This window comes from Pseudoalteromonas sp. G5_S1_14_S5 (genome assembly GCF_054968605.1).
This window is the reverse complement of record NZ_JBQKUM010000003.1, coordinates 1-115343: the sequence shown is the minus strand read 5'-3', so window position 1 is coordinate 115343 and position 115343 is coordinate 1. Positions and strand designations below refer to the sequence as shown.

106 protein-coding genes, 1 pseudogene and 1 riboswitch are annotated in these 115343 nt (G+C 44.2%); of the genes and pseudogenes, 68 read left to right on the top strand and 39 right to left on the bottom strand.

Annotation, left to right across the window (positions count from 1 at the left end):
* The first annotated feature begins 119 nt into the window (after window positions 1-119).
* From hemB to spfP, 4 genes are all read left to right on the top strand, one after another.
* On the top strand, window positions 120-1124 hold the full coding sequence (gene hemB / locus ACTRWI_RS01860) for a porphobilinogen synthase (RefSeq protein WP_499128919.1): 1005 nt from the start codon (window positions 120-122) through the stop codon (window positions 1122-1124).
* A gap of 77 nt (window positions 1125-1201) precedes the next feature.
* Window positions 1202-1654 (top strand): GNAT family N-acetyltransferase, encoded by a 453-nt coding sequence (locus tag ACTRWI_RS01855; protein WP_499128877.1) that lies wholly within the window; start codon window positions 1202-1204, stop codon window positions 1652-1654.
* 683 nt (window positions 1655-2337) lie between these two features.
* Window positions 2338-5136 carry a DNA polymerase I gene (gene polA / locus ACTRWI_RS01850; RefSeq protein WP_499128876.1) on the top strand — a complete coding sequence of 933 codons (2799 nt, stop codon included), beginning with the start codon at window positions 2338-2340 and terminating at the stop codon, window positions 5134-5136.
* A gap of 193 nt (window positions 5137-5329) precedes the next feature.
* Window positions 5330-5377 (top strand): small protein SpfP, encoded by a 48-nt coding sequence (gene spfP / locus ACTRWI_RS01845; protein ID WP_438356636.1) that lies wholly within the window; start codon window positions 5330-5332, stop codon window positions 5375-5377.
* Between the two features lie 229 nt (window positions 5378-5606).
* On the opposite strand, the gene ACTRWI_RS01840 is transcribed toward spfP, so the two are convergent.
* Together ACTRWI_RS01840 and yihA are read right to left on the bottom strand one after the other, a co-directional pair.
* Window positions 5607-5822, bottom strand: coding sequence for a hypothetical protein (locus ACTRWI_RS01840; RefSeq protein WP_499128875.1), 216 nt, complete (start codon window positions 5820-5822; stop codon window positions 5607-5609).
* A 383-nt stretch (window positions 5823-6205) separates the two neighbouring features.
* Complete coding sequence (yihA, locus tag ACTRWI_RS01835) at window positions 6206-6877, bottom strand: ribosome biogenesis GTP-binding protein YihA/YsxC (RefSeq protein WP_499128874.1); 672 nt, start codon at window positions 6875-6877, stop codon at window positions 6206-6208.
* 136 nt (window positions 6878-7013) lie between these two features.
* On the opposite strand from yihA, the gene ACTRWI_RS01830 reads away from it, so the two are divergent.
* The 5 genes from ACTRWI_RS01830 to hemN all read left to right on the top strand — a co-directional run bounded on the left by ACTRWI_RS01830 (window position 7014) and on the right by hemN (window position 11524).
* Window positions 7014-7631 carry a c-type cytochrome gene (locus ACTRWI_RS01830; protein WP_499128873.1) on the top strand — a complete coding sequence of 206 codons (618 nt, stop codon included), beginning with the start codon at window positions 7014-7016 and terminating at the stop codon, window positions 7629-7631.
* Between the two features lie 570 nt (window positions 7632-8201).
* Window positions 8202-8840, top strand: coding sequence for a class I SAM-dependent methyltransferase (locus tag ACTRWI_RS01825; RefSeq protein WP_499128872.1), 639 nt, complete (start codon window positions 8202-8204; stop codon window positions 8838-8840).
* Window positions 8840-9397, top strand: a complete 558-nt coding sequence (gene yihI / locus ACTRWI_RS01820) for a Der GTPase-activating protein YihI (RefSeq protein ID WP_128162413.1) — start codon at window positions 8840-8842, stop codon at window positions 9395-9397. Before ACTRWI_RS01825 ends, yihI begins: the two co-directional genes overlap by 1 nt.
* 6 nt (window positions 9398-9403) lie before the next feature.
* Window positions 9404-9892: a DUF2489 domain-containing protein gene (locus ACTRWI_RS01815; RefSeq protein WP_004741478.1), complete on the top strand. Its 489-nt coding sequence runs from the start codon at window positions 9404-9406 to the stop codon at window positions 9890-9892.
* Between the two features lie 291 nt (window positions 9893-10183).
* A complete protein-coding gene (gene hemN, locus ACTRWI_RS01810; RefSeq protein ID WP_499128917.1) occupies window positions 10184-11524 on the top strand; it encodes an oxygen-independent coproporphyrinogen III oxidase in 1341 nt (446 codons plus the stop codon).
* 69 nt (window positions 11525-11593) lie between these two features.
* Here the strand turns inward: hemN and glnG are convergent, their stop codons facing one another.
* The 4 genes from glnG to glnA all read right to left on the bottom strand — a co-directional run bounded on the left by glnG (window position 11594) and on the right by glnA (window position 16546).
* The gene (glnG, locus tag ACTRWI_RS01805; RefSeq protein WP_499128871.1) at window positions 11594-12997 is read right to left on the bottom strand and encodes a nitrogen regulation protein NR(I); all 1404 of its coding nucleotides are present in this window, start codon (window positions 12995-12997) and stop codon (window positions 11594-11596) included.
* Window positions 12998-13105: 108 nt separating this feature from the next.
* Complete coding sequence (glnL, locus tag ACTRWI_RS01800; protein ID WP_499128870.1) at window positions 13106-14182, bottom strand: nitrogen regulation protein NR(II); 1077 nt, start codon at window positions 14180-14182, stop codon at window positions 13106-13108.
* A 168-nt stretch (window positions 14183-14350) separates the two neighbouring features.
* Complete coding sequence (locus ACTRWI_RS01795; protein WP_499128869.1) at window positions 14351-14908, bottom strand: DUF4124 domain-containing protein; 558 nt, start codon at window positions 14906-14908, stop codon at window positions 14351-14353.
* 228 nt (window positions 14909-15136) lie between these two features.
* A complete protein-coding gene (gene glnA / locus ACTRWI_RS01790; RefSeq protein WP_004741473.1) occupies window positions 15137-16546 on the bottom strand; it encodes a glutamate--ammonia ligase in 1410 nt (469 codons plus the stop codon).
* Between the two features lie 562 nt (window positions 16547-17108).
* Here glnA and typA point away from each other — a divergent pair.
* A complete protein-coding gene (typA, locus tag ACTRWI_RS01785) occupies window positions 17109-18938 on the top strand; it encodes a translational GTPase TypA (protein ID WP_499128868.1) in 1830 nt (609 codons plus the stop codon).
* A gap of 161 nt (window positions 18939-19099) precedes the next feature.
* Here typA and ACTRWI_RS01780 read toward each other — a convergent pair whose 3' ends face one another.
* Window positions 19100-19615 carry an AAA family ATPase gene (locus tag ACTRWI_RS01780; protein ID WP_499128916.1) on the bottom strand — a complete coding sequence of 172 codons (516 nt, stop codon included), beginning with the start codon at window positions 19613-19615 and terminating at the stop codon, window positions 19100-19102.
* Window positions 19616-19661: 46 nt separating this feature from the next.
* Window positions 19662-20303 (bottom strand): DUF2959 domain-containing protein, encoded by a 642-nt coding sequence (locus tag ACTRWI_RS01775; RefSeq protein ID WP_499128867.1) that lies wholly within the window; start codon window positions 20301-20303, stop codon window positions 19662-19664.
* A 254-nt stretch (window positions 20304-20557) separates the two neighbouring features.
* Here ACTRWI_RS01775 and ACTRWI_RS01770 point away from each other — a divergent pair, with 254 nt between their 5' ends.
* From ACTRWI_RS01770 to ACTRWI_RS01760, 3 genes are read left to right on the top strand one after another with little or no spacing between them, the layout of a single operon-like run.
* A complete protein-coding gene (locus ACTRWI_RS01770) occupies window positions 20558-21502 on the top strand; it encodes a virulence factor BrkB family protein (RefSeq protein WP_499128866.1) in 945 nt (314 codons plus the stop codon).
* Complete coding sequence (gene dtd, locus ACTRWI_RS01765; protein WP_004741469.1) at window positions 21474-21908, top strand: D-aminoacyl-tRNA deacylase; 435 nt, start codon at window positions 21474-21476, stop codon at window positions 21906-21908. Before ACTRWI_RS01770 ends, dtd begins: the two co-directional genes overlap by 29 nt.
* Window positions 21909-21924: 16 nt before the next feature.
* Window positions 21925-22860 (top strand): bifunctional GNAT family N-acetyltransferase/hotdog fold thioesterase, encoded by a 936-nt coding sequence (locus ACTRWI_RS01760; RefSeq protein ID WP_499128865.1) that lies wholly within the window; start codon window positions 21925-21927, stop codon window positions 22858-22860.
* Between the two features lie 47 nt (window positions 22861-22907).
* Here ACTRWI_RS01760 and ACTRWI_RS01755 read toward each other — a convergent pair whose 3' ends face one another.
* The 4 genes from ACTRWI_RS01755 to hslR form a co-directional block, all read right to left on the bottom strand.
* Entirely contained in the window at window positions 22908-24875 is a 1968-nt protein-coding gene (locus ACTRWI_RS01755) for an AsmA family protein (RefSeq protein WP_499128864.1), read from the bottom strand.
* A gap of 153 nt (window positions 24876-25028) precedes the next feature.
* Entirely contained in the window at window positions 25029-26645 is a 1617-nt protein-coding gene (gene pckA, locus ACTRWI_RS01750; RefSeq protein WP_499128915.1) for a phosphoenolpyruvate carboxykinase (ATP), read from the bottom strand.
* Between the two features lie 345 nt (window positions 26646-26990).
* Window positions 26991-27869, bottom strand: a complete 879-nt coding sequence (gene hslO, locus ACTRWI_RS01745; protein WP_004741465.1) for an Hsp33 family molecular chaperone HslO — start codon at window positions 27867-27869, stop codon at window positions 26991-26993.
* 18 nt (window positions 27870-27887) lie between these two features.
* On the bottom strand, window positions 27888-28274 hold the full coding sequence (hslR, locus tag ACTRWI_RS01740) for a ribosome-associated heat shock protein Hsp15 (protein ID WP_499128863.1): 387 nt from the start codon (window positions 28272-28274) through the stop codon (window positions 27888-27890).
* Between the two features lie 288 nt (window positions 28275-28562).
* Between hslR and gspC the strand changes: the two genes are divergently transcribed.
* From gspC to ACTRWI_RS01680, 12 genes are all read left to right on the top strand, one after another.
* Window positions 28563-29492, top strand: coding sequence for a type II secretion system protein GspC (gspC, locus tag ACTRWI_RS01735; RefSeq protein WP_499128862.1), 930 nt, complete (start codon window positions 28563-28565; stop codon window positions 29490-29492).
* Window positions 29493-29533: 41 nt separating this feature from the next.
* Window positions 29534-31561: a type II secretion system secretin GspD gene (gspD, locus tag ACTRWI_RS01730; RefSeq protein WP_499128861.1), complete on the top strand. Its 2028-nt coding sequence runs from the start codon at window positions 29534-29536 to the stop codon at window positions 31559-31561.
* Entirely contained in the window at window positions 31561-33063 is a 1503-nt protein-coding gene (gene gspE, locus ACTRWI_RS01725; RefSeq protein ID WP_499128860.1) for a type II secretion system ATPase GspE, read from the top strand. Before gspD ends, gspE begins: the two co-directional genes overlap by 1 nt.
* A 1-nt stretch (window position 33064) precedes the next feature.
* A complete protein-coding gene (gspF, locus tag ACTRWI_RS01720) occupies window positions 33065-34285 on the top strand; it encodes a type II secretion system inner membrane protein GspF (RefSeq protein ID WP_499128859.1) in 1221 nt (406 codons plus the stop codon).
* A gap of 82 nt (window positions 34286-34367) precedes the next feature.
* Window positions 34368-34811: a type II secretion system major pseudopilin GspG gene (gspG, locus tag ACTRWI_RS01715; protein WP_499128858.1), complete on the top strand. Its 444-nt coding sequence runs from the start codon at window positions 34368-34370 to the stop codon at window positions 34809-34811.
* 65 nt (window positions 34812-34876) lie between these two features.
* Window positions 34877-35470 carry a prepilin-type N-terminal cleavage/methylation domain-containing protein gene (locus ACTRWI_RS01710; protein ID WP_499128857.1) on the top strand — a complete coding sequence of 198 codons (594 nt, stop codon included), beginning with the start codon at window positions 34877-34879 and terminating at the stop codon, window positions 35468-35470.
* Entirely contained in the window at window positions 35457-35831 is a 375-nt protein-coding gene (gene gspI / locus ACTRWI_RS01705; RefSeq protein ID WP_499128856.1) for a type II secretion system minor pseudopilin GspI, read from the top strand. Before ACTRWI_RS01710 ends, gspI begins: the two co-directional genes overlap by 14 nt.
* 58 nt (window positions 35832-35889) lie before the next feature.
* Window positions 35890-36603 carry a type II secretion system minor pseudopilin GspJ gene (gene gspJ / locus ACTRWI_RS01700; RefSeq protein ID WP_499128913.1) on the top strand — a complete coding sequence of 238 codons (714 nt, stop codon included), beginning with the start codon at window positions 35890-35892 and terminating at the stop codon, window positions 36601-36603.
* The gene (gene gspK, locus ACTRWI_RS01695; protein WP_499128855.1) at window positions 36587-37636 is read left to right on the top strand and encodes a type II secretion system minor pseudopilin GspK; all 1050 of its coding nucleotides are present in this window, start codon (window positions 36587-36589) and stop codon (window positions 37634-37636) included. Before gspJ ends, gspK begins: the two co-directional genes overlap by 17 nt.
* Entirely contained in the window at window positions 37605-38834 is a 1230-nt protein-coding gene (gene gspL, locus ACTRWI_RS01690) for a type II secretion system protein GspL (protein WP_499128854.1), read from the top strand. The genes gspK and gspL overlap by 32 nt, the downstream gene beginning before the upstream one ends.
* Window positions 38835-38854: 20 nt before the next feature.
* Entirely contained in the window at window positions 38855-39343 is a 489-nt protein-coding gene (locus ACTRWI_RS01685; protein ID WP_499128853.1) for a type II secretion system protein M, read from the top strand.
* A 1-nt stretch (window position 39344) separates the two neighbouring features.
* Window positions 39345-40124 (top strand): type II secretion system protein N, encoded by a 780-nt coding sequence (locus tag ACTRWI_RS01680; RefSeq protein WP_499128852.1) that lies wholly within the window; start codon window positions 39345-39347, stop codon window positions 40122-40124.
* A 117-nt stretch (window positions 40125-40241) separates the two neighbouring features.
* Here the strand turns inward: ACTRWI_RS01680 and cysQ are convergent, their stop codons facing one another.
* The 4 genes from cysQ to ACTRWI_RS01660 all read right to left on the bottom strand — a co-directional run bounded on the left by cysQ (window position 40242) and on the right by ACTRWI_RS01660 (window position 43352).
* Window positions 40242-41069: a 3'(2'),5'-bisphosphate nucleotidase CysQ gene (gene cysQ, locus ACTRWI_RS01675; RefSeq protein ID WP_499128851.1), complete on the bottom strand. Its 828-nt coding sequence runs from the start codon at window positions 41067-41069 to the stop codon at window positions 40242-40244.
* Window positions 41070-41103: 34 nt separating this feature from the next.
* The gene (gene nudE / locus ACTRWI_RS01670) at window positions 41104-41655 is read right to left on the bottom strand and encodes an ADP compounds hydrolase NudE (protein ID WP_499128850.1); all 552 of its coding nucleotides are present in this window, start codon (window positions 41653-41655) and stop codon (window positions 41104-41106) included.
* 289 nt (window positions 41656-41944) lie between these two features.
* Window positions 41945-42520 (bottom strand): Fe-S biogenesis protein NfuA, encoded by a 576-nt coding sequence (nfuA, locus tag ACTRWI_RS01665; protein ID WP_499128911.1) that lies wholly within the window; start codon window positions 42518-42520, stop codon window positions 41945-41947.
* A gap of 118 nt (window positions 42521-42638) precedes the next feature.
* Window positions 42639-43352: a phosphoribosyltransferase family protein gene (locus ACTRWI_RS01660; protein WP_499128849.1), complete on the bottom strand. Its 714-nt coding sequence runs from the start codon at window positions 43350-43352 to the stop codon at window positions 42639-42641.
* A gap of 92 nt (window positions 43353-43444) precedes the next feature.
* On the opposite strand from ACTRWI_RS01660, the gene bioH reads away from it, so the two are divergent.
* Window positions 43445-44221 (top strand): pimeloyl-ACP methyl ester esterase BioH, encoded by a 777-nt coding sequence (bioH, locus tag ACTRWI_RS01655; protein ID WP_499128848.1) that lies wholly within the window; start codon window positions 43445-43447, stop codon window positions 44219-44221.
* 176 nt (window positions 44222-44397) lie between these two features.
* Window positions 44398-44871, top strand: coding sequence for a hypothetical protein (locus ACTRWI_RS01650; protein WP_499128847.1), 474 nt, complete (start codon window positions 44398-44400; stop codon window positions 44869-44871).
* A gap of 125 nt (window positions 44872-44996) precedes the next feature.
* Here the strand turns inward: ACTRWI_RS01650 and ACTRWI_RS01645 are convergent, their stop codons facing one another.
* Window positions 44997-47327, bottom strand: a complete 2331-nt coding sequence (locus tag ACTRWI_RS01645) for a Tex family protein (RefSeq protein WP_499128846.1) — start codon at window positions 47325-47327, stop codon at window positions 44997-44999.
* 938 nt (window positions 47328-48265) lie between these two features.
* On the opposite strand from ACTRWI_RS01645, the gene greB reads away from it, so the two are divergent.
* From greB to envZ, 5 genes are all read left to right on the top strand, one after another.
* Window positions 48266-48745, top strand: a complete 480-nt coding sequence (greB, locus tag ACTRWI_RS01640; RefSeq protein WP_499128845.1) for a transcription elongation factor GreB — start codon at window positions 48266-48268, stop codon at window positions 48743-48745.
* Window positions 48746-49153: 408 nt separating this feature from the next.
* Window positions 49154-49366, top strand: a complete 213-nt coding sequence (cspE, locus tag ACTRWI_RS01635; protein ID WP_063525470.1) for a transcription antiterminator/RNA stability regulator CspE — start codon at window positions 49154-49156, stop codon at window positions 49364-49366.
* Between the two features lie 314 nt (window positions 49367-49680).
* Window positions 49681-49890, top strand: coding sequence for a hypothetical protein (locus ACTRWI_RS01630; RefSeq protein WP_499128844.1), 210 nt, complete (start codon window positions 49681-49683; stop codon window positions 49888-49890).
* A 416-nt stretch (window positions 49891-50306) separates the two neighbouring features.
* Complete coding sequence (ompR, locus tag ACTRWI_RS01625) at window positions 50307-51026, top strand: osmolarity response regulator transcription factor OmpR (protein ID WP_004741443.1); 720 nt, start codon at window positions 50307-50309, stop codon at window positions 51024-51026.
* 166 nt (window positions 51027-51192) lie between these two features.
* The gene (gene envZ / locus ACTRWI_RS01620; protein WP_499128843.1) at window positions 51193-52488 is read left to right on the top strand and encodes a two-component system sensor histidine kinase EnvZ; all 1296 of its coding nucleotides are present in this window, start codon (window positions 51193-51195) and stop codon (window positions 52486-52488) included.
* Window positions 52489-52847: 359 nt separating this feature from the next.
* Here the strand turns inward: envZ and recG are convergent, their stop codons facing one another.
* The 4 genes from recG to gmk form a co-directional block, all read right to left on the bottom strand.
* Window positions 52848-54926, bottom strand: coding sequence for an ATP-dependent DNA helicase RecG (gene recG / locus ACTRWI_RS01615; protein WP_499128842.1), 2079 nt, complete (start codon window positions 54924-54926; stop codon window positions 52848-52850).
* Window positions 54927-55292: 366 nt separating this feature from the next.
* Entirely contained in the window at window positions 55293-57419 is a 2127-nt protein-coding gene (gene spoT, locus ACTRWI_RS01610; protein WP_499128841.1) for a bifunctional GTP diphosphokinase/guanosine-3',5'-bis pyrophosphate 3'-pyrophosphohydrolase, read from the bottom strand.
* Between the two features lie 39 nt (window positions 57420-57458).
* Window positions 57459-57731 carry a DNA-directed RNA polymerase subunit omega gene (gene rpoZ, locus ACTRWI_RS01605; RefSeq protein WP_004741437.1) on the bottom strand — a complete coding sequence of 91 codons (273 nt, stop codon included), beginning with the start codon at window positions 57729-57731 and terminating at the stop codon, window positions 57459-57461.
* 119 nt (window positions 57732-57850) lie between these two features.
* Window positions 57851-58474: a guanylate kinase gene (gene gmk, locus ACTRWI_RS01600; RefSeq protein WP_499128840.1), complete on the bottom strand. Its 624-nt coding sequence runs from the start codon at window positions 58472-58474 to the stop codon at window positions 57851-57853.
* Window positions 58475-58776: 302 nt separating this feature from the next.
* A riboswitch (purine riboswitch) is annotated at window positions 58777-58876 on the top strand.
* A 59-nt stretch (window positions 58877-58935) separates the two neighbouring features.
* Here gmk and ACTRWI_RS01595 point away from each other — a divergent pair.
* From ACTRWI_RS01595 to ACTRWI_RS01585, 3 genes are all read left to right on the top strand, one after another.
* A complete protein-coding gene (locus ACTRWI_RS01595; protein ID WP_499128839.1) occupies window positions 58936-60306 on the top strand; it encodes an NCS2 family permease in 1371 nt (456 codons plus the stop codon).
* A 189-nt stretch (window positions 60307-60495) separates the two neighbouring features.
* On the top strand, window positions 60496-60921 hold the full coding sequence (locus ACTRWI_RS01590; RefSeq protein WP_105025695.1) for a phosphate-starvation-inducible protein PsiE: 426 nt from the start codon (window positions 60496-60498) through the stop codon (window positions 60919-60921).
* Between the two features lie 211 nt (window positions 60922-61132).
* Window positions 61133-61765 (top strand): alternative oxidase, encoded by a 633-nt coding sequence (locus ACTRWI_RS01585; RefSeq protein WP_499128838.1) that lies wholly within the window; start codon window positions 61133-61135, stop codon window positions 61763-61765.
* A 79-nt stretch (window positions 61766-61844) separates the two neighbouring features.
* Here the strand turns inward: ACTRWI_RS01585 and ACTRWI_RS01580 are convergent, their stop codons facing one another.
* Window positions 61845-62711: a YicC/YloC family endoribonuclease gene (locus ACTRWI_RS01580; protein WP_499128837.1), complete on the bottom strand. Its 867-nt coding sequence runs from the start codon at window positions 62709-62711 to the stop codon at window positions 61845-61847.
* 248 nt (window positions 62712-62959) lie between these two features.
* Between ACTRWI_RS01580 and rph the strand changes: the two genes are divergently transcribed.
* Both rph and pyrE read left to right on the top strand, forming a co-directional pair.
* The gene (gene rph, locus ACTRWI_RS01575) at window positions 62960-63676 is read left to right on the top strand and encodes a ribonuclease PH (RefSeq protein WP_499128836.1); all 717 of its coding nucleotides are present in this window, start codon (window positions 62960-62962) and stop codon (window positions 63674-63676) included.
* Between the two features lie 107 nt (window positions 63677-63783).
* Window positions 63784-64425 carry an orotate phosphoribosyltransferase gene (pyrE, locus tag ACTRWI_RS01570; protein WP_004741430.1) on the top strand — a complete coding sequence of 214 codons (642 nt, stop codon included), beginning with the start codon at window positions 63784-63786 and terminating at the stop codon, window positions 64423-64425.
* A 91-nt stretch (window positions 64426-64516) separates the two neighbouring features.
* Here pyrE and lpxL read toward each other — a convergent pair whose 3' ends face one another.
* The 3 genes from lpxL to coaBC all read right to left on the bottom strand — a co-directional run bounded on the left by lpxL (window position 64517) and on the right by coaBC (window position 67525).
* Window positions 64517-65494, bottom strand: coding sequence for an LpxL/LpxP family Kdo(2)-lipid IV(A) lauroyl/palmitoleoyl acyltransferase (gene lpxL, locus ACTRWI_RS01565; RefSeq protein WP_499128835.1), 978 nt, complete (start codon window positions 65492-65494; stop codon window positions 64517-64519).
* A gap of 23 nt (window positions 65495-65517) precedes the next feature.
* Window positions 65518-66108, bottom strand: a complete 591-nt coding sequence (gene slmA, locus ACTRWI_RS01560) for a nucleoid occlusion factor SlmA (RefSeq protein WP_004741428.1) — start codon at window positions 66106-66108, stop codon at window positions 65518-65520.
* A gap of 169 nt (window positions 66109-66277) precedes the next feature.
* Entirely contained in the window at window positions 66278-67525 is a 1248-nt protein-coding gene (coaBC, locus tag ACTRWI_RS01555; protein ID WP_499128832.1) for a bifunctional phosphopantothenoylcysteine decarboxylase/phosphopantothenate--cysteine ligase CoaBC, read from the bottom strand.
* Between the two features lie 225 nt (window positions 67526-67750).
* Here coaBC and radC point away from each other — a divergent pair, with 225 nt between their 5' ends.
* From radC to ACTRWI_RS01525, 6 genes are all read left to right on the top strand, one after another.
* Window positions 67751-68425, top strand: a complete 675-nt coding sequence (gene radC, locus ACTRWI_RS01550) for a RadC family protein (RefSeq protein WP_499128910.1) — start codon at window positions 67751-67753, stop codon at window positions 68423-68425.
* Between the two features lie 291 nt (window positions 68426-68716).
* Window positions 68717-68953: a 50S ribosomal protein L28 gene (gene rpmB / locus ACTRWI_RS01545; protein WP_004728407.1), complete on the top strand. Its 237-nt coding sequence runs from the start codon at window positions 68717-68719 to the stop codon at window positions 68951-68953.
* A gap of 25 nt (window positions 68954-68978) precedes the next feature.
* Window positions 68979-69134, top strand: coding sequence for a 50S ribosomal protein L33 (gene rpmG / locus ACTRWI_RS01540; RefSeq protein ID WP_499128909.1), 156 nt, complete (start codon window positions 68979-68981; stop codon window positions 69132-69134).
* Window positions 69135-69371: 237 nt separating this feature from the next.
* On the top strand, window positions 69372-69866 hold the full coding sequence (locus tag ACTRWI_RS01535) for a hypothetical protein (protein WP_499128811.1): 495 nt from the start codon (window positions 69372-69374) through the stop codon (window positions 69864-69866).
* 3 nt (window positions 69867-69869) lie between these two features.
* Window positions 69870-70679, top strand: coding sequence for a bifunctional DNA-formamidopyrimidine glycosylase/DNA-(apurinic or apyrimidinic site) lyase (mutM, locus tag ACTRWI_RS01530; RefSeq protein WP_373941939.1), 810 nt, complete (start codon window positions 69870-69872; stop codon window positions 70677-70679).
* A 91-nt stretch (window positions 70680-70770) separates the two neighbouring features.
* Window positions 70771-71775 carry an NAD-dependent epimerase gene (locus ACTRWI_RS01525; protein ID WP_004741423.1) on the top strand — a complete coding sequence of 335 codons (1005 nt, stop codon included), beginning with the start codon at window positions 70771-70773 and terminating at the stop codon, window positions 71773-71775.
* Between the two features lie 40 nt (window positions 71776-71815).
* Here ACTRWI_RS01525 and ACTRWI_RS01520 read toward each other — a convergent pair whose 3' ends face one another.
* The 3 genes from ACTRWI_RS01520 to ACTRWI_RS01510 all read right to left on the bottom strand — a co-directional run bounded on the left by ACTRWI_RS01520 (window position 71816) and on the right by ACTRWI_RS01510 (window position 74238).
* Window positions 71816-72580 carry a glycosyltransferase family 25 protein gene (locus ACTRWI_RS01520; protein WP_499128808.1) on the bottom strand — a complete coding sequence of 255 codons (765 nt, stop codon included), beginning with the start codon at window positions 72578-72580 and terminating at the stop codon, window positions 71816-71818.
* Between the two features lie 109 nt (window positions 72581-72689).
* Window positions 72690-73172 carry a pantetheine-phosphate adenylyltransferase gene (gene coaD / locus ACTRWI_RS01515; RefSeq protein WP_499128806.1) on the bottom strand — a complete coding sequence of 161 codons (483 nt, stop codon included), beginning with the start codon at window positions 73170-73172 and terminating at the stop codon, window positions 72690-72692.
* Between the two features lies 1 nt (window position 73173).
* Window positions 73174-74238, bottom strand: coding sequence for a glycosyltransferase family 9 protein (locus ACTRWI_RS01510; RefSeq protein ID WP_499128805.1), 1065 nt, complete (start codon window positions 74236-74238; stop codon window positions 73174-73176).
* Between the two features lie 96 nt (window positions 74239-74334).
* Between ACTRWI_RS01510 and ACTRWI_RS01505 the strand changes: the two genes are divergently transcribed.
* Window positions 74335-75069, top strand: coding sequence for a 3-deoxy-D-manno-octulosonic acid kinase (locus tag ACTRWI_RS01505; protein WP_499128804.1), 735 nt, complete (start codon window positions 74335-74337; stop codon window positions 75067-75069).
* Here the strand turns inward: ACTRWI_RS01505 and waaA are convergent.
* Complete coding sequence (waaA, locus tag ACTRWI_RS01500; RefSeq protein WP_499128802.1) at window positions 75049-76281, bottom strand: lipid IV(A) 3-deoxy-D-manno-octulosonic acid transferase; 1233 nt, start codon at window positions 76279-76281, stop codon at window positions 75049-75051. The two genes, ACTRWI_RS01505 and waaA, sit on opposite strands and share 21 nt — an antisense overlap.
* 138 nt (window positions 76282-76419) lie before the next feature.
* Between waaA and ACTRWI_RS01495 the strand changes: the two genes are divergently transcribed.
* From ACTRWI_RS01495 to ACTRWI_RS01485, 3 genes are read left to right on the top strand one after another with little or no spacing between them, the layout of a single operon-like run.
* Window positions 76420-77475, top strand: a complete 1056-nt coding sequence (locus ACTRWI_RS01495; protein ID WP_499128800.1) for a UDP-N-acetylglucosamine 2-epimerase — start codon at window positions 76420-76422, stop codon at window positions 77473-77475.
* A gap of 9 nt (window positions 77476-77484) precedes the next feature.
* Complete coding sequence (locus tag ACTRWI_RS01490; RefSeq protein WP_499128797.1) at window positions 77485-78276, top strand: glycosyltransferase family 2 protein; 792 nt, start codon at window positions 77485-77487, stop codon at window positions 78274-78276.
* Window positions 78277-78286: 10 nt separating this feature from the next.
* On the top strand, window positions 78287-79366 hold the full coding sequence (locus tag ACTRWI_RS01485) for a glycosyltransferase family 4 protein (protein ID WP_499128795.1): 1080 nt from the start codon (window positions 78287-78289) through the stop codon (window positions 79364-79366).
* A gap of 433 nt (window positions 79367-79799) precedes the next feature.
* Here ACTRWI_RS01485 and ACTRWI_RS01480 read toward each other — a convergent pair whose 3' ends face one another.
* The 4 genes from ACTRWI_RS01480 to rfaD form a co-directional block, all read right to left on the bottom strand.
* A complete protein-coding gene (locus tag ACTRWI_RS01480; protein WP_499128793.1) occupies window positions 79800-80549 on the bottom strand; it encodes a glycosyltransferase family 25 protein in 750 nt (249 codons plus the stop codon).
* Window positions 80542-81735 carry an O-antigen ligase family protein gene (locus ACTRWI_RS01475; protein WP_499128791.1) on the bottom strand — a complete coding sequence of 398 codons (1194 nt, stop codon included), beginning with the start codon at window positions 81733-81735 and terminating at the stop codon, window positions 80542-80544. Before ACTRWI_RS01475 ends, ACTRWI_RS01480 begins: the two co-directional genes overlap by 8 nt.
* Window positions 81736-81750: 15 nt before the next feature.
* Window positions 81751-82707, bottom strand: coding sequence for a lauroyl-Kdo(2)-lipid IV(A) myristoyltransferase (gene lpxM / locus ACTRWI_RS01470; RefSeq protein ID WP_499128789.1), 957 nt, complete (start codon window positions 82705-82707; stop codon window positions 81751-81753).
* A 121-nt stretch (window positions 82708-82828) separates the two neighbouring features.
* Complete coding sequence (gene rfaD / locus ACTRWI_RS01465; RefSeq protein ID WP_499128787.1) at window positions 82829-83770, bottom strand: ADP-glyceromanno-heptose 6-epimerase; 942 nt, start codon at window positions 83768-83770, stop codon at window positions 82829-82831.
* Window positions 83771-83922: 152 nt separating this feature from the next.
* Here rfaD and ACTRWI_RS01460 point away from each other — a divergent pair, with 152 nt between their 5' ends.
* Both ACTRWI_RS01460 and ACTRWI_RS01455 read left to right on the top strand, forming a co-directional pair.
* A complete protein-coding gene (locus tag ACTRWI_RS01460; RefSeq protein ID WP_499128785.1) occupies window positions 83923-85086 on the top strand; it encodes a nucleotide sugar dehydrogenase in 1164 nt (387 codons plus the stop codon).
* A 108-nt stretch (window positions 85087-85194) separates the two neighbouring features.
* Window positions 85195-85833, top strand: a complete 639-nt coding sequence (locus ACTRWI_RS01455; RefSeq protein WP_499128783.1) for a TetR/AcrR family transcriptional regulator — start codon at window positions 85195-85197, stop codon at window positions 85831-85833.
* Between the two features lie 308 nt (window positions 85834-86141).
* Here ACTRWI_RS01455 and ACTRWI_RS01450 read toward each other — a convergent pair whose 3' ends face one another.
* The 5 genes from ACTRWI_RS01450 to ACTRWI_RS01430 all read right to left on the bottom strand — a co-directional run bounded on the left by ACTRWI_RS01450 (window position 86142) and on the right by ACTRWI_RS01430 (window position 90834).
* Entirely contained in the window at window positions 86142-87269 is a 1128-nt protein-coding gene (locus ACTRWI_RS01450) for a murein hydrolase activator EnvC family protein (protein WP_499128781.1), read from the bottom strand.
* A gap of 302 nt (window positions 87270-87571) precedes the next feature.
* On the bottom strand, window positions 87572-88393 hold the full coding sequence (gene cysE, locus ACTRWI_RS01445) for a serine O-acetyltransferase (protein WP_499128779.1): 822 nt from the start codon (window positions 88391-88393) through the stop codon (window positions 87572-87574).
* Between the two features lie 200 nt (window positions 88394-88593).
* Window positions 88594-89583, bottom strand: coding sequence for an NAD(P)H-dependent glycerol-3-phosphate dehydrogenase (gpsA, locus tag ACTRWI_RS01440; RefSeq protein WP_499128907.1), 990 nt, complete (start codon window positions 89581-89583; stop codon window positions 88594-88596).
* A gap of 250 nt (window positions 89584-89833) precedes the next feature.
* Window positions 89834-90301 (bottom strand): protein-export chaperone SecB, encoded by a 468-nt coding sequence (gene secB, locus ACTRWI_RS01435; RefSeq protein WP_499128777.1) that lies wholly within the window; start codon window positions 90299-90301, stop codon window positions 89834-89836.
* Between the two features lie 98 nt (window positions 90302-90399).
* On the bottom strand, window positions 90400-90834 hold the full coding sequence (locus ACTRWI_RS01430; protein WP_499128775.1) for a rhodanese-like domain-containing protein: 435 nt from the start codon (window positions 90832-90834) through the stop codon (window positions 90400-90402).
* A 525-nt stretch (window positions 90835-91359) separates the two neighbouring features.
* Here ACTRWI_RS01430 and ACTRWI_RS01425 point away from each other — a divergent pair.
* The 10 genes and pseudogenes from ACTRWI_RS01425 to ACTRWI_RS01380 all read left to right on the top strand — a co-directional run bounded on the left by ACTRWI_RS01425 (window position 91360) and on the right by ACTRWI_RS01380 (window position 102354).
* Window positions 91360-92142, top strand: a complete 783-nt coding sequence (locus ACTRWI_RS01425; RefSeq protein WP_499128772.1) for an ABC transporter permease — start codon at window positions 91360-91362, stop codon at window positions 92140-92142.
* Complete coding sequence (locus ACTRWI_RS01420) at window positions 92139-92786, top strand: ABC transporter ATP-binding protein (protein ID WP_499128771.1); 648 nt, start codon at window positions 92139-92141, stop codon at window positions 92784-92786. The genes ACTRWI_RS01425 and ACTRWI_RS01420 overlap by 4 nt, the downstream gene beginning before the upstream one ends.
* Entirely contained in the window at window positions 92779-94032 is a 1254-nt protein-coding gene (locus ACTRWI_RS01415; protein WP_499128769.1) for a capsular polysaccharide export protein, LipB/KpsS family, read from the top strand. Before ACTRWI_RS01420 ends, ACTRWI_RS01415 begins: the two co-directional genes overlap by 8 nt.
* Window positions 94033-94061: 29 nt before the next feature.
* On the top strand, window positions 94062-95051 hold the full coding sequence (locus ACTRWI_RS01410; RefSeq protein WP_499128768.1) for a KpsF/GutQ family sugar-phosphate isomerase: 990 nt from the start codon (window positions 94062-94064) through the stop codon (window positions 95049-95051).
* An 8-nt stretch (window positions 95052-95059) separates the two neighbouring features.
* Window positions 95060-97360, top strand: a complete 2301-nt coding sequence (locus tag ACTRWI_RS01405; protein ID WP_499128766.1) for a capsular polysaccharide export protein, LipB/KpsS family — start codon at window positions 95060-95062, stop codon at window positions 97358-97360.
* A 323-nt stretch (window positions 97361-97683) separates the two neighbouring features.
* Window positions 97684-97855 (top strand): annotated as a pseudogene (locus ACTRWI_RS01400) (DapH/DapD/GlmU-related protein); the annotation flags it as partial.
* Window positions 97856-98033: 178 nt separating this feature from the next.
* The gene (locus tag ACTRWI_RS01395) at window positions 98034-100007 is read left to right on the top strand and encodes a capsule polysaccharide biogenesis protein (protein ID WP_499128764.1); all 1974 of its coding nucleotides are present in this window, start codon (window positions 98034-98036) and stop codon (window positions 100005-100007) included.
* Window positions 100008-100027: 20 nt separating this feature from the next.
* Window positions 100028-100789, top strand: coding sequence for a 3-deoxy-manno-octulosonate cytidylyltransferase (kdsB, locus tag ACTRWI_RS01390; protein WP_499128762.1), 762 nt, complete (start codon window positions 100028-100030; stop codon window positions 100787-100789).
* An 8-nt stretch (window positions 100790-100797) separates the two neighbouring features.
* Window positions 100798-101649: a 3-deoxy-8-phosphooctulonate synthase gene (kdsA, locus tag ACTRWI_RS01385; RefSeq protein WP_499128761.1), complete on the top strand. Its 852-nt coding sequence runs from the start codon at window positions 100798-100800 to the stop codon at window positions 101647-101649.
* Between the two features lie 144 nt (window positions 101650-101793).
* A complete protein-coding gene (locus ACTRWI_RS01380; RefSeq protein ID WP_499128759.1) occupies window positions 101794-102354 on the top strand; it encodes a KdsC family phosphatase in 561 nt (186 codons plus the stop codon).
* A 188-nt stretch (window positions 102355-102542) separates the two neighbouring features.
* Here ACTRWI_RS01380 and ACTRWI_RS01375 read toward each other — a convergent pair whose 3' ends face one another.
* Window positions 102543-104408 (bottom strand): polysaccharide biosynthesis protein, encoded by a 1866-nt coding sequence (locus tag ACTRWI_RS01375; RefSeq protein ID WP_499128757.1) that lies wholly within the window; start codon window positions 104406-104408, stop codon window positions 102543-102545.
* Window positions 104409-104585: 177 nt separating this feature from the next.
* On the opposite strand from ACTRWI_RS01375, the gene ACTRWI_RS01370 reads away from it, so the two are divergent.
* The 9 genes from ACTRWI_RS01370 (at window position 104586) to ACTRWI_RS01330 (ending at window position 115085) form a co-directional block, all read left to right on the top strand.
* Window positions 104586-105530 (top strand): UDP-glucose 4-epimerase family protein, encoded by a 945-nt coding sequence (locus ACTRWI_RS01370; protein WP_499128755.1) that lies wholly within the window; start codon window positions 104586-104588, stop codon window positions 105528-105530.
* A gap of 114 nt (window positions 105531-105644) precedes the next feature.
* Window positions 105645-106190 (top strand): sugar transferase, encoded by a 546-nt coding sequence (locus ACTRWI_RS01365; RefSeq protein ID WP_499128754.1) that lies wholly within the window; start codon window positions 105645-105647, stop codon window positions 106188-106190.
* Between the two features lie 193 nt (window positions 106191-106383).
* Complete coding sequence (locus tag ACTRWI_RS01360; protein ID WP_499128752.1) at window positions 106384-106632, top strand: hypothetical protein; 249 nt, start codon at window positions 106384-106386, stop codon at window positions 106630-106632.
* 115 nt (window positions 106633-106747) lie between these two features.
* Entirely contained in the window at window positions 106748-107452 is a 705-nt protein-coding gene (locus ACTRWI_RS01355; RefSeq protein WP_499128751.1) for a YjbF family lipoprotein, read from the top strand.
* A gap of 120 nt (window positions 107453-107572) precedes the next feature.
* A complete protein-coding gene (locus tag ACTRWI_RS01350) occupies window positions 107573-108451 on the top strand; it encodes a capsule biosynthesis GfcC family protein (RefSeq protein WP_499128750.1) in 879 nt (292 codons plus the stop codon).
* Window positions 108451-110748 (top strand): YjbH domain-containing protein, encoded by a 2298-nt coding sequence (locus tag ACTRWI_RS01345; RefSeq protein WP_499128748.1) that lies wholly within the window; start codon window positions 108451-108453, stop codon window positions 110746-110748. Before ACTRWI_RS01350 ends, ACTRWI_RS01345 begins: the two co-directional genes overlap by 1 nt.
* 296 nt (window positions 110749-111044) lie before the next feature.
* Window positions 111045-112181, top strand: a complete 1137-nt coding sequence (locus ACTRWI_RS01340; RefSeq protein WP_499128746.1) for a polysaccharide export protein — start codon at window positions 111045-111047, stop codon at window positions 112179-112181.
* Between the two features lie 138 nt (window positions 112182-112319).
* Window positions 112320-112760, top strand: a complete 441-nt coding sequence (locus ACTRWI_RS01335) for a low molecular weight protein-tyrosine-phosphatase (protein ID WP_499128745.1) — start codon at window positions 112320-112322, stop codon at window positions 112758-112760.
* A 159-nt stretch (window positions 112761-112919) separates the two neighbouring features.
* A complete protein-coding gene (locus ACTRWI_RS01330) occupies window positions 112920-115085 on the top strand; it encodes a polysaccharide biosynthesis tyrosine autokinase (RefSeq protein ID WP_499128744.1) in 2166 nt (721 codons plus the stop codon).
* The last annotated feature ends 258 nt before the right edge of the window (window positions 115086-115343 follow it).

Sequence of the window (115343 nt, the reverse complement as noted above, 5' to 3'; positions counted from 1 at the left end):
ATCAGTGATATGCTTTTGCCTGTATTTAGCACTTTTCATATCTAAGTATTCCGGTACTTAGACTAGGCAAGGAGAATCTAGTGTCTGTTTCAATTCAAGGTCAATTCCCAGGTCGCCGTATGCGCCGTATGCGTAAGCACGACTTTAGCCGTCGCCTAATGGCAGAAAATCAATTGTCTGTAGATGATCTAATCTACCCAATGTTTATCCTAATGGGTAAAGACCGCCGCGAGCGTGTAGAGTCTATGCCGGGTGTTGAACGCCTGTCGATCGACCTTATGCTTGAGGAAGCGGATTACCTTTCTAAATTGGGGGTTCCTGCGATTGCTCTATTCCCAGTCGTGAACCAAGATGCTAAAAGTTTATGCGCAGCTGAAGCCCATAACTCTGAAGGTTTGGTTCAGCGTGCTGTACGTTCACTAAAAGAACATGTGCCGAACATTGGTATTATCACAGATGTCGCACTCGACCCGTTCACCACACATGGCCAAGATGGCATCATCGATGAAGATGGCTACGTGATGAATGATGAGACAACAGAAGTGTTGATCAAACAGGCACTGTCTCATGCTGAAGCGGGTGCTGACGTGGTTGCCCCATCGGATATGATGGATGGTCGTATTGGTAAGATTCGTGAAGCGCTAGAAGAAGCGGGGCATATTCACACTCAAATCATGGCGTACTCTGCGAAATATGCGTCGTGCTACTACGGTCCATTCCGTGATGCTGTCGGCAGTGCATCTAACCTGAAAGGTGGTAACAAGAAGAACTACCAGATGGATCCTGCAAACAGTGATGAAGCCATTCACGAAGTCGCTATGGATCTTAACGAAGGTGCGGACATGGTGATGGTGAAACCAGGCATGCCTTACCTAGATATCGTGCGCCGTGTCAAGCATGAGCTGCAAGCTCCTACGTATGCATACCAAGTGTCTGGCGAATACGCGATGCATAAAGCGGCGATTCAAAACGGCTGGCTGAAAGAGCGCGATACAGTTATGGAATCACTACTGTGCTTTAAGCGTGCTGGTGCGGATGGCATCCTAACTTACTTCGCTAAAGATGTCGCTGAGTGGCTAGCTGAAGACAATGCAAAGGCCGCTGAGCATCTAAGAGAAAAGTAACGACTTTAGGTTAAGCTATAAGATTATTTAAAGGGTTGGCCGTGGTGCCAACCCTTTCGTTTATGAGGGGGGAAAGTATGTCAGTCATCATACGTGAAGGCTCGCTGGACGAAGTGGTTTCGGTTGTTGAGCAGATTAACGAGTTTGCTCAAAAAGAGAGTGTGGCCTCCCTTGCGCAGCGCTTATCAGGCAAGAAGGGTTTGATTTTAGTCGCGGAAGAAGCGGGTGTGCTACTAGGTTTTAAAATCGGCTATGAATTGGAACCGAACACTTTTTACAGTTGGTTTGGTGGCGTATCGCCGCTCGCGAGAAACAAAGGCGTCGCACAGGCTACATTAGATGTTCAAGAGCAGTGGGTGAAACAGCAAGGCTACCAACAACTCAAAGTGAAATCGCGTAATCAGTTTCCTGCCATGCTACGTCTGCTATTGAGAAATGGTTACCAAATCGAAAAACTGGAAGAAAAAGAGAATATTCGAGAACATCGCATCCACTTCGTAAAACAGTTATCTGTTCAATCAACGTGTTGAAGTCGTGGCATTAATCAGTCAACTAAAATTAAATGAGATTTATTATCATTTAATGGTTGACTATCAAATGAGAATCATTATTATTAATCCTGTCTTAGGGAATGAGGAAATGTTCACAAGGATGTTAAGTAATCAAGTATCAACTTGGTTACCCAACAGAATTCTCGCGAACTTGTACTAAGTTCTTTTTGACACGACATTGCTCACATTGCTTCCAGTGTAATTTATAGCTTTTAGGTAAAGCTGTGGTATTCAATTTGAATGGCTTTACCGGTTTTTGCTAGGCGACATCTTCGGGTGTCGCTTTTTTTATGTCTACCATTTCAACAGGATGCATATTTAGTGGCCCGTATTTTTATGAATAAAACGCCATCAGCATTCTTTTCCACAACGCAAGATCTTAAAAAGATCGTTGATCATCTGTTCGATCTGTAATTTTTTGCTTTATTTTCAACAATTTACTTTTGTTTTTTGCTTTGTCCGCCTTAGTTCTCAACAGGGTGGATAAATAATATAAACAGAGTTATCCACAGAACACCTGTGTCTAAGAACAAAAAATAACAACAAATTGATTATATCGAACACAACCGAGTGAACGGATACGGATCGACAACGTGGAATCCAACCAACAGACGTGGCATTCTTAACAGATAATTTCTGTACTTACTGGATACACAAACATTATGGCTCGTATTCCTGATAATCCATTGATTCTGATCGATGGCTCTTCTTACTTATATCGCGCGTTTCATGCTTACCCTGGCACCATGAGCAATGGTGATATCCCGACTAACGCGGTTTACGGTGTAGTTAACATGCTGCGCAGCATGATGCGTCAATTTGCTTCTGATCGTATTGCGGTTATTTTTGATGCGAAAGGAAAGACGTTCCGTGATGACATGTACCCAGAGTACAAGGCTAATCGTCCACCTATGCCGGATGATCTGCGTTGCCAGATCGAACCTTTGCACAATGTGATTCGTGCAATGGGTCTGCCACTTATCTCTATCCCAGGCGTTGAAGCGGATGACGTGATCGGTACACTGGCTTCTCAAGCATCTAAAGCGGGCATGCCGGTTTTGATCAGTACTGGCGATAAAGATATGGCCCAACTGGTTGATGACAACGTTACTTTGATCAACACCATGACCAACGTGGTGATGGATCGCGAAGGTGTTATCGAAAAGTTTGGCATCCCACCTGAGCTTATCATCGACTACCTTGCTTTGATGGGCGATAAAGTGGATAACATACCTGGTGTTCCAGGCGTTGGTGACAAAACAGCAACAGCTCTACTGCAAGGTATTGGTAGCATCGAGAAGTTGTACCAAAACCTAGATGATATTGCTGCGCTTGGTTTCCGTGGCTCTAAGACGATGGCTAAGAAGCTTATCGACAATAAAGATAACGCTGAAATGTCTTACCAACTGGCGACGATTAAGCTGGATGTTGAGCTTGAAGAGACACCAGAATCACTCGTAAAAACGCAACCAAATACCGATGAGCTGATTAAGCTATATGGTCAATTAGTCTTCAAGTCTTGGCTGAATGAGCTTCTTGAGGGCGGTACTGGTGTCGTTGAAGCTGATGAGAAGTCTGGAGCCGTACGCAGCAGTGGCACATCGGCAACCTCAACCGTTGAGATGAACACTTCAGCAGTGACGATTGATCGTAGCAAATACGAAACCATTCTTGATGAAGAGACTTTCAACGCTTGGCTAGAGAAGTTGAAAGCGGCCGAGGTGTTTGCTTTTGACACCGAGACAGACAGCCTAGATTATATGGTGGCTAACCTGGTTGGCCTATCGTTCGCAACTGAAGAAGGTGTTGCCGCTTACGTACCAGTTGCTCATGATTACCTAGACGCCCCACAACAGCTGGATCGCGATTGGGTACTAGAGCAGCTTAAGCCGATTCTTGAAGATGATGCACAAGCTAAAGTGGGTCAAAACCTCAAGTACGATATGAGCGTTTTAGCGCGTTACGGTATTGAGATGAAAGGCATCAAGCATGACACCATGCTAGCGTCTTACGTTTTCAATAGCGTTGGCGGTAAGCATGATATGGACAGTTTGGCGTTGCGTTTCCTACAACATAGCTGCATCTCGTTTGAGCAGATTGCGGGTAAAGGTAAGAAACAACTGACGTTCAACCAGATCGAGCTGGGTGAAGCGTCTCCATATGCGGCTGAAGATGCTGACGTAACACTGCGTCTGCATAACCGCCTAATGGAAAATATCGAGCAAGACGAAAAGCTAAAAGCGATTTATGAAGAGATCGAAGTACCGCTGATTCCAGTCATGTCTCGCATTGAACGTACCGGTGTATTCGTCGATGACATGTTGCTAGGTGCACAGTCACAAGAGATTGCGGTTCGTCTTGATGAGTTAGAGCAAAAAGCTTACGAGATTGCAGAGCAAGAGTTCAACATGAACTCGCCGAAACAGCTGCAAGCGATTCTGTTCGAGAAAATGGGCCTGCCTGTTATCAAGAAAACGCCATCTGGTTCGCCTTCAACTAATGAAGAAGTACTACAGGAACTGGCGCTAGATTACCCGCTACCTAAATTGATCATTGAGTATCGTGGTCTTGCGAAACTGAAGTCTACTTACACCGATAAGCTGCCGAAGATGATTAATGCAGAAACGGGTCGTGTTCATACCTCGTATCATCAAGCGGTAACGGCGACTGGTCGTTTGTCTTCGACGGATCCAAACCTACAGAACATCCCAATTCGTAATGAAGAAGGCCGTCGTATCCGCCAAGCATTCGTTGCACAGCATGGTTGGAAGATTCTAGCAGTCGATTACTCTCAAATTGAATTGCGTATTATGGCGCACCTATCGGGTGATAAAGCGCTACTAGAAGCTTTCCAACAAGGTAAAGATATCCACGCGGCAACGGCAGCTGAGATCATTGGAGTTAATATTGAGGATGTGACTTCTGAGCAACGTCGTCGTGCTAAAGCGGTTAACTTCGGCCTTATATACGGCATGAGTGCCTTTGGCTTGGCTAAGCAGCTTGGTATTCCTCGAGGTGAAGCACAGCACTACATGGATACTTACTTCGAGCGCTACCCTGGTGTGATGCAGTACATGGAAGACACGCGTAGTGCTGCTTCAGAGCAGGGTTTCGTTGAAACCATTTACGGTCGTCGTCTGCACCTGCCTGAAATCCAGTCGCGTAATGGTATGCGTCGTAAGGCCGCTGAACGTGCAGCGATCAACGCACCAATGCAAGGTACAGCGGCAGACATTATTAAGAAAGCCATGCTATTGGTTGATGAATGGATTCAAGCGGAAGGTGACGGCCGAGTTAAGCTATTGATGCAAGTACACGATGAATTGGTATTTGAAGTGGAAGAGTCATCTTTAGCCGAAATTGAAAGTAAAGTACAAGAATTGATGGAATCTGCTGCTGACCTAGATGTACCGCTTGTTGCGGAAGCTGGTCACGGTGACAACTGGGATCAAGCCCACTAAGCAGTTTTTGACCTTATTGAACAAATTAGTATGAGCCAGTGCACAAACACTGGCTTTTTTTTGTCTAAAATAAAGTTCAATCACGCAAAGGGTTTAAGTGTTTTAATAAAACATTCATGAAAAAAAACTACAAAAATTGTTTTCATTTCTGAGCAATTGTTGTACATTAAATCTCGTAGGGTACAGAGGTAAGATGTTCTATCTTTCAGACCTTTTGTTTCACGTTATTGGATTAGGCTGATTCAGCCGCCCCAGTCAGTATTTGACTGGGGCATTTTTTCTTGTGCGAAAGAAAAATATTTCCAACCTACAATTCCCCTGAAAAACACTCCATTTCTAGTGCTTTTGTTACGCTTTTTAAGTGCCTTCTTTATCTCTTCCATTCATTGTGAATTTGGAATTCAATCAGCAACTAGTAATTTAAATCCACACATAAAATGATTGTTTTATCATTTGAAATAACTTTTATTTTACAAAGTGCCGATAAAGGATTGATCGCTCGCGTCTTTTTTATCGGTGTATTGAGTGGGTGAATGTTGGTCTAAGGCTTGTGGCTGTTGCTTGAGCGAGGTTTTGGTGGTGTCGGCGAGTTTGTTAATGCTTTCAACCGTTTGATTAAGCGCCAGTTGTTGATCGTCACTAAGGTTAGGGTTCTTGCCGATGGCTTGCAGTGACTGAGATATCACCTACAGAGACTGGCTCGCATCTTGAGCATACCTCTCCATGCCATCAAGGTCTAAAGTCATATCAACGTTGATCAGTGGCGTTTCCGTTGCTTCTTTTCAGAGGCGAGTCCTGAAAATGAAACCATTATCAGCGCTATTACGATTAGGGGCATTTTCCACAAGAGTGTTCCTTTCTCATTGTACTGTTTATAAAAGTTTGTCTTTTAGTATGGTTCACTTCTGCTGTTTATAACGAGTTTATCTTACTTTCTATTCTCGGTTTTTGAGTTTAAACCGCTAATTTATAGACAAAAAAATACCCCACCTATATAAGGCAGGGTATTGATAAGGTGCGATCTCTTGGAATCGTGATCGATTCGCTATGTGTTCCCTATAAATAGAGACTACTCTGAATCGTTGTGTTCTTCGTTTTCTAGTTCGTCAATGAGTTGATCAGCAAGCGCTGGCGCGAACCATTCATCCATCTTGTTACGCAGTTGGTCAACACCAATGCCTTTCAGTGAAGAGAAAACATCAACAGCGACATCACCACCGAAAGATTGCGCATCTTTCCGAATCTTCAGCAGTTGTGCTTTACGTGCACCTTGCTTCAGCTTGTCGGCTTTAGTTAGCAGCACTTGTACTGGAATACGGCTATCAATGGCCCAGAAAATCATTTGCTGGTCTAGGTCTTTCATTGGGTGACGAATGTCCATCAATACAACCAAACCTTTCAACGATTCACGTTTTTGAAGGTATTCACCTAGCGACTTCTGCCACTTTTTCTTCATCTCAAGCGGTACTTGAGCAAAACCATACCCAGGTAAATCGACGATATGACAACCGTCCGTTACCCTAAATAGGTTAATAAGCTGAGTACGACCAGGTGTTTTACTGGTTTTCGCCAAGCTTTTTTGGTTGGTAACGCGATTTAACGCGCTAGATTTACCAGCATTGGAGCGTCCTGCAAACGCAATTTCGATCCCTTCGTCTTCTGGTAAGTGACGAATATCAGGTGCACTGGTAATGAAATGCGTGTTTTGATAATGAATTTTTACGCTCACTGTTAACTCCATCTCGACTTTGTGTAGTCGATTGATTACTTTTTTGTGAATTTGTGTAAAATAACCGTGCTCGGCATAAGGTCGCCTATTGTACCATGAGTGGCAACATAGAGTGGTACTGGAAGCTTGATAATTATAATGGAATGTCATGAAGAAATTAGCGCTAATTTTGAGTCTTTTAGCCAGCTGCTCAGTATGGGCTCAAGGTAGTATTGAAGCTGGTAAAGCCAAATCACAAACATGTGTTGCCTGCCACGGTGCTGACGGCAACAGTCTGATCACTCAGTACCCTAAGTTGGCTGGTCAACATGAGAAGTACCTAGAGAAGCAGCTAAAAGAGCTCAAGCTAGGTATGACGAGTGGTGGTAAGCAAGGTCGTTATGAGCCTGTAATGGGTGCAATGGCGATGCCTCTGTCTGAACAAGACATGGCTGACCTAGCGGCATACTACGCATCTCTCCCAATCTCTAACAACTCTACTCCTGAGAACGTAGTTAAAGAAGGTAAAACCTTATACACAGCGGGCAACGCAGAGCGCGGCCTTACAGCGTGTATCGCTTGTCACGGCCCTCGTGGTAACGGCACCGAGCTGTCAGGCTTCCCTAAAATTTCAGGCCAACACGCAGAATACATCAAGGCTCAACTTGAAAAATTCCGTGATGGTAGCCGTAATAACGACATGAATGCGATGATGCGTGATGTCGCTAAAAAGTTAACAGACGCAGAAATTGATACCTTATCGAAGTACGTTGGTGGTCTACACTAATTTGTCGGTTTCTCGCTCTTAGCCAGAGTGAAGAAATGTACGTTCGAGCGTGGTGGAAGAAGAGGCCCCGATCAGAAATGATTGGGGCGTTTTCTTTTTTAAGCATTATTTAATAGATATTAATGATACTTTGTCTTTTTATGTCTAATTTGTCTATGAGTGATCAATTTGTGTGCGAAAGTGTGAAGTCGCACTATTGTAGTCTTTTTGTAACACGGTAAAGTAACCGCCATCAGCTAGGAGCTGACTTAGATACGGATGATCATCTCGTCTAACGGTATAGACAGAAACGGATCAGGCTAGGACAGCCCAGTAACAAGGTGTTAGAAAAGGACAGCCAAAACTCATCAGGACGATGAACAACAAACAAATTTGGCATGGAAAGCACCAATAACAAATGGAGATTTGTGTACCAAGTTGAGTATGCAAATTTTAGCCGAAATAGGCAGATTTAGAGAGCGATAGGTTTTCCTATCGCTTTTTTTATTGATTTGATGAAAAAACACCCAATACCTCTCCACTATAAACGCAGTTTCTGGTATGTTTCGCATCCCTGTTTAAGGATGTGCTATGTATACTTGTCCCTTATGCCATCACCAAGGCGTGAATCACTATTTTGAAGACAAACGCAGAGCCTATCTGCAGTGTCAGCAATGTGAGCTGGTATTTGTAAAACCAGATCAAAGGTTAGAAGCAAACGAAGAGAAAGCGCACTATGATCTCCATGAGAACGATCCTAGTGATGCTGGCTATCGCCGTTTTTTATCTCGTATCGCGGATCCATTAACAGACAAAATTTCATCTAACTCACACGGGTTGGATTTTGGTTGTGGCCCGGGCCCTACGCTATCTATTATGTTAGAAGAATCCGGACACACCATGGAGTTATACGATATTTACTACCACCCAGAAACTTCTGTGCTGGATAAAACGTATGACTTTATGACTGCCACCGAGGTGATAGAGCATCTTTACCACCCAGATAAGGTGTGGCAGCAATGGTTGAATTTAGTTAAGCCCAAGGGCTGGATTGGTCTGATGACCAAGCTAGTAATAGACGTGGACGCGTTTGCTGGTTGGCACTATAAGAATGACCCGACACATGTCGTCTTCTTTAGTCGTCAAACATTCCAGTTTTTGGCAGAGCGGGATAAGCTCGAACTCGAATTTATTGGAAATGATGTAATTTTACTGAGGAAGACCCAGTAATGAGCCGTAGTAAAAAATCTAGAAAGCCGGGGGCATATGGTGCTCCTGAAGTTATCGTTACTCGTAACCGTAGCGAATCTGACGTTGAAGGTCGTGAACGCAAGCGTCTGAAGAAGCGTAAAGGCCTAAAATCGGGCAGCCGCCACTCAGATGGTAGCGATGCGAAACAGCGTAAAGCAGCACAAGCTCGCGACCCTCGTTTAGGCAGCAAGAAAAAAATCCCACTGATCGTTGAACCAGTGAAGAAACTAACTAAGCAAGAGCGCAAGCTATCTAACGAGCAAGAGTTAGAGATGCTTGAGAATGATCCACAACTGAACACGCTGCTAGACCGTCTCGAAAACGGTGAAAACCTAGGTGCAGGTCTACAGAAGTTCGTTGATGAGAAGCTTGATCGCATCGAACACCTAATGGGCCGTTTGGGTCTACTAGAGCCAGAAGATGATGAAGAAGAGTTCTTCGAAGAAACACCGGTAGCATCGAATAAGAAAGCAAACTCTGATGAAGACCTGCTATCTCAATTCGAAGATATCGACTTAGACAGCTTTAAGGGTTAATAGCCAATGAACGTAACCTTATTAGCAATTGCTGGTGGAATTATTATTCTCGGCTTGGGCTCTTATGCAGGTTACCTTCTACTTCAAGTGAAGAAGCAGACGGAGTTGCAAAAGCAGCATCAAGCTCTAGCTATCGAGAAGCGTAACGCGAACATCTTCGACAACGTTAATACCCTATGCCTTGCCGGCATTCAAGGTCAGTGTGATTTGTCAGAGATTAGTATACGCGTGTACAACATCATGGACTTTGTTCAGGGCGATGAACGTGTCGATTTCGACGCCGAATACCCTGCGACCTCGGAGTTGTATCATGTGGTTAAGGACATGGCGCGTGGCGAAGAACGACAAAATCTTCCGAAGCGAGAGCGTATGAAGCAGAACCTGACTCGACAAAAAGCAGAGTCGCGCTTGAACGAATCCATCATTGAGGAGTTGAAGCAGTTACAGAAGAAAGTAAAACCTCTTAATAACCAAATCAACATTCAGATGATCTAATAAAAAGGGCTTATGTGGTGTGGTGTCATATCAAATAAGCCCTCTCACCTTTGTGTTATCTTACATCCTCTAAGTCGGTTAGTGATCAAGCTATCAATTTTGAGCATTGGTGTTCAAAAAGCGATTAGCCGTCAAACGTCCTTACAAGTCGTGTGGCAAAATAACGCGTCTATATTTTAATGTATGTAAATTGATTTGAGAGAGCCTAGGTTCTCGCGGATCTAAATTGGAAGTACCGCTATGTCGAGCAAGCCAGTAATAACGAATCAGCAAATCGTTTGGGACCAAGAAATCTTAAACAAATACAACTATTCGGGACCTCGTTATACTTCATACCCAACTGCGTTGGAGTTCCATGAAGCGTTTACCGTCTCTGATTACGACATGGCGTGTACGCAATATCCAGAGCGTCCGCTGTCGCTTTACGTGCATATCCCGTTCTGCCATAAGCTTTGTTACTACTGTGGTTGTAACAAGGTGATTACTCGTCACTCGCACAAAGCGGACGAGTACCTAGATGTGATTGAACATGAAATCCGCCAACGTGCCTCTTTATTGAATGGCCGTGAAGTGACTCAATTGCACTTCGGTGGTGGTACGCCAACTTTCCTAAGCAAAGCTCAAATCACTCGTCTAATGATGATCCTACGTGATGAGTTTAACTTCACTGCTGACGCTGAGATCAGCATCGAGGTTGACCCACGTGAGATTGAACTCGATGTACTGGATCACCTACGTAATGAAGGCTTCAACCGCCTGAGTATCGGTGTTCAAGATTTCAATAAAGAAGTGCAAAAGCTGGTGAACCGCGAGCAAGATGAAGAGTTCATCGTAGCTATGGTTCAGCGTGCTAAAGAGCTTGGCTTCCGTTCAACTAACCTAGATTTGATTTACGGCTTGCCTAAGCAGACTCAAGCGTTATTCGCTGAAACGCTGAAGCAAGTACTTGAGATGAAACCTGGTCGTCTATCGGTATTTAACTACGCTCACATGCCACAACTGTTTGCGGCGCAGCGTAAGATTAAAGATGAAGACCTACCAAAAGCTGAAGAGAAGATGGCTATCTTGCAAGATACCATCGAGACTCTAACGGGAGCAGGTTACCAGTTCATTGGTATGGATCACTTCGCGCTTCCAGAAGATGAACTAGCAGTGGCTCAGCGTGAGGGTGTTCTGCACCGTAATTTCCAAGGCTACACGACTCAGGGAGAGTGTGACCTAGTAGGCTTTGGTGTGTCGGCTATCTCTATGGTGGGGGACTCTTACGCGCAAAACCAAAAAGAACTTAAGAAATACTACGCTCAAGTGAATGACCTTCGCCATGCGCTTTGGAAAGGTGTAGCACTAGATAACGACGATTTACTACGTCGAGAAGTGATTAAGCAGCTTATTTGTAATTTCAAACTCGATAAGAAGATGATCGAATCTGAGTTCGCTGTTGATTTTAATCGTTACTTCAAAGAAGACTTAGAGCTTCTGCAAACCTTCATTAATGATGACTTGGTTGAAGTAGACGACAAAGAAATCCGCGTAACGCTTCGTGGTCGTCTGCTGATTCGTAACATCTGTATGTGTTTCGATAAATACTTGCGTGCTAAGGCTCGCCAACAGCAGTTCTCTCGCGTTATCTAATCACTCGCTTGAGAATCAAAACAGAAAAAAATGCCAGCATTATGCTGGCATTTTTGTATTGTTAGAGGCCTAGTACAGTTCTTTGAGCTTGCGAGTTAGGGTGTTTCTTCCCCAGCCCAAAACCTTGGCTGCGTCCTGCTTGTGACCATTCGTATGGTTGAGTGCAGCCTCTAGCAGTATACGTTCAAACTCCGGAAGAGCATAAGTGAGCAGCTCTTTTTCTCCTGAATCAAGCGCACATTTTGCCCAATCAGCAAGCAGCTGCTGCCAGTTATCTCCAGTACCTGATGATGCGATCGTTTTTTCTTCCAATAGCTCCGGTGGTAGGTCTGAAGGAAGGATTTCACTACTGCTCGCCATCACGGTCAACCAACGACAGATGTTCTCTAGTTGACGCACGTTACCTGGCCAATTTAGCTGGTTCAGCTTGATTATGGTTTCTGGGTGCAGTGTTTTCACTTCCACACCCAGTTCTTCAGCCGCTGAGGTTAGGAAATGATGAGTCAGCTTTTCGATATCTTGTTTACGTTCACGTAGGGCAGGAATGTGAATCCGAATAACGTTGAGTCGGTGGAACAAATCTTCACGGAAATCGCCTTCATGCACTAATCGCTCAAGATCTTGGTGGGTAGCGGCGACGATACGAACGTCCACCTTAACTGCAGAGTGACCGCCGACACGATAGAACTGACCATCAGAAAGTACACGCAACAAACGAGTTTGAATATCGAGTGGCATGTCACCGATTTCATCTAGAAATAGGGTGCCACCGTTGGCTTGTTCAAAGCGTCCTTGGCGAACGCTGTTAGCGCCAGTAAAGGCACCTTTCTCGTGACCAAACAGTTCGGATTCGATGAGGTCTTTCGGTATTGCCGCCATATTGAGGGCAATGAATGGCTTCTTTGCTCTTGGGCTGTGGCGGTGTAAAGCATGAGCAACCAGCTCTTTACCGGTCCCCGATTCCCCGTTAATCAATACCGATATCGATGAGCGAGACAAACGGCCGATGGCACGAAATACTTCCTGCATTGCTGGTGCTTCACCAATAATTTCAGGGGCGTTGGTCTCTTCAGAAGCTTCGTTAGCTTGTTCGCGCTTTTGTTCTTGGCTGTGAGCGATCGCTCGCTCTACGAGGGTAAGTGTCTCATCGATATCAAATGGCTTAGGCAGATATTCAAAGGCACCTTTTTGATAAGCATTCACCGCGGCATCTAAGTCGGAGTGCGCCGTCATGATAATCACCGGTAGATCGGGAGAGCGTTGATGCACTTGATGCAATAGCTCAATACCGTCAATGCCGGGCATGCGGATATCTGACACCAATACATCAGGTGTTTCGCGTTCAAGTGCAAGCAGTACGCTCTCTGCATCAGCAAATGTTTCACACTTTATATCAGCCGATGAAAGTGTCTTTTCTACTACCCAGCGGATAGAGCTGTCGTCATCCACGACCCAAACGTATCCCTTACTCATAATTCAATTCCTTTGCAGCCAAATCTATTGTGATAATCATTGTTTTTATTGTTCTGTATTCGTTCCTTGCCTGAAGCTTGGTTTCTCTATCGAGAGGTGAAGCTTCGTTTAAATGGGCAAGTAAATCGTAAATGTTGTGTTCCCCGGCCAGCTCTCAACATCGATTTTTCCGTTGTGCTGGTCGATGAGGTTTTGAGATATCGATAGTCCCAATCCTGTACCGCCCTCACGCCCACTGACCATGGGGTAGAACAGGGTGTCTTTTAATTCATCGGGGATGCCCGGGCCGTTATCGCTGATCTCAATACGAGCTGCGAGTTTGTGCCGCTGACCATGAATGTTGGCTTGATGCACCGTTCTGGTGCGAATGGTGATCTTGCCTAAATCCTGCTCCTTTAAAATCTGTGCCGCATTGCTCACGATATTGAGCATCGCTTGTTCAACCTGGGCTGAGTCCATCACTATCGGTGGCAGACTAGGATCGTAATCTCGTTCGATAGCTAATGTTGAGCCAGATTCGAGCTCGACTAACTGCCTGACTTTTTCGAGTATCTGATGGAGATTTTCTTCTGACTTGGTTCCCGGCTTTTGCGGACCAAGCAGACGGTCGACTAAGGCACGTAAGCGATCGGCCTGCTCAATAATGATCTGGGTGTATTCATTCAGTGATTGATCGGGAAGCATCTTTCCAAGCAGTTGTGCCGCCCCTCTTAAGCCACCCAATGGATTCTTGATTTCATGCGCCAAGCCACGCACTAACAGTTTCGCTGCTTGTTGTTGTGCATGTTGGTTTAACTCTTGGCTGAGGCGCCTTTGTTGGTCGATCTTGCGCATCTCAACGAGCAATAGGGTCTCGCGCTGCCAGGTGATAGGGCTTACCGTCACTTCAAGCATCAGCGGGCGGTTATCGACAACAAAGGTCACGTCACTGTCGGTAATGCTCTGGCCGCTTTGCAGAGGCTGAGTAAGCAGTGCTAGGTCGAGCGAAGCGTGTTGGATAAGTTGACTCAGTGGGTGATCAACAATGCGTCTCGCACTTTGTGAAAAGAGTTGTTCAGCTGCCGAGTTGGCGTATCGCACGTATAACTGTTCATCGAGCATCAATGTCGATGTCACCATATTATCGAGAATGGCGTTGGAAAGGTGGTGTGTATCTATGCTGTCGCATTTGGCTGATCGATTCACTGTTTCGTCCTTGAACTGGTGTTTTTTCTCACTGCACCAAATTGGTGCGTAGCTAAGTTCAAGTATGGCGCATATCAATCAGAAGCTAAAGATAATTCATAAAAGTCGCGAAAAGCTGCTGAGAAAAGGTAAAAGTTGATGTTATTCAGTCTCTTTTAACCCATTAGCCTACTTGATCGTCGCTCGATGTAAATACACGGTGACTGGACTAGTAGATGCAATAAGCTTGCCGCTTCTATGTGCTTGAATTGCAATGGTGTGAGTGCCGCGATCGATATCTTTCAACTGCCAGTTAGGCTGGGTTTGTGGTGCGCCATAACGTCGCCCGTCGAGCATCAATTGCAGCTGTTCACCAATGCCTAGTTTACGGTTGAGTTCGATTTGAATTGAGAGGAAGCCACGATTACTGCGAATAGTTTGGTCGTGAATGGGAGTGAGCATAGTAAGAGCTAATGGTGCTGGGACTTCTCGCTCGGTCTGTTGTATTTTTGGTTGCTCTTGGTTTGGAAGGGTTGAGGTGGCTTGGTCGTCAACGGGTTTCGATGGCTCGAATTTAGGTGCGGGTGCTGAAGCTTGAACATCTGGAAGCTCAAGAGACTTAGCGCCTTCGCCTGTCGGTGTATCACTAAAATGAAGTACGCCATCTTCATCTACCCAGGTATAAATCGTTTGAGCTGAGCATGAGAATGCGACTGTTAACCCGATTAGGAACAGTATGTTTTTCATATGGTTGGCCTCTTTTTACCGTTAGGTGATTTCACGTTTGGCGTTAGTTTGTTATTGATTTTATTGTATTTAGTTCGACAGCCTCTGAGGGTTTTTGTCTATTATCTAAGGCATGTTACGAAGAAGGAGAGGTTGGGAGAAGATAAAAAAGGCCCGCCTGCGAGGCGAGCCTAATATTTAGTCAGCGATTCTTACATGATTGCAGTAAGAAAGCTTATCTACCAGAGATTAAACAGAGTAGTACAGTTCGAACTCAAGTGGGTGAGTTGTCATGTTTACTTTCTCTACATCTTGAGACTTAAGGTCGATGTAAGAGTCGATGAAGTCGTCAGAGAATACACCGCCAGCTGTTAGGAACTCACGGTCAGCGTCTAGACACTCTAGAGCTTCTTTTAGTGAGTAAGCCACAGTTGGGATTTCTGCCGCTTCTTCAGCTGGTAGGTCGTATAGATCTTTATCCATAGCTTCGCCTGGGTGGATCTTGTTCTTAATACCGTCAAGACCAGCCATTAGCATTGCTGAGTAGCATAGGTATGGGTTCGCTGCTGGGTCACCAAAACGTAGCTCGATACGACGTGCTTTAGGGCTTGGTACTACTGGGATACGGATAGAAGCAGAACGGTTACGTGCAGAGTAAGCAAGCATAACTGGTGCTTCAAAGCCTGGTACAAGACGCTTGTACGAGTTAGTTGATGGGTTAGCAAATGCGTTGATGGCGCGAGCGTGCTTGATAACACCACCGATGTAGTAAAGAGCCATTTCAGATAGGCCGCCATACTTATCACCAGCAAACAGGTTAACGCCGTCTTTTGCTAGGGATTGGTGAACGTGCATACCAGAACCGTTATCACCAACTAGTGGCTTAGGCATGAATGTCGCTGTTTTACCGAATGCGTGAGCAACGTTGTGTACAACGTACTTGTAGATTTGAGTTTCGTCAGCTTTCGTTGTTAGCGTGTTGAAGCGAGTTGCGATTTCGTTTTGACCCGCAGTTGCTACTTCGTGGTGGTGCGCTTCTACAACTAGGCCCATCTCTTCCATTACTAGACACATTGCTGAACGGATGTCTTGAGATGAATCAACTGGAGCTACTGGGAAGTAACCGCCTTTAACGCCTGGACGGTGACCTTTGTTACCGCCTTCTACGTCAGAACCTGTGTTCCATGCTGCTTCGATGTCGTCGATCTTGAAGAAAGAACCTGACATGTCAGTTGCAAATTTAACGTCGTCAAATAGAAAGAACTCTGGCTCAGGACCGATTAGAACTGTGTCTGCGATACCTGTAGAACGCATGTACTCTTCAGAACGTTTTGCGATTGAGCGTGGGTCACGGTCGTAGCCTTGCATAGTTGCAGGCTCTAGAATGTCACAACGGATGTTTAGCGTTGCGTCTTCTGTGAATGGGTCTAGAACAGCAGATGATGCGTCTGGCATCATTACCATGTCAGATTCGTTGATGCCTTTCCAACCAGCTACTGAAGAGCCGTCGAACATTTTACCTTCTTCGAAGAAGTCTGCGTCAACTTGGTGAGAAGGAATAGAGATATGCTGCTCTTTACCTTTAGTATCGGTAAAGCGTAGGTCGACAAATTTAACTTCGTTCTCTTGGATCAGCGATAGTACGTTTTCTACTGACATCTTGGATAACCTCCAGTGTTATTAATTTGGTATTAGCTCGATTCGGTTGAAACCAGCATTGATTAATGTCTAACAAGTGCATTAATCGATGCTGATTTATCTGTTGCCAAAAGCGTGCCAAAAAAATTATTCCATTAATTTCAATGCTTTACTTTTTGTTCTGTTTCGCCTGCCTCTAGTTTTGCACCAAAATGATCTTTGTTTGCACCATGTTGGTGCGTTTGTTTGTCGGTGCACCAAGATGAGACGAAAGCGAACACCATTCAGCAATGAATTGCAGACATTGTCAATCCACTTTTGTTATTTAACCGGAGTTTTGGCGAGTTACTCGCGTACGAGACGTTTTAGAACCCGACAGACTTTGCTAGTCAACACTGTACTAAGTCAAAGTTAAGCCAATGTGAATCGCTAACTGATAAAAAGGCTTTGGTTCAGATCACATATTTCTGGGGTTTTTGCTAGAATCTGGTATATTATTGACCGTTTTTTTAATCAAGCTAGTGGCACTAACCCTGATTGTAGAGGTGATGTGCGGCTACTTTTATGAGTGAATCGAGAATCCATGTCTACTCCACAGATTGATAAGTTAAGAAATATCGCAATTATCGCGCACGTTGACCACGGTAAAACAACGCTGGTTGATAAACTGCTACAACAATCAGGCACACTAGAATCTCGTGGTGAGACTGAAGAGCGCGTAATGGACTCGAATGACATCGAGAAAGAGCGTGGCATTACTATCCTTGCTAAGAACACAGCAATCGACTGGAACGATCACCGCATCAACATCGTAGATACTCCGGGACACGCGGACTTCGGTGGTGAAGTAGAGCGTATCATGTCTATGGTCGACTCTGTGCTACTGATCGTTGACGCAGTAGATGGCCCAATGCCTCAAACTCGTTTCGTAACGCAAAAAGCATTCGCACACGGCCTTAAGCCAATCGTTGTAATCAACAAGATTGACCGCCCAGGCGCACGTCCTGACTGGGTTATGGACCAAGTATTTGACCTATTCGACAACTTAGGTGCTTCTGACGAACAGCTAGACTTCAAAGTAGTTTACGCTTCAGCACTGAACGGTTGGGCTTGCCTAGAAGAAGGCGAAACTGGCGAAGACATGGAACCACTATTCCAAACTATCGTTGAACAAGTAGCAGCACCACAAGTTGACCTAGACGGTCCACTACAGATGCAAGTTTCTCAGCTAGATTACAGCTCTTATGTTGGTGTTATCGGTGTTGCTCGTGTAACTCGTGGTTCTGTTAAACCAAACCAGCAAGTAACTATCGTAAGCGCAGACGGTAAAACTCGTAACGGCAAAGTTGGCACAGTAATGGGCTACCTAGGTCTTGAGCGTCACGAAGTTGAACAAGCGAACGCAGGTGACATCATCGCAATCACTGGTCTTGGTGAGCTAAAAATCTCTGACACTATCTGTGCACAAAACGCAGTAGAAGCGCTTCCAGCACTGTCTGTAGATGAGCCAACAGTAACAATGACGTTCCAAGTAAACACGTCTCCATTCGCGGGTAAAGAAGGTAAGTTCGTAACTTCACGTAACATTCTTGAGCGTCTAGAGAAAGAACTGGTACACAACGTTGCACTTCGTGTTGAGCAAACAGACGATCCAGACAAATTCCGCGTATCAGGCCGTGGTGAACTTCACCTATCTATCCTGATCGAAAACATGCGTCGTGAAGGCTTCGAGTTAGCAGTATCTCGTCCAGAAGTAATCATCAAAGAAGAAGATGGTCAGCTAATGGAACCGTTCGAGACTGTAACTATCGACGTCATGGAAGAGCACCAAGGCGGCATCATGGAGAACATCGGTCTACGTAAAGGTGAGCTGACTGACATGTCTCCAGACGGTAAAGGTCGTGTGCGTATGGACTTCGTTATGCCATCTCGTGGCCTAATCGGTTTCCAAACTGAGTTCATGACTCTAACTTCAGGTTCTGGTCTTCTGTACCATACATTCGATCACTACGGTCCACACAAAGGCGGCGATATCGGCCAGCGTGTTAACGGTGTACTAATTTCTAACGGTATGGGTAAAGCGCTAACTAACGCACTATTCAACCTACAAGAGCGTGGTCGCATGTTCATCGGTCACGGTGTTGAAGTGTACGAAGGTATGGTTGTTGGTATCCACAGCCGTGACAACGACCTAACAGTTAACGTACTGAAAGGTAAGCAGCTAACGAACGTTCGTGCATCTGGTACTGATGACGCACAGGTTCTTACTCCGCCAATCATCATGACTCTTGAGCAAGCTCTAGAATTCATCGATGACGACGAGCTAGTAGAAGTAACACCTGAAAGCATCCGTATCCGTAAGAAGTTCCTAACGGAGTCGGATCGTAAACGTGCTTCACGTGCAGCGAAATAATCAGATTTAACTGATTGAATTTAAAAAGCCCCGAGTAGCGATGCTGCTCGGGGCTTTTGTTTTTTAGTTAGCTAAGTTACGAGATGCGGGATACGAAGAGCCTGTTCGATATCTATTTAGCGAATCGTCACTCCAGAATCGAGGAGTGAGGTATCTGGAATCTAGCTTTTAATTCCCAGGTGGCTTTCAACGAACTGCACTCGCTCAGCGACCGACATAAACGGCACTTCAACTACCTCATACCCAAGCTCTTGATAGACGTTGACTAGCGCGTGGTGAATCTCTAACGCTTCTTCAAATGGGTAAGGGCGCACTTCATCTTGAACATAGATCGAAACCTCGGGGCGACAGAATAATACTTGAGAGTGGTAACCTTGGCTTGCTTCTTGGTTGGCCGCATCGATCTCTAAGTTAGCCTGAGCCAAATAGCCACAGATGTCGGGAATAGCGCGATCGAGAAAGGCTATCGGATGTTGATTGGCTTGGTCTTTTTGCTTGTTCATCACACCTAAACAAAGCTCAGCAAAGCCAGGAAGGTCTACCCAAGGTAAGATACCGTCTTTAAGCTGACTTTGCTGTTCTATTAATTGGCGAGAGGACTCTGCGAAGGTGGGGTAATCCGTATCAGCCAAGGCATTAATCAGAGTGGTTTTTTCGGCGCCAGGGCCGCCAGTTATAATGATTGGATTCGTACGGGCTTATCTTGTTTTGACTTTTCAGGCGTTACTTCTGGTTTAGCTGAGCAAGGAACTTATCCGATTCGGCAATTGCTGCATTCATCTGTTTGATCGCGTATGCGATGTCTTCTTCTAGACTCATAAACTCACCTTGCAGTGAGCCAACCGCACTCGCATTGAGGTTATGTTTTAGATAAAGGGTGTTGTCTCGAAGGGTATTGAGCACCGGATCCATCTTCTTCTCAGCGCGCTTCATGGCTGACAGCATGGTTTGGTAAGACGATTTAGTTTCACGCAGCTTTTGCTCACTCGAACGACGTAGAGAATTATTGGTGTAGAGATCGAGCTCGGTTTGCCACTCTTCAAACAGCGCATCAGATACATCTTCAATCGCAGCGATTCGGTCAGTCACATTTTGTGCCGCTTTTTCGCTGTCTTGGTATTTATCGTTTATCTTGTTGTACATGTCCTCTAGGTCGCCGCCACTGAAATGAGTCAGGCTACTGAGTGCTTTAAGTGTGCTGGTAAACTCTTTCTGAGCATCCTGCTGCGACTCTTTTGCATCTTCTACTCTGTCGACCATGATGTCACGTTTGTGATAACCCACTTGCTCCATTGTAGAGTAATAAGCGGATTGACATCCAGTAAGAGTAAAAATAGAGAGGACTATCCCTATTAAATAAGGCATCCTTGTTTCCTATAGTTAACTAGGGCATGTTGATCTTTCGAGCTGGGCGCCCCCGCAAAAAGCGTTTTACTCTTTGTTGAGGGAGATTTGCTTAGAATGACTAGGCTACTTCTCCCTCGCCGCGATTAAAATGCTTTTGACTAGGCGTCCCCGTCTGAACAAAATTTAACCACGAAAGGTCAGCGCGCCCTAATACCAATTGTAGTAAATCACTTACTCTCTGTGATTGGTATAACGGATTATTAATGAGAACTATGAACAAGTTACCAGGGAGTTACAAGTTGAAGATAACAAAGGTCGGCATACTTAGTACCCAGTATTTTCGCTACCTTTTAGCACGTATGACGCATGATCGAGTCAATGTGAATGCGGGCTATTTGGCGTACATTACCTTGCTTTCCATCGTACCCATGTTGACGGTTTTGCTTTCTATCTTGTCATCATTTTCCGTATTCGCTGATATGGGGGTCGAAATTCAAAACTTCATCATTACCAATTTTGTCCCTGCATCAGGGGATGCGGTGCATGGCGCCTTGTTAGAGTTTGTCGCTAACACGGGTAAAATGACGGCGGTTGGTGGTGCGTTCTTATTTATCGCTGCGCTAATGCTTATCTCAAACATCGATAAGAACCTAAATTACATCTGGCGTGTCACTGAGAAGCGACGTGCCGTACTGTCGTTCTCGATGTACTGGATGGTGCTCACTCTCGGGCCAATCTTGGTTGGGGCGAGCATTGCAGCTACCTCATATGTGACATCATTAAGCTTGCTACAAAACGAAGTGGTGTCTGGTGCCTTTAATACTCTGATTCGCAAACTCCCTCTGATTCTCTCTTTTTTTGCGTTCTTTGGTTTATACCTATTGGTACCTAACAAGAAAATCCACTTTTCTCATGCAGCCGCTGGCTCTTTGGTGGCGGCATTACTGTTCGAACTTAGTAAGAAAGGCTTCGCTGCTTACATTACTCAGTTCCCTTCATATCAGGTGATCTATGGTGCATTGGCGGCGATTCCGATTCTGTTTGTTTGGGTTTATTTATGTTGGTTGATCGTGCTAGTGGGTGCTGAGGTGACGGCTGCGCTTGGTGAGAAGGAAGAGTGGAGTGGGACGCAAAAAATAATGGTACACTCCACGGATAACGACAAAATCACAGATCAAGGAAACAACAGTGATAGCACTGATTCAGAGAGTAAGTGAAGCTGCCGTCCGTGTTGATGGCGAAGTAGTTGGTGAGATTGAACAAGGCTTATTAGTACTATTAGGCGTAGAAAAAGGTGATGACGAAGCCAAAGCGAAGCGTTTGATGGAACGAGTGACGACTTATCGTGTCTTTGGAGATGAAGACGATAAAATGAACCTCAACGTGAAGCAGGTGAATGGCAAGGTGTTAGTGGTTTCTCAATTCACACTGCCAGCCGATACCAAAAAAGGCACACGAGCAGGCTTTTCTCGTGGCGCTCATCCAGAAGATGCCGAGCGTCTTTACAATTATTTTTCTGACCAATGTGAATCAGTGTTGCCAACGGAACGTGGCCGATTTGCAGCCGACATGAAAGTGTCTCTGGTTAATGATGGTCCAGTAACATTCTGGCTGCAGGTTTAAGCTTAAAGGAATAAGCATGTTTAAACTCATAACTCCAACCACCGAAAATCAACTGAACAAGTATTATCATTTTCGTTGGCAGATGTTGCGTGAACCTTGGCGAATGCCGGTAGGTTCCGAGCGTGACGAATACGATGGCATGAGTCACCATCGTATGATTGTAGATGGCCGAGGTCGTCCAATGGCGATTGGCCGTCTGTATATCACCCCAGATCTTGAAGGTCAGATCCGCTATATGGCGGTAAAAAACTCTCGCCGTAGCAAAGGTATGGGTTCACTGATCTTAGTCGCATTAGAGTCTCTGGCTCGTCAAGAGGGCGCGAAACGCTTGGTGTGTAATGCGCGTGAGGATGCGATCTCATTCTACGAGAAGAACAGCTTTGAACGCCGTGGTGAGATTAACGATCAACGTGGCCCGGTGCGTCACCAGCAGATGGTAAAGCATCTCGATCCAATGGCGGACGTACTGCGCAAACCAGAATGGTGTAATGAGCTTCAGCAGCGTTGGGAGCATCAGATCCCTATCAGCGATAAGATGGGCATCAAGATAAACCAGTACACAGGTTATCAGTTCGAGTGCAGTGCTCAGCTAAACCCAAATTTGAACCCGCACAACACCATGTTTGCAGGCTCGGCGTTTACTCTGGCGACACTGACGGGGTGGGGTATGACGTGGCTGCTGATGAAAGAGCGCGGTCTGACGGGCGATATCGTTCTAGCTGACAGTAATATTCGTTACCGTCATCCTGTGGAGCAAAACCCTGTCGCCTCAACTTCTTTAGATGGTATCAGTGGTGACTTGGATCGCCTCGCATCAGGAAGAAAGGCACGTATCATTATTCACGTCACAATCCATAGTGGTGATGTAGAAGCCGTAGAGTTTACCGGAACCTACATGCTTATCCCTGACTACAAGAAGATCCTGTCAAGTGACAGCAAGGTGAGCGAATAACTTCACGCCCGCTTGATAATAGGTTGAGTTATGGATTGAAAGCGCTACTACTTTGAAGTGGCGCTTTTTTGTTGACAGTCATTAATCGCAGTGTACTCCGGTTGATCAAGCTTGCCAGAGATTTGGTTGCATGGGTCGGATAGTATAATCGAGAGAGTGTGTTGCCTCGTTTTAAGCAGGTCTAGTTCTCCAGATACCTCACCATTTAAAGTTTGGACTCTCTGTGAACCTCCCTCTGCAGCGGATGCACCAGTAATGTGCATCGGTTGAAGCGTGAAGCGACCACGGTCAAAACTCGCGCTGATTTCAGGGATTTCAAACACGTTATCGATAGAGGTTTCAGAAAGCGTATCGTTAAAGGTCATCACCCCCTGGCGAACGCTGCCTTTAAGTTGGCCAGTGGCTGAATAGCCCAGCATGAGTGAATCGCCGTAGAGACCAGAAGCTTTCAGCTCAAATTCACCATAGCCAGTGGCATCGAGTGGTAAGTCGAATTGCTGCAACATTGGTGAGATAGGTAAGCCATCCACTGAGATATCGACACTCCACGGTTTGCTGATTTGGTTAAAATCGAGTGTCGCACTAGCTTCGATATAACCCTGCTTAAGTGGAGCAAATAGGCGTGTTAGCGTCCATTTCCCTTGGTTACTGTTCATCTCAATTACAGGTTGAGCGCTGAGAATGCTTTGATAGCTGGCATCGTTCGCACTGGCCATCAGTTCTCCTTGCCACAATCCTAGCTTTCTATCTTGCAGCAGTTGAACTTGATGTCCTTCAATGTACAGTCCAGAGACTTGCCAGTAAGGCTTTTGTGCAAGTTGGATGATTTGGGTGCGTTCTACATTTAATCGGTCTATAGAGGCTTGCTGAAGCTCTTTAAGCCAGGGTGAGAGGCGCGCTACTGGCTGCGGCTTATTTTGGCTGTCCGTGATCCATTTAATGCCTTGTAGGTCGAGCTGCGCCAATCTAATGCTGCTAGAGGTAACTTTACCATTGAGCTGAACGGTACCTTGCAGAAATTGAGTATAGAAATCTTCAATCAGTATTTGGTTTGGCTCTAGGCTTAGCTTGATATTTAGCCCGATGAAGATGTCATCATCAACAGTGACCCCTTCGGCTTGCAGCGAGAAAAGCGCTTTCTGTTGTCGCCAAAGCTCGAAAGGCAATTTGATGTTTTCTAGTGAAGCGTCAAAGGCCGCAAGGTGCCCGCTTGGCCATTCGATGTCGCTGTGTAAAATATCTAAGTTGTTGATATAGTTGATACGAATGCCCGCTACGTCCCACTCTTTGCTTAATAGGCTCTGGCTTTGCTGCTGGTTGAGGCGTAAGCCATCTATAGTGACATTCACTAGTGACCAATCATGTTTAAATTGTTCTGCTTGTCCTGAAATTTTGGCACCGCGCCATTCAAATGAAGCGCCATAAAGGGTGCTGTCGCTTGGTTTAAGGTCAAGGTCGATCAGAAGATTATCGAAGGCTTCACCTTGCCAATAGAGCTGCGAAGCGGAAAGTTGGGTTTTGCCGTAAGGCAGCAGTGTCTGATTATTGCTAAAGGTTGGCTCGGCGATCTGTAGATCGATGCCCTGCACATTAAAGCTGTTGGTCGAAAAATCCAGATTATTGATCGCCAACTGGCGGAGCCTGAGGTTTTGCTCGTTTAACAGTGGTGAGAGCGTTTCTAGATCGTTCGCTTCCAACTGGATACCACTGATTAATAAAGAGTCTAAGACCAGTTTGGCTTCAATGAGAGAGTCGGGGCTGAACCAGAGATCGACCTTATCGATATACAGAGGTGGTTGCTTTTCTGGTTGGGTATAGGTGATTCCCATTAGGGTGATGTGATAAGGCGCTTGATACTCGACATCTTCAATGACCACCGGTTGGTCAACCGCGTGCTTGATAAAAAAGTTAGCAACATCCGCACGGTATTGAGTCTGTAGACTTAATAGCAACGCTGCGAGAACCGCAACGGCGATAGCCAACACAATGCCAAACACCATGAATACCTTTTTCATTCCCTGAAAGCCTTACATTTCAATAGTCTTAAAATAGAGTGGAACAAAAAGGGGCAAGCATCAACAAAAAAGCCCCTCAAAAGAGGGGCTTGCTACAAAAATATCGTTTTAAATGGGCGTTCGCTTTTGGCTTAGCCCGAGCAGATGCTGGGATTAGTCTAGTTGTGGGCCCGCCACAACCAGTGACTTACCTTCAGCGTTGTCAGTGTACTTATCAAAGTTGTTGATGAAGCGCTCTGCTAGATCTTTCGCTTTGCTTTCCCATTGTAGTGGGTCTGTGTACGTGTCGCGTGGATCTAGGATCGCAGGGTCCACATCGTGCAGCGCTAGAGGCACTTCTAGGTTGAACATAGGGATAACCTTAGTCTCAGCCTGGTCGATAGAACCATCTAGGATAGCATCGATGATGCCACGCGTATCTTGGATAGAGATACGTTTGCCAGTACCGTTCCAACCTGTGTTTACTAGGTAAGCTTCAGCGCCTGCTGCTTCCATGCGTTTCACAAGTACTTCAGCGTACTGAGTTGGGTGAAGCGTTAGGAACGCCGCGCCAAATGCTGCAGAGAAGGTTGGAGTCGGCTCTGTGATACCGCGCTCTGTACCCGCCAGTTTCGCTGTGAAACCAGATAGGAAGTGGTACTTCGTTTGCTCTGGAGTCAGTTTAGAAACTGGTGGTAGTACACCAAATGCATCAGCAGTCAGGAAGATAACCTTTTGAGCGTGACCTGCTTTTGATACTGGCTTAACGATGTTGTCGATGTGGTGAATCGGGTAAGAAACACGAGTGTTTTCTGTTTTAGAACCGTCATCAAAATCGATAGAACCATCGCCACGAACCGTTACGTTTTCTAGCAGTGCATCACGACGGATGGCATTGTAGATTTCTGGTTCTGCTTCTTTAGATAGACGGATCGTCTTCGCGTAACAACCGCCTTCAAAGTTGAAGATGCCGTCGTCATCCCAACCGTGCTCATCATCACCGATTAGCTCACGTTTAGGGTCTGTTGATAGTGTTGTTTTACCTGTGCCCGATAGACCGAAGAATACCGCTACATCGCCTTTCTCGCCGACGTTTGCACTACAGTGCATTGAAGCGATACCTTGCAGAGGAAGTAGGTAGTTCATCATTGCGAACATGCCTTTCTTCATCTCACCGCCGTACCAAGTACCACCGATGATTTGAACACGCTCTGTTAGGTTGAATGCTACGAAGTTCTCAGAGTTTAGGCCCTGTTTTTCCCAGTTAGGATTGGTTGTTTTGGCACCGTTCATTACCACGAAGTCAGGTTCGAACGTTGCTAGCTCTTCGTCAGTTGGACGAATGAACATGTTCTTAACGAAGTGCGCTTGCCACGCTACTTCTGTGATAATACGTACGCTTAAGCGCGTATCTGGGTTAGCACCACAGTAACCGTCAATGACAAACAGGCGCTTGCCGGATAGCTGAGTTGTTACAAGCTCTTTTAGCTCATTCCATACTTCAGTTGTGATCGGTTTGTTATCGTTTTTGCCTTGATCTGACCACCACATGGTATCGCGGGTCGTGTCATCTTTAACAATGTACTTATCTTTCGGTGAGCGGCCAGTAAAGATACCAGTGTCAACAGCAACAGCACCTAGTTCCGTTACTACGCCTTTTTCGTAGCCTTCCAAACCTGGCAGTGTTTCTTCAACGAATAACTGCTCATAGCTAGGATTGCGAAGAACTTCGGTAACGCCAGTAAGTCCGTGCTTAGTTAGATCAATTTGTGCAGCCTTAGTATGTTCCATAACGGTCATAGGTGCTCCTTGTAGGATATTTTGTAGGGATTTTGTATTAATTTTTTATTGTTATCTGCTCACCATGGTAGCAACGAGACTCGGGGGAAATAGGGATACAGCTCAAAAAATATCCATATTAACCATGGGGTTTAAGTGCCTCGTCACATATTGGCCTAATTAGTCTATCCTGTACGCAAACCTTTGCGCTAGGGGCGGAAACATTATTAATTGATTAAAATTAAGCAGTGATTTTATTACGAGGTGTTACGAAGTTTGCGCTGTTTTGATCACAAAAAAGGCCAGCTTAGTGCTGACCTTTTTGGGGTAAATTACGTGTTTTTGGTACGGCGTAAATTAATGAACCGTATTGCTGCCTTTATCTGCTGCTTCTGCATACAGTGCATCAACATCGTTCTTGTCGAACGAGTAATTCGTACCGCAGTAATCACAGTGAAGAGCGACGCTACCTTCAGTACTTAGGATGTCGTAAATCTCTTCTTGAGCAACGGTAATAATGGCTGCAGCGCTTCGTTCACGAGAACAACCACAGAAGAACTCAACTGGCTGTGGTGTGAAAAGTTGTACTTTCTCTTGGTTGTACAAACGGTAAAGCAGTTCGTTTGCTTCTAGAGAGAATAGCTCTTCGTTTTTCACTGTGTCTGTTAGCTGCTCTAGGTGCTCGAAGTCATTTGGAGTACCAGTGCCGTCAGGCATAACTTGTAGCAACATGCCCGCAGCGTGTGCTTTGCCTTCGTGTTCACCGGTACGTAGCCATAGACGAGTCTTAAGTTGCTCAGAGTTTGCGAAGTAACCTTCAAGTACTTGAGCTAGTGTGTCGCCTTCAAGACCAACGATACCTTGGTAGCGTTCACCTTTCTTAGGATCGATAGTGATCACTAGGTGGCCTTTACCCATTAGGTCGTGTAGGCCAGCATCATCAGCGATGTCACCTTCAAAACGAGCAACACCACGGATCTTTTGGTTATGATCGCCATTGATAACTGCTAGAGATACTGGGCCATCACCTTGCAGCTGCATGGTGATAGAGCCTTCAAATTTTAGGGTCGCAGTCAGTAGCGTGGTTGAAACCAATAGCTCACCCAGCAGCTTTTGTACTGGAGCTGGGTATTCCTTGCTAGAAATAATCTGTTGGTACGCTTCATCCATTTGTACCAATTCACCACGTACTGATAGGTCTTCAAATAGGTAGCGATTTAAAACATTGTTTGCCATTTGGCTATTCCTTCTAGCTTATTGATGCTTGAACTTAATGATGTCACGACGTTGCTTTTTATCAGGGCGATGCTCTGGAGCTGGGTTATGTGCGTTTAGCTTGCGTTGTTTCGCAAACTCTTCTCGTTTCGCCAAGCTCTCGGTGGTTTCTTCATAGAGGGTTTGAGCGATCGGCGCTCCGCCACGGTGGGCTGAAATTTTCTCGATCGTTACCGTCTTTTCCTCATTACCTTGGCGCAGTGTAATAACTGCCCCAAGTTCGACAATCTTACTTGGCTTGCTGCGCTGACCATTATAGTGGACTTTGCCCCCATCGACCATATTACGAGCAATAGAGCGAGTTTTGTAAAAGCGTGCTGCCCACAACCATTTATCGAGTCTGACAGCTTCATTAGAAGTTTTCATATAGGGCTGTACCTTATTTAGTGAAAAATGAATTCGGTTTAACTGTTATGAACAGTACGCAACATGTTTTTGATGATGCTTATCACGTTAGGTAGAGGTTTTATGTGGAGGCAGTTAGCATTTTTTTCAAGTTATAGAGCAAAACTGCTATGCAATGCCGATTTATTTATTTGCTATGATATACTTAAAAGCCTTATGCTTAAATAGGCTCGGTATCGAACGAATGAATAAAAAAGCAAAAAATTTAATAGTTTGCAGCATTTGTTGTCATCAGAAGGGGCAAGGGAAGTGAACCTTTTAGAGCTCAAAAATAACGCAGGGAACTCTCCTGTGTTGATCCGCTTGTTAGAGAATGGATTGGTACTTCAGCAGCAGTTGAGTGTTTTGTCTTGTAGTGTACTTATTGCCGCTTCAGCATGGATTGTAGGGCAGCTTGTCTGGTTTGTTGAACCCGTTGAGCAAACGATTGTGCCTTGGCAAGCAATGGTATCGTCGACAGCCACGTCTCAGTCGACTCTCGACATGTCTTCTTTGCAACAGAGTCATATGTTTGGAACCTATAACCCAAACAAGCCTAAACCTGTGGTGGTTGAACAACCATTGGTTAAGGATGCCCCTAAGACACGCCTTAATTTGGTACTAGTGGGTGTGGTCGCCAGTTCTAATCCAGAGTTGAGCTTAGCGGTAATTGCCAACCGGGGTAAACAAGCGACTTATGGGAGCAACGAACAAATAGAAGGCACCAAAGCTCAACTTAAAACGGTGTTAGCCGACCGCGTGATTATTGATAATTCAGGTCGCGATGAAACGCTGATGCTGGAAGGTATCGATTATAAGCGTTTAGCAGTATCTGAACCCACACCACGCCGTGCCTCTTCTTCAGTGCGTGGTAACAACCCAGCTTCTGCAGAAGAGAAGCTTGATGGAATTAAAGCGAAGATAATGAAAGATCCACAACAAATCTTCCAATATGTTCGATTGTCTCAGGTAAAACGGGACAATAGTGTGATTGGTTATCGTGTGAGCCCCGGCAAAGATTCAGCACTTTTCAACTCTGTGGGGCTTCAAAACGGAGACATCGCCACTCAGTTAAATGGTCAAGATCTTACAGATCCAGCCGCGATGGGTGAAATATTCCGTTCAATCTCAGAACTGACAGAGTTAAATCTGGTCGTTGAGCGAGCTGGGCAACAACACCAAATATTTATTGAATTTTAAAACTTTGTGTCTAAAGAAAGACAAAAGTGTAGGAGAAGCACGTGAAGGATTGGTTTAATAAAAGTGCATGGATATTAGCAGGATGCTTGATGTGCACACCCGCCGCTATCGCTGATGACTTTAGTGCTAGTTTTAAAGGCACTGATATTCAAGAATTTATTAATATTGTTGGCCGCAATCTTGATAAAACGATCATCGTTGACCCATCGGTACGCGGAAAAATTGATGTACGCAGTTATGATGTACTCAACAAAGAGCAATATTACAGCTTCTTTTTAAACGTATTAGAGGTTTATGGCTACGCTGTTGTTGAAATGGACTCGGGTGTACTCAAGGTCATTAAAGCCAAAGACTCTAAAACTTCTGCCATTCCCGTTGTCGGTGATAGTAGTAGAAAGTTGCCAGCTGACAGTGTGATTACTCGAGTTGTTGCAGTTCGTAACGTGTCCGTTCGTGAGCTTTCTCCATTACTTCGTCAATTGAATGATAATGCAGGTGCCGGTAACGTTGTGCATTATGACCCTGCCAATATCATTCTCATCACCGGTCGTACGGCGGTTGTAAACCGTTTGGCCGAGATCATCAAACGAGTTGACCAAGCGGGTGATAAAGATATTGAAGTCGTTGAATTGAAGCACGCTTCAGCCTCTGAGATGGTGCGCATTGTCGATGCTCTGAATAAAACCACCGATGCGAAAAACACCCCTGCGTTTCTACAGCCTAAATTGGTCGCAGATGAGAGAACCAACGCGATTCTTATCTCTGGTGATCCTAAGGTTCGTAGTCGTTTAAGAAAGCTGATTGAGCAACTTGATGTCGAGATGGCAACCAAAGGCAACAACCAGGTTATCTTCCTTAAATATGCAAAAGCAGAAGATCTAGTCGATGTGCTAAAAGGTGTTTCAGATAACCTGCAGTCAGAGAAGAAAACGTCAACCAAAGGTGCCTCAGCTCAACGTGATAAAGTCGTGATCTCGGCGCACAGCGATACCAACTCGTTAGTCATTACCGCACAACCAGACATCATGAACGCGCTACAAGATGTGATTGCTCAGTTGGATATTCGTCGTGCTCAAGTATTGATTGAAGCTCTAATTGTGGAGATGGCAGAAGGTGACGGCGTTAACCTTGGTGTGCAGTGGGGTAACCTAGAAACCGGGGCGATGATCCAATACGGCAATACTGGTGCATCGATTGGTGGTGTGATGGTAGGTTTAGAAGAGGCCAAGGATACGACAACCACGAAAGCGGTTTACGACTCTGACAATAACTTCTTACGCAATGAAAACACGACAGAAAAAGGCGATTATTCAACCTTAGCCAAAGCGCTTGGTGGCGTTAACGGTGCGGCAATGAGTCTAATGATGGGGGATTGGACGGCGTTGATTACCGCTGTGTCAACAGATTCAAACTCAAATATTTTATCGTCTCCAAGCATTACCGTCATGGATAACGGCGAAGCGTCGTTCATTGTCGGTGAAGAGGTGCCGGTATTGACGGGTTCTACTGCGGGCTCAAGTAACGACAACCCATTCCAAACCGTTGATCGTAAAGAAGTCGGTATCAAGCTGACAGTGGTACCGCAAATCAACGAAGGGGATTCGGTTCAGCTGAAAATAGAACAAGAGGTGTCGAACGTATTGGGTGCCAATGGCGCGGTTGATGTGCGTTTTGCCAAGCGTCAGTTAAATACGTCTGTCATAGTTCAAGACGGTCAAATGCTCGTCTTAGGGGGGCTGATTGATGAGCGTGCATTAGAGAGTGAATCTAAAGTCCCGTTATTGGGCGATATCCCAGTGCTTGGTCATCTATTCAAATCAACCAGAACGCAGGTTGAGAAGAAGAACCTAATGGTGTTCATTAAGCCAACCATTATTCGCGATGGTATGACGGCAGATGGCATCACTCAGCGTAAATACAACTTCATCCGTGCTGAGCAGCTGTATAAGTCTGAACAAGGTTTGAAACTGATGGATAACGATCATATTCCTGTGTTACCTAAATTTGGTTCAGAGAAGAATCATCCGGCTGAAATCCAAGCCTTCATTGATCAGATGGAAACAGAATAATGGCTGAATTGGTAGGGGCGGCACGTACTTATCAGCGCTTGCCGTTTAGCTTTGCAAATCGTTATAAAATGGTGCTCGAGTATCAGCATCCAGAGCGGGCGCCGACACTGTATTACGTTGAACCTCTGAAATCCGCCGCCATTATCGAGGTGGCTCGTGTAGTAAAAGAGGGGTTTACACCACAAGCGATAACGACAGACGAGTTTGATAAGAAGCTGACCGATGCGTACCAACGCGATTCTTCTGAAGCACGTCAATTGATGGAAGATATTGGTGCCGACAGTGATGACCTCTTCTCGTTAGCGGAAGAGCTGCCACAAGATGAAGACTTGCTTGAATCGGAAGGCGATGCACCCATTATCAAGCTCATCAACGCGATGTTAGGGGAGGCGATTAAAGAGGCGGCTTCGGATATCCATATCGAGACCTTTGAAAAATCGCTATCCATCCGCTTCCGTATTGATGGGGTATTACGTGATGTTCTCGCGCCAAGCCGTAAACTTGCGCCGCTGCTCGTGTCGCGTGTAAAGGTTATGGCTAAGTTGGATATTGCGGAAAAGCGCGTGCCACAGGATGGTCGTATCTCACTGCGTATTGGTGGCCGGGCAGTTGACGTTCGTGTATCAACCATGCCTTCATCGCATGGTGAGCGCGTGGTGATGCGTCTGTTGGATAAAAACGCCACTCGCCTAGATCTGCACAGCTTGGGCATGACGGCTGAGAACCACGAGAACTTCCGTAAACTGATTCAACGTCCGCACGGTATTATCTTGGTAACCGGTCCAACGGGCTCGGGTAAATCCACAACCTTGTATGCAGGCCTGCAAGAGCTCAATAGCAATGAGCGGAATATTCTCACCGTTGAAGACCCAATCGAATTTGATATTGATGGTATTGGTCAAACCCAAGTCAACCCTAAAGTTGATATGACCTTTGCGCGTGGTTTGCGTGCGATTCTTCGTCAAGATCCCGATGTGGTCATGATTGGTGAGATACGTGACTCAGAGACTTCTGAGATAGCGGTTCAAGCTTCTTTGACGGGCCACTTAGTGATGTCGACTCTCCATACCAATACCGCAGCAGGTGCCATTACGCGTCTGCGTGATATGGGGATCGAACCCTTCCTGATCTCGTCTTCACTGCTTGGTGTGTTGGCGCAGCGCTTAGTTCGTACCTTGTGTCACGACTGTAAAGAACCGTACGAAGCGGACAAAGAGACCAAAAAGCTTTTTGATTTGAAGAAGAAAGATAGCCTTACGCTTTATCATGCAAAAGGGTGTGAGCACTGTAACCATAAGGGGTACCGAGGTCGTACTGGTATTCATGAACTGTTAATTGTTGATGATTCGGTAGAGGAGTTGATTCATAGCGAGGCTGGTGAGCAAGCGATTGAGAAAGTCATTCGTGGCACCACCCCAAGTATTCGAGAAGATGGCTTAAGCAAAGTTCGCAAAGGGATAACGTCTCTGGAAGAAGTGATGCGCGTGACCAAGGAAGTCTAATATGGCGGTATTTGAATACAAAGCACTGGATGCCAAAGGCAAAAATAAAAAGGGGTCGATTGAAGCGGATAACGCTCGTCAGGCTCGCCAGCGCTTAAAAGAGCAAGGCTTAATGCCAGTCGAGATGACCGAAGCTAAAGCGAAGTCAGTAAAAGGTTCACAACCATCGACCAGCTTTAAGCGTGGTATCAGCACGCCCGACCTTGCTTTGATGACTCGCCAAATTTCCACTCTAGTCAAATCAGGCATGCCGTTAGAGGAGTGTTTAAAAGCCGTAGCAGAGCAATCGGAGAGGGCTCGCATTCGAACCATGTTACTGGCTGTTCGTTCTAAAGTGACGGAAGGCTACTCGCTAGCGGATAGCTTGGCGGATTACCCATATATCTTTGATGAACTATTTAGAGCCATGGTGGCGGCTGGTGAGAAATCCGGACACTTAGATGCGGTACTCGAGCGATTAGCCGATTACGCTGAAAACCGCCAGAAGATGCGCTCTAAGCTGCTGCAAGCGATGATCTACCCTGTTGTGCTGGTGGTGTTTGCGGTGACTATCGTTTCGTTCCTGCTAGCAACGGTAGTACCCAAGATCGTCGAGCCGATTATTCAGATGGGGCAAGAGCTTCCTCAATCCACCCAATTTTTATTAGCCTCGAGTGAATTTATCCAGAATTGGGGCATCCAATTACTGTTGTTGATCATTGGTGTGATTGTGTTGATTAAGACTGCGCTCAAAAGACCGGGCGTGCGTCTAAGCTGGGATAGAAAGTTGTTGAGTATTCCGCTGATCGGCAAGATAGCGAAAGGCATTAATACCTCTCGTTTTGCCCGCACACTTTCAATCTGTACTTCAAGTGCGATTCCAATCCTTGAGGGGATGAAAGTTGCGGTTGACGTTATGTCGAACCACCATGTGAAACAACAAGTATTACAGGCATCAGATAGCGTGAGAGAAGGGGCAAGCCTGCGGAAAGCACTTGATCATACTAAGCTCTTCCCGCCGATGATGCTGCACATGATTGCCAGTGGTGAGCAGAGTGGTCAATTAGAGCAGATGCTGACTCGTGCTGCCGATAACCAAGACCAAAGCTTCGAGTCGACGGTGAATATTGCTCTCGGCATTTTTACCCCGGCACTTATTGCTCTGATGGCGGGCTTGGTTCTGTTTATTGTGATGGCGACTCTGATGCCAATGCTTGAAATGAACAATTTAATGAGCGGCTAACACTGTTCGTAGAGCGTTTTTGGATTATCGAGAAGAAGGACAACATTCCCCTCAACTCGTTGTCTGTAATTTGGAGAAAATAATGAAAAATAAAATGAAGAAACAATCAGGCTTTACCCTACTAGAGGTGATGGTAGTTGTGGTTATCCTTGGCGTGTTGGCGAGTTTTGTTGTACCTAACCTATTGGGTAACAAAGAGAAGGCTGATCAACAGAAAGCCATCACAGATATCGTCGCGCTAGAGAATGCGCTGGATATGTACAAACTGGATAACAGCGTATACCCAACAACGGATCAAGGCCTTGATGCACTGGTCTCTAAGCCAAGCAACCCAGAGCCTCGTAACTACCGTGACGGTGGCTACATCAAGCGCCTACCTAACGACCCATGGGGCAATGAATACCAATACCTAAGCCCTGGCGATAACGGCACTATCGACATCTTTACTCTTGGCGCAGACGGCCAAGAAGGGGGGGAAGGTGTTGCTGCGGATATCGGCAACTGGAACATGCAAGATTTTCAGTAAGCTTAGGCGGATTGTCGCTTGATGCCGTTATGTGATGGTAGGACGCAAATAGAAGGAGTCGCAAGGTGAAAACTACGCACAAACAGCCAGGTTTCACCTTGATTGAGATTCTTTTGGTGCTGGTATTACTGTCAGTAACGGCGGTTGCTGTGATTGCGACCATTCCGACCAACAGTAAAGATGTCGCCAAAAAATACGCTCACAGTTTCTATCAAAGAATCCAGTTGCTTAGCGAAGAGGCGATTTTGAGTGGGCTGGATTTTGGTATTCGTATCGATGAAAACAAATCAACCTATGTTTTGATGACGCTGAAGTCTGAGGGGTGGCAGGAAACCGAATTCGAAAAAATCCCCTCTGTAACAGAGTTACCGGAAGAGCTTGCACTATCACTCAGCTTAGGTGGTGGTGCTTGGGCGGATGACGATCGATTATTCAACCCTGGAAGCTTATTTGATGAAGAGATGTTCGCTGACCTTGAAGAAGAAAAGGTACTTAAGCCACCGCAGGTTTTCATCTTATCGAGTGCTGAAGTGACACCATCTACCGTCTCTTTCTATCCCAATACAGGCGATAGCATAAAAGATGGGTGGCGCATTAAAGTGTCGGATAATGGTGTGATTCGATTGTTAGAACCAGGAGAAAAAGATGAAGAGGAATAACCGTTCCCCTTATCGCTCTCGTGGGATGACGCTGCTCGAGGTGTTGGTGGCGCTCGCGATCTTTGCTACCGCGGCGATCAGTGTGATTCGAGCGGTCACCCAGCACATCAATACACTGAGCTATTTAGAAGAAAAAACCTTCGCAGCGATGGTTGTTGATAATCAAATGGCTTTGGTGATGTTACACCCAGACAAGCTAAAAAAGACACAGGGCACGCAAGAGTTGGCGGGGCGAGAGTGGTTTTGGAAAGTTACCCCAATCGATACGGTCGATAATATGCTGAACGCTTTTGATGTCAGCGTGTCAACCAGCAAGCAAGCTTCCCCAGTCGTTACGGTGCGCAGTTATGTGGTTAACTAAGATGGTGTCGTTAATAAAGATAGTATCGTTAACTAAAAGAATGCGGTTAGTGAACAGCATGACGGCCAATAGCTGCATGCCTCGTAAACAAGGTCTACCTACAAAAGGGAGAGGCTTCACCTTAATCGAGGTGCTCGTCTCAATCGCTATCTTTGCCACGTTGAGTATGGCGGCCTATCAGGTGGTCAATCAGGTGCAGAGAAGCAACGAGCTTTCACTTGAGCGCAGTACTCGTTTGAACCAACTGCAGCGCAGTTTAGTCATTTTAGATAATGATTTTCGCCAGATGGCAGTGCGACAGTTTCGTACTGATGGTGAGAAAGCATCATCCAAGCTGATTATAATGAAAGAGTACTTATTGGATTCCGATAGCATCGGTATCATGTTTACTCGTCTTGGTTGGCACAACCCACAACAGCAGTTTCCTCGAGGTGAAGTCACCAAAGTAGGCTATCGTCTTAAAGAAGAGACGCTCGAACGTGTATGGTGGCGCTACCCAGATACACCTGCAGGGCAGCAAGCGGTCATTACCCCTGTGCTTGATGATGTTGGGGCTTTGGAATTCGAGTTTTATGACGGAAACCGTTGGGCCAAAGAGTGGCGAACCGATAAGTTACTGCCTAAAGCAGTGAGGCTTAAGCTTACGTTAAACGATTATGGTGAGATAGAGCGTATTTATCTCACTCCAAATGGTACCCTAGCTCAGGTTGATGGTGACTCAGGTAGTGAATCTTCAGGCAGTGATGAGGATAAGAATGATGCGTCGAACTGATCAGCTTGCCTCAACAACACGAGCGCTGGGGCGGAATCAACGTGGTGTCGCGCTGATCATTATCCTGATGTTACTGGCTATAATGGCAACGATTGCTGGCAGCATGTCGGAGCGCTTGTTTACTCAATTTAAACGAGTTAGTAACCAATTGAATTACCAGCAAGCTTATTGGTATAGCATTGGCGTTGAAGCACTCGTGCAAGAGGGTATTAGGCTAAGCTATAAAGACAGTGATACGGTCAACCTAAGTCAGCCGTGGGCATTAGAAGAGCAGGTGTTCCCATTAGATTATGGACAAGTTAAAGGGCGTATTGTGGATGCGCAATCTTGTTTTAATCTTAATGCATTAGCGGGAGTGACAACCAATTCCAGTAACCAGACACCTTATTTAGTGACGGTTTGGCAGACCTTATTGGAAAACCAAGACATTGAGCCTTACCAAGCTGAGGTCATTGCGCATTCAAGCTGGGAATTTGTGGACAGCGATACTCAAGCAACCTCTTCGACTGGCGTTGAGGACAGCACTTATGAAGCGATGAAACCGTCTTATATTGCCCCAAATGGTTTCATGGCGGATGAGTCTGAATTGAGAGCCGTATATCAGGTGACTGGCGAGATCATGAAGAAGGTTCGTCCTTTTGTGTGTACCTTACCGACCGATAATTTTCGACTGAATGTGAATACATTGACGGAGCAACAAGCGCCGATACTGGAAGCGATGTTTGCGCCTGACTTGAGTGGGTCGGATGCGAAACAGCTGATTGATAAGCGCCCTTTTGATGGGTGGAATTCCGTGGATGAGTTCATGTCTGAGAGCGCCATTACCGCGGTGAGTGCTGAGGTCAGCAAAAAAGCAAAAGCATATTTGACTGTAGATAGTGCCTATTTTGAGCTAGATGCAGAGGTTTTAGTTGAGCAATCTCGTGTACGCATACGAGCGCTTTTCTATAGTAGCAATCGAGAAACTGTGACGGTGGTACGCCGTCGTTTTGGAGGGATCAGTGAGCGAGTTTCTGACCGTTCGACTGAGTAGCGAACCACAGAGCCCAGTGCAGTGGTTAGTTTGGTCGACAAGCCAACACGAAGTGATAGCAAGTGGTGAACTGTCTAGTTGGGAGCAGCTGGATGAGTTAACCCCTTATGCTGAAAAACGCAGTTGTATCGCTTTATTACCGGGAAATGAGTGCTTAATTAAGCGTGTTGAGATCCCGAAAGGTGCTGCTCGCCAGCTCGACTCTATGTTGCCGTTTTTACTAGAAGATGAAGTCGCGCAAGAGATCGAAGACTTACACCTAACCATTTTAGATAAAGACGCCACGCATGCCACCGTGTGTGGTACTGATCGTGAGTGGCTTAAGCGCGTGTTAGAGGCCTTCCGTAAAGTTAACATTATCTTTCGCAAAGTCTTACCTGACACCTTAGCGTTGCCTTTAGAAGTGCAGGGTATTAGTGCACTGCAGATCGATCAACATTGGTTATTGCGTCAAAGTACTTACCAAGCGGTATCGATCAATGAAGCATGGCTCGCGATGTTTTTAAAAAGTGATTGGGTGGCTGTCGATGGTAATGAGCAGTCACCAACGATTTTTAGCTACACCACGCTACCCAGTGATGACGTTCAACAACAAAGTGGCATAGAGTGGCAAACAAAGCCTGCTGAATTGGTGATGTCGTTACTGAGCCAACAAGCCATCAAAAGCCGCGTAAACTTACTGACGGGCACCTTTCAGCCCCAATCTTCATTCAGTAAGTACTGGCGAGTATGGCAAAAAGTAGCGATTGCAGCTTGTTTGCTGGTGGCGGTGATCGTTACCCAACAAGTCTTGAAGGTTCAGCAATACGAAGTACAAGCCGAAGCGTATCGAACGGAGAGTGAACGTATTTTTAGAAGCGTACTTCCGGATAAGCAGCGTATTCCGACGGTCAGCTACCTTAAGCGCCAGATGAATGACGAAGCGGCAAAATATGGTGGCTCTGGTGATGGTCATTCCTTACTAGGATGGCTAACGTTACTGCCAGAAACCGTCGGGCAAGTGAAAACCATCGAAGTGAATAGTATTCGCTATGACGGCAACCGCTCAGAGGTGAGATTGACAGCGAAAAGTTCTGACTTCCAGCATTTCGAAGCCGCGAGAGTGAAACTTGCAGAGAAATTTACCGTTGAGCAAGGGCCATTGAATCGTAATGGTGATGCCGTATTTGGTAGCTTTATCCTTAAACCCCGTCAATAAACAGCGTAAGGAGATCAGTGATGAGAAATATGATTGAGCCACTCCAAGCGTGGTGGACTTCAATAAGTCAAAGAGAGCAACGATTAGTGATCGGTTGTTCCATTCTATTGGTGGTAGGCATCGTGTACTGGGGGCTATTGCAGCCGCTTAGTCAGCGAGCTGAGATGGCGCAAAGTCGTATTCAAAGCGAGAAGCAACTACTGGCTTGGGTAACCAACAAAGCCAACGAAGTGGTAGAGCTGCGAGGAAGTGGTGGGATTGTTGCTGGCCAGCCTTTGAACCAATCTGTGCCCGCTTCTATGCGTCGTTTTAAGATTGAATTGATTCGAGTTCAGCCGCGTGGCGAGATGCTGCAAGTCTGGGTCAAACCTGTGCCTTTTAATCAGTTCGTAGACTGGCTGACATACTTGAAAGAGAAGCAGGGTGTCGAGGTTGAGTTTATGGACATTGATCGTTCCGATAGCCCAGGGGTTATTGAGGTCAACCGACTACAGTTTAAACGAGGTTAATGTGAAACGCGGTTTCTCTTTGAAGTTAGGTTTACTTTTTGGCGGTATCTTTATTGTCTTTTTCTCGGTTAGTCTGTTGCTGCATCTACCGGCCTCTTTCGTGCTCAAACATGCACCTGCTGTGCGTGGCTTGAATATTGAAGGTGTTGAAGGAACGGTTTGGCAAGGCAGCGCTAATAATATTTCTTGGCAGCGTGTTAATTACGGATCAATGCAGTGGGATTTCCAGTTCTCTAAACTCTTCCAAGCTAAAGCTGAATTAGCGGTGCGCTTTGGCCGCAATAGCGATATGAACTTGTCAGGAAAAGGGCGCGTTGGGTACAGTATGAGCGGTGCGTATGCGGAAAACTTAGTCGCATCAATGCCCGCTGCTAACGTGATGAAGTATGCGCCAGCGATTCCAGTCCCGGTTTCAATTGCTGGACAAGTTGAGCTGACGATCAAGCATGCGGTTCATGCTCAACCTTGGTGTCAGTCTGGAGAAGGCACTGTGGCTTGGTCTGGCGCAGCAGTCGACTCGCCGGTGGGTTCGTTGGACCTTGGTCCTGTGATTGCTGACATCACTTGTGAAGATAATACACTGGCAGCTAAGGGCTCTCAGAAGAGTGCTCAAGTGGATAGTGAGTTCTCTGCGAACGTTACACCAAATCAAAGCTACACCTCGGCAGCATGGTTCAAACCGGGTGCAGAATTTCCGCCAGCCATGCAGAGTCAGCTGAAATGGCTTGGTAATCCAGATAGCCAAGGTAAGTACCAGTTTAGCTATCAAGGGCGCTTCTAGTTAGCTTCTTAATAACTAGGTTCTACTGGTTATTCGATGACAAGACATAAAAAATGGGCACCTCATTGAGGTGCCCACTTTATTTGAAGACTGTTCTAGCTAGCTCAGGTCAAAGCCCTAATCGTTGCTTCGTAGGATCTCGGCCCATGGTAAGTTTGCATCCCCAAGAACGATGAAATTCGGGTTCTCTAGCGTCTCTCTTTCATTGTATGAGAGTGGCTCTAATTGAGTGCTTAAGATGCGTCCCCCCGCCTCTTCAACAATACACTGTGTCGCGGCGGTATCCCACTCGCCGGTAGGACCAAGGCGCAAGTAACAATCGACAGCACCTTCTGCGACTAAACAGGCTTTCAAAGCTGCTGAGCCTAATGGTACTAAGTCGTAGTTCCAAGCGGGACTCATGCGGCTAGTGATACGATTGATGTCTTGGCGACGGCTGATCGCCATTGCAATAGATTGGTTTGGTAGCTCATGACGATGCGTTTTGATTTTAACGCTATCGTTAAGGTCTGGAATCTTCCAAGCCCCTTTACCGCTGTATGCGTAATAGCTCACACCAGAAACTGGAGCATATACCACACCCATTACCGGCTTGTTGTGCTCAATTAGGGCGATAATTGTTGCGAAATCACCGCTTCTAGCGATGAACTCCTGTGTTCCGTCTAGCGGGTCAACCAGCCAGTAGCGATCCCATTGCGCCCGCTTTTCTAGGCTAATGTCAGCGGCCTCTTCAGATAGCACAGGGATATCTGGCGTGAGTTCACTCAGTTTTTTCGAGATCAGTTTATGCGCTGCCAGATCGGCACTGGTGACTGGCGTGTCGTCAGTCTTGGTGAACTCTTCGTAATCTTTCTTTTCGTAGATCTCTAAAATGAGCTGGCCTGCAGAGCGAGCAACCTCAATCACAGAGGGTAGGAGATGAGACAAATCTTTTGTTGTTGGCATAAATATTCTCTTACTCTTCGGGGCGCTTATGGCTTTAGTTATTTTTTAGCGAGCGAAGGGTCAATAGTAGGGCGGTAATGCTGCGAGCCTCACAGAAGTCGAGATGTGTTAATAGCTCTTCGGCTTGAGCAAGCGGCCAGCGCACAATGTCCAGTGGTTCAGGTTCATCACCTTCTAGCTTCTCTGGGTAGAGCTCTTCTGCGATAAACAGCGTCATTTTGCTAGAAAAGTAAGAGGGAGCAAGAATCACTTCCTTGAGTGGAGTGAGCTTGTGAGCACCAAAGCCAATCTCTTCTTTGAGCTCACGAACTGCGGCATCACTTGGTTGTTCACCTGGATCAATCAACCCTTTTGGAAAGCCGAGTTCGTAGCGTTCAGTTCCCGCTGCATATTCACGTACTAATAGAATATCGCCTTGCTCAGTAATCGGCACCATCATCACTGCGTTGCGCCCGCTAGGTTTCATACGTTCGTAAGTGCGCTCTTCACCGTTTGAAAAGCGTAAGTCGAGAGACTCAATAGAGAATAGTCTTGATTGAGCGACAGTTTGTTTAGCCAAAATCTCTGGCTTGGTCCTTCTTGTCATTGCGCTCGCTCCTTAGCTCATTGGAATTCTTTCTTATAAAGTTATTCTAATATAGGGGAAATGACCTTGAGTTCCTAGATCCGAGTTTTCATATCCTAAAATTATTGAAGCAAGAATCGATTACGATCACTTGAATACCTTACTCAAGATGGTAACGAGGTGAAAATATTGCTGGATAATAAAAGACTATAGAGAGAACGCGATAGTCCTAACTTGCTCATCCACATAACAAAAAAGGTTGACGCTTGCGCATCAACCTTTCAAATAGCGATTAACTCTAAATTAGAGATTAGTAGTAAGAGTGCTCACCACGATCGTGTTCTGTTGCATCACGAACAGCAGTCAGTTCACCTTCGAACTGTTGAAGAAGTTCTTTTTCGATACCTTCTTTCAGCGTTACATCAACCATAGAACAACCGTTACAACCACCACCGAATGCTACGATAGCTGCGCCGTCTTCAGTGATTTCTACCAAGCTAACGTGACCGCCGTGACCAGCAAGTTGTGGGTTAACTTGTGTTTGAATTGCGTATTCAACACGCTCTAGAAGTGGTGCGTCGTCTGCTACTTTACGCATCTTAGCGTTTGGTGCCTTAAGCGTTAATTGAGAGCCCATTTTGTCAGTAACGAAGTCAATTTCGGCTTCGTCTAGGAACGGTAGGCTTAGCTCATCTACGTATGCAGAGAAAGCTTCGAACTTAAGTTCTGTGTCAGACGCCTCAATAGCATCTGTAGGGCAGTAAGAAACACCGCACTCTGCGTTTTGTGTACCTGGGTTTACCACGAATACACGGATGTTTGTACCTTCAGGCTGCTGTGACAGCAGATTGGCAAAATGAGTTTGAGCTGTTTCTGTAATAGTAATATTTGACACGACGAATACCTGAGTAAATTTGTAGGCTATTAGCACCATTCTACTCCTGTCAGATTTGTAATTCAGCCCTTTTTTGTTGGATTGCTGTACAAGTAGCGACCTACGCCAGTTATCCAGAGGGCTCAGGAGTGCGGCAGATACAGTAAATATCAATCCTTTTCACCCCTACTTCAAGTAATAATTGGCATAATTGATACACAGTACTGCCTGTGGTTACAACATCATCAATTATCGCGATATGCGAGTAATCCAAAGCTAAAAAGTGGGTGTTTCTCATCGCGAATGCCCCTTTCAAATTACTTTTTCTTGCTGATTTAGTTAGCCCTTGTTGCGAAGCGGTTGAGCGAATACGCTTGAATAAAACGGCATGCTCCACCTTGAGTTCTTGAGCGGTGTAACGCGCCAGTAGCTGACTTTGATTAAAACCACGATGAAAGTATCGACGCCAATGTAGGGGAACACTGGTGACTAGCGATGCTGGCTCTTCGATGCGTGATGCGAGCAAAGTCGACAAATCTCGGGCAAACCAGAATTTATCGGCATACTTCATCTGTTGGATATAGCCAGCGGTTGGAAAGGTGTAATCATCGACACAATAGAGCCGATGCCAAGGTGGCGGGTTAGCTAAGCATTCACCGCATTGTTCGACGGCTGTGACCGTTTTCAGTCCGCACCTTTGACAGCGAGGCGTGAGCTCGAACAGCTTTAGGCAACTATTACACCATCGAGGGTGGCTATCATCTGGCTGTTTATCTAGCTTGCAGAGATGGCATTGAGGTGTGACCAGACGCGGTGTGTGTTTTTGTAGCCAATCGGATAACATAGCTCGCGATGCTTTTGGGTTATGGTGTTCCTTTTGCTCACCATACTGAAAAGTGCAGGTTATCGCTGATGGAAAAAGTAGGGAATTTGAGAATGAGTGACGCGTTATATTGGCATGTTTCAGGGCAGGGCCCCGATTTGGTGTTGGTTCACGGTTGGGGGATGAACGGTGCTGTATGGCAGCAAACCGTTAGTGCGTTAGAGGCTGATTTCCGAGTTCATGTTGTCGATTTGCCTGGTTACGGTCATAGCTCTCATTGCCACGCTCAAGATCTTGAAGAGATAGCCCAGCAACTGTTGGCTGAAGCACCTAAGCAAGCGATTTGGGTCGGCTGGTCACTTGGTGGCTTGGTGGCGACGCACATGGCTCTTCATTACCCCGATTATGTAAGCAAGCTGGTGACGGTTGCTAGTTCACCGAAATTCGCAGCCGCGAAAGAGCCGGTGCTATGGCGCGGTATCCAACCCAAGGTATTAACCGCATTCACCGAACAGCTAGTGGAAGATTTCCAAACCACCATTGAGCGTTTTATGGCATTGCAAGCCATGGGCAGTCCTTCAGCAAGGCAAGACGTAAAACAGCTTAAGCAAGCGGTACTGTCCCGTCCATTACCAAACCCTGATTCCTTATTGGCAGGACTAAAGGTGTTGTCTGATGTCGATTTAAGAGAGCAATTACCGGAGATTTCCGTTCCTATGCTGCGCTTGTATGGTCGATTAGATGGGCTGGTACCAATCAAGGTAGCCAAAGATCTGGGCAATGCACTGCCTCACACCGAGCAGTACATCTTCACTCAATCCTCACATGCACCGTTTATGACGGAAGCCGATGCCTTCTGCAGTGAGCTAGTCAGTTTCGCACAAAAATAATTGCTAAATTTATCACCATCTTGGTCGATATATAATCTAACCAATGCACTGCATGATACTCAGATATATCTCTCTCACCTGAGCAGAGTGCAGTAACTTGGGCCATACCTGTTGTGCTAACTCAGTACAAGAGTGTTATGGCAGCAGCAATGGGCGATTCTTGAGGAGAGTTCGCGATGATTGTGTCACCTGCAACTGCAGTGAGTGTGCCACTAATCGCCCCGTCCGTTAATGTGCAAACAGAGCAAGTTGCGCGTGATAATAAAGTCCGAGAGCCTGTTGCTCCCGCAGTAGCATTGGCGAAAACCAATGCAGAGCGCAAGGTAAAGTCGGACGATAAACGAAGGCAGCAGTCGGCTTGGGATCCTTCAGACCATCCAGGTTATGAAATGGAGAGCGAGTCAGAGGCCAATTCGGTTAGCCAAGAAGAGTCACAAGATCCCTTTGATAGGCTGTTCAGCTTGTTGGCGCTGAGAACATACAGTGCTGACCAAGGAAAAGGCTATACCATGCGTTTCCGCCTGCCAAAGCATGTTTTAGATGCGGCGATTCAGGAGGGACAGATGGAGAAACGACGTAAGGTCATTAAGTATCATTATGGTCATGCTGTTGCGCCTCATGCTCCATCTGAAATGTTAGTCGTGCTATGAATCGAAAATTCATGATACAACCAAACTTCGATGTCTTTTTTGAACAAATAATAAAAAACCTGCATACCCTTAGGGATGCAGGTTTTCTGTTTTAGGCGAATTCGTTTCTCAGATCCGCTAACGGATTATTTTTTCGCTTTAGCAAAAGCTGCTGCGAATGCACCACCCATCGCGCCATTCTGTTGTGGCTCCTCACGACGGCGTTGTCCACCTTGCGAGTGTTGATGCGGGCGGCTTTGAGTGCGAGGTGCGCTTGAACGCTGAGCTCGGTGATCTTGTCCCGGCTCATCTTTCATACGCATGCTGAGTGCAATACGCTTACGCTGAACATCCACTTCCATCACTTTCACTTTCACGATGTCACCCGCTTTAACCACTTCACGTGGATCAGAGACAAAGCGATCGGTAAGCGCTGAAATGTGTACTAAACCATCTTGATGAACGCCAATATCGACGAAGGCACCGAAGTTAGCCACGTTTGATACCACACCTTCTAGAACCATGCCCGGCTCCAAGTCTGAAACGCTGTTTACACCGTCGGCGAAGGTAGCAGTCTTGAACTCAGGGCGAGGGTCACGGCCCGGCTTATCCAGCTCTTTGATGATGTCAGTCACCGTCGGTACACCAAAGTTTTCATTTGTGTAATCAATCGCATGCAAGCCACGTAGGAAGTTTGTGTTGCCCACCAGAGACTTGATGTCTTTCTGGTTCTTCTCAGCGATGTTCTTCACCACTGGGTAAGCTTCTGGGTGCACCGATGATGCATCTAGCGGGTTCTTGCCGTCCATGATACGCAAGAAGCCAGCACACTGTTCAAAGGCTTTTGGCCCCAAACGAGCGACTTTTTTCAGTGTCGTACGTGCTTCGAAGCGACCATTTTCATCACGGTAGTCGACGATGTTCTGAGCGATAGCGCTAGAAAGGCCAGCGACACGCGTCAGTAGTGCAGCAGAAGCCGTATTCACATCAACACCCACCGCGTTTACACAGTCTTCGACAATCGCATCTAGGCGCTTAGCAAGCATGGTTTGGCTTACATCGTGTTGGTATTGACCCACACCGATCGATTTAGGGTCAATCTTCACAAGCTCTGCCAGAGGATCTTGTAGACGACGCGCGATAGATACAGCACCGCGCAGTGACACGTCCATGTTCGGGAACTCTTTCGCTGCTAATTCAGAGGCTGAGTACACCGATGCACCGGCTTCGCTCACAATGATTTTTTGTGCTTTTAGGTTGCCACGCTTAATCACATCAGCCACAAAGCTGTCGGTTTCGCGTGAAGCGGTACCGTTACCAATCGCAATCAGGTCAACGTTAAACTGACGAACCATCTGCTCAACAACGTGCGCTGATTTGTCGTATTGCTTTTGTGGCGGGTGAGGGTAAATGGTCTCTGTCGCGAGAACCTTACCTGTTGAATCAACAACCGCGATTTTCGAACCGGTACGTAAACCTGGATCTAGGCCTAACGTTGCGCGAGGGCCAGCAGGCGCTGCCATCAGTAGGTCTTTTAGGTTGGTAGCAAATACTTCAATCGCTTCGATCTCTGCACGCTCTTTCATCGCGCCCATGAGTTCGGTTTCCATGTGCATAGAAACCTTAATACGCCATGCCCAGCTGATGACTTGCTTACGCCATGCATCTGCAGGTGCACTGCTTAGAGTAATACCGTAGTGATCAGAGATGATGTTTTCACAGTAAGAACCACGAGCACCTTCTTCTTGCTCAGGGTCAGCATTCATCGCTAGAGTTAGGAAGCCTTCATTTCGGCCACGTAACATTGCAAGTGCACGGTGAGACGGCACTTTGCTGAGTGTTTCGTTGTGTTCGAAGTAATCTTTGAACTTCTCGCCTTCTTGTTCTTTACCTGTCACCACACGAGCGACGAGCTCTGAGTTGCGGGTTAGGTGTTGGCGAATCTTTTCTAGCAGATTTGCGTCTTCCGCAATGCGTTCCATGATGATCGCACGAGCGCCATCGAGAGCGGCTTTGGTATCGGCAATGCCTGAATCGTTGCTGATGAAGTTCGCCGCTTCCGTTTCTGGATCGTGCTGTGGTTCATTCCACAGTGTGTCGGCAAGTGGTTCTAAACCCGCTTCAATCGCGATCTGGCCTTTGGTGCGGCGCTTTGGTTTGTAAGGTAGGTATAAATCTTCTAGACGCGTCTTGCTGTCGGCTTGAGTGATATCACGCTCGAGTTCTGGCGTGAGTTTACCTTGGTCTTGAATCGACTTAAGAATCGTTTGGCGACGATCATCAAGTTCACGAAGGTAAGAAAGGCGACTATCAAGGTTACGTAATTGGGTATCGTCTAAGCCTCCCGTAACCTCTTTACGGTAGCGGGCAATAAAGGGAACGGTATTACCGTCGTCAATTAGGGTTACTGCGGCGGTGACTTGCTCAGAACGAACATTCAGTTCTTCAGCGATCAGTCGACAGATAGCTTGGCTCATCCGATGAATCTCTTATTTAATATCGTGACAAATACATGGGGGTGAGCGTACGCTTTTTCTAGCTTTGACTGTGTAATTATCCTGTCAGAAGTCGAATTTCCGTTTGTGATACTCGCTTTGTGCGAGATCTCTTACAAGTGATGTGAGACTAAGTCACTTTAAACTCAGAAAATTGTCCTAATAAAAATATAAGGTTTTGATTTTATTGGATTTGATGTTTTTGGGCGTATTTCCTACAGTAAATGTTTTTTAGGACTATCTAGGAAATACAGCCATTTGCCGTAATATTTAACTTGTCGACAGGGAGTTGGCAGGAACAGGAAAAGCCTAATGGACTAGGTATCTTCAGGATGAAGATTTGATTACTTAGGATGAGTGGTCAGCAAGGAAGTGATAATCTCTGGATGAGATTCGCCAGTCAGGACGACAGGCTAGAATGGACACCGCTAGGATGGCGATGAACAAAAAGGAAATTGGTTAAAGGATTTAGCCACTATCAAGGAAAGATGCAGGGAGCACCTTATCTCGAAGAGATAAACAGTAGCCGGATTGCTGCGATAGAGACTTAACCCCGCTTGGCGAAAGCCTTGCGGGGTTTTCTTTTATCTGCGTGAAATATCGTGGAAAGGGCTTACAGTGCAGCTTCATCATTTACGATGATAAGATGAATCCTGCATACTGAGTTCACTTCGATATACCCCGTTCTCTGGCTCACTTACTATTGTACCAAGGCCCTCTCGTATAGCGTCTCTCGCGTTTTATCACACTGTTGGTGATCGTGTGGTGACGAGTCAAATCGAATGTATGATTAAAAAGTGCTGATAGGCTTGAACATGATGTAAAGCAGGCTCTATTATCATGCTTTCCGTTTGTTATCTCTGATAAACAAAACGTTACTAACGCCTTTAATGCATTTATGAATACTCAAGGTTATTGAATTGAAGACTAAATTAATTACCCGAGAAGGTTACAACAAGCTTAAAGCGGAACACGATCATCTATGGCATGAGAAACGTCCCGAGATTACTAAGATTGTGACTTGGGCTGCGAGCTTAGGGGACCGCTCTGAAAATGCAGACTACACATTTAATAAGCGCTTGCTTCGTCAGATCGATCGCCGTGTGCGCTTTCTACGCAAGTTCTTGCCAGATGTCACTATTGTCGACTATTCACCACAACAGGAAGGTAAAGTCTTTTTTGGGGCTTGGGTAGAAATTGAAAATGATGAAGGTGATGTTAAAACCTTCCGCATTGTTGGCCCTGAAGAGATTTACGGTGATGCTAAGGGCTACATTTCGATTGATTCTCCAATGGCGCGTGCGTTACTCAAAAAAGAAGTGGATGATGAGTTCGTTGTTCGTACTCCGGATGGGGATAAAGAGTGGTTTATAAATGCCATCTCATACGATAAACCTTAAGTTAGATGTCTAAATATGCGTGCATTTATTCACGCTTTGTGTCGTGGAGTAAAATGCGTTGAAAAAATAAAGGGATCTATTGTTGTTTTTAAAATTTTTAGCAGAGCTTATGGTGAAAGGCTTTCAAGTGAAAATAGGTAGTTTTTGTCTAAAATAAAAAGCCAGCTATTTTATTTAATGAAAATATCGCTTTACAATGGACAGGCAATGGCTAATAATGGCTTCGCTCTGTTGTTCAGAGTTATTAAATGAAACATCCAGTTGTAAAAGTCAAGCCCTCAGAATTCCTTCGTTATTGTCGTTGTCCTCAGTGTTTCCCTTAGCTTCATAGATACATTAAATAATTCAAGCTTTCAGCGCATCGCACTATTCTTGCGATTAATTTTTATTTTATATAAGGGACACAACATGTCTAATAAAACAAACGGCGTAGTAAAATGGTTTAACGAAGAGAAAGGTTTTGGTTTTCTAACTCAAGACAACGGCGGTGCTGACGTATTCGTTCACTTCCGTGCAATTGCTTCTGAAGGTTTCAAGACTCTTAGAGAAGGCCAGCAAGTGTCTTTCGAAGTAGAGCAAGGCCAAAAAGGTCTTCAAGCTGCAAACGTTGTAGCCGCATAAGATTTAAGTAGGCGCAGGTGGTCGATGACTGCTTGCGTCACTTCCCTCATACCTAAAATTATATTTATATCACCTCGCGAAAATATTCAACATTCCCCTCATACTCTTTGTATTTGTCGTTACGTTTCTTATTTACTTCGTTTTTATAAATAAAATAATTATCACATGCTGTAAGTAATATTTAAAATACTACAGGTTCGTTATATCTAACGAAAATAAATAAGGAATAAATATGTCTCGATCTACCGGACGTAAGCTTTTTTGGTTTCAACAAAATAGACAAAAACAAACTTCTAATAATAAGTAGGAATAGTATGAATATTAAATTTAATTTATTTAAAGATAACCTTTCTTGGAGCGGTGTGATACATCAGCTCAATAGCGATATTTTAAAGCGTCATGTGCTTGTCAACGGCAATGTGGATTGTGTAGAGGTAAGGTTCTCATACTGTGAAGCGACATCTACTGGTCGCATTAGTAATCAACATGACGATATTTTGGGCGAATTCAGTATTTTAGCCTAATACAGGGCATTTAGATGCTTTGTTTCCTTTCATTACGACTTCTCCCTCATTTTCCACCAACCGAATCTCTTTCCTCTCGTGTGCGCTACTGAATACCACCCCCCCTTGGTAGTATCGCTAGAAAAGTGTACGTAATACAGTAAATGGTACTTAGTTAGTGTCTGCCATGGAATGTAAAGACTTGCTCATTGTTTACTTAAGCATGTTTGATTATTCTTATAGATTAATGATTTAACTTTTATCAACTTTACCTAGGTGTATAGTGTGATGAGTTACCATAAGGAAGGCAACATACGCTAACAATTCTTTTGGCGACTTTTTCTCCAAGGCTGTTACATTTTAAGTGTCTTATACCAAAATACATTTACTAGGAACGCTTAACCTCAGGTCTGAGCTTTAATAGGTGGAACCATTACATGCAAGAAAACTACAAAATTTTAGTGGTCGATGACGATGCTCGTTTACGTGCTTTGTTAGAACGCTATCTGTCAGAGCAAGGCTTTCAAGTACGTAGCGTGGCAAACAGTGAACAGATGGACCGCCTGTTAACCCGTGAAAACTTCCACTTAATGGTATTGGATCTAATGTTGCCGGGCGAAGATGGTCTATCAATCTGTCGTCGTCTAAGAAATGCAAATAACTCTTTGCCTATCTTGATGCTGACAGCAAAGGGTGATGAAGTGGATCGTATCGTTGGTTTGGAGGTTGGTGCTGATGACTATCTACCAAAACCATTCAACCCACGTGAACTGCTTGCTCGTATCAAAGCAGTATTACGTCGCCAAGTAATTGAAGCGCCAGGTGCCCCAAGCACAGAAGAATCAGTGGTTGAGTTTGGTGAATTTCGTTTGAATTTGGGTACGCGTGAGATGTTCCGCGGTGAAGAGCCAATGCCGCTGACCTCAGGTGAATTTGCGGTACTTAAATCATTAGTCACCAACGCACGTGAGCCAATGTCTCGCGATAAGCTGATGAACATGGCTCGTGGTCGGGAGTATTCAGCGATGGAACGTTCTATCGACGTGCAGATTTCTCGCTTACGTCGCCTAGTGGAAGAAGACCCAAGTAAGCCTCGCTATATTCAAACAGTGTGGGGTTTAGGTTATGTCTTCGTTCCTGATGGTAAGGCGTTGTAATTTAGTATTGAAAGCCCGAAAGCAGTTTCATTGATTCTGCGATTCAGAGCTCTCTATTTGCGGGCCATCTCATTGATATGTGATGGCCCGTTTTCTATTCAGAGCGAAGGTTTATGGTTATAGTCATATAACGCTTTGTTTTTTCTCTCAACATCTTGGGTGCCCCATGCGTATACGTAGCTCCTTTACTCAGTCGATAGTACTTTTCTTAACGTTACTGGTCGCAAGCCAAATCTTTTCTTACTACGCAGTATTTAATTACGCTTTAATGCCTAGTTTGCAGCAGTTCAATAAGATACTGGCTCATGAGCTGAATTTAGTTTTAGACCAAAGAAACAATATTGAGATTGAGGCCCCAATGCGCCAGCGCGTGCTAGAGCAATTAGGGGTGACGGTACATGCTAAAGATAGCGAAGTAGCGAACGAATATTACCACGCTGTCTCGATTGACTTGATGAGTGAGGAGATGACCAAAGAGTTAGGATCTGAGACTGAAGTGCGTCTGATTCTAGCTAAAGATAGCTATGTGTTGTGGATGGATATTGCAAAACTTCCTAATTCACTGATTCGCATACCGTTATCAGAGCTTCAAGAAGAAGATTTTATACCACTGTTTCGCAATAGTCTGATCATGGCAATGTTAATCGTTGCTGGTGGGTGGTTATTTATTCGTTTGCAAAATCGGCCATTGATCGCTTTAGAAAGAGCAGCGCAGGAGGTTGGGCGTGGTGAAATTCCACCGCCATTAACGGTGCGAGGCACAAAGGAAATTCGTTCAGTGACTCGGACTTTTAATCAAATGTCTAAGGGTATCCAAGAGTTAGAAGAAGACAGAACGTTGTTGATGGCAGGGGTGAGTCATGATTTACGTACCCCACTTACTCGTATTCGTTTAGCGACAGAAATGATGTCACCGGAAGACAGTTATTTAGCCGAAGGTATCATCAGTGATACGGAAGAGTGTAACGAGATCATTAGCCAATTTATGGATTACCTAAAGCCAGTTGATCGAGAGTCATTTGAAGCGGTCGCTGTCGATGACATTGCACGCGAGGTATCGAGTTCTGAGGGAGGGTATGAGGTACAGATTGAAACGGATATTCCGGATACCATGAAGCCTGCATTAGGCAACCCGATCGCGATGAAGCGTGCCGTGAGTAACTTGGTTGTCAATGCGCTGCGTTATGGTAATGGTTGGGTGAAAGTATCAACGGGTATGACAGCGGATAACAAACTTGCTTGGGTGACAGTAGAAGATAACGGTCCGGGTATCCCACAAGACCAGATCGGCAAGCTATTTGAACCCTTCACTCGTGGTGATACGGCTCGTGGTAGTGAAGGAACTGGCTTAGGCTTGGCGATCGTGAAACGTATTGTTAGCCAACACCAAGGTGCGATAGTGGTGAATAACCGTAGTGAAGGCGGCTTAAAAGCGCAGATCAGTTTCCCAGTTAAACCTTAGTCGTCATTGGTCTGTGTGATTATGATGAATTTGGTTCGGGGAATTGTTAAGAGCTCCCCGACTCGGTCATTCTTCCCTCTCGGGGATGACGGTGTGATAAGTATTCAGGTTCATTGAGCACAAACGGTGCGCTTAACCTTGAAGCTCTTTCTTACTATTTAGAACTGACGCTAGAGAAAGGGGTTGAGTAAGACTGGTGGTAAAATTTGAGTCGGACGATACCTATCCTTAACCTTTCGTCCCTATCGTGAGGAACGAAGGAGTAGGGAATCTTGCTCTTGGTTTATTAAAGTAACGTGTACTAAAAAGGCTTCCTCATGGAAGCCTTTTTACGTTGTAAGCGGGAATGTAGGGGCTAATTACGCCTTCGAATACACATCACGTTCACCTAGCCAGCGATTGATGATCGCTTTGGCATTGTCTGGGTAGCTATCATGAATATGGCGGGCGATACGCTGCACTTCAGGGATTAAACGTTGGTCTCGTACTAAGTCAGCAATCTTGAAATCAGCCAAGCCTGTTTGTTTAGTACCAAGCAGCTCACCAGGGCCACGGATCTCTAAGTCTCGCTGAGCAATCACAAAGCCATCGTTACTTTCACGTAGCACCCCTAAGCGCTTCTGAGCGGTTTTTGATAGTGGAGAGTGATACAGTAGTACACAGTGGCTGGCGACCGAACCACGGCCAACACGGCCTCGTAATTGGTGCAGTTGCGCTAGGCCAAGACGTTCTGGGTTCTCGATGATCATTAAGCTCGAATTCGGTACGTCCACACCCACTTCAATCACCGTTGTGGCAACCAGTAAGTGCAGCTTGTTCTCTTTGAAATCTTGCATCACAGCCTGTTTTTCGGCAGGTTTCATTCGGCCGTGTACTAAGCCAATTTTCACATCAGGCAGTTTGCGTTGCAGCTCTTCAGCGGTGTCTGCAGCAGCTTGCGCTTCCAATACTTCTGACTCGTCAATCAGTGTGCACACCCAGTAGGCTTGCTTACCTTCATTGAGACACGCATTTCTCACGCGTTCTACGATGTCATCACGCTTGGTATCCGGGATGGCGACGGTTTGAATAGGTGTTCGACCCGGCGGTAGTTCATCAATGATTGAGGTTTCGAGATCGGCATAGGCCGTCATTGCTAGTGTTCGTGGAATGGGCGTTGCCGTCATCACTAATTGGTGAGGGTAATAACCCTGCTTAGCGCCTTTTTCTCGTAGCTCTAATCGCTGGTGGACACCAAATCGGTGCTGCTCATCAATGATTACGAGACCAAGGTTTTTGAACTCGACGTGTTCTTGGAAGAGAGCATGAGTACCGACCACCATTTGCGCTTCGCCACTGGCAATGCGTGCCAGCTCAGTTTCACGAGCTTTACCTTTGAGTTTACCTGCAAGCCAACCGACTTGAATGTCCATTGCTTCAAACCAATTGGCGAAGTTGATCGCGTGCTGCTCTGCCAATAGTTCTGTTGGTGCCATTAAAGCGACTTGTTGACCATGTTCCAGTGCGCGAACCGCCGCTAGTGCAGCAACCAAGGTTTTACCTGAACCTACATCGCCTTGTACTAAGCGCATCATTGGGTGTGGCTTTTCTAAGTCAGTTTCAATCTCTTGGGTTACGCGAGCTTGAGCATTGGTTGGCGAGAATGGTAGCTGAGCCAGTAGTTTATCTTTGAGTGTACTCACTAGAGGAAGCGGCATCGCTTTATCTTGCTGTCCTTTACTGCGGACCGACAGCATCGATAGGTTCTGAGCCAGTAGCTCTTCCATAATCAAGCGCAGCTGTGCAGGGTGTTTACCTTCATCAAACAACTCGAGGTCGATGCCCGGAGGCGGTCTGTGAATAGTATGCAGCGCTTGCGCTAGGGTGATTTGGTGGTCGTACAAACCAGACGGTAGCAGCTCATTGACGGCTGCTTTGTCGATCAGTTCTAACGCTTGGTCGGTCAGGTTTCGCAGTGTGACTTGTCTTAGCCCTTCAGTGGTTGGATACACCGGAGTCAGGTTCGCTTCCACATCTGGTTGCTGTCTTGGAGCAAAGAATTTGTAATCCGGATGGACGATCTCAAGCCCCATATTGCCGCGCTTGATTTCACCATAAGCATGGACTTGCTTGCCCTCGGCAAAGTTGTTCTTCATTCCGGCAGTGAAGTTGAAAAAGCGCAGCGTAATGGTGCCATTACCGTCGCTGATCTTTACCGCCAACATCTTACGTTTACCGAAAATGGTATCTACGCTCATCACCTTGCCTTGAACTGCGGCCCAGATTCCTGCGTGCAGTTTGATGATCGGATAGATTCGCGTTCTATCTTCATAACGCAAAGGGAGGTGAAACAGCAGGTCTTGCACATTGTTAAGCCCAACCTTTTCCAGTTTCTCTGCGACTTTAGCGCCGACTCCAGATAAAGAGTTGAGAGGGATAGCAGATAAAAGCTGTGACATAGCAAGGCTCATAAACGTAAGAGTGATGATCTATTCAAGCATTTTACTGGATTTTTGTACAGGATAAAGCTTAGAAGCAGATACGGTATGCGAGTAAACGGGATACGAAAAGACTTAGAGCGAGTACGGGATGTATGTAAATGGGATATGAGAGGAATAGGGCAGTACAAAAACTAAAGTATACTCGAAATACGAAAAGTTGAGTGGTGAAAAGCTTTTGCTCTTCGCATCTCGAGACTCGTATTTATCGTCTACTTTATCTATTGATATTCAAAAACTAAATCAGATGTGGAGCCAAGATAGTGAGTCACGAAGTCTTTTGCTCTTCGCATCTCGCCATCTCGAATCCCTCATCTGATCTATTAGCTAGTTCTTACGGCGTCTTACTTTAAGCGCGTGTGGCATCACACGTAGCTTCTTCATAATACTCGCAAGGTGAACACGATCTTTGGTGGTCAGCAAGATTGTCACTGTGTACAAGCGTCCATCACGTTCTTCGGTTGAAATACCGTGAATGTTTGAGCCTGTTTTCGAGATAACGTTAGTTAATTCAGCCAGTGCACCTTGGTGGTTCTGCAGATCAACCTGTAGCTCAGCTGTGAACTCTTGGTCGTAATCGTCAGACCATTCCACCGCCATGTACTTGTCTGGTTCTTTTTGGTAGCCACGAACGTTTGGACACGTTTCACGGTGAACCACAAGACCACGACCTGGGGATACGTGGGCAATGATGTGATCGTCAGGAATTGGGTGACAACAGTTAGCGAATGTCAGCAGTAGGCCCTCAGCACCACGGATTGGAAGTTTCTTCCTAGGCGTATCGCTGTTGTTTTCCACTTCAGTCAGTTCGTCAGCATCACCCAGCAGGCGACGAGCAATCACGATGCTCATCAGCTCACCAAGGCCAATTGATGCGAGCAAGTCTTCAATGCTGTCGAGACGCAGATAAGACAAGACATGTTCAACGTTTTCTTGGCTGATATCACCAATTGAGTGCTCGCCAAGTGCGTGGTTCAGTAGACGACGACCTAAGGTAATCGACTCTTCACGACGCATGGTTTTCAGAACCTGACGGATCTTCGTACGCGCACGTGATGTCACCACGTAGTTGAGCCATGCTGCATTCGGACGTGCGCCTGGAGCACTGATGATCTCAATGGTTTGACCGTTCTTCAGCGATTTGCTGAGTGGGTAAGGGTTCATGTCTACACGAGCACCTACACACATGTTGCCGACATCGGTATGTACCGCGTAAGCAAAATCGACGGCTGTTGCGCCAGCAGGAAGTTCGACAATACGCCCCTTCGGCGTGAACACGAAGATCTCATCAGGGAACAGATCAGACTTAACGTTTTCAATGAATTCGAATGAGTTACCCGCGCTTTGTTGTAGCTCAAGTAAGCTCTGCATCCAACGTTGTGCTTTAACCTGTGCGGTTGTGCCATTACTGCTGCGTGAGCCATTGCCTTTGTAAGACCAGTGTGCCGCGACACCTTTGTCTGCCATTTGATCCATATCTTCAGTACGGATCTGAACCTCAACTGGTACCCCGTGAGGGCCGATCATTGATGTGTGCAGAGATTGGTAGCCATTGGCTTTTGGTACCGCGATGTAATCTTTCATGCGGCCAGGACGAGGCTTGTACAGGCTGTGTGCCTGACCAAGAACACGATAACAAGTATCAGGGGTATCAACCACCACTCGGAAAGCGTAGATGTCCATAATGGTGTGGAAACGCTGCTCTTTAGTTTTCATCTTGTTATAGATGGAGAACAGGTTCTTTTCACGACCAAGTACGCGAGCAGGTAAACCGACTTCTTTAAGACGCCCTTCGATTTCGCTATGGATACCTTGAATCATCTCCTTACGGTTACCACGAGCAGCTTTCACTACGTTTTTCAGTACGCGATAGCGGTTAGGGTAGAGGGCTTCGAAGCCCAACTCTTCTAGTTCGGTCTTAATGTTATGAATACCAAGACGGTGAGCTAGTGGAGAATAGATTTCTAGGGTTTCACGAGCAATACGGCGCTTTTTGTCAGGACGAAGTGCCCCAAGCGTACGCATGTTGTGAGTGCGGTCAGCTAATTTGATCAAGATAACACGGATGTCTTGCACCATGGCGAGAACCATCTTACGGAAGTTCTCTGCTTGCGCTTCTTTGCGATCACGAAATTTAAGCTTATCCAGCTTAGATACACCATCTACCAATTCAGCAACAGTATTACCAAATTTTTCCTCTAGATCTTCTTTAGTGACATCACAGTCTTCAATCACATCATGAAGTAGAGCTGCTTGCAGAGTTTCGATATCCAGACGCATTTCTGCTAGGATTCTTGAAACAGCTACAGGATGGATAATGTATGGTTCACCGCTTGAGCGGGTTTGCCCTTCATGGGCGTCTCTCGCTACCACATAAGATTGACGCAGAGCCTCAATTTGAGGCTCTGTTAGGTATTCTTGGGCAACGTCTTTGAGGCTATCGAATAGATACAAATTAAAGGCCCGGAAGGTTAATTAGTTCGAATGACGTTCTTAACGAGAGTGAGCGATGCTGCTTACTGCTGCAAGTTCAGCCGCTTCTTGCTCTTGTTGCTCTTGACGTTCACGAGCATCTAGTACGTCTTTAGTGATAAGACCTTCTTCGATTTCGCGAAGAGCGATAACCGTTGGCTTATCGTTTTCTTCAGGCACTAGTGAATCTTTACCGCCAGTTTGCATTTGACGTGCGCGGCGAGCCGCAATAAGAACTAGGTCGAAACGGTTGCCAACTTTTTCAACAGCGTCTTGAACAGTTACGCGTGCCATGAGGACTCCAAATAGTAATTAACTAATAAATTTTTGATGACGAGAAAGTATACAAGTTTAACTAGAGACTTTCTAGATCACCGTATACTTATCTCAATGGAAAATCTAGTGTTGCTAAATTATTCCGCCAGTAATGCAGTAAGCATGCCGCTGTATTTTGCCGCTTGCTTATCTTCTTTTAAGCGTTCCGCACGAATGATAGCTTTGAAGTCCATTAGGGCTGCATCAAAGTCATCATTCACGATCACGTAGTCATACTCATTATAGTGAGAGATTTCTGACTTCGCTTCGCTCATGCGTTTCGCAATAACTTCTTCGCTGTCTTGACCACGAACATTTAGGCGACGCTCTAGTTCACCATTTGATGGTGGAAGAATGAATACACTCTTCGCTTGAGGCATCTGTTTGCGGATCTGACGAGCACCTTGCCAGTCGATATCTAGGAATACATCGATACCGCGGTCTAGGTTTTCTTCAATCCAAACGCGTGAAGTACCGTAGTAGTTGCCGAATACTTCAGCGTACTCTAGGAATTCATTCTTCTGGATGAGATCTTCGAAGTGATGCTTTTCTACGAAGTGGTAGTGAACACCATTTTCTTCACCAGGGCGCATACCGCGAGTGGTGTGTGAAACAGATACCTTCATTGCGTAGGTTGGATTGGTTTCTAGCATTGCTGAGATCAAGCTCGACTTACCTGCGCCACTAGGTGCAGATACGATGTAAAGAGTACCTTTGCCCATCTGTATATTTCCACTGTTGGTTGGATTGAGTGAAGGCGATAAACCGACACTATAAAAGATAGCACTGACCTTAACTGCGTTCCGATAATTGCACGTATATAACGACAATTGGTGAAAATTAGGTCAGAAAAATGGAGGCGAAGAGTAGCATATTTAGGTGATTGAGAACAACCGGCTTGATCGTTATTTATTGGCGAATGATCCTCTCAAAGATCGTTCTAGAAATGTAATCACTTATCAGCTGCACTTTTTTTATGTGATCTATACAAAATTTATTGAAGTTTTAGTCTCAATCCTTACAATCCGCGCAAACGATTAAATGCTGTATATGTTTGATGAAATGGATCAAATGTTTCTACTACCGAGCCTATCTTGGTGACTACAGTTTTTAGTGTAGAGACCTCTCTATTCTCACAGCATTTGAATCCCCCAAATTCTCAATTTATTGCAAAGGTTTTGTTGTGAGTACAGATTCGACCCTGAAAGCCCAGAACAGCTCTAGTTCGCTTGATTCAATGTTTAAAATCACTGAAAGAAAGACCACGATCGGCACAGAGCTGTACGCAGGTTTCATTACTTTCTTGGCAATGAGCTACATTCTGGCGGTTAACCCAGCGATTTTGGGTGGTATCCCGGGGATGGATAAAGGGGCGATATTCACTGCAACGGCTTTGGCTGCAGCTATCTCGACGCTAATCATGGGCATCTGGGGTAATTACCCTGTGATGCTAGCCCCGGGTATGAGCATGAACGGCTTTTTCAAAGGACTGTTATTGAGTGGTTCTGTTGCCGTGCTGTGGAATGAAGCGCTATTTGGCATCTTTCTTTCTGGTATTTTGTATCTCGCACTCTCACTGACCAATATTCGTAAATCGATGATTGAATCGATCCCAGAGGACTTAAAGCTGGCGATTACGGTATCGCTCGGTTTGTTCATCGCTTTCTTGGGACTTAAGAACGCGGGCATCATCGTTTCGAATCCGTTTGTATTGGTTGGTTTAGGGGATATCGCAGACCCACAAGTGATCATCGCTTACATCAGCATCTTTATTGCCCTTGGCTGTATGGTTCGTGATATTAAGTTGGCGACGTTTATCTCATTCGTATCAGCGATTGCACTGACAATTCTGGCTGACGTGTTCATGGGTACATCAAATGCGCCAATCCCAGAGCAGCTAGTCGCGATGCCACCGAGCATGGCAGGTAGCTTTGGTGCGATCTTCGACTTTTCTGCGTTTACTCCTGAGAAAATGTTCGACTTATTGTTCATCGTACTTATCTTCCTGATTGTCGACTTCTTTGATGGTTTGAGCACGATTGTTGGTGTTGGCCGTGATGCAGGTATCATCGATAAGGACGGTAAGGTGCCAAATGCAAAGTCTGCTCTAGTGGCAGATGCGGGTGGTACGGTGATTGGTTCGATTCTTGGTACCACATCGATTACGGCTTTCTCTGAGTCGGGCATTGCTTCTTCTCAAGGTGCGAAGACAGGTTTGGCGGCAGTGATGGTTGCAGGTTTGTTCCTAATCTCGCTATTCCTATACCCAATTTTCTCTATTTTCTCGGCGGCTATGGTTGCCCCTGCGATGGTCGTGGTAGGCATCTACATGGTGGGCCGCCTTGGTCAGATCGACTGGGAGAAGAAAGAGTCACGCATCGCAGCCTTCTTCACCATTATGTTCACGGTACTAAGTTTTTCACCTGCAAACGGCATGGCGATGGGCTTTATCAGCTACGCATTCACTATGGTTGTCGCGGGTAAGGGTAAAGAAGTTCACCCGTTAATCTATGGCCTGTGTGTGGTGTTCCTGACCTACCTGATTCTTCTTTAAGGCTAATCGGCTGAGCTAAGCTGAAACGAAGAATAAGTGAATAGATGGCTCTACAGTGAATGTGGGGCCATTTTTGTATCTTCTGTCTCCACACAAGGTGTGTAATTGATGGTTTCTCCGCTAGAGAAGAAGCGGCTTATATTGAGGCATGCTATTGTAGAGGTTGGATTAATTTTTTGCAGAGTGACAATGCCTTCTCATTTACCTAAATCTTTTAGTAAGCCTTTCTTGAAAGTTTTTCATACTCTTGAAGCGGTACTGTTGGTGGCAATTACTCTCGCTACCGTGTTTGCGATGGTTGAAGAGTTCATGCATTTGTTTGTTGAGCGACAAGTTCGGCTGACCGATATTCTTCTGATGTTCATCTATTTAGAAGTGTTGGCTATGGTCCAACAATTTGTGACGAACGGTAAGATTCCGGTACGTTACCCTATCTATATCGCGATTATGGCGATTGCTCGTTACATTACACTTGGAATGAAGGAATTGGATGCGGTTCTCATTGTTTGGTTATCTTTAGCCGCGTTTATCTTAGCTGCTGCTACCTTGTTGATTCGAGTTGGGCATCACTATTGGCCGTATGTTGATCTTCGAACCAAGCAACCGGACGAGTAAATCGTCGACTGACAAATCATTTAGAGCCCAGCCATGTTGCTGGGTTTTTTACTACCTTTGGAGTGTCAAAAAGACACTTAAGTGTTTTATTGTTTTGGTGGTTTTGAATGTCTTAATGACTCTTTTTCTTGTTTTTCCCTTTAAATATAAGGCTTTGCTTTCTGGCATGAATGTTGATTGATGAGATTAGACTCATATTAAGGAACACGCTATGCATTTTGAAAGTACCCACTATCAACCTGAAGTTCTCTCCGAAAAGGTTGCACTTGTCGTGACTCGACTTCTAAAAAAAACGCTTAATCTGTTTTATGGGAAACATTTAGCCAAACGAGCAATGTTATTGGAGACCATTGCGGCTGTACCGGGCATGGTCGCGGGGGTATTTAATCACCTTAAAGCATTGCGTCGCATGAAAGATGACGGCGGTTGGATCAAAGAGCTCCTGGACGAAGCGGACAATGAACGGATGCACTTGATGATCTTCTTGACCGTTACCAAGCCGTCCATCATAGAGCGCATCTTAGTGATGCTATTACAATTTCTCTTCTTAATTATCTATAGCGTGATTTACTTAGCCTCTTCTAAAACCGCGCATCGGATTGTCGGTTACTTTGAAGAGGAAGCTTGCAACAGTTACTCAGAGTATATCGTCAAAATTGAAGAGGGTAGTCTACCCAATCATCCAGCGCCGAGAATTGCGATGACTTATTACGGGCTACCTGAAGATGCGACATTCTTAGATGTACTTTTCCGTATAAGAGAAGATGAAGCCAAGCATCGCGACAAGAATCACGACATTGCCAATCTTTACAAAAACAAGGACTTACCTGAGCATCAATGTTGATGGTCCTTTATTACTAAAATAAAGAAAAGCCCCTGCATCTCTCGATGCAGGGGCTTACTTGCATTCACTCAGCGTTGGTTTATTCGATATTTTGGATCTGCTCACGCATCTGTTCGATAAGTACTTTAAGCTCGACACCTGATGCAGTGATGTCAGTGCTGATAGACTTAGACGCTAGCGTGTTTGATTCACGGTTGAATTCTTGCATCATGAAGTCCAGTTTACGGCCACATGCGCCGCCTTTCTTCAATACTGCATTGGCTTCTTTCACGTGAGAGTCTAGGCGGTCTAGCTCTTCGGCTACGTCTGACTTCTGTGCGAGTAGGATTAGCTCTTGCTCAACGCGAGAACCTTCAAGCTCAATCTTCGCTTCTTCAAATTTGTTAAGCAGACGCTCACGTTGCCACTCTAGGATCTCAGGCATGCGTGCACGTACTTTTACCACTTCTTCAGTGATCGCATCTAAGCGCTGTACGATTAGCGCCTTCATGTTCTCGCCTTCACGAGCACGAGCATCAATGAACTCTGCAATCGCATCGTTGAACGCTGCTAGCAGGTCTTTGTTGATCGTATCCATGTCTTGCTCAGGTGTTTCCATCACACCAGGCCAGTTCATGACTTGGAATGGGTTAAGACGGCTCTCTTCACCTGTCATGGTCATCACTTGGTTCGCCGCATTAATGACTTGCTGCGCTAAACCTTCGTTGATGCTTAGCTCGCCTTTGGCTGCTGGGTTCGCTTCAAAGCGTAGGTTACACTCTACTTTGCCGCGCGCTAGGCGCTTACGGAAACGCTCGCGTAGGATTGGCTCTAAACCACGGAACTGTTCAGGTATGCGGAAGTAAGTTTCTAGGTAGCGTTGATTTACACTACGGATTTCCCATACTGCGCTGCCCCAATCGCCTTTTACTTCTTTGCGTGCGTACGCGGTCATACTATAAATCATCGAATTTTCCTGTCTTTTATCATTCTGAAAATAACGCGCACGTATAGTATCACGATACGGGTTACAGCCGAAGCTCATCACTTTCGTTAAGGAATTGCTTTTCTTGAACAGCGTCTTCGAATGGTAAATAGCTTTGCACAGTAAACTGCTATATAATCTCGCCCCAATCAAATATGTCTCACCCCTTTCTTAGGTGATGCACGCTTTCGATAGTAAATCACTTCAGACTGTTAATAAGGTAGATACCAATGCGTCCAAATGACCGCGCTGTAGATCAAATTCGTCCAATTAAAATGACTCGTAACTACACAGCTTATGCTGAGGGTTCTGTATTAGTTGAGTTCGGCAACACTAAAGTTCTATGTAATGCGACGGTAGAAGAAAACGTACCGCGTTGGTTGAAAGGTCAAGGAAAGGGTTGGGTAACGGCTGAATACGGCATGCTGCCACGTGCAACGCACACTCGTAACCGTCGTGAAGCGGCGAGCGGTAAGCAAGGTGGTCGCACGATGGAAATCCAACGTCTGATCGCTCGTAGCCTACGTGCTGTTGTGGATCTTAAAGCGATGGGTGAAATCATGATCACGGTTGATTGTGATGTTATTCAAGCAGACGGCGGCACACGAACTGCGTCGATTTCTGGTGCAAGCGTAGCAATGGCTGACGCAATCAAGAGCCTACTAGACAGCGGTAAACTGAAAAAGAACCCAATGAAAGGCCACGTAGCGGCAGTTTCAGTGGGTATCGTTGGTGCAGAAGCACTGTGTGACCTTGAGTATGTTGAAGACTCAGCAGCCGATACCGATATGAACGTTGTCATGACGGAAGACGGTAAGATGATTGAGATTCAAGGTACTGCGGAAGGCGAACCGTTCAGCCACGAAGAGCTGATGAAGCTTTTAGCTCTGGCGAATAAGGGCATTGCCGATATTGTTGAAGCGCAGAAGTCGGCGTTGGCAGAATAATCAATTTTAATAGCTCCCAATTTGGGGGCTATTTTTTTGTCTGTAAAACCTGAAAGGGTGGTACAGAGCGTAAGTTAAGTTTTATTGAGTAAACATAGAGGATGAGCATGAAAGCATATCAACGTGAATTTATTGAATTTGCACTAGAGAAAGAAGTACTTAAGTTTGGTGAGTTTACCTTAAAGTCTGGCCGTAAGAGCCCTTACTTCTTCAATGCTGGATTGTTTAACACAGGCCGTGACCTAGCGCGCTTGGGTCGCTTCTACGCAGCAGCATTGGCGGATTCTGGTATTGAATTTGACGTACTGTTTGGCCCTGCATACAAGGGTATCCCAATCGCGACGACAACAGCTGTTGCACTGGCCGATCACCACGATGTAGATACGCCTTACTGCTTCAACCGTAAAGAAGCGAAAGACCACGGTGAAGGCGGCAACCTAGTCGGTAGCGCACTGGAAGGTCGTATCATGCTGGTGGACGACGTAATCACTGCAGGTACTGCAATTCGTGAATCAATGGAAATTATCCAAGCGAATGGTGCTGATCTAGCGGGCGTTCTTGTTGCGATTGACCGCCAAGAGAAAGGTAAAGGCGAGCTATCTGCGATTCAAGAAGTAGAACGTGACTTTGGTTGTGCGATTATCTCTATTGTTAGCCTGACTGACCTAGTGACTTTCCTTGAAGAGAAGGGCACAGACGCAGCGCACCTTGAAGCAGTGAAAGCGTACCGCGCTCAGTACGGTATCTAATTCAATTTGTTATAGCTATAGAATGCACAAGGGGCTGATGAATCATCAGCCCCTTTTCTCTTGGTTCAGAATATTATTTATAGCGGCGACTCTACTTATAACGAATACCGCGTTCAGCCTCTGGGTCTTCCATAGTTTTGAAACGCTTGTGTAGCCACATCCACTGCTCTGGTGCGCGTAAGATGATTTTCTCTAGATAGCTATTCATGTAAGCGGCTGCCGCTTTCTCATCTTTTTGTGGATAGTTGTCTTCGATGGACTCATCGGCCATGATTTCATATTTGCCGTTGTCGTTTCTAAAGCCAGAACCTGGAACAATCGCGCAGCGGCTGGTGTAAGCCAGAATACTAGTCCCAGTCGTCGTGCATGCATCAGGCACGGCGAAGAAAGGCACAAACACTGACTTATTACGGCCGTAATCATGATCAGGAAGGTAGAAAAGGATCTCCCCCTGACGCAAGATTCGGATCATGCGCTTCACATCTTTACGATGAATGAGACGGTTGCCGTTTTGGGTACGACCACGGTACTGGATAAACTCATAAGCAGGGTTTTTGTGTGGGCGATAAACCCCTAAGCCAGGAATACCGAGTACAGCCATTGCTCGTGCAGTGATCTCCAAGTTCAAGGCATGCACACAGCAGAGAAGAACACCTTTGCCATTGGCTCTGTGCGTACGCAGCATCTGAGTGTCTTTGTCGACTAAGATGCGCTTAAAGCGCCACGTTGGCCAGAACCACGTAATGCCGGTTTCGATCAGCGCCATACCCGTATTCTTAAAGTTCTCGCTTACCATCGCCGCGACTTCATCTGCTGGCTTCTCTGGGAAAGCGAGCTCTAAATTACGAGTGGCAACTGCGACGCGCTTTTTACCATAGCGGGCGCCTAAAGTGCCCAATGAACGGCCTAACAGTAATAACAGGCGGTAAGGGATAACGTTAACAATAAGTGCCAACAGCCCAAAGCCGAACCATACTCCCCAATATTTAGGGTGAAGCAGTGCCAGCGTAAAAGGCGGCTTAGTAATAACGTGTTGTGCAGTGCTGCTTGTCGGAGAAGTTTTCGTCATAACCATCACTTAAAGTTGGATTGCTACTTAATCTGAGCGCTGAGTAGTGCCCAATAAGCATCGAAGTTTTCTGTCGGTTGATATTTGAAGTCAGAACGCACGAATCGATTCAGACTGCCTTCAACTTGGCCGAGCAATTGTGCCGCTAAGATTTTCTCATCAACCGGAAATGATTTCCCTTCACGAAGCTTTCTCTCGCGCAGAATTTGGCGAAGTTGAGTCTCAATGCGTTCGAACAGTTGATTGATGCGGTCACGTAGGCGCTCGTTTTCAAACATTAGAGCATGGCCAGATAAAATTCGAGTCAGACCTGGGTTACGTTCTGAGAAAACTAAGATCAGTTGCAGTACTAGGCGTATGCGCTCTAGCGTGTCTTTCTCTTCATCCAGAATGCGGTTGATTCGAGACATCAAGGCTTCTTCAATAAACTCGATAAGGCCTTCAAACATACGAGCTTTGCTAGGGAAGTGGCGGTAAAGTGCAGCTTCAGAAACGCCAACTTGCTTGGCTAATTTTACCGTCGTGATACGAGAAGCACCTTCGGTCGATTCCAACATTTGTGCGAGAGCTTGTAGGATTTCTTCACGACGGTTTGATTTTCGAGTACCAGCCATCTATTTACTTCCTTTCCTAAAGATGAGGATTGAGTGAAGAAGGATTATAAACACCATTCAATTCTGTTTCCTAGTTTTGTAAGCCCTAGGTCAACAGAATCGAGAGGTGTTAGCAGATTGTCAGCTCAAAATTGTCTATTTATCCGACAATATTGCTCTAATCAGTGAGTTAGTGATGCTTTTCTAGCAATAGTTGGATCTGCTCAAGGATCTGGAAGCCAAGCGCGTCTTTGCTATTCAATGGCAGAGATTTATCGCCACCTTTCCAATAAAGGTGCAATTCGTTACTGCTACTATTGAAGCCCTGGCCTTCAACAGACACATCATTAGCACAAATCATATCAAGGTTCTTTCGCTCTAGCTTACCGCGAGCATATTTCTCAACGTCTTGCGTTTCAGCCGCAAACCCTACTGTAAATGGACGGCCTTCAGTCATTGCCGCGACAGAAGCGACGATATCTGGGTTCTTCACCATGTGGATCGTCATGTCATCTTTGCCATCTACTTTTTTAAGTTTCTGGTCTGCAATGGTCTGTGGGCGGTAATCGGCAACTGCAGCACAGCTGATGAAAACATCGTGTTGAGCGGCGTGAGCAGTAACGGCATCAAACATCTGTTGAGCACTATCGACATCGACGCGAGTCACTTTGTCTGGAGTAGCGAGCGATACTGGACCACTCACCAGAGTGACCATTGCGCCTTGCTTAGCCGCGGCCTCAGCTAGCGCATAGCCCATTTTGCCTGAGCTATGGTTGGTGATGTAACGAACAGGGTCAATGGCTTCACGAGTGGGTCCTGCAGTGATAAGTACAGAGCGGCCAGCAAGTGGTTTAGGTTGGAAGAAGTCTTCACAGCAGTGTACAAGCTGCATTGGTTCTAACATTCGGCCCATACCAACATCACCACACGCTTGTTCGCCTGACGCTGGCCCCCAAATTTCACAACCACGACGTTTTAGTGTCGCGATGTTCTCTTGAGTGGCAGGGTGGTTATACATTTGTTGGTTCATTGCTGGCGATACCGCAACTGGCGCATCGGTCGCTAAAACTAAAGTGGTCAGTAGGTCGTTGCCCATGCCTGCAGTCATACGTGCAATAAGATCGGCAGTCGCTGGTGCTAACAATACTAAATCAGCCCATTTGGCGAGTTCGATGTGACCCATTGAAGCTTCAGCAGCAGGATCAAGCAAACTATCAGACACTGGCCTTCCCGAGACCGCTTGCATGGTCAGTGGAGTGATGAACTCTTTGGCTGCATTGGTCATAACGACCTGCACTTGTGCCCCACGTTCAACCAAACGTCGAGTCAGCTCGGCACATTTGTAAGCAGCGATACCACCACTAATACCAAGAAGAATTTTTTTCCCTGCTAGGCCTGGTTGGTCAGCGTTACTCAGTGGATTAACCTGTGTTTGCATGATTCTGTTCCTTAATTTTTCTGCGACTTACGATATCAGAACAAAGGATGAGTGCCTAGAAGCAGAACTTGAACAGATTTGACGCTCATCAAATTGGCGTTATCAAACTTATCAATTACACGGTTTTGTTGGTGGCTCGGCTGACTTTATCTCTATTAAAGGATCTCTGGATACTCGCTGGTTACGCTGATGGGTTATGTTCATAAGCAATGGATTTGCTCTTCTATGCCGATAAATAAAATGCCCGCAGAATCGATGCCGAGAGAGAAACTACTTACTCGAGGGCCTGATTCCTTGAGTGATGCAGAGCTGCTAGCCATCTTTCTTCGAACGGGCACGCAAGGAATGAACGTTCTAGAGCTGTCCGATAAGCTGCTCAAGGACTTCGGTTCACTCAGGCACCTTTTCTCAGCAACACAAGCTGAGTTCTGTGCTCATAAAGGAATGGGGCAAGCGAAGTATGCTCAATTACAAGCCGTACTGGAGATGACACAGCGTTATCTCGCGGAGACCTTATCTCGAGGCGATGCATTGACTAGTCCAAGTCATACTAAGCTTTATCTGTCGAGTATGTTGCGCGACCGCCAGAGAGAAGCCTTCTATATATTGTTTCTTGATAATCAAAATAGAGTAATAAAGGATGAAGTGATGTTTGAAGGGACGATTGATGCTGCATCGGTTTACCCCAGAGAGGTCGTTAAGCGGGCGCTTCACCATAATGCAGCCGCCCTCATTTTGGCACATAACCACCCCTCGGGGATTGCAGAGCCAAGCCAAGCAGATAGACGAATAACCCGTCGATTGACCGATGCCTTAGCGCTGGTGGATATTCGCATTCTCGACCATTTTGTGGTCGGAGACGGTGAAGTTGTCTCTTTTGCTGAGCGCGGATGGATTTGAATCACATTTTAGGTTGTTAACTACGTTAAATCTGCTATCATTCTGCCCACATTTTTAGACCTAAAATCAGCTCTGATTACTCAAGCAAGCTGCGCTGCACAAAAAAAGATCACGAAATCCGCAAAAAGGATCTGTTCGGGTCTTGAGCAATGCGTGTCAAGTTAGTATAATGCGCGACCTTTGATAGCCTTGTATGGATTTTCCATAACGGTTTTTACCTTCTATTTTAATTGATAGAGAGGTTCGGCCACCAAGGTTGATATCGAGCTGAAACGATTGGAGAAGACATTCATGTCCCGAGTATGCCAAGTAACTGGTAAGCGTCCAGTAACGGGTAACAACCGTTCACACGCACGCAATGCTACTAAGCGCCGTTTTCTGCCGAACCTACAAACTCATCGTTTCTGGGTAGAGAGCGAAAAACGTTTTGTTAAACTACGTCTAACTGCTAAAGGCATGCGTATCATTGATAAGAAAGGCATCGATGCTGTTCTTGTTGATATTCGTGCACGTGGCGAAAACGTTTAAGAGGAATTAAGCAATGGCTAAAGGCATTCGTGAGAAAATTCGTCTAGTATCTTCTGCAGGTACTGGTCACTTCTACACAACTGATAAGAACAAGCGTAACATGCCAGGCAAATTTGAGATCAAAAAGTTTGATCCAGTAGTTCGCCAACACGTTATGTACAAAGAAGCGAAAATCAAGTAATTGATGCTTTTTTGGCTCTTCTTCAGTAGAAGAAAGAATTGAAAAACCCAGCTTAATCGCTGGGTTTTTTTATACCTAAAATTTGATCAGCTCATGCCTCCTTTAGTATTCAAAGGATCTAGCCAGTACAAATAGCAACATAGAAAGTATCACCACTTTCACGATATACTGAAGACTCAACAGGTTAGATGGCAGAATCAGATGAGATATCGTGGACGCAGGTGGAACAACATACTGATGTTAAGCGTGATCGCTTTTATTGGGGTGCTCAACCTTCCTACTTTGATCAAAGCGTATCTTATCGAGCCAGAACCTGAGCAACAGGTTAGTAGTCCTTATCCCTACCTGTTAAATCCTGGAGCCGAGCTTCAAGCGTTGCACTTTACTAAGTGGTCATTGGTATTCGAAGATGGTCAGTGGAGCTATCAATTGAAAGGCTCTGCCTCAGCTCAAAGCATTAGCGCTCAAGAACGTGCTCAGCGTTGGCAGCAACTTGTTGGCACCGAGGTTGACTCGCAAACCTATACTGACCTAACTTCTCAGCTTACTACCCCGCACACCATAGAAGTGTGGTATCAAGACCAAGAAGAGCCGCAACGCGTTACTTACTATCAGCTGCCTGAGTTTTGGTTACTAAAGAACTGGAATGATCAGTGGCTGGCGGTATCTATTGAAGAGAGCTACCTGTTTCCAAGTCTTAGCCAAGACGATCCCTCAACATCGGACGATTAGATTATGCCTGAATTACCCGAAGTCGAAGTAAGCCGCATGGGGATCTCGCCTCATTTAGTCGGCGAGACCATTAAGACACTGACCTTTCGTACGCCAAAGCTGCGCTGGGATATCCCACAAGAGCTTAAAAAGCTAGAAGGGCAGGTGATTCGTGCGATCTCACGTCGTGCTAAGTACCTGTTGATTGAAACTGATACAGGTACTGCAATTGTTCATCTTGGAATGTCTGGATCACTGCGCGTATTAGATGCCGATTTCCCGGCGGCAAAGCACGATCACGTGGATCTCAAGCTGACTAACGGTAAAGTACTGCGCTATAACGATCCGCGTCGTTTTGGCGCTTGGTTGTGGTCAGCGCCTGATGAAGTCCACTCAGTGCTGCTAGGCTCTGGCCCTGAGCCATTAACTGACGACTTTAATGCCGACTACATCGCTGAAAAGGCAGAAAAGCGTAAAGTCGCGGTAAAGCAGTTCATCATGGACAATAAAGTGGTGGTCGGTGTTGGGAATATCTACGCCAACGAAGCCCTGTTCTCGGCAAAAATTCACCCGTTACGATCAGCAAATAAGGTCACCAAAGCCGAATGGATCTTGCTAACCGATGAGATCAAACAAGTGCTCGCGACGGCTATCAAGCAAGGTGGCACGACGCTGAAAGATTTCTCTCAGGCTGACGGTAAACCAGGTTACTTTGCGCAAGAGCTGCAAGTGTATGGTAAAGCAGGTGAAAAGTGCCCAAGCTGCGAAGCGCTGATTCAAGAGCTCAAAATCGGGCAGCGCAATACTTTTTATTGTGAAGAGTGCCAAGTATAGAAAATCTGAACTCGTGTTCACTTTTTATTGCTAGTCGATAAGCTAGCGAGTAGCTACAATTGTAATAATTATACGAATTGAGAATAGTAGAATGAAATATTTAGTAACTGGCGTTGCTGGTTTTATTGGATCTGCAGTGTCAGAGCGACTATGTGCGGCAGGGCATGAGGTTATTGGTATCGATAACCTAAATGACTACTACGAAGTCTCTCTGAAACATGATCGCCTCAAGCGTATCGAACATGAAAACCTTACCTTTATCGAGCTTGATCTCGCTGATAGAGAAGGCATCGCTGAGCTTTTCGCACAGCAAAAATTTGACCGCGTTATCCACCTAGCGGCGCAAGCTGGCGTTCGTTATTCAATCGATAATCCAATGGCTTATGCTGACAGCAACCTTGTTGGTCACTTAGCGATTTTGGAAGGCTGTCGCCATAACAAGGTCGAGCATTTAGTTTATGCTTCATCAAGCTCGGTATATGGCTTGAACCAGAAAATGCCATTCCACACGGCAGACAGTGTTGACCACCCGATTTCATTGTACGCTGCGACTAAGAAATCGAATGAGCTAATGGCGCATACCTATTCTCATCTATACGACGTACCGACAACGGGTTTACGCTTCTTTACGGTGTACGGTCCTTGGAGCCGCCCAGATATGGCGATGTTTAAGTTTGCGAACTTAATCGTGGCGGGCAAAGAGATCGACATTTACAACAACGGCGACATGATGCGCGACTTCACTTATATCGATGATATTGTTGAAGGCATTATTCGTGTGCAAGACCGCATTCCAGCAAAACAGCCAGATTGGACAGTAGAGCAAGGTTCACCAGCAACCAGCTCAGCACCATATCGTGTATTCAACATTGGTCATGGTAGCCCAGTTAAATTGATGGATTACGTTGAAGCATTGGAAACCGCTTTAGGCATCGAAGCGAAGAAGAACTTCATGCCAATACAACCTGGTGATGTATACGCGACTTACGCTGATACTGAAGATCTGTTTGAAGCAGTAGGCTATAAGCCTCAAGTTAAAATCCAAGAAGGCGCCAAAGCATTCGCGGATTGGTATAAAGCTTACTACTCGTTGTAAGTCTAAGTTCTTATAACAAAAAAATAGCGCTCAATGAGCGCTATTTTTTACTATTCAATTTAGGCTTGTATTCAATGCTTAAACTAAACAGATGGTAAATATTCGTCGCTAGATTGAGTGTCATGCTTTTTATTTTGTTTAGGATCTTCATAATAGCGACAAAGTAGTTTTTTCTGCCTTTATGCTTACGATTACCTATAATTGAAGGCTGCTGACTTCGCTGTAAGCCTGCCTGAAGAACGCCAAACATCGGTTGTTTGTGTATCCATGTATTTCTCAAAAATACATCAACAGGGTATTTGAACGTTGAACTGTGCTTGATAAAAGCTCTTGCTGCATCTGGAGCAATGGCATAGCAAGCTGTTCCCTGAGGTACCTTTAAATATTTTACAAGTTTTTGATTCTTATGATTTTCAACTGAGTAAAATAATTTGTTTTTACTGTCTTGCAGGCGAATAAAACCACACTGTTCGATATGTTGCTTAGTTATACTTAAGGAATTAAGGAAGAGTTCAGGGTTAAGAGCAATATGATCTTCGAAGACTAATATGGGTTCATTGAGTTCAATACATTTTTGCCACACAAGGTAGTGGCTTGCATAACACCCAACCTCTCCAATCGCATGCGGTCTCCCCATATTGTGCAAAAATGCTTTATCTTTAATTTTATCCAACAGAGGATTTTCATCGGAGCGCGCATCTACACCTATAAAGAAATCAAAATCAGCGAGGACGCTTTTAATAGCGTTGGTTGTTGAAGTTTGTCGGCTATTATTGCCTTTTAATGTAATGCAGTATGCTTTCATAACAGTATTTTTTCATATACAAGAGCCATATGTTACCACTCACTTTGAGTTTTTGTAATGGTTGTTCTCTTTTTAGGCAGGTTAATTGATAGTGTTGTATAAAATGTGATTATTTCACTGCCTTCAGTTTGATTTCATCTGCAACTTTCTGTGGCACAAACTGACTTATGTCCCCACCGTGTATCGCGACTTCACGAACAATAGTCGAAGATAGGAAGGCATACTCTTCCGAAGGGGTTAGGAAAACACTTTCAAGACCGGGAAGGAGCTTGCGATACATACTAGTGAGACCGAACTCGTACTCAAAATCCATAGTTGTTCTGAGGCCACGTACCAATACGTTAGCTTTTTGCTCTTTGGCAAAGTCGACAAGTAAACCAGAAAAGCCTTCAACAGATACATTCGGTAAGTGAGACACAGCATCACGTAACAGCTCGACTCGTTCATCTAGCTTAAACATGGTCTTTTTGCTTGGGCTCGCAGCTACTCCCACCGTGATATGATCAAACATGTTTGCAGCACGGACGATAATATCGAGGTGACCATTGGTTACCGGATCGAAAGTACCTGGGTAGATAACGTGTGTGGTCATATTAGCTGTCCTTACTTGGTGTTTTAATCGAGTTTAAGGCTTTGTTGAGAGTCTGCTTTACCATGTCGAGCGTGATGTCTTTCATTAAATCATCACCTTTTGCTCGGGTTCCCCACGGAAGGTCTTCAACTGGTTTCCCTTGTTGCGTCTCTACGTGCTGTTGATAAACACTGACCACAATATCAAGGTCATTATAGGGCCCTGTTCTTCGAGGATCACTGTGTGCGTATAACCCGATAACAGGTGTTGATTGTGTCGTTGTTAGGTGTGCTGGGCCGGTATCTGGTGCGATTACCACGGTCGCATGTTTCAGTACGGCGGTAAGTTGCTTTAGGTTAGTTTTGCCAATTAAGTTGATAACAGGAGCTTGGCATAGCGCTTCGATGTCTTTACCAAGGTTTATTTCTCGTGGAGCAGGAGAGCCACACAGTACCACTTGCATTCCTTTTTCTACTGCATAATCGGCAATAGCGGCATATCGATCAGTTAACCAGTTACGTGAATCTTTGCTTGCTGCAGGAGATATAACCAAGGTTTGTTTTCCAGCCATGGTGTCGATGGCCAGTTTTTCGTCTTCCGGTGTTAAAGGAATATCCCACAGGGGTTTATCGAAGGGTACACCAATGTAGCGAGCAAATTCGGCAAAGTTATCTAACACATGAAACTTATCTGAAATAGGCAGGTGGCGGTTAGTAAAGAGTGATTGCATTTCACGAGTACGGTTTTTGCCAAATCCTACCTTATACTTCGCCTTTATTCCCCAGGAAAGTACGCTGGCTCTGAGTGCGGCTTGCATGTGTAGCAGTGCATCAAATTTTCGATCTGACAATTGGCGCCAGAGTTCACGCATTCCTTTGAAGCCTTGTTTCTTATCGAAAACAACGACTTCAATACCTGGCAGGTCGCCGATCAGCATGGCTTCTATTTTTCCGGTTATCCAGGTGATTTTCGTTTCAGGCCACTGCTTCTGGATGGCTTGAACCACAGAAATAGCATGACAAACATCGCCAATCGCGGATAGGCGAAGTATGCAAAGAGATTGAGGTGCAGTTGAGAACAGTGACATAAAGTGCCCGAAAAAAGTGAATAACATCAGAATTATGCAGATACTCGCATTAGTTGTAAAATAGCAATGACGAAAAGCGACCCAAAGGCCTCACAGATGGAAACGATTAACACTAAGAACCAAACAATTTGGTATGACCCTGAACTTCTGGCTCAAGTGCCTGAGGGGGAAATGGTTCAGATCTTTGAGGCAGAATACTGGCAACAACGTGAGGCTATTTCAGGGAGTGCACAGGGGCGCGGTACCACCTGGTTTATTCAACTTGATGGACTGCAAGCTGCGTTGCGTCACTATCGCCGTGGTGGGCTATTTGGCAAACTCGTTGAAGACCAATATCGATTTTCTGATTGGGAAAGTACGCGCTGCGCGATGGAGCTTAATGTTCTTAATGTATTAGCTAATACAGGTGTGAATGTACCCAAGCCGATTGCCGCTCGGGCGACGAAAAGCGGATTATTTTATCGTGCAGATCTGATGTCGGAACGAATCCCCAATGCGAAAGATCTAGTTGATGTCTTGGTAGCTAATCCGATAGGTGCGGACATTTATCAAAAAATTGGTCAAGAGGTACGTAAAATGCATGATGCTGGCGTTAATCACACTGATCTCAACATTCATAATATCCTGCTCGATGATTCACAAAAGGTGTGGATTATTGACTTTGACAAGTGTGGTCAGCAAGCGGGTGATGACTGGAAAGAAGGCAACTTGAATCGCCTAAAGCGCTCATTTCTAAAAGAAGTAAACAAGCGCCAGATTCAATGGCAAGAATCGGATTGGGAGTCTCTTTTAACAGGCTATCAACACGCCCTAGTCAATAATGTATTGTAAGGTGTTATCTAACGCCCCTCGATTCTGCTCAACCACTTGATAAGCTGCTAAGCCCTTGTCTTTACACAAATCCGGGTGGGCGAACAGCTCTTTGAGTTGGCCTGCAATTTCATTGCTGTTTTGGCAAATAGTGACAGCTTGAGCTTCAAGCAGTTTGTCGGTGATCTCGCTAAAATTAAAATAGCTAGGGCCATTCAGTAAGGGTAGCTGTAGAGCTGCTGGTTCTAGCAGATTATGCCCCCCAACTTTATCTCCAACAAGGCTTCCACCCATAAAACAGACATCAGCGCCGCCGAGTAGTACCAACATTTCGCCCATGGTATCAGCGATATAGACTTCAACATCAGATGTTAATGCTTGCTGACCCGTTCGAGTGACGGTGTTGAAGCCGTGCCGCTTAGCGAGCTCTGTCACTTGGTTGAATCGCTCGGGGTGGCGAGGCACGATGATCAGTAGCGCATTCGGATTGTCTTTTGTAAGTTGCCTATGAGCATCTAAAACAACATCGTCTTCACCTTGGTGGGTGCTAGCCGCAATCCAGACAGCGCGTTCAAAACCTATTTGCTTCCTTAGTGCTTTGCCTTTTTCAACTTGTTCAGCAGAGACTTCAATATCAAACTTGATAGAGCCTGTCACATGCACAGATGCTTTATCTAGGCCTAGCCTAACAAAACGCTCCGCATCACTAGGGTACTGGCAGAGTACCTGAGATAGTTTTTTAGCGAGAAGGTTAAACACGGGTTGGAATTTGGCATAGCGCTGGCATGAACGTTCAGATAGACGAGCGTTGAGTACTGAAATAGGAATCCCAGCTTTCGCGACGCAATGTAACGTGTTTGGCCAAAGCTCTGTTTCCATAATCAACATCTGCTTTGGTTTTACTGATTTAAGGAAGCCTCGTACACACCAAGAAAAATCAATCGGCATGTAGCGATGCTCGACCAAACCACCAAGTTTGTTTATTTGTTCAGCACCCGTGCTGGTTGTCGTGGTAACAATGATGGCTTGATTTGGGTCTCGCTGCTTCAATTGCTTGATAATAGGTATCGCAGCAATAAATTCACCTACCGACACCGCATGAATCCAGATCGGGCTTTTACCTTGGGTTTGCGGCGTAATACCGAAATGTTCTTTCCAGCGCTTACCGAAACTGGGTTTGCCGGGTTTGCTTTTATAGAGCCCATAGAGGAGCAGAGGAGAGGCTAATGACAATATAAGAGTGTATATAAGTCGTATGAGCATAAGAACAGTGACACCAGAGGGTAAAATCAGTAATCAGAAGAGTATTTTCTTCAATCTCGAAAGTAAAGAGCGTTATAATTGAAAGCTTAGTGACACTTTCAAACGGAAATGGTGAACTCTATCTCATCGCTTATTCAAACCGATCAATCCTATCGTTTTTTGCTCTATGTTGAGCAAAACTATTCATTTGCGATCCTTCGTCCATTTTATAACTACGCGAAACAACTTGGCCATGACGTAAAGTGGTTGCTCGTTGGTAATGATGCTTCTGAACATCTCTTATTAGAGCAAGAGCAGCGCGTGTCTTTGACAGAAGCTGTCACCTATAACCCTTCTGCTGTTTTAGTACCCGGTGATCGCGTTCCTGCTTTTATCCCAGGTTTGAAGGTACAAGTGTTTCACGGTTTGAATGAGAGTAAACGAGGGAACTTATATCCTGAGCGTGGTCTATTTGACTTGTATTGCACAGAAGGTCATGAAAGAACCAACTCGTTGGAACCGTTAGCTAAGCAGCGTGGCTATTTTCAAGTCAAAGAGACCGGATGGTTGAAGCTAGATAGTTTATTAAATTACCAAGCCAGTGAGCGTCATTTTGATAGACCTCAAATCCTATTCGCTTCCACTTTTTCGCCAAGTTTATCCTGTGCTGAATTGGTTTATGAAGAACTTAAGCGCCTAAGCAAACTGAGCCAGTGGCAGTGGCTAGTGACATTGCATCCTAAAATGAAGCAAGAAACACGAGAAAAATACCAGGCGTTGGCAGGCGATAACCTTCTGTTCTTCGACAATGATCGAGTGATTGAAATGCAGCATCGTGCGGATGTGATGGTGTGTGACAACTCATCGATATTTCAGGAGTTTTTGTTGCTCAATAAGCCGGTTGTTACGGTAAATAACCGAGAACCTCAAGCGAGCTTCATCAATATTACCCAAGCTGAGCAGCTGGAATCAGCAATTCAACAAGCGATGCTACCGGATGAAGCAAGAGACAAAGCCATCGCGAATTATGGTCCGTCGATAACGCCATATTTGGACGGTCAATCCTCAGCTAGAGTTCTGAGTGCTATTACTGATGTGCTAGAAAGTAGTTGGCAGGATAAAAAGCCAAAAAATTGGATTCGTAACTTTAAAATCCGTAAATCATTAAACTATTGGAAATTCTAGGGCTGAATAATGAGAAAACATACCCTGTCTGTCATTGTTATTACCAAGAATGAAGAAGACCGAATTGAAACTTGCCTTAAATCTGTGGTTGATATTGCCGATGAGCTAATTGTGTTAGACAGCGGTTCAACGGACGCAACCGTAGAGATATGCCAAAAATACACAGACAACGTGACCATCACAGATTGGCCGGGCTTTGGTAAGCAAAAGCAACGAGCGCTAGATAAAGCGACATGTGATTGGGTGTTATCAATCGATGCGGATGAAGCTTTAGACTCAGAAATGAGCAAGGCGCTTGTTGAATTATTAAAACAAGATCAAATCAAACATACTGCTTATAAACTTCCTTGGGGAGTGACGCTCTATGGAACAACGCTTAAGTATGGGCGCAGTGCACGTGCTGTGTTGAGGCTCTTCAAAAGAGAGGGCTCTCGATATACGTTGGATGAAGTGCACGAAACTGTTGTGCCAGAACAAGGAACGACGGGCACTCTGAAAGGCTACTTGCTCCACTACACTCACCGAGATTATGGGCACGGCTTAGATAAAGCGGCGCAATATGCTTGGCTTGGTTCTCAAAAATATCACCGTAAAGGTAAGAAATCATACGGCTTATTCCTTGCTCTACTCCGAGCGATGTGGACGTTTTTCCTTGTGTACATTATCCGTCGTGGCTTTATGGATGGCAGTGTCGGCTTCATTATGGCGATGACTTACGCTCAAGTGAACTTCAATAAATACGTCGGTTTGTGGATTCTTGAAAACCGCTCAGAAGACCGTTCAACAGACCAAGCTAAATAGGGACCAATAGATGAAGATTTTAGTTTGTGCATCTTATTTACATGCATGGAACAGTTTGCGTCCAGAAGCTGCGATTTTTATCGAGCTAGCTCGTCAAGGGCACCAAGTGACGATCATGACTCAGAGAGAATCTGAGCACGTATCGAAGTTAGAAGAGCACGGCATCCGAGTTGTTGATGGCTATCCTAAACGTAAAATTTGCTTTGATACCATTAAAAAGATCCGTCATGAGTTAAAAACGCACAATTACGACATCTGCTATGCTTTTAACTCTAAGACAATACCCAATGCAGCATTTGCGTGTATTGGTTTTGACGTTAAATTGGTTGTTTATCGAGGTACTACTGGCGGGCTGTATCGACATGATCCAAGTGCTTACCTAACTCAGCTCCATCCTCGAGTAGATGGCATTGTGTGCGTGTCTGAAGCAGTTCGACAGGATGTAGTGAAACGTGTTTGGAAGGACAAAGATAACGTTGTTACCATATACAAAGGACACGAGTTGGATTGGTACAAGGTACCACCAACTGAGCGCTCTGAATTTGGTTTGAGTGAAGAGGATGTTGTTGCGATTACAGCAGCGCACGTAAGGCCAAGTAAAGGTATATCCGTTTTGCTTGAAGCGACCAAACACATTACGGCACCTAACTTTCACCTGATTTTAGCTGGGAGCGGTTATGAGCCTCACTTTGATGAGATGAAAGCGAGCCCGATGAGTGAGCGAATTCATTACATAGGCCACCGAACTGATATCCCTTCAATTATGTGTATGGCAGACTTTCAAGTTCAACCATCGATCAGCGGAGAAGGGCTACCGCGCACCATTGTAGAAGCAATGGCGAATGGTACTACTTCTGTAGTCACGACTACTGGTGGAGCACCTGAACTCGTTGTGGATGGTGAAACGGGTTATATTGTTCCTACGGGAGACGCTAAAGCATTAGGTGAGGCTATGGACAAGCTCGCACAAGACAAGGCCAAGTGCACAACCATGAGTGAAGCGGCTAAGAAGCGCCTAGATGAAAGCTTTAGTTCACGAGTAACAGTGAAGAAGCATCTGGAGTTTTTTGACAAGTTGCTTAAGCAGTAATATAGAGTGAAGAGGGCTATTTAGCCCTCTTTGTTCATAAAAAACCGGCAAGCTCAAAGTCTAACCGTTGGTCAATATCAACAGAAATTCGATTTTCCCTCACCTAGGCGAAGGATTTATTCGTGTATCAAATTTCGCCATACTCCATAAACTTTTGAACATCAAAGGTGTAAATAGCCCCATTAAATCGGAAAAATCACCGCAATCTTGAGATCGTTTTAATGCTTCTGGGCGAATAAAGTCTCCCATTGTGCCATCTTATGGAAGCGTGTTAGCGCAACGTGGTGAGCTCTTACATGGTGTAACGGAAACTACGGAAAAAGCCTGCTTTCAATGAAAAGATCCAATGCTTAATCGATATGCTGAGCTGTTCGTTGAAGCCGCATAAATATATCTATGTCACTACCAAAGTTTTCTAACTTCATAAATTACATTATTTTTTTATACTGATTTTGAATTTTATATTATGCAGATGACGCTGAATAGTTTCGTTTAAATTGAACCATTCACGCTTACATTTCTTAAATAAACTTCTGGTACTAGTACGCTTGACATAGCCAATCTCAGAGTCAAACTTAGGATCGTTCGTTAAACAAGGAGCTGCAGTGCCGTAGCATTCCACTTCATTTTCCCAAAAACGGTCCATATAAATATCGACTGCCATGTACCATTCCTTAGAGTGTAATAATAGTTTATGCGCTCCTTCAGGTGTAAGGTAATAAGCAGTTGTACTCATGTGCCCTTTTGTAAATTTGTGGATGCTGGTCGATGAACATTCAAATATAGAATAGGAACCGAACTTTCGACGCTTATTATTAAATAACCGAATACATTCGATAGATTCAGGTAGTTCAGGAATATCTTGTAAAAAATCTAAAAATGTCTTTTTAAATAACAAAGCATCGTCTTCAAGAACAATTATTGGCTGATTTAGCTCTATACATTTTTCCCAGAGTAAAAAGTGACTTGCATAGCATCCTAGTTGACCAGCGTTAAGTGTTTTTGCTCTGTATGTTTGGCTTAATTCATCATTATAGCGTTTAAGTAACGGGTGAGGAGGAGATGTTCGGCCATCTATCGCAGAAAATAACTCAAAAGGAAGAGACAGTTCATCTAGTTGACGACTAATGTTTTCTTTTCTATCTGTGGAAGATTCTAAATTTATGACAAATATTTTAGTCATTGGTAACTCTCTTACATCTTGAGCAAATAGGGGTAATAAAGAACAAATATAATATTATGGTCTGAGAATGATTAAAAGGAACATCAGTTAAACCCGCAATGAAAAATAGACTAACTAAACCAATCACTATATATGTATCGAGTGATGGCAATTTTTTTACTCTCATTAGAGGATAAAGTAGAAGCACCATTAAAAGTGTCAGGCCTACAACCCCAGACTTAACCATTTTATCTAAAAATTGATTGTGGTAGTGAGCTGAAGCATAGCGATATAGCGCTCTAGATATTTCACCATGCTCTAACTTATCTTTTAATATCTCCCGTTGTTCTTTTCCGTGCCCTAGTATTGGTTTTTGTGTTATGAGTTCTGGTGCCAACATCCACATTTGTAACCTAAGTCCAACTGAGGTGCTATAATCGCCTGATTGAATCTTTTTGGCTTCATAGATGGTTTGGTTATATCTCTCGTTTATCTTCTCTTTAAACAAGAAGGCGCCAGTAGAAGTTAGAATCGCTGTGAATATAATGGCAAGTAATACATTCCTTTTTGAAGGCGGGTTCTTAATGCATTTAGCAATGAATATAAAAAAGATACTCAAACTGAACGCTAACCAGATACCTCGAGTCTCACTCAGGATAATCGGTGGAAGTGACAGCAAAAAAGCGACCAAAGGAAGTATTTTTCCCTTTAAAGAGCTAGTATCTAGTAATAAAGAGAAAGCAATTATGGATATCAAGGCGCACGCTGTTGCGTAGGGTATCGGGTTTATATAGCCAGCAGAACGGTCTATACCTATATAAATATTGAAATAGATGCTATTGACGCATACAGTAAAACTACCTGCTAAAATTATCCATTGAATCGCTTTTTTAGTAAGGATTTGATATGGGAAAAATAAAAGAAACAATGTCGCACCAAGCAACGCTCTTATTTCTCTAGAGCTTGACCCATGGTAGTAGTAACTAAATATTGTATATATACATAATAGAGATAATAAACATATAAATGGATTTTTTAGTTTTTTAATGATTAGTTCTTTTTTATACAAATATGTACTAATTAATATACTCAGCATAATAAATGGGATGATTTTTTTATCACCACCATCTAATACAAGCATACCTGTTACTGCAATAAAATAAGGCAGTAATAAAAATATGGATAAGTTACGTTTGATAAGATTCATTATAATTATTACACACTAGCTATTATAAGGATTTACATTACTGTCTGGGCGAGTCTTAAGTAACCTTAAGATCCACATATATTGCTCAGGTTTTTTACTCACATAATCTTCAATACATTGATTCATCATGCGTGCGTCCTGCTCTTCGCTTCCAGTCGGAAAGGGTAAAGCGGGGTAGAAGTCTAATGAGTATTGACCTGTGTTGCTATCATATTGAGCGAATAGTGGGACAATCTTTGCCTTGCTCAGTTTAGATAAACGACCAAGACCTGAAATGGTTGCTTTTTGTGTAGCAAAAAAATCAACGAAGACACTATGCTCGCGACCAAGATCTTCATCCGGGAGATAATAACCTAGGTAACCATCCCTTACAGACTTAATGAAAGGCTTTATACCACCACTACGGTCATAAACTCGGCCGCCGTATTGTACGCGCTGACGGTGCATCAACCAGTCACTGAGCTTGTTTTTCTGAGCTTTTGCCATCGCAGATACTGGAAGGTTACGTGACGCGAGCAATACTGCTGGGATATCAATAGCCCATGTGTGCGGCACCAACAAGATAACATTCTCACCACTGTCTGTAATATCGGTTAGGTTACTCAGGCCGTTAATTGACGTATTGCTCTCTAACCAATCTTTGTTTTTAAGAGTTAGGGATGCAAAGCCCATCAAAAATGAGATGGATGTAACGTATGACTTATAAAGGACTATTTCGCGCTCTGCTATTGACTGCTCAGGAAAGCACATCTCAAGGTTTACACGAGCACGACGGTTAGCTTTATTTTTGATTTTCACGGCCTGTTTAGCCATAAACTTAGCTAGAGTTAAACGAATGCGATTAGGCAAAAAGCTAACTAACGAAGATAGAAGTACTGCGATCCAAGTGCCCCAGTACTTCGGTGCTAAAAAGCCCCATTCAAATTTAGGGCTGTATGCTTTTGGGTCAAAGTCATTGCGTTGTGTGGTCATCAATACACTACATTTTTATAAGGGAAACGGGCTAATAGCTCGCGATTCAGGAAATGATTATATTTTTTCAGTGACGGCCCCATCAAGAGAGTCCATCACTAAATTAGTATTTGCTTACTTATTATGAGTTAATAAGCTTCATGTATTCAGCAACACCGTCGGCGACAGATTTAAATTCAATATCACAACCTGTATTACGTAGTTTAGTTAAGTCAGCCTGAGTGAACTCTTGATAAGCGCCTTTTAAGTGGTCTGGGAAGGGGATGGTTTCAATTTCTCCCTTGCCATGATGTTTGATGACCGCTTTTGCTACTTCTTCAAATGACTCTGCATTGCCGGTACCAAGGTTAAAAATACCAGAAGCGCCATTTTCTAAGAACCAGAGGTTAACGGCTGCCACATCACCAACATAAACAAAATCGCGCTTAAAGGTCTCGCTGCCTGCAAACAGTTTTGGATTTTCGCCAGCGTTCATTTGGTTGTTCAGGTGGAAGGCAACGGATGCCATGCTGCCTTTGTGTTGTTCTCGCGGGCCATAAACATTGAAGTATCTAAAGCCTACGATTTGTGAAAGTGTCTCATTGTGCGCTGCTGCATCCGCCGTTAAGCGACGAACGTAGTTATCAAACTGTTGTTTTGAGTAGCCATATACGTTCAATGCACCTTCGTATTCGCGCTCTTCAATGAACGTATCTGTTTCACCGTATGTCGCAGCAGAAGAGGCATATAAAAATGGAATTTCACGTTCAACACAGTAATGAAGCAGTTCTTTTGAGTACTCATAGTTGTTAAGCATCATGTACTTACCATCCCACTCAGTAGTCGCAGAGCATGCACCCTCGTGGAAAATTGCTTCAATATGACCGAAGTCATCGCCAGCCATCACTTGAGTTAGAAAGTCATCACGATCCATATAATCTGTGATGTCTAAGTCGACAAGGTTTTTAAACTTCTTACCGTCTTTTAAGTTGTCGACGACTAGAATATCGTTGTGGCCCGCTTCGTTAAGCGCCTTAACAATATTGCTGCCAATCATGCCAGCACCACCGGTTACGATAATCATAATTCTCTAACTCTTTTGAATACAAAACTATCACCAGTATAGCAAGGAATGGATAAGGCGGGCTAGTGGAATAATTCCCCAACCGGAGTATGATACGGCAAGCTAAGTTATAAATTTTGTTGAGTTAATTGCTCAAAACTATAGGTATTATCATGAAGATTGCAGTAGCCGGTACAGGGTATGTAGGTCTCTCAAATGCGATGTTGTTAGCTCAGCATCATGAAGTGATCGCGGTGGATATCATCAATGAAAAAGTGACGATGCTTAACAATAAGCAATCGCCTATTGTTGATGTTGAAATAGAACATTTTCTGGCAAATAAAGCACTGAACTTCAGGGCAACGACCGATAAATCAGTGTATCAAGGTGCCGAGTTTGTCATCATTGCAACGCCTACCGATTATGATCCTAAAAACAACTACTTTGATACCAGCTCCGTTGAGTCGGTTATCAAAGATGTAATGGCTGTAAATCCTAAAGCTGTGATGGTCATCAAATCAACGGTACCTGTTGGCTACACCGAACGCATCAAACAAGAACTGAACTGCGAGAATATCATCTTCTCCCCTGAATTTTTGCGCGAAGGTAAAGCGTTACACGATAATTTGAACCCTTCTCGAATTATCGTTGGTGAGTGCTCTGAACGAGCGAAAGTGTTTGCAGACCTGCTTGTCGAAGGTGCTGAAAAAGAGAATATCGATGTTTTGTTCACCAACTCGACGGAAGCGGAAGCCGTAAAACTTTTCTCTAATACATACCTAGCAATGCGTGTTGCATATTTCAATGAACTTGACTCTTACGCGGAAGCACATGGCTTGGATTCTCGCCAGATCATAGAGGGAGTAGGCTTAGATCCTCGAATTGGTAATCACTACAACAATCCTTCGTTTGGTTATGGTGGCTATTGTCTACCGAAAGATACCAAGCAGCTGTTAGCTAACTACCAAGATGTACCAAACAACATTGTCGGTGCCATTGTTGATGCTAACCGCACCCGCAAAGACTTTATTGCGGATTCAATCATCAAGCGTTCCCCTAAAGTGGTTGGCATTTACCGTTTGAACATGAAGGCTGGTTCGGACAACTTCCGTGCCTCTTCAATTCAAGGCATTATGAAGCGCTTAAAGGCTAAGGGTATCGAAGTGGTTGTGTTTGAGCCGGTACTAAAAGAAGAGCACTTCTTAAATTCGAAAGTCTATTCTGACATTGAGGAATTCAAAGCGGTATCCGATGTGATTGTTTCTAACAGAATGGTTGAAGAGATCGCAGATGTTGCAGACAAGGTTTACACTCGAGATCTGTTTGGCAGTGATTGATTTGGTTCTATTTTAGCTAGTGCTAATTAGACCAGATGTTAACAGCTCGATCTATCTGTTTAGTGGCGATATACTGAACCACTAAACGGATAGGGATACTAATAAATAATGAAAACACGTGACAAGATTGTTTACGCTGCCTTAGAGCTTTTTAATGAGCATGGTGAGCGTAGTATTACGACCAATCATATTGCTGACCATATCGAGATCAGCCCAGGTAATCTCTACTACCACTTTCGTAACAAGCAAGAAATTGTCCGTGATATTTTTACCCTCTATTCTACCGAGTTACTTGAAAGATTTACTCCAATCCAAGGTCAGAAAGAGAGCCTCACACTACTAAAGCACTATTTAGATTCGATTTTCACTCTGATGTGGAAGTACCGATTCTTCTACGCAAACCTTCCTGAAATCTTGTCTCGTGACGAACAGCTTCACCTCGATTACATGGCTGTGCAAGAGAGATTACAAACGAATCTTGTCGATATCATGAGAGCTTTTGTTGAATTGAACTTGCTTAAAGCGACAGATTCAGAGATGAAGTCTATGGTGACCTCTCTTCACTTGATCGCATCGGGTTGGTTGGCTTACCAGTCTGCGATGTCTCCAAAAGCGCAAATAACGGAACAGGTGGTTCACCAAGGTATGCTGCAGATGATCGCGACCGTTAAACCGATTGCGACTGACCAAGGTTGTGAACAGCTGACATTATTGGAAGATGGTGTCAGGGCGTTGAACTCTAAATAGAAAGATACGAGTAAGCGAGATTCGAGATTCCAAGAGTAGGGAAGGCTCTAGTCGTGGTATGTGTGTAGCAACGTCATTCCCTACAGCGAGGGACGAGCGTGATAGGGAATCTCTCGTTATCCTTGAGGCTTGCAATACCATATGAGATTCCAGATATTTCGTACCTCAATTCTGGAATGACGAAGTCTGAGAAATGCGAATACAGATCTTTTCAACGAGTTAATTTGTATTTCTAATTTCGGTTACTCGAATCCCGTATCTGCTTTTGAGCTCTTCGCATCTCGGTTAGTCGCATTCCGTATCTGCTTTTACCTAACCAACCAACTCTTAGGGTTTTGAGCTTGGCTGTTTCTGCGGATTTCAAAATATAGGGATGGGCGGGTTTGACCACCAGTATCACCAGCAAGGGCAATCGCTTCACCGGCTTTAACTTTATCGCCTTCCTTCTTGAGTAGTGCTTGGTTAAAGCCATAAAGCGTCATGTCACCTTTACCGTGATCAAGAAGGACTACTAAGCCATAGCCACGCAGATACTCAGCAAAAACAACGGTGCCTGAGTAAACAGATTTAACTTGCTGACCATATTTGGCATTGATCACCATCCCTTTCCAGTTAACTTGCCCGGTTTGGCGTGAACCGTAGTTATGCAGAACTTTTCCTTTGATTGGCCAAGGCAGCTTTCCTTTCCGCTTTGCTAAGCCATCCATAGGCACCGTGTTACGTCTTTCTCGAGCGGCTTTTTCTGCTTTGGCGATCTCCGCTTTGAGGCGAGTCTCATTGCGCTGCAGCTCGGCTAAGTAATTTTTATCACCTGAGATGTTCTTCTTAATACTGCCAACGGTTTTCTTACGCTGCGTTTGAGTCTGGGTTAACTTATCGCGTTTTGTTGTTTGTTGCTTTAACAGAGTTGCGATCTGCTCTTGTTCAAGTTGGCGTTGTTTATGGCTTCCTTCTAACTCTAGTTGTGTTTGTTCAATGGTTTTGATTGTTGCAGAGCGGGCTTTAGCAAGATGTTGGTAGTAATGGCTGATACGATCTTCTTCGACACCCGTGTTGAGAATGTGAGATGAGGCTTTGGCGCGACTTGCCATGTAATAAGTTTGAACCAGTTGTTCCAACTTATCGGTATGACTTTTTTTCTGAGCGGTAAGTGCTGTGATCTTAGCATCTAAGCTAGCAATATTTGCATTCGCAGTATTAAGCTGCACTTTACTGTCTTGGATGGCTTTTTCCAGTGCAGCAATAGACAGCTCTTGTTCCTTAAGACTTGCTTGTAGGTTATCGAGTTTTTTTTGCTGTGAGGAGAGGACCTTTTGCTGGCGAGAGATCTCACTCTTCACCCCCTTCAGTTCACCTTGGGAAGCGGCATGAGTAGAGATAGAAAACATCGCACTAGAAAGTAAAACAAGGCCGCTTATCGCTCTAATTTTTTTCATTGTTTTGGTCATCTAAGTTACAGCCTACTCATTAAATTACTGCTAGTTTTTAGAGCTATTTATCATGGAGATAGAGATTCCAGATACTTCGTCCCTCAGTTCTGGAATGACGAAGTTTAAAAGGACGTCATCTTCAAGAGCGAGGAACGAGCGAGTTGGAGATCTACTCACAGCGAGTCCATTCGTTGTTTTTGAAAAGAAACCAAAAGCATGCAATTTGAGCTTAAGCCCTTCGCATCTCGGTTACTCGAACCCCGCATCTGCTCTTAATCTCTTCTCATCTCGTTTACTCGTATCTGTTCTTATATCCCATCACCATGAATAAAGTTCTGAGTACGCCCATTGAACCCTTGGTCCATATCTAGAGAAGGCTTATCTGTCTTGGGCTTACCAACAATCTTAGCGGGAACACCAGCGACCGTAGTATGTGGTGGTACAGCTTGTAGTACCACAGAACAAGAGCCAATCTTCGCGCCTTCACCCACTTCAATATTGCCGAGTATTTTCGCACCAGCACCAATCATCACGCCTTCACGGATTTTAGGATGACGATCACCGCCTTCTTTACCGGTACCGCCGAGAGTAACATCTTGAAGAATGGATACGTCGTTTTCGACCACCGCCGTTTCACCGATAACAATACCCGTTGCGTGGTCGAGCATAATTGCTTTGCCGATACGCGCTGCAGGGTGGATATCCACTTGGCATGCGACCGAGATTTGGTTTTGCAGGTAAGTGGCGAGGGCAATTCGTCCTTGCTTCCATAACCAGTTAGCGACGCGATAACCTTGCAGGGCGTGATAGCCTTTGAGGTAGAGCAATGGCATAGAATACATCTCTACTGCCGGGTCGCGTGTCACGGTCGCGCAAATATCACAAGCGGCCGCATCAATGATTGAGTCATCTTCTTTAAAGGCTTGCTCAACCACTTCACGTACTGCCATCGCTGGCATTGAAGCCGTTTTTAGCTTGTTGGCAAGAATATAGCTGAGTGCAGCCCCTAGACTTTCATGGTTGATAATCGTGGCATGGTAAAAACTCGCAAGCATAGGTTCCTGCTCAGACTGCTGTCGAGCTTCTTTTACAATGCATTGCCAAACTTTTTGTTGTTCACAGTGTTTCATTTTTCCATCCATTCTTTATCAGGGCGATGCGAGTGACGAGATGAGAGTTTCGAAGAGCTATAAGAGAGGAAGCGAGTAACGAAAGCTGCCCTCATTAAATGCTCTATTGCCCTTCTTCTTTTCGCATCTCGTATACTCGAATTTCGTATCTGCTTTTATTCTCTTCGCATCTCGATTTCTCGAATCCCGCACCTGCTCTTTTATCTTTCTGATTTTTTATCTCTAGCAAGCAGATCTTGCGCAGCTAAGTGTGCATCCTTTCCTTGGTACAACACTTGGTAAATTTGTTCAACAATTGGCATCTCAACGCCCATACGTTCTGATAGTAACCAAACTTCTTTAGTGTTGCGATAACCTTCTACTACCTGGCCAATCTCTTCTTGGGCGGTATCAACATCTTTACCGGAACCTAACGCTAAACCAAAGCGACGGTTACGCGATTGGTTGTCGGTACATGTCAGTACTAGGTCACCAAGTCCCGCCATACCCATAAAGGTCTCTGGTTGTGCACCAAGAGCTGTACCTAGTCGGCTCATCTCAGCTAAGCCACGGGTAATTAAGGCTGTACGTGCATTAGCACCGAAGCCAATACCATCCGACATGCCAGCGCCAATCGCGATAACGTTTTTAACTGCACCACCAAGCTGCATACCAATGAAATCTGAGTTTGCATATACGCGGAATGTTTTTCCACAGTGAATCTTGTCTTGCAGCTCTTCTAAGAAGGTCTCATCTGGTGACGCGACTGAAATTGCTGTCGGCATACCCATCGCAAGCTCTTTGGCGAAAGTAGGGCCGGATAGAACCGCTAGCGAGTAATTGTCACCAAGTACATCGTGTGCGACATCTTTGAGTAGGCGACCTGTTTCCGGCTCTAACCCTTTCGTTGCCCAGCAGATGCGAGAATTCTCTGATAAATGAGGCTTTAGACTATTTAAAACGGTGCCAAACACGTGGCTAGGAACGACGACTAGCAGGTCACGGCTTGCTGTCACCGCTTTCTCAAGGTTCGACTCGATGATCAGACTTTCTGGGAAATCGATATTAAGAAGAAATGCATTGTTAGCGCGCTCTGATTCAAGGCGGGCCATGTGGATAGGGTCATGCCCCCAAAGAACAACATTTGCACCGTTACGCGCGAGAGATATAGCTAAAGAGGTCCCGTAAGAACCAGCGCCAATGACAGTCATTGCGATATCTTTGCCGTAAACGCTGTCTTGACCAAAAGCGCTTGTCGTGTGAGTCGGGTGAGTTGTGTCTGTCATGCTTCCACCTAAAAATAATGAGGAAAATCGGAGAGTTCAGGAAAAGCTTCCTACCAAATTAGAAGGCTTTCTATCTCAATACAGTGTAAAGAAAAATGCACATCGCAGAAGTTACGATGTGCATTTAAAAGGTAACTAACGTTTGAATCGTTAGAATTAAGTTCTACTTTGAGAATTAAGCCTGCTCGCCTTCAGCTTGCTGAGCTTGGCTCTGTAGGTAGTTCATGAACAAAGCATCGAAGTTTACAGGTGCTAGGTTCAGTTGTGGGAACGTACCTTTAACCACTAGGCTAGAGATTGTTTCACGAGCGTATGGGAATAGGATATTCGGGCAGAATGCGCCTAGGCAATGTGCTAGTTGGCCCGCCTCCATTTCGCTTGCAGAGAAGATACCACCTTGTTGAACTTCACAAAGGAATGCCGTTTCGTCTGCGTTTTTAACCGTTACTGTTAGACGAAGAATGACTTCGTAAACGCCTTGGCCAAGTTCACGGCTTTGAGTATCTAGATCCAGTTTTACATCTGGGTTCCACTCTTTTTGAAACATGTCTGGAGAGTTTGGCGCTTCGAAAGATACGTCTTTTAGGAAGATGCGTTGGATTGCGAAGTTTTGTTGTGCGTCTTGTTGTGCTGCTTCAGCCATTTTCTTGTCCTTAAAAATTTACAGAAGGTTTTGTTCATCATATTTGTTGAACAAAACCCGAAAGTTAGTTTACCAGGTCAGATTACTTTTGCCCTTTACTATTTCTTAGCTTTAACCAGAGGTAAGTTAGCTTCGCTCCAAGCTACTAGGCCGCTTTTCAGCACGCTTACGTTTTCGAAGCCCGCTTTAACCAGCAAGTTAGCGCTTTCTTGAGCGGTTTGACCTGTCTTGCATACTACGATAATTGGGTCAGCTTTACGGCTTTCAAGGCTACCTAGGTTATTTGATTTAATGTCTGACGGCAAAATGTGAAGTGCGTCAGTAATATGGCCCTTTTTGAACTCATCTTTCGTACGAATATCAACCACAACGCCGTTCTCACGGTTAATCAGTTGTGTAGTTTGCGCTGCGGTGATCTCTTTGTAGGCTGCGTTTGATGTTTTGATTACGTTCGCAATGATGGCAACGACCAAGCCGATCCATACGATGGCTAAAATCATATTTTCTTGAATAAATGGAACTAACTCTTGCATGTCTTCAACTCTTATTCGTTATTGGGCGAAAAATTGTAGGGTAGGAGTATAGCGATAAAGGGTGAGAGAATACAGAGGAAGCATGCTGCCGTCAGTCTCTCTGGTCTAGAAGAATGCTTAGCCAAAGATAGAATTAGGCTGTTTTAAGTGTACGACGAAGAAAGGTCGTCATTTGGGTAGCGATATAGAACGAGTGAGCCGGTGTACAATATTTCATTTGTTTGAGTGTAAGGTCGGTAAGGAACCGAGTCGTATTACTACACTGGTTTATACACATATCTTTTGTTAAAATTAAGGCTAATTGAAACTGCGTAAACCACGCAAAAGTGGTTTTGCTTTGCCTTTAGGAGCCAAACCTAAGGGCGGTAGCTTACCCAAATGCGAACGGATAGCTCGCCTAACGGTGAAAAATAGTAGTTTGGCGCCCTATTGGGTGAGCTTTTTAGAAAAACAAGCATTCATGCAGTTGCCCAGCGATAGAGGCTTGTAAACGGTTACGAAATAATTACTAGAATAGGAATTAGGATGAATTCTGCTAATCTTTGGCGCTACTTCCAGCTTATTGACATGCAAGCTAAAATGAAGATGAAAGCTCAAGCCAATAAACTTGTTTTGAGCTATCTATGGTGGGTGCTTGAGCCACTTTTGTTTGTAAGTCTATTTTATTTTGTTTTTGAAGTTTTATTACAAAGAGGGGGGCCTGGCTTTGTTACATTTCTGATAGTAGGGAAAATCATTTATCTGTGGTTTTCAAAAAGCGTGATCATGGCTTCAACCGGTTTAAATCAAAATAAAGGTATTATCGGGCAAAGAGCATTGCCAAAGTGGATATTTCCTTTAGTTAATATACAAGAGTCCACTTACAAAGCTCTGATTTCTTTTTTATTGTTGTTTTCTGTTTTACAATTTCAAGGATATAGCGTCTATTTAGGATATTGGCAACTTATCCCTTTGTTGTTACTAACATATTTATTGATTTGTGGGGTTGGGTTTATTTGTTCGTTGTTTGTAACGATGGCCCAAGATTTTTCTAACCTTATTCAACTAGGGATGATGGGGGTCATGTTTGGCTCCGGAATATTTTGGGATATCAACCACATAGAAGATCCAGCTACAAGAGATTTGATATTTACTTTAAATCCGGTCGCGGCTTTACTTGATGGTTTTAGACAGGTTTTAATTTATCATAGCCCAGTTGATTTTGAACGTTATATACCATGTCTAGTTGTCTCAATTTTATTATTGATTGCAAGTCTCATTGCATTTAAACGTTTTAATAATGTCATTACTAGGGTGTTGTTTTCATGAACGAACCTATTCTTAAAGTTCAAGATATTCATCTAGAGTATAAAACTCGTATTGGTCTATTCAAGACATTTAAGCATAAGGCCTTAAGCGGTGTTAGTTTCGAGGTTCAAAGAGGAGAAGTATTTGGAGTTCTCGGAAAAAATGGGTCGGGTAAGTCAACGCTTTTAAAAATATTGGCTGGTGTTCTGTCGCCAGATAGAGGTGATGTCATAATGCCTCCGGGAACAACGAGAGCTTTATTATCGTTGGGGCTAGGTTTCAACAATCAACTTACAGGAAGAGATAATGTTGTTTTAAGCAGCATGTTCAATGGTTTTAGTAAGAAAGACGCAATCAAAAAAGCAAATGAAATTAAAGACTTTTCAGAGTTAGGAAAATTTTTTGAACAACCAGTAAGAACCTACTCATCAGGGATGCGTTCTAAACTTGGCTTTTCTGCTGGACTCATTACTAAAGTTGACATTCTTATGATTGATGAAATTTTATCTGTTGGTGATAAAGATTTTCGAGAAAAAGCCGAAAAGGCAATGTTAGAGCATATTGGTGGGCAGAACCAAACAGTATTATTTGTATCCCATAGCGAGAGACAAATTAATAGAATATGCAATAGAAGCATTGATCTATCAGAATTTAATAATGCGTAAAATGTATCGAGTATTATCATTAGAACCAGCGTATTCAGATTTATATTGCAAAATTTCTAAACTTGTCGCTGAAGAAAGTTTTGCTATTGTATCAACGAATGCAAAAAAAATCTATTTATCCGGTTTTAGCGTCACTCTTGCTACAAAGTTGATTGAAGGGATTGAAGAGTGTGTAAGTAACAAAGACATTAGTAAAATTAGAGATTTGAAATCATTCCATCACTCGTTTGTCAAAAAACGAGAAAATCGCGAACTTAATGTTGATGAACTTGAGTATATGGCTAAGTTCTATTTGGCCTTAAAAGCATATATTTTGGAAAAAGAAATCTCTCTTGTGATCTGTCAAAATGATACGCTTTGGCATCATGCTGTCGCTATTTCGGTATGTAAAGAACTTAACATTGAGTACTTAGTCTCGGAACAAGGGTTGATTAGGCCGCATACAACGGTACTAGACCCAAGAGGAGTAAACGCAAATGGATATATTGAATTTAGCATTCATGACCACTACTCGCGCCCGCAGTATTTAAGTAAAATTGCGACAGTTGGTAAGCATGACTCATGGAAAGCAATCTGGAATTTTTTATGTTTTTTGATAGCGTATCATTGTGAACGAATACTTTTACCTCAGAATATCCTCAAATATAGTCACAATGAATATTCGATTATTAGGTATTTAAAACGATTTAGAAAGCGTATTAAACCACATGAAAAAGATACATCTGATTTAAATTCTAATTCTGTTTTACTTTTACTTCAGCTTGAAGATGATTCACAAATGCTAGTTCATAGCCAATTTAATAGTAATCAAGAGCTTATTGAATTAGTGCAAAACCAATGTCGAAAATCGGGAAAAGTTTTAGCTATTAAGAAGCACCCGTTGGACACTAATCACTACAAATTACAAAGTGATATTGCGTACTTTGTTAATGGGTGTGTCAAAGAGTTAGCTAGCCAGGCCACTCATGCAATTACAGTCAATTCAAGTGCGGCTATTGATGTATTTTATACTGATACTCCACTTGGAATTTTGGGAGAATCAATTTATGTATACCCAGAAGTAGCGCAAAAAATAACAGCTACGACATTGTCAGAATGGATAAGTAAAACCAGTAATGTGTCAAAACAAAACAGGAAAAGTTTTATTAACTACTTAAAGTATGAATATTTAGTACATGGTGCTGGATACTCGTATAATTTAACGTCGTTGAATCATAAGCTCAAAAAAACATTAACCCATTTTTAATAACATAAAAAATTAGTGCAGAGAATCACATGAACCCGTTAGATATAAATGATTACTACTTACAATCAGGTGAGAAAATAGCCGTAATAGATACTATTATTGATACCTTTGAACATCAATCAGAAGCTTTAAAGTTGATGGCACAAAACGTGAATCAAGCGGAGTATAAAAAAGCAATCCACTACATGATCGAGTGTAAAGGCCATGTGATTATATGCGGAATGGGTAAGTCTGGGCATGTCGGCAAAAAAATATCTGCTACTCTAGCTTCAACAGGTACACCTAGTTTCTTCCTTCATCCTAGTGAAGCGTTTCACGGAGATTTAGGGATGATAACAAGTGAAGATGTGATCATACTGATTTCAAATAGTGGTGAAACTGATGAAGTTCTACAATTGATTCCTTCGCTTAAGTCATTTGGTAATAAAATTATTTCTATTACGGGTTGCGAGACTTCTACTATGAGTAAGAATTCCGATGCAACGTTATTACTAGCTAAAACGAGTGAGGCTTGCCCAAATAATCTAGCACCCACGACTTCAACCACACTTACTATTGCATTGGGTGATGCGTTAGCTGTTGCTTTAATGAACGTTCGTCAGTTTCAGCCGAACGACTTTGCTAAATATCACCCTGGGGGGGCGCTTGGAAAGCGATTGCTAACAATGGTAAAGGATATTATGCATACAACTAACCTGCCTGTAGTTAATTCTCATGATTCTCTTCTTGATGTTATTTCAGTAATTAATAAATCTAGAAAAGGTGTTGCTATCGTTATCAAGGCAGAGAAGCTAGTTGGAATTATTACTGATGGAGACTTGCGTCGTTCATTAACAGAAGATACAAACTTGCACGAATTAAAGGCTGAACATGTAATGACTAGAGAGCCTATAACTTGCTATGAAACTGAGAAACTACAACTAGTTGAAGAGCTTATGTACGCTAATTCTATTTCATCAGTAGTTGTTTTAAATCAAGCTAATCAAATTTCAGGTTTGGTTCAGTTATTTGATCTATAGGTAATCCAGTGATTAAAAGAAAAATAAAAACGTTGATAAATAACCCAATTGGTGTTTATAAAAAGTATAGTCAAAGTCTTGCAAGAAAACCTGAAATTAAACCTAAACCTAAGTCCAAAAATTGTATCTCATTTTCTTCAGATTTTAAAGATGATTCGTTAGTATATATTCCTTGGATTAAAAGTCATGGCGATCGAATGATAGAAATTATTTCTGAGAAATCAGAAGTAAATTTCACCCCTTTATGGATTAATGACAAAATTCATGAGCCTGCGATAAGACGTAGTGTTAATAGGTTTTCTAGAGAAGAGCCAGATACATTTAGAAAGCATATTTTGTCTTACTTGGCTCCACGTAGAAATAAAATTAAAGCTGTAGTGTTCTCTATGGATTGGAACTCGACCATGCGTATTATTTGTTCTGCATGTAAGGAGTTAGAAATAAAAACGATATTGATTCCTCATGAGGGCGTCTTTGCTGATAGAAACGAATACTATAAAGATCAAGCGACAAAAACAAATGTGCCAATAAGTGATTTTATCATGTGTTGGGGGGATTTACATCGCGATATATTCATCGAAAGAGGCTATCCGAAAGAGAGAATAATTCCTGTTGGTTCAGTCAAGTTTAGTAACTACTTTGATTATAAACCCGAAATTACCAGGGATATATTTTTTAAAATTTATGGTCTTGATGAAAATATAAAGACTATTCTGTATGCCTGTCAGCCGTTAGACTCTCAATTTGATATGTCAAAAGCTAGAGAGTCTCAAAATAACGCTATAGCTGACTTGGCTAGTTACTGCATTAATAACAATATTCAGTTGATAATAAGGTTACCACCATCAAATGATGCTATCTTAGATCTTGAAAATAAAAATACTATCCAAAATTCTACTTTGATTGTTACAGATGGATTGCCATATTTAACGTCTCCAGAAGAGTCTATAATACATACAGATCTTGTAATGTCAGTTAACAGTACAATGCTATTCGAATCTCTGCTTTTAAATAAGCCAGCAATATCTACTAAGTATGTTGATTTTGATCAGATATGGGATGTGGTTAATATACCTATATGCAAAAATGATGTTGAAATGAATAAATTGGTTTCAATTGCACTGTTAAACCCCAATGAAATTCTGAGAAAAATTGATTTTAAACGAGCCGAATACTTATTTTCAAATGGAGGTTTTGGTTATCAGACAATTGATAATATAGTTAAGTTTTTGTCGGGCGATCTTGATTTCTCTATTTATGAACCAAGTGAATCATTGTTTAATATAGATAGCGATTCCTATAAGAAACTCAACATAAGTCTAAATAACGATCTTACTGAATCAAATATTTATGTTTCTGATATGTTAGACGCCCAGTCAGTATATTGTGCAAATTCTAATCTAGATTTAATTAAAACTGATGTTTTTATTAACTGGGGTATCTCTGATAATCTTAAAAAGAGAAAGCAGATAATAAATTCAAGAAAATTCGGAAAGAAGCTATTCATAATTGAAGATGGTTTTCTAAGATCATTGAATATAGGTTTATCAAAAGAGCCAGGCTTGTCAATTTTATTGGACACTAAAACTGCATATTATGATTCTACGCGCCCTTCTTTGATGGAGGATATTTTAAATTCTAGTAGATTATTTCAAGGTATTGAGTTAGAAAGGGCTAGAAAATGTATAGATAAGATAGTTGACTACAAGCTATCTAAGTATAATCATGTCCATTACAAAAAAATTAACATAGGGACGCGAGATAAAAAGATATTAATAGTCGATCAGAGATTTGGCGATGCATCAATAGCGTTTGGTCAAGGATCATCTGAGTCATTTGCAAAAATGTTAGATGATGCAATGACTTTGTATCCAGAATATGACGTAATTATTAAAAGGCATCCGGATGCTACAATAGGTGGTAAAGGTTCCCATTATGATGACTCTCATCTTGAACTATTGAAAGATTCTGAACGCTTATATTTAGTAGATTATGAAGTTAACCCCCACTCTCTTTTTGAAATAGTAGAAAAAGTTTTTTGTGTAACTAGCGGTATGGGATTTGAAGCATTAATGGCAGGCAAGGAAGTACACACATACGCTCTACCGTTTTACTCTAACTGGGGATTAACTAAGGATAATGTTAGTCTTGAACGTAGATGTCGTTCCAGAAGTATCGAAGAGTTATTCTACGTTAGTTATATCCTGTTATCCAGATATTATGACCCGGTAAAAAATGAAAAGTCGGAGATTGAGAGTGTTATAGATTATTTATATTTTGAAATGAATAAAACTTCAGGTGAAAGCTAATGATTAAAAACATAAAAACATTGTCTCCCCAAAGAATTACAGGTAGATTATTTTACGAATCTCCCGTTGCTATATCATCTTCTTTTATCAAGGGAACAGTAAAGTTAGGCATGTATAGTTATGCTGGTAGAGATTGTGAAATTAATGATGCTATTATTGGTCGTTATTGTTCAATTGCACCAAATGTAAACATTGGCCCATTTGAGCACCCGACAAGTACGTTCTCTACTTCTCCTATTACCTTTTCTGACTCTGGGCCTTTTAAGTTTGATGATGGTGCTCTTAAAATAACAGAAAACTTTGAAAGTAAAAGTGCTAAAGTAGGTACAGTAATTATAGGTAATGATGTCTAGATTGGTTTAAATGCAGTTGTAATGAAAGGAGTCACCATAGGAGATGGTGCTGTTATTGCTGCTGGTGCAGTCGTTACTAGTGATGTAAAACCTTATAGTATTGTTGGTGGTGTACCAGCAAAACATATCAAATATAGATTTAACAGTGAAGTTATAAATAAACTAATTTGTTCATCTTGGTGGAGCTTTGACCTGAAAGATATGAATGAAAAGAACAAGGTTGATTCTGAAGATGTCGATAAATTTATATTATCCCTTCAAGGGGTTTTAAATAAACCTGTTGAATACGTAGAATTCAAGTTGTAATTTAGGTATTTTAAATGAATTTCCACGCTGCTAAATGTTTTTCAAGAGGCATAAAAAAGCTATCACTTCTTGACGTTTTTTTTCCTGAGTTACATATAACTAATAGAAATGTTACTAGTGTAATTGGGTGGGGGTTCAAATCTACGGCTTTAAAAGCTAGAAATTATGCGACTAACCATCATTTAACCTATATTGCTCTTGAAGACGGTTTTTTACGTTCGATGGGCTTGGGTGTGCAAGGAGCTGATCCACTAAGTTTAGTCATCGACGAAGTCGGCATTTATTATGATGCGCGAAAGCCCTCAAAGCTTGAACATCTAATATTGGATAGTAATGGCGTAAGCTCATGCGAGCTAGAACGAAGTCAGTCGTGTATCGCTGCAATAAGACAATATAGGTTGTCAAAATACAATCAACTGAAAAGTGATAATGAATTAATAAGTTCAAAACCTAAAATTGTTGTTGTTGATCAAACGAAAGGTGATGCATCTGTTGTGGGGGCGATGGCTGATGAACAAACCTTTATTAATATGTTAACAAGAGCGATAAAAAATCATCCCGATGATGTCATCTGGGTAAAAGTACATCCCGATGTAGTCTGCGGAAAAAAACAAGGTTTTCTTTATCCACTTCCATTCGAACATCCTAATATTAGAATTTACTCTGGGTCATGTAACCCTTGGGATTTTCTAGTAAGTACTGAAAAATTATATACAGTATCAAGCTTGATGGGGTTTGAAGCACTAATGGGCGGCGTAAATGTTCATTGCTTTGGAGCGCCGTTTTATTCAGGATGGGGGCTTACCGATGATGAGATTCAAATAGATCGAAGAGGGAAAACGCGTACACTAGATCAAATATTTTATGCAGCTTACATTCAGTATGCACGCTACGTAGATCCAATTTTAGGTAAGCGTTGTGAAATAGAAGATACCATTGCATATTTGGTCGATTCTTTGAGATATTTGGCTAATGAACCGTTATCTGCAAATGTTTCTTCGTTATCATGGTGGAAACTAAGTTGGATTAATGATTACCTCAACGCATGGAATGTAAGTAAAGCACCTTCATCAAAATATTCGTTAACGTGGGGTAGACACTCTGATATGACCCACACTTATAGTATTGAGGATGGTTTTATTCGCTCTATAGGGCTAGGGGTTAATTTTAACCGACCCATATCACTAGTTTTAGATAAACTGGGAATATACTTTGATTCGACCTGTGCAAGTGATCTTGAAAATATTTTGCAATACACGAATTGTTCTAACTGGGATTTAAGGCGAGCTAGACAAATCATCGAAAAGTTGGTTGCTGCAAACCTCACCAAGTATAACGTAGGTAGTAGTAAGCAGTTAAACTTACCAGCCGATAAAAAAATCATACTTGTTCCTGGTCAGGTCGAAGGTGACGCGTCGATAAGATACGGCTCACCAAAAATACAAACAAATGCAGAGTTGCTTTTGCAAGTGAGGGCAACTGAGCCTAAAGCGTTTATTATCTATAAACCTCATCCTGATGTTGTTGCAGGTCAACGCGATGACGGTAATTGGGAAGGCGAGTTTACTAAAGATGCAGACCTAATTGAAACCGATATTTCGATGGCTTCGTTATTAGATATGGTGGACGAAGTTCATACTATGACCTCGTTAACTGGCTTCGAGGCTTTATTGCGAGATAAAAAAGTTACAACCTATGGTGTCCCTTTTTATTCTGGTTGGGGATTAACAACCGATAAAGTAAGTTGTGATCGGAGATCTTCACGACACACTATTGAAAGCTTAGTGTTTTGTGTGTTGATTCAGTACTCAACATATGTTGATCCAGCAACACGAAGTGCGATTACTACTGAACAAGCAATTGAAAGGCTATCTCAAATGAGAACGGGAGCTATTGAAGTTAAAGATCAAAAGCTACGAGCATTAATTACCTTAAGAAAAATAAAACAAAGTATAGCTAAAGTACTTGGTAGAACGAAGAATACTTAATCTAAATATTGGAGCCCTAAATGTCTGACTTTCATGTAATTATTCCTGCTCGTATAGGATCGAGTCGCTTGCCTCGGAAACTTGTAAAACTGATAGGCGGGTCATCTGTTATTGCTCATACGATAAATTGTGCTTCAACGGTGACCGATAATGTATATGTTGCGACTGATAGTGATGAAATATTCAGTATTACTGAATCGACAGGTGCTATTGGTATTATGACCGATGAAAAACATCAGTCTGGTACAGACCGGTTGGCGGAAGCCGCAAATATTTTGAAACTGTCTGATAATGCGATAGTCGTTAATTTGCAAGGCGATGAGCCTATGATGCCTGCTAAATTATTAGAACAGGTTGCTAGTTTACTTAAAAAACATCCTGACGCTGGGATTGCTACTTTAATGCAACCAATTGATCAATATAGTGATTTGATTAATCCGAATGTGGTTAAAGTTGCAGTAGGAGAAGAAGATTCGGCCATATATTTTAGCCGTGCTCCTATTCCATATCCAAGGGATGAATTTGACATAGTTAAAAAGAGCATGCCTAAGGGTAACTACTATCGACATATAGGTTTGTATGCCTATCGAGTAGATACGTTATCAAAGTTAACAAATTTTCCTGAGCATCCAGTTGAGAGTTTAGAGAAATTAGAGCAACTTAGAGCTCTTGCGAATGGAGTTAAAATTGTTATTGAAGAAGCTTGTATTAATCCTGAGCATGGCATTGATACTGAAGAAGATCTTGAAAGAATTAGAAACTTATTAGAACCCCGAAATTGAGTAATATTATGAATCAGAAAACTGTGAAAATTAAGAATATTGACGTTAGTAACGATAAACCATTTGTACTCTTTGGTGGTATGAATGTTTTAGAGTCACGTGATTTAGCAATGGAAATTTGTGAACACTATGTGAAAGTTACTGAAAAGCTTGGTATTCCGTACGTATTCAAAGCTTCATTTGATAAAGCTAATCGTTCATCTGTGCACTCGTACCGAGGACCAGGTATGGAAGAAGGGCTAAAAATCTTCCAAGAATTAAAAGATACGTTTGGTGTGAAAATTATCACCGATATTCATACGGAAGAACAAGCTAAGCCAGTTGCGGATGTGGTTGATGTCATTCAATTACCAGCTTTTTTGGCCCGTCAAACAGACTTGGTAGAAGCAATGGCTAAAACAGGTGCGGTGATTAATGTTAAAAAACCTCAGTTTATGAGCCCAAACCAAGTCGGTAATATCGTTGATAAGTTTGCAGAGTGTGGTAATGAAAATATCATACTTTGTGAGCGTGGTTCTTGTATGGGGTACGATAATCTAGTAGTAGATATGCTTGGCTTCGGCGTAATGAAGAAATCTTCTAACGGCAGCCCGGTCATATTTGATGTGACACATTCACTTCAAATGAGAGACCCTTCTGGTACAGCCTCTGGTGGCAGAAGAGATCAAACTGTTGAATTAGCCCTGTCAGGAATGGCTACAGGGATTGCCGGCTTGTTTATGGAAGCACACCCTAACCCTGATTTGGCGAAATGTGATGGACCGTCTGCATTCCCTTTGCCCAAATTAGAAGAATTTCTAACTCAGGTTAAAGCAGTTGATGATTTGATTAAGTCATTTAAGATAATTGATATTAAATAGCATTTACTAAATATGAATATTTCTAGTAAGCAGGTCCAATAAAAATTTGCTTACTAGATTTTTGGTTTGACTCTTGTGTGATTAGGCGGTTTTTCATTGCTATATTTCACGCATTCAAAGATTAGATGAAATGGTTAAGTTAATATGAAATTAAGTGTTAAGTGTCCAGTTAAAATGGTTTTATTTGATGTGGATGGTGTTATGACTGACGGCACTATTTACATGTCTGATCAGGGAGAATTGGTAAAGGCTTTCAATGTAAAAGATGGGTTAGCAATAGAGCTTTTGAGAACTCACCAAATATTGACTGGCGTTATTTCAGGAAAGGTAAGTTTGGCATTAACGGAGCGCTGTAAGCAGCTTGGTTTTGATGTGATTGAAACAGGTTGTAAGAACAAACTGCCTAAATTGCAGGGCATTTGTGAGCGCTTTAATGTGGCACCTTCGGAGATAGCTTTTTGTGGCGACGATGTTCTAGATATATCTATTATGAAAGAGTGTGGGTTAGCTGTGAGTCCAGCCGATGCTCATACCTTAACAATTGAGGCCAGCGATTGGGTATCTGATTGTAACGGTGGGGATGGGTTCGTTAGGGACTTTGTCGATAACTTGCTATTGGTTCAGTCAGGTCAATCCTTAGAGCGAATATATGAACCATTGTTAAAAAAGATTGACTCTGATGATACAGAAAGCGTGGTGCAATAAATAAATAAATAAATAACCCTTTCTGTAGCTTGCTTTTATTTTCCCAGTGTATCTCAAGTTTTTGGGATGAGACTTTAATATAATGGATTAGCTCTGTGTTCTGACGTATCTTATACTATTTAATTGGACCTATTAAAGGCCGATAAATGTGTTAAATATTCCGAGAGAGCATTTTTGGAATTCCGTACCTATTTGGTAATCTTAGAAGAGTAGCCTGTGGGCGCTTTTAACAATATTCTTCTTATACAGTCTACATTAAAATCATGGCAGCACTCGTCTAGCTCTTTCAATAGTACCTGCATCTCAGGCCAATTAAGCTTGCTTTCCATTGCCGTCATGATTTTTTCGTGGCTAGTGCCTTCAACATTGTCACCAATTAAAAGTTCTTCATAGAGCTTTTCACCGGGCCTTAAGCCGGTAAATCTTATTTCTATATCTCCTTCATCCGAGATTGAACTTTCCTTCATCCCCATTAAATGTACCATGCGTTTTGCAAGATCTAGAATCTTAACGGGCTCGCCCATATCCAGTACGAAAACTTGCCCATTATTACCCATAGCGCCAGCTTGAATAACAAGTTGTGCAGCTTCCGGTATTAGCATGAAATAGCGGATAATATCCGGGTGAGTAACCGTAACAGGGCCGCCAGCTTTAATTTGCTTTTTAAATAGTGGGACAACTGAACCTGAAGAGCCTAACACATTACCAAATCTGACCATGGTAAAGACAGTATCTGTCCCTTTATCTGCAAGCGCTTGAAGAACGAGTTCAGCCATCCGCTTACTCGCTCCCATCACATTCGTTGGTCTTACGGCTTTGTCGGTTGAAATAAGGGTAAAATTCTTCACACCGCACTCTATAGCGGCTTGTGCGCAGGATAGTGTCCCAAAAACATTGTTACGAATTCCTTCAACAACATTATCCTCGACTAGCGGAACATGCTTATAGGCGGCTGCATGATATAACGTTTCGATCTCATATGTATTGATCAACTTTTCAAGACGATTTTGCCTTTGGACTGAACCTAGGGCGGCAATGATCTGAGTCTGGCTCTTTAAGTTTTTCTTAGTAGAAAATAGTTCTTGTTCAATTTTGTATAGGTTGTACTCATTTAGCTCGAACAGAACTAATGTTTTCGGTTGCTGCGCCAAGATTTGACGACACAGCTCTGAACCAATGGAGCCACCAGCACCGGTTACCATAACACACTTGTTATGAATATTTTTTGCCAGCAATCCATTGTCAGGCGTGATAGGCGCTCTTCCTAATAAATCAGCTACGTCGAGATCCTTGATCTCTGTCGCAGTCGCTTTACCTGCAGCTATGTCCTCTACAGATGGCACAGATTGTACTGCGATTGGCCAGTGTGACAATTTCTCTACCAATCTTAGACGCTCACCTTTGTTAATGTTGTTCATCGCAAGCAACAGTTTCACTGGCTGATAAAGCGATTGAAGATGCTCAAATTCACTAGGGTGATGGACCTTTAATCCAAATAAAATGTTGCCCTTTTTGCTTGGGTCATCGTCTAATAGGATAACTGGGTTATACTCATCACCGTGTATTAGCGCATAGACAAGTTCTCGGCCAGTAGCCCCGGCACCGTAGATAAATACATTTGGTTTTTTGCGCTTAATGAGTTGGTCATAGGCAGTCCGGATCATTATCCTTGGTCCACCTAAAGTAAGAATCGCTAGCCCGGCGTAGATAAATGGAACACTTCTTGGAATAAAGGTTTGAAAAAAGAATCCGCTCATCACTAATGTGAGAGACGAGATAAAGACTGCAAGGAAAATGTTACCGACGGCAGGAAACATCATATAGCGCAGTACTGCGCGGTACATCCCAAGTTTGGCGAAAGTAAATACCGTTATCGAAATTGTCAACGCTAGTGTGACCCACTCGTCCAGCCCTAGCTCAAATGTATATGTTCCCAGCCTCAAAGCAATCGCAAGATATACAGACATTGCTATGGCAAAGATGTCGTAACCAATACTGATTAAGCGTTTATTCTTTCGCTTTGTATTGAGAATCGCTCGTATTGGTTTAATCATGATATTCCTTGATATTCCGTAAACTTCAGCCGAATAAACGGCAACTGAATATTTTATTCACGATATTTTAATGCTCTTAAGTGCGGTAAGCTAGATGTAATTGGTTGTTATGTGCTAGCCAATCGGTTTACTGTTTATTTTGTTTGTTATTTGTTCGATTATTGAGCGATATGTTTTATGAAACTTTTGGTTACGGGTAGTACAGGCTTTGTGGGTGCTCGAGTGGTTAAGCGAGCAGAAGCGCGCGATTGGGAAGTGGCTTCTGTGATACGTCAGAGTTCCAGAACAAAACCCAACTGCTTTTGGGTTTCATCTATTGGGCCGGAAACTGACTGGTCCAATGCATTCGAAGGTGTAGATTGTGTTGTTCATTGTGCTGCACGCGTGCATCAAATGAATGAAAGTGAGCAAGATGCTTTGGCTGCCTATCGAGATATCAACACCCTTGGCACTTTGAATCTAGCGAAGCAAGCCGCTGAAGCTGGTGTTAAACGGTTTGTATTCGTCAGCTCTATTAAAGTTAACGGTGAGTTTACCGAACCTGGTTCACCTTTTTTACCTAATCTAGATAACATCCCGAAAGACCCTTACGGTTTGAGTAAGTTTCAAGCGGAAGTTGCGCTAACGAAGCTCTCAAAAGACACAGGCCTAGAAGTCGTTATTATTAGGCCCCCTCTGGTTTATGGGCCAGGTGTGAAAGCCAATTTCTTATCAATGATGCGTTTGGTTGAAAAGGGCATCCCGCTTCCATTTGGCGCGATTCATAATAAGAGAAGCTTGGTATATGTAGATAACTTATCAAGTCTAATATTAACTTGTTGTGAGCACCCTTCTGCGCCCGGGCATACCTTCTTGGCTTCTGACAACCAGGATGTCTCGACGAGTCAACTAATAAGCGCTATTGCGCTTTCAATGGATAAATCACCGAGGCTTTTACCGATTCCAATGTCTTGGATAAGGGGTGGCGCGTCTGTATTGCGAAAGCAGCATTTAGCTCAAAGAGTATGTGGCAACCTTCAAGTGGAAACTGGCCGTACAAAAGAGATCTTGGGTTGGATCCCTCCGGTGACTTTCGAAGAGGGGATTAATAAAACCGTAGAAGCATACTTGAAGTCACACTGATGTGATTCAGCTAATTAGCATCATTCATATCCGTAACTGAGTCAGGTACTCTTTATCAACGAATGTCAGTTACGGCATTCACAATATTCGTTTATCAGATTTAAGGCATCCGTTTTGATTCGTTTATTAGATTTCTTTTTTGCACTGTTTGGCCTGCTGTTCCTTTGGCCTGTTTTTGTTGTCATTTGTATTCTTGGTTACTTTGACACAGGCTCTCCAGTCTTTTTTCAAACTCGAGTCGGGCGTAACAAAAAGCCATTTACCTTAGTGAAATTCCGCACTATGCCGGTAGAAACAAAATCAGTAGCTACTCATTTGGTGGGGGCGAGCTCAGTGACTAAATTGGGCGGGTTCTTGCGCAAGACTAAATTGGATGAACTACCACAGTTATACAACGTTCTGAAAGGTGAAATGAGTTTAGTTGGCCCGCGACCATGCTTATTCAACCAGCACGAACTTATCGATGAGAGAGAATCGAGAGGCGTGCTGGCGGTAAGGCCTGGTGTTACGGGGTTGGCTCAAATCAATGATATCGATATGTCGACACCCAAGCTATTAGCACAATGGGATCAACGTATGCTTAAAAATTTAACGACCAAGCGTTACTTTCAATACATCATTCAAACCGTGTTAGGAAAAGGCGCTGGCGACAGGGTTTAGTGAGCATTTCCCCTAGGCTTTTGTGTCATCTATGCTCTAGACTGAACAAAGATAAGACATTGTTTATGGTTTATCCATTTACTTGATTGTGGTTATTATTTATGATGTCCAGTCAGTTGTTTAAGCTGAGCAACTGATTGAAGGTGCGAAAATCATCCTCTACATATAAACGTTTATATTAATGGAAATCATTATGAAAAAGATGGCTCTAGTAGCTGCATTAGCAGTTAGCTTCTCAGGTGCTGCGTTTGCTGCTGAAACTACGGCAGCGGCAGGTACTGGCACAACTACTGGTACAGCCGCGGGTTCTGGTGCTGCTACAGCAGCAGCAGCTGGCACAGCAACAACAGCAGCAGTAGCGACAGCAGCAGCAGTAGCAGCAGTCGCTGTAGCGGCTGCTACTAACGAAAGCGGCGCAACAACGACAACAACGACTCGATAATTTGTGAGTAGGCGTTTAAAACCATTTTATGTGCAAGCATAAAGTGGTTTTTTTATATCTAATTCATTTCTCCATTGGACAGCAGCAACCAGGTTGCTAGGAAGCAGAACTCGTCATGCTTAAACCTTTAATCCTATCTCTCGGGCTTTTTCTTGCTGGTTGTTCTCAGCAGTTTCAAGACGTTAAATCGACTGTTAATGAAGCCTTTTTTGGAAGCTCCGATGTTGAGCTATCAAAGGAATACATTCAAACCTTGCCGTATTCCAGCATTTATGCGGAAGTGAATGACCAAGGTAAAATCTTCATGGTTTTGGCTTATGTGGGTGAAAACCCGCAAACGGGTGCCGAGCAGTTAAAGTGGATGTCTTCTGATAAAGCGATGATCGTCACTGAAAATGGACGTATCGTACAAACGCTATTGCTGCCTTACGAAAACCTCTGTGGTTTAGTATTCCAACCGTTGGATGTGTTCTCTTCTGCCAACAACTCGTCACCAGACTCTTCTTCTGCGTTTAATGTGTCCACTAACCCCGGTGCCCAAAAGTGGCAAGCGGTTTACGACTGGCAGCCTAACTATCGATTCGGTTATCAAGCAAACATCACCCGCACCTATGCAGGGAATGAAACGGTAGAAACACCGTTAGCGTCTATCGACACCAAGAAGTTTCAAGAAAAAGTGAACTTCCCGATGTTAGAGCAAGAGATCACCAACCAGTATTGGGTCGACAGCAAAGGCCAAGTGGTCAAAACCATACAGTATTTAGGCCCTGATATGACAAGGCTTGAGTTAACCGTGCTTAAGCCTTATCAAAGCAATTAACAAACAGGGTAATGAACGAAAATGATGAATTATATGAGTCACGCATCAAAAATGACGGGGCGTCGGTTGTCATTGGTGAGAACTTTATTCACGGTGAGAGCTATGTTAACAATGAGAGCTATGTTAACAATGAGAGCCACGTTAACAATGAGAGCTCTGTTGACATTGAGTGCGCTGTTATCTCTGTGTACTTTCAGCTACGCTTCTGCGGCGTCTGACGTTGTTCCGCCTTCGGTTAAAACAACCATCGAGCTTCCTCTTCAAGGCGTGACGCTTGAGTATGAAACTAACGTACGGTTGCTTCAGGTGTTAGACGACGCGAACGCGAGCTCTAACGTGACTGCTGGCTCTAATCTGATTAACAGCAGCAGTATTGGTTATTTCCCTCTTTCAGCTCAATTGTTTGATAAAACCAATACCAAAGCCAACGGACTTAACCAAGATATCGAAGCCCAAAAGCGCCGTGTATTTAAGCAGCTTGACGCTTTTTCGGTAGAAGAACCAGAAGCAAAACAAGTCAAGCAACAGTTAGCCTCTTTCCAATATCTTAATCGAGTGTTTATTGAATTAGACCGCAATGCGGTTATCTCGCAATCAGGTAAGAACCCGCTACTGGTTTCCCGTTCTAATCTAGATAAAACATCGGCAACTCAAGCTCAAAGGTTTGCTCTGTACTTACCAAAACGACCAACGACAATTCAGTTGGTGGGGGCAATGAAAGAGTCGGTCACCATGAACCTGATAGAGCATGGCACCTTGAATGATTATCTCGACGCATTGCCAAGCGGCTTTATTGGTCAATCAGCGGATAAAAGCGTGGCATATGTTGTTCAGCCAGATGGCGTGGTACAAACCATTCAATATGCATACTGGAACGAACAGCCGGTTTATTTAGCACCCGGTGCCATCGTATTTATGGCGTTCGACTCTTTGCCATCAGAATACTCAACGTTGAACCAGGATATCGTCGATTTGCTACGTCATAAGGTTGGCCTGTAATGCTGAAACAGAAATCATTCCCTCTATCGGTGGTGTGTACATCGGTGATCAGCGCCTTGTTAATGGCCAACAGTGGCTCGGTATTTGCGCAAACAGTATTTGCAGAGACGTTTTTTGCTGAAACAGCCATTGATTCCTCTTCGATTCGGGCAGAAAAAGCACCATTCGACGCCACTGAATACAGAACATCACAAATGAACTTTGGTGGTGTTGGCCTAATGCAAATGCCAACAGGGCGCATGGCACCAGAAGGCGAGTTTAACGTGAGTGCTTCGTTTAATAACGAATACTACTTTTACAATGTTAGCTTGCAGGTGATGCCTTGGCTGGAAACCACCATACGTTATACACAAGTGCAAGACTTGTTCTATAGCGGGGGGGCGAATCAAGATTGCTCGCAAAATAACTTCAGTGGTTGTACGAAATACACCGATAAAGGCATCGATTTTAAACTGCGCTTGATCGAAGAGGGGTATTATTTGCCGGAAGTGTCGGTAGGCGTACGTGATTTCGGCGGTACCGGTTTGTTTGATGGCGAATTTGCCGCGGCCAGCAAACGCTTTGGCCCGCTGGATGTGACTTTGGGCATGGCTTGGGGATACATGGGCACCAGCGGTAACTTCACGAATCCACTGTGTAAAGCCAGTGACAAGTTTTGCAATCGTCCGTCTGACTATAAAGGTAAGGGCGGCAGTGTCGATTTTGAGCGCTGGTTTAAAGGCGATGCCGCCATTTATGGTGGCTTGGAATACCAAACCCCTTATAAGCCGCTCACCCTAAAGCTTGAATACGATGCCAACGATTACTCTCAAGACTTCCCGGTGGTGCGTGGGGGTGTCGACATGACACAGCACACGCCATGGAACCTGGGGGCGGTGTACCGTTTTACCGATTGGGGCTCAGCCAAAGTGAGCTATGAGCGAGGCGATACCTTAACCCTTGGCTTTGATCTTTCGACTAACTTCAATGACATGCACTCGGTGTGGCGAGATACGGACACCGCAGACTTGCGCCCAAGCGGTGTCGAGACGGTGGACGATATTGACATGGCCGCCCTCGCGGCAGATCTTGAAACGATCGCTGGCTATGAACAAGCACAAATCTTGGTTGACGATAACAGCATTGTAGTAAAAGGCAATCAGGTGAAATACCGAGACAGAGACATCGCCCTTGAGCGCGGTGCGACCGTGATTGCCAACGCGGTACCCAGTTACATCGACATCTACAAAATCATTGAAAATGACAAATCGCTAGCACTCACTGAAACAACGGTGGACGCTCAAGCGTTTAAAGCGGCAGCGAATAATAGCTATCTCAATGCTCAAACCAGTGATGCAACCCACACCCATGAACTGGAGCGTAAGCGAGCGGTGATCTACCATGATGGTCGTGAACGCTTTGATGTGTCGGTGTCACCTAACCTTGCTCAATCGTTCGGCTCGGCTGAAAACTTCTACTTATACAGTTTGGGTTTATACACTAATGCGTCGTTCTGGGCGTTAAATAATGTTGAATTATCGGGTTCTCTTTACGTTAACTTAATCGATAACTACGACAAGTTTAACTATGCTATTCCGTCAGATGGCACCGACCAAACCCCAAGAGTGCGTACCTTGTTCCGCTCTTACGTTGACGATCCGGTCCGTTTAGATCGCCTACAACTGACGTGGTTTGAAGATTACGGCAGCGGTATTTACACTCAAGCTTACGGTGGCTACTTAGAGAGCATGTTCGCCGGTGTCGGTGGCGAAATCCTGTATCGACCATTCAACCAAAACTGGGCGATTGGCGCCGACATGACGGCAATAAGCCAGCGAGATCCTGAAAGCTGGTTTGGTACGTTTGATCAAGCGGTCCAAGTTAACCCAGATAACCGTAGCCGAACGTACAAAGTGATCAACAAAGGCACCACTGGCTTTATTACTGGTTACTACACCCCACAATGGGACTTCTTGAGCGATACCTTGCTACAAGTGGGAGTGGGTAAATTCTTGGCGGGTGATATCGGTACTCGTGTCGACTTCTCTAAGCAGTTCAAGAGTGGTGTGATCGCTGGTGCATTTGTCAGCCTAACCGATATGACAACCGAAGAGTACGGTGAAGGCAGCTATAACAAAGGCTTCTACGTGTCGATTCCGTTTGATTTAATGACTGTAAAACCAAGCTCAAGCCGCGCTGGCTTCACCTGGTTGCCGATCACGCGTGACGGTGGCCAAGTATTGAATAAGCAGTACAACTTGTTCGAGCAAACCGATGCGCGTTCGCCTTGGTTCCAAAGGCCAAGTCGCGTTCAGTAGATCGAAAGCAGAGGCGGGTAACGAGTAGGCGGGATACGAAGATCAGGGAAAGAACGGTGTCGAATCATCGATATTTGAACCTGCTCTTCCCCCTTCGTTTACTCGTAGGCCGTTATGTTTTTTGTCTCTTTGTTTACCCTCACCTCGAATGTGCGCTTTAGCCATTCAACTAGGTTGATAATAGATAAATTCTTGTAGATAATGAATCTTGCGTAATGGATAAAATTATTCGCTTAATTTCACTTGGGTGTCCTTTGGGGTATCACAACACATTCCGTTTCTAGAACTTGGTTAACATGAAGATTAATAAAAATCGTCTCCTTTTGGCGCTCCTTCCTGTATTACTTGCAGGCTGTACGACTCCAGGTAGTCACCTATCTACGGGTGGCAAGAATGTGATTCAGGCTTCTGAAGATCAGCAAGAGTCTGATATTTCTGAAGTGGTGAACGTTTACCCGCTGACTGCACAGTCCGTATCGACTTACCAAACGGGCGAACTGTCGGTTTCAAGAGCGAACCTTGATTTAGACGTAGACATCGCAAAATACGAATACAAAGTCGGTGTCGGTGACATCTTAAATATCACCATTTGGGATCACCCAGAACTAACCATTCCAGCCGGTTCTTACCGTAGTAGCACCGAAGCTGGTAACTGGGTACATGCCGATGGCACCATCTTCTACCCTTACATCGGTACGGTAGAAGTGGCAGGAAAAACCGTTCGTGACATTCGAGCTGACATCGCGACGCGTTTGGCTAAATACATCGAAAGCCCGCAAGTGGATGTTAACGTGGCGGCGTTCCGTTCTAAAAAAACCTACATTACGGGCGAAGTGTCTAAACCGGGCCAGCAGCCGATCACCAATATTCCATTAACGCTACTTGATGCGGTTAACCGTTCCGGTGGCCTTTCAGAAGATGCCGATTGGCGCAATGTGTCATTAACGCGCAACGGGGTAGAAGAGAACCTATCGCTGTATGGCTTAATGCAGCGTGGTGATCTAACGCAAAACCGCCTACTGCAAGCGGGTGACATTGTTCACGTGCCGCGTAACGATAATCAGAAAGTTTTCGTGATGGGCGAAGTGAAAGAGCCTAAATTGCTTAAGATCGACCGCGTTGGCATGAGCCTAACGGAAGCGCTCAGCAATGTCGGTGGTATTAACGAACTGACGGCAGACGCAACCGGTGTGTTTGTGATTCGTACTTCTGATGATAAATCAGAACGCATGGCCGACATCTACCAGCTAGACATTGCCGACGCATCGGCGCTCGTGATCGGTACCGAATTTGATTTAAAACCTTACGATGTGGTTTACGTAACGGCCGCACCAATCACTCGTTGGAACCGCGTAATTGGCCAACTGTTGCCGACCATCAACGGATTTAATAACCTGTCGGATGGTATACATCGTATTCGTACTTGGCCATAGGCTAAGAGACAATGGCAATCAGGTCGCATGTTAAATGCGGCCTGATTTTTATATTGATACCCAGGTCACTTCGGGATGCTTGAATCCTGCTTATTGAAGTCGCTTGGGAGTTCAAGCCCAATACAATTAGAGACAGCTATGTTTAATAAAATTTTAGTCGTGTGCGTGGGCAACATTTGCCGTTCTCCAACGGGGGAGCGCGTTCTTCAACAATTACTTCCAGGCAAAGCGATCGCTTCTGCCGGAATCGCGGCTGAAAAAAGCCGTTTACTCGGTAAGCCAGCCGATGAGACCGCGATTTTAATCGCAGCAGAAAATGGCGTGGATGTGGAAAACCATCAGGCACAACAAGTGACACCTCAGCTGTGTGCGCAATACGATTTGATCTTGGTGATGGAGAAGGGCCATTTAGAAGCGCTCACTCAGATCTCACCCGAAGCACGCGGTAAAACCATGCTGTTCGGCCAGTGGATTGGTCAGAAAGACATTCCCGATCCGCATCGTCAAAGCCGTGAAGCGTTTGAATACGCTTATCAGTTAATAAACCAAGCCGCGCAAGCGTGGGCAAAAAAGCTGTAGTTTGAGGTTTCGCGATGAATCCGCGAATACGCCATTGACTGTCGAAGCGTCGAGCCGTCGAAGCGTCGAACCGTCACAAAGGCAGCAATAACAGAATCTTAGACAAGAGGTACGTGGTTCACCCTCTTGAATAGCAATCATTTAGGAAGTAGCAAACCAATGACAACACAACCCTCCCAGCCATCGCATACAGATAACTCTGATGAGATAGATTTAGGAAAACTGCTTGGTCTCTTATTAGATGCCAAATGGCTAATCATGCTCATCACATTCGTCTTTGCTGTGTTGGGTATTGCCTTTGCGCTGCTTTCAACACCGATCTACAAAGCCGATGCGCTGATTCAAATTGAAGAGAAGAGCTCTGGCGGCATCTCTTCTATGGTCGGCGATATGGGTGAGCTATTCTCACAAGAGTCATCAGCCACCACCGAAATCGAGATCATAAAATCGCGTATGATCTTAGGTGAAACGGTCGATAAATTTAACCTTACCACGGTGACGGCCCCCATTTACGCTCCGATCGTTGGTAAAGGCTTTGCACGCTTAACCGGTGACATTAACCATATTGCGGTCAGCCGCTTTACCTTGCCAAGCTATGCGAGCGATGACTCACACACCATCCAGATCCTGGATGCCCAGCAAGGCACTTACCAACTGGTGCGTGATGATGAGCGCGTTATCCTACAAGGTAAAGTGGGTGAGCTGGCAACAGCAGACGACTACAGCCTGTTTGTGGCTGGGTTTGAATCTCACAACGGTTTTGAATTCTCGATTGGTCAACGCAGCCGATTGGAAGCAATCGAATGGTTGAAACAATCTTTGTCTTTGTCTGAGCAAGGGAAACAAACCGGTATCCTGAAGCTGAGCTTTGAAGGCGAAGATAAGCAGCAGATCACGGACATTCTTAATCACATTAGCCAGATCTACTTTTTGCAAAATGTGGAGCGCAATTCAGCGGAAGCCGAAAACAGCCTGAAATTCTTAGAGGGACGCCTACCGGGTATCAAATCTGAGCTGACCGGCTATGAAGACACACTCAACAACTACCGCCAACAGAACGAATCGATCGACCTGGGCTTAGAAGCGCAATCGACGCTCAAGGTAATGGTAGAGCTAGAAGCGCAATTGAACGAACTGACGTTTAAAGAGAGCGAGATCAGCCAGCGCTTCACTAAAGATCACCCCGCTTATAAATCACTGCTTGATAAACGTAAAACCCTGTTACGCGAGAAAGAGCGCCTCAATAAACATATCCAACTGCTACCCCAAACACAGCGTGAAGTGCTGCGTATGACACGCGATGTAGAAGTGAACCAACAAATCTACATTCAGCTGTTAAACAAAGTTCAAGAGCTGAGCATTATTAAAGCGGGCACCGTAGGTAACGTTCGAATCCTAGACGACGCCCAAGCGTATGCTCGTGCTGTTAAACCTAAGAAGCCACTGATTGTAGTCTTAGCGACCTTGCTAGGCGGTATGTTGAGTGTGGCGTTTGTACTCGTGAAGGCGGCGTTCCACCGCGGTGTTGAAAACCCAGATCAAATTGAACAGATTGGTTTACCCGTTTATGCGGCGGTACCAAAATCCGATTTACAGATTGAGCTAACCAACCGCTTTAAATCGAAGAAAATACAAACCAAAGGCGTGCAAGCACTGCTAGCAGAATCTAACCCGGCAGACTTATCGGTGGAAGCGCTGCGTGGCCTTCGTACCAGCTTGCACTTTGCGATGCTTGAAGCCAAAAACAATGTGTTGATGATCTCTGGCCCTGCTCCGGGCATTGGTAAATCTTTCATCTCGACCAACTTTGCGGCCGTAGCGGCCAAAACAGGCCAAAAGGTATTGTTGATTGATGCCGATATGCGTAAGGGTTACCTACAGCAAAGCTTTGGTCTGAAGTCGGAAAACGGCCTGTCTGATCTGTTGAGCAACAAACAAGCGTTTGCGCAATCCGTTAAAGCTACACCAGTCGAAAACCTAGACATTATTACGCGCGGCCAAGTGCCACCCAACCCATCGGAACTGCTTATGCACCCACGCTTTGCCGAGCTGATGGAGTGGGCATCAAAAGAGTATGATTTGGTGCTTGTCGATACTCCGCCAGTATTAGCGGTAACCGACCCAAGCATTGTTGGTGCGTTTGCTGGCACCACATTAATGGTGGCGCGTTTCGGCCAAAACACCATTAAAGAGATCGATGTGGCTCGTAACCGTTTCGAACAATCCGGTATTGAAGTGAAAGGCGTAATCTTCAACGCCGTCGAGAAGAAAGCATCAAGCTCATACGGCTACTACAACTACGCGTATTCGAGCGATAAGAAATAAAGAGCAGTAACGAGATGCGAGTAATCGGGTAACGAAAAGCTAAAAGGCAGATACGAGTGGCGAGAATGAAAAACACCACTCGAATCCGCTCTTCATCTTTTTATCTCTTCGTTACTCGTTTACCCGCTACCCGCGTCTATTCTTTTAAGATCTTCGCATCCCGTTTACCCGTTACTCGTATCTGCTCTTAATCTCTTCTCATCCCGTTTACTTGTATCTTATCGAGAAAATCACCGTAAAAAAGCAGTACTGGTATTC

Bases quoted from the DNA above. Each gene is read 5' to 3' on its own strand.
- hemB (WP_499128919.1), top strand. From the start codon at position 120: ATGCGCCGTATGCGTAAGCACGACTTTAGCCGTCGCCTAATGGCAGAA.
- ACTRWI_RS01855 (WP_499128877.1), top strand. From the start codon at position 1,202: ATGTCAGTCATCATACGTGAAGGCTCGCTGGACGAAGTGGTTTCGGTT.
- polA (WP_499128876.1), top strand. From the start codon at position 2,338: ATGGCTCGTATTCCTGATAATCCATTGATTCTGATCGATGGCTCTTCT.
- yihA (WP_499128874.1), bottom strand. From the start codon at position 6,877: ATGGAGTTAACAGTGAGCGTAAAAATTCATTATCAAAACACGCATTTC.
- ACTRWI_RS01830 (WP_499128873.1), top strand. From the start codon at position 7,014: ATGAAGAAATTAGCGCTAATTTTGAGTCTTTTAGCCAGCTGCTCAGTA.
- ACTRWI_RS01825 (WP_499128872.1), top strand. From the start codon at position 8,202: ATGTATACTTGTCCCTTATGCCATCACCAAGGCGTGAATCACTATTTT.
- yihI (WP_128162413.1), top strand. From the start codon at position 8,840: ATGAGCCGTAGTAAAAAATCTAGAAAGCCGGGGGCATATGGTGCTCCT.
- ACTRWI_RS01815 (WP_004741478.1), top strand. From the start codon at position 9,404: ATGAACGTAACCTTATTAGCAATTGCTGGTGGAATTATTATTCTCGGC.
- glnG (WP_499128871.1), bottom strand. From the start codon at position 12,997: ATGAGTAAGGGATACGTTTGGGTCGTGGATGACGACAGCTCTATCCGC.
- ACTRWI_RS01795 (WP_499128869.1), bottom strand. From the start codon at position 14,908: ATGAAAAACATACTGTTCCTAATCGGGTTAACAGTCGCATTCTCATGC.
- glnA (WP_004741473.1), bottom strand. From the start codon at position 16,546: ATGTCAGTAGAAAACGTACTATCGCTGATCCAAGAGAACGAAGTTAAA.
- typA (WP_499128868.1), top strand. From the start codon at position 17,109: ATGTCTACTCCACAGATTGATAAGTTAAGAAATATCGCAATTATCGCG.
- ACTRWI_RS01775 (WP_499128867.1), bottom strand. From the start codon at position 20,303: ATGCCTTATTTAATAGGGATAGTCCTCTCTATTTTTACTCTTACTGGA.
- ACTRWI_RS01770 (WP_499128866.1), top strand. From the start codon at position 20,558: ATGAACAAGTTACCAGGGAGTTACAAGTTGAAGATAACAAAGGTCGGC.
- ACTRWI_RS01760 (WP_499128865.1), top strand. From the start codon at position 21,925: ATGTTTAAACTCATAACTCCAACCACCGAAAATCAACTGAACAAGTAT.
- ACTRWI_RS01755 (WP_499128864.1), bottom strand. From the start codon at position 24,875: ATGAAAAAGGTATTCATGGTGTTTGGCATTGTGTTGGCTATCGCCGTT.
- pckA (WP_499128915.1), bottom strand. From the start codon at position 26,645: ATGGAACATACTAAGGCTGCACAAATTGATCTAACTAAGCACGGACTT.
- hslO (WP_004741465.1), bottom strand. From the start codon at position 27,869: ATGGCAAACAATGTTTTAAATCGCTACCTATTTGAAGACCTATCAGTA.
- hslR (WP_499128863.1), bottom strand. From the start codon at position 28,274: ATGAAAACTTCTAATGAAGCTGTCAGACTCGATAAATGGTTGTGGGCA.
- gspE (WP_499128860.1), top strand. From the start codon at position 31,561: ATGGCTGAATTGGTAGGGGCGGCACGTACTTATCAGCGCTTGCCGTTT.
- gspF (WP_499128859.1), top strand. From the start codon at position 33,065: ATGGCGGTATTTGAATACAAAGCACTGGATGCCAAAGGCAAAAATAAA.
- gspG (WP_499128858.1), top strand. From the start codon at position 34,368: ATGAAAAATAAAATGAAGAAACAATCAGGCTTTACCCTACTAGAGGTG.
- gspI (WP_499128856.1), top strand. From the start codon at position 35,457: ATGAAGAGGAATAACCGTTCCCCTTATCGCTCTCGTGGGATGACGCTG.
- gspJ (WP_499128913.1), top strand. From the start codon at position 35,890: ATGACGGCCAATAGCTGCATGCCTCGTAAACAAGGTCTACCTACAAAA.
- gspK (WP_499128855.1), top strand. From the start codon at position 36,587: ATGATGCGTCGAACTGATCAGCTTGCCTCAACAACACGAGCGCTGGGG.
- ACTRWI_RS01685 (WP_499128853.1), top strand. From the start codon at position 38,855: ATGAGAAATATGATTGAGCCACTCCAAGCGTGGTGGACTTCAATAAGT.
- cysQ (WP_499128851.1), bottom strand. From the start codon at position 41,069: ATGCCAACAACAAAAGATTTGTCTCATCTCCTACCCTCTGTGATTGAG.
- nudE (WP_499128850.1), bottom strand. From the start codon at position 41,655: ATGACAAGAAGGACCAAGCCAGAGATTTTGGCTAAACAAACTGTCGCT.
- ACTRWI_RS01660 (WP_499128849.1), bottom strand. From the start codon at position 43,352: ATGTTATCCGATTGGCTACAAAAACACACACCGCGTCTGGTCACACCT.
- bioH (WP_499128848.1), top strand. From the start codon at position 43,445: ATGAGTGACGCGTTATATTGGCATGTTTCAGGGCAGGGCCCCGATTTG.
- ACTRWI_RS01650 (WP_499128847.1), top strand. From the start codon at position 44,398: ATGATTGTGTCACCTGCAACTGCAGTGAGTGTGCCACTAATCGCCCCG.
- ACTRWI_RS01645 (WP_499128846.1), bottom strand. From the start codon at position 47,327: ATGAGCCAAGCTATCTGTCGACTGATCGCTGAAGAACTGAATGTTCGT.
- cspE (WP_063525470.1), top strand. From the start codon at position 49,154: ATGTCTAATAAAACAAACGGCGTAGTAAAATGGTTTAACGAAGAGAAA.
- ACTRWI_RS01630 (WP_499128844.1), top strand. From the start codon at position 49,681: ATGAATATTAAATTTAATTTATTTAAAGATAACCTTTCTTGGAGCGGT.
- ompR (WP_004741443.1), top strand. From the start codon at position 50,307: ATGCAAGAAAACTACAAAATTTTAGTGGTCGATGACGATGCTCGTTTA.
- envZ (WP_499128843.1), top strand. From the start codon at position 51,193: ATGCGTATACGTAGCTCCTTTACTCAGTCGATAGTACTTTTCTTAACG.
- recG (WP_499128842.1), bottom strand. From the start codon at position 54,926: ATGTCACAGCTTTTATCTGCTATCCCTCTCAACTCTTTATCTGGAGTC.
- rpoZ (WP_004741437.1), bottom strand. From the start codon at position 57,731: ATGGCACGCGTAACTGTTCAAGACGCTGTTGAAAAAGTTGGCAACCGT.
- gmk (WP_499128840.1), bottom strand. From the start codon at position 58,474: ATGGGCAAAGGTACTCTTTACATCGTATCTGCACCTAGTGGCGCAGGT.
- ACTRWI_RS01590 (WP_105025695.1), top strand. From the start codon at position 60,496: ATGCCTTCTCATTTACCTAAATCTTTTAGTAAGCCTTTCTTGAAAGTT.
- ACTRWI_RS01585 (WP_499128838.1), top strand. From the start codon at position 61,133: ATGCATTTTGAAAGTACCCACTATCAACCTGAAGTTCTCTCCGAAAAG.
- ACTRWI_RS01580 (WP_499128837.1), bottom strand. From the start codon at position 62,711: ATGATTTATAGTATGACCGCGTACGCACGCAAAGAAGTAAAAGGCGAT.
- rph (WP_499128836.1), top strand. From the start codon at position 62,960: ATGCGTCCAAATGACCGCGCTGTAGATCAAATTCGTCCAATTAAAATG.
- pyrE (WP_004741430.1), top strand. From the start codon at position 63,784: ATGAAAGCATATCAACGTGAATTTATTGAATTTGCACTAGAGAAAGAA.
- lpxL (WP_499128835.1), bottom strand. From the start codon at position 65,494: ATGACGAAAACTTCTCCGACAAGCAGCACTGCACAACACGTTATTACT.
- slmA (WP_004741428.1), bottom strand. From the start codon at position 66,108: ATGGCTGGTACTCGAAAATCAAACCGTCGTGAAGAAATCCTACAAGCT.
- coaBC (WP_499128832.1), bottom strand. From the start codon at position 67,525: ATGCAAACACAGGTTAATCCACTGAGTAACGCTGACCAACCAGGCCTA.
- radC (WP_499128910.1), top strand. From the start codon at position 67,751: ATGCCGATAAATAAAATGCCCGCAGAATCGATGCCGAGAGAGAAACTA.
- rpmB (WP_004728407.1), top strand. From the start codon at position 68,717: ATGTCCCGAGTATGCCAAGTAACTGGTAAGCGTCCAGTAACGGGTAAC.
- ACTRWI_RS01535 (WP_499128811.1), top strand. From the start codon at position 69,372: ATGTTAAGCGTGATCGCTTTTATTGGGGTGCTCAACCTTCCTACTTTG.
- mutM (WP_373941939.1), top strand. From the start codon at position 69,870: ATGCCTGAATTACCCGAAGTCGAAGTAAGCCGCATGGGGATCTCGCCT.
- ACTRWI_RS01525 (WP_004741423.1), top strand. From the start codon at position 70,771: ATGAAATATTTAGTAACTGGCGTTGCTGGTTTTATTGGATCTGCAGTG.
- ACTRWI_RS01520 (WP_499128808.1), bottom strand. From the start codon at position 72,580: ATGAAAGCATACTGCATTACATTAAAAGGCAATAATAGCCGACAAACT.
- coaD (WP_499128806.1), bottom strand. From the start codon at position 73,172: ATGACCACACACGTTATCTACCCAGGTACTTTCGATCCGGTAACCAAT.
- ACTRWI_RS01510 (WP_499128805.1), bottom strand. From the start codon at position 74,238: ATGTCACTGTTCTCAACTGCACCTCAATCTCTTTGCATACTTCGCCTA.
- ACTRWI_RS01505 (WP_499128804.1), top strand. From the start codon at position 74,335: ATGGAAACGATTAACACTAAGAACCAAACAATTTGGTATGACCCTGAA.
- ACTRWI_RS01495 (WP_499128800.1), top strand. From the start codon at position 76,420: ATGGTGAACTCTATCTCATCGCTTATTCAAACCGATCAATCCTATCGT.
- ACTRWI_RS01490 (WP_499128797.1), top strand. From the start codon at position 77,485: ATGAGAAAACATACCCTGTCTGTCATTGTTATTACCAAGAATGAAGAA.
- ACTRWI_RS01485 (WP_499128795.1), top strand. From the start codon at position 78,287: ATGAAGATTTTAGTTTGTGCATCTTATTTACATGCATGGAACAGTTTG.
- ACTRWI_RS01480 (WP_499128793.1), bottom strand. From the start codon at position 80,549: ATGACTAAAATATTTGTCATAAATTTAGAATCTTCCACAGATAGAAAA.
- ACTRWI_RS01475 (WP_499128791.1), bottom strand. From the start codon at position 81,735: ATGAATCTTATCAAACGTAACTTATCCATATTTTTATTACTGCCTTAT.
- lpxM (WP_499128789.1), bottom strand. From the start codon at position 82,707: ATGACCACACAACGCAATGACTTTGACCCAAAAGCATACAGCCCTAAA.
- rfaD (WP_499128787.1), bottom strand. From the start codon at position 83,770: ATGATTATCGTAACCGGTGGTGCTGGCATGATTGGCAGCAATATTGTT.
- ACTRWI_RS01460 (WP_499128785.1), top strand. From the start codon at position 83,923: ATGAAGATTGCAGTAGCCGGTACAGGGTATGTAGGTCTCTCAAATGCG.
- ACTRWI_RS01455 (WP_499128783.1), top strand. From the start codon at position 85,195: ATGAAAACACGTGACAAGATTGTTTACGCTGCCTTAGAGCTTTTTAAT.
- ACTRWI_RS01450 (WP_499128781.1), bottom strand. From the start codon at position 87,269: ATGAAAAAAATTAGAGCGATAAGCGGCCTTGTTTTACTTTCTAGTGCG.
- cysE (WP_499128779.1), bottom strand. From the start codon at position 88,393: ATGAAACACTGTGAACAACAAAAAGTTTGGCAATGCATTGTAAAAGAA.
- gpsA (WP_499128907.1), bottom strand. From the start codon at position 89,583: ATGACTGTCATTGGCGCTGGTTCTTACGGGACCTCTTTAGCTATATCT.
- secB (WP_499128777.1), bottom strand. From the start codon at position 90,301: ATGGCTGAAGCAGCACAACAAGACGCACAACAAAACTTCGCAATCCAA.
- ACTRWI_RS01430 (WP_499128775.1), bottom strand. From the start codon at position 90,834: ATGCAAGAGTTAGTTCCATTTATTCAAGAAAATATGATTTTAGCCATC.
- ACTRWI_RS01425 (WP_499128772.1), top strand. From the start codon at position 91,360: ATGAATTCTGCTAATCTTTGGCGCTACTTCCAGCTTATTGACATGCAA.
- ACTRWI_RS01420 (WP_499128771.1), top strand. From the start codon at position 92,139: ATGAACGAACCTATTCTTAAAGTTCAAGATATTCATCTAGAGTATAAA.
- ACTRWI_RS01415 (WP_499128769.1), top strand. From the start codon at position 92,779: ATGCGTAAAATGTATCGAGTATTATCATTAGAACCAGCGTATTCAGAT.
- ACTRWI_RS01410 (WP_499128768.1), top strand. From the start codon at position 94,062: ATGAACCCGTTAGATATAAATGATTACTACTTACAATCAGGTGAGAAA.
- ACTRWI_RS01395 (WP_499128764.1), top strand. From the start codon at position 98,034: ATGAATTTCCACGCTGCTAAATGTTTTTCAAGAGGCATAAAAAAGCTA.
- kdsB (WP_499128762.1), top strand. From the start codon at position 100,028: ATGTCTGACTTTCATGTAATTATTCCTGCTCGTATAGGATCGAGTCGC.
- kdsA (WP_499128761.1), top strand. From the start codon at position 100,798: ATGAATCAGAAAACTGTGAAAATTAAGAATATTGACGTTAGTAACGAT.
- ACTRWI_RS01380 (WP_499128759.1), top strand. From the start codon at position 101,794: ATGAAATTAAGTGTTAAGTGTCCAGTTAAAATGGTTTTATTTGATGTG.
- ACTRWI_RS01375 (WP_499128757.1), bottom strand. From the start codon at position 104,408: ATGATTAAACCAATACGAGCGATTCTCAATACAAAGCGAAAGAATAAA.
- ACTRWI_RS01370 (WP_499128755.1), top strand. From the start codon at position 104,586: ATGAAACTTTTGGTTACGGGTAGTACAGGCTTTGTGGGTGCTCGAGTG.
- ACTRWI_RS01360 (WP_499128752.1), top strand. From the start codon at position 106,384: ATGAAAAAGATGGCTCTAGTAGCTGCATTAGCAGTTAGCTTCTCAGGT.
- ACTRWI_RS01355 (WP_499128751.1), top strand. From the start codon at position 106,748: ATGCTTAAACCTTTAATCCTATCTCTCGGGCTTTTTCTTGCTGGTTGT.
- ACTRWI_RS01350 (WP_499128750.1), top strand. From the start codon at position 107,573: ATGTTAACAATGAGAGCCACGTTAACAATGAGAGCTCTGTTGACATTG.
- ACTRWI_RS01345 (WP_499128748.1), top strand. From the start codon at position 108,451: ATGCTGAAACAGAAATCATTCCCTCTATCGGTGGTGTGTACATCGGTG.
- ACTRWI_RS01340 (WP_499128746.1), top strand. From the start codon at position 111,045: ATGAAGATTAATAAAAATCGTCTCCTTTTGGCGCTCCTTCCTGTATTA.
- ACTRWI_RS01335 (WP_499128745.1), top strand. From the start codon at position 112,320: ATGTTTAATAAAATTTTAGTCGTGTGCGTGGGCAACATTTGCCGTTCT.
- ACTRWI_RS01330 (WP_499128744.1), top strand. From the start codon at position 112,920: ATGACAACACAACCCTCCCAGCCATCGCATACAGATAACTCTGATGAG.